Source organism: Hydrogenophaga sp. PML113 (assembly GCF_001777155.1).
GTDB lineage: Bacteria > Pseudomonadota > Gammaproteobacteria > Burkholderiales > Burkholderiaceae_C > Hydrogenophaga > Hydrogenophaga borbori.
In genome coordinates, this window is sequence record NZ_MIYM01000008.1 from 1 (window position 1) to 111,367 (window position 111,367).

Consider the following 111,367-nt stretch of genomic DNA (forward strand, 5'->3'; position numbering starts at 1 on the left):
CGCGGTCAATCGCGCATGCTTATGGCTGTTCATCCGTTCTCCTGTCCTGAGTTGTTGCGGCCTGGTAACCACAGCTTCCCAGTTCCGGGACGGATGAACAACCTATTGAGACTTCACACCTAGGCCGATCCGGCGCCGGTCCGCCCCCCGCCGGATCGGCCCCTGCGGGGGCAGCGACCCGGGCCGGGGGACGCGTGGAGCTTCAGTTCGCCACGGTGAAGCGGCGCCGCCGGTGCTGCGGCTTTTCGATCTCGTCCGCGATGGCCACCGCCAGGTCGGCCACCGAGATGCCCGAGGGCTGCCCGCCCTGGCCGGGCAGCGGCTGGTCGCCGCCCACGCGGTAGCGACCCGTGCGCTCGCCCGGGGCCAGCAGGATCGGCGGCGACAGGAAGCTCCAGTCCAGCGCGGTGTCGCCGCGCAGGCGCGTGAGCAGGTCGCGCGCGGCCAGCGCGCCCTGTTTCCACTCGGCGGGGAATTCGGGCGTGTCCACCAGCTGCACGCCGGGCGCCACCTCCAGGCTGCCCGCGCCGCCCACGGCCAGCAGGCGTTTCACGCCGGCCTGTCGGGCGCCGGCCAGGATGGCGTCGTAGCCTTGGCCGAACAATTCGTAGATGCGCGGCTCGCTCCAGCCGGGGTTGTAGGCGCTGACGATGGCGTCGTGGCCGCGCACCGCGGCGGCCACCTGGGCGGCGTCCAGCACGTCGGCGCGCACCACCGCCAGACCGTCGCGGGCGGCGAACTTCTCGGGGTGGCGGGCCAGCGCGGTCACGGCGTGGCCGCGCGACAGCAGTTCGTTCAGCACGGCGCTGCCGACAAAACCGGTGGCACCGATGAGGGCGATCTTCATGGGGAAACTCCTGCGGGTTGTGAATGGCGGTTAGTCTCCTTGCTACACAAAAAAGCCACCAGACGGCAGAATCGGCATTCATTGTGTAGAAAATCTAATGAGTGAAGCCCAGGCCCTGGCCGACAAGTTGCGCCGCATGGCCCTGTTCGCCGAGATCGTCGACAGCGGCTCCATCAGCGCGGCCGCGCGCCGCCTGGGCAGCACGCCGTCCGCCGTGAGCCAGCAGCTGCGCCTGCTGGAGCGCTCCCTGGGTCTGGTGCTGCTGCACCGTTCCACGCGCCGGCTCACGCTCACCGAGGCCGGCGAGCGCTACCACCCGGCCTGCGCGGCCATGGTCGCCCAGGCCCGCAGCGCCGATCAGGCACTGGAGCGCCTGCGCGACGAGCCCGAGGGCGAGCTGCGCCTGGCCGCGCCCATCGGTTTCGGCGATCTGCTGGCCAGCGCCCTGGAGCCGCTGCGGCGCCATCCGCGTCTGCACCTGCACCTCTTGCTGGACGACACGCCCATCGACCTCATCGCCGAGCGCGTGGACCTCGCGCTGCGCGTGGGCCGCTTCACCGACTCGGCCCTGGTGGCGCGCCGCCTGGGCGAGCTGCAGCGCGTGCTGTGCGCGGCGCCGCGTTACCTCGCCGAGCGCGGCTGGCCGCGCGACCCCGGCGAGCTGGCCGGCCACGACTGGCTGGGTCTGCCGCCGCGCAGTGGCGCGGCGACGGCGCTGGCGTTCCAGGGGCCGCAGGGCGCGCGCGCCGAGGTGAGCGTGGAGCCGCGCGTGCTGGCGTCGCAGGTGACGGTGCTGGAGGCCCTGGCGCTCGAAGGCTGGGGCCTGTATGTCGGCATGCGCGACGACGTGGGCGCCGCGCTCGACCAGGGCCGCCTGGTGCCGGTGCTGCCCGACTGGCGCCTGGAGCCGGCCGCGGTGTTTGCCGTCACACCGCGGCGCGACGAGCAGCCGGCCAAGGTGCGCCACGCGCTGCAGGCGCTGCAGGCGCACTTCGGCGCGCGCGGCGGCTGAGCCGGTTCGGCTTCAGCGCCGGCTCACCAGCACGATGCCCAGCGCCACGCCCCCCAGCGCCAGCATCAGCCGCAGCGTGAGCGGCTCGCCCAGCAGCAGCACGCCGAACACCAGTGCGAACACCGGCGTGAGGAAGGTGAAGGTGCTGATCTGCGTGGCCGGGTAGTGGCGCAGCATCCACATCCAGGCCAGGTAGCTGGCGAAGGCGCCCACCGCCGTCTGCAGCGCGATCGAGCCCCAGGCCAGGCCCGAGTAGGACCAGCCCCAGGTCTCGCCCAGCGCCAGCGACAGCAGCGGCGCCACCGCGGCCGTGACGGCCACCTGGTAGAACAGGGTCTTCTCGGCGCTGGCCGTGGCGAGCCGGCTGGCGCGGATGGTCAGCGTGGTCAGACCCCAGAGAAGGCCCGCGCCCAGGGCCATGGCGTCGCCGCGCCACTGGCCGGCCCCGGGCGAGCCGTTCGCGAAGCCCTCGCTGAAGGCCGTGACCACCGCCGCGAAAGCGATCACCAGGCCCACCCACTGCACGCGGCGCAGCCTCTCGCTGGGCACCACGCGCGGCAGCAGCAGAGCCACCACGAAGGGGCTGGTGTAGAGGAACACCGTGAGCCGCGAGGCCGAGGTGAGCTGCAGGCCCAGGTAGATGAAGCTGAACTCGCCCGCGAACAGCAGGCCCGCCAGCAGGCCGGCCTTGAGCGTGCTGTCGCGCTGGAACAGCGGCACGCCGCGCGCGCGGCACCACAGCCACAGCAGCAGCGTGGCGCCCCAGAAACGCAGGCTGGCCTGCCACAGCGGTGGCACCTCGGCCACGGCCACCTTGATCAGGATCTGCTGGAAACCCCAGAACGCGCAGCACGCCACCAGCAGCGTGATGGCGAGGGAATCGAGGTGGGTCTTGCGAACGGGGGGCGTGGCGGGCGGCATGGCCGGTGATTGTGCGGGGCGCCGCGCGGCGCGCGTGTCGCAGGGGTTCTGCGCTCAGCGCGGCTGCGCCAGGCGCTTGAGCTGGGTCTTCAGGCGCTGCACTTCGGTGGCCGACAACTCGGCGAGCATGGCGGCCTCGTGCGCGCGGGCGCGGCGCAGCAGCGGCGCCACCTTCTTCTGGCCGGCGGGCGTGATGGACACCAGCGTGCGGCGCTGGTCCGCGGGGTCGTCGTGCAGGGCCACCCAGCCCTGCGCGACCAAGCGCTGCAGCAGCTTGGTGACGGTGGGCTGCTGACTCAGCACCTCGTGCGCCAGCTGGCCCACGGCCATGGGCGATTCGCCGCTGAGCACCGCCAGCACGCGCCACTCCAGCGAGCCCAGGCCGGCCTCGCGCACCTGGGCGTCGAACTCCTTGAAGAGGGCGTGGTTGGCCTGGCCGAGCAGGTAGCCCAGATAGTCGTCGGTGAAACGTGTGCCCCCACGCTCCGCCGCCTCGCGGGTCGCTGCCCCTCGGGGGGGCTGATCCGTATTGGGGCGGCCCGGCGGCGGATCGCGCCGCTCCTTCACAGCGGGTGCTCCGCGTAGAAGCGCCCGCCGTGGAACAGCAGCGGCGAGGCGCCGGGCCGGTGGCTGCAGCGCTCCACTTCGCCGACGAAGATCACGTGATCGCCCTCGGTGTACTGGCTGCGGTTGAAGCACTCGAACACGGCGGCCGCGCCGTCGAGCAACGGCGCGCCATGGCCGCCTTCGCTGAAGGCCACGCCGTTCCAGCGGTCGATGCCGCGCGCCGCGAAACGCTCGGCCAGGGCCTGCTGGTCGGCCGCGAGCACATTGATGGCGTAGTGCGAGCCGTTGCGGAAGAAGGCCATGGAGCCCGCGTGGTGCGCCAGGCTCCACAGCACCAGCGGCGGCGACAGCGAAACCGAGTTGAAGGAGTTCGCGGTGAGGCCGATGAGCGCGCCATCGGGCGCGCGCGCGGTGACGATGGTCACGCCGGTGGCGAACATGCCCAGCGAGGCGCGGAACTCATGCGCCGAGAAATCGGGGGGGCGGGCCGCGTGGCCAGCCTGACGGGCGGGGGACATGGGGCGCAATTTACATGAATTTTCATGAATAATGGGCCGCCCGCGAATCCCACCCCGACAAAAAAGGAGACCCGATGCTGCAGGAGCGGATCGAACCCGCCTGGATCGACGCCTTCGAGGCCCTGCTCAGGCGCTGCGCCCTGCAGCCGGGCGAGGTGGTCGCCATCCTGGGCGAAACGCAGAGCCGGCCGGTGCTGGTCGAGCTGGCGCACCTGGCGGCCGCGCGCCTGGGCGCGCGCTGCTTCCGGCTGACGCTGCCCTCCGTGTTCAGCGGCGACGCGCCGGTGCAGCGCTCCACCGGCGCCAGCCCGGCCATCCAGCAGCTGCAGCCGGTGATCGCCGCGCTCGCGGGCAGCCAACTCGTGATCGACTGCACCGCCGAGGGCCTGATGCACGCGCCCGAGTTGCCGGCCATCCTGCAGGGCAATGGCCAGACGCAGCCGCGCGTGGTCTACGTGAGCGACGAGCACCCCGAGGCCCTGATGCGCCTGCTGCCCGACGAGGCCACCGAGGCGCGCGTGAAGGCGCACCTCAAGCGCCTGCGTGGCGCCAAGCGCTTGCGCGTCACCTCGGCCGCCGGCACCGACCTGCACGTCGACCTCGCCGGCGCCGTGCTCGGTGGCAACTGGGGCAGCACCACGCGGCCCGGCACGCTCACGCACTGGCCGGGCGGCATGGTGCTGGGCTTTCCCGCGCGCGGCACCGTCAACGGCACCCTGGTGCTGGCCGAGGGCGACGTGAACCTCACCTTCAAGCGCTACATCGAGCGCCCCATCGCGCTGCGCATCGAGGCCGACACGGTCACGCGCATCGAGGGCAGCGGCGTCGACGCCGAACTGCTGCGCGGCCACTACGCCGCCTGGGGCGAGCCCGAGGCCTACGCCGTGAGCCACGTGGGCTATGGCCTCAATCCCAAGGCGCGCTGGGACAGCATGGCGCTCTACGACAAGCGCGACTTCAACGGCACCGAGCTGCGCGCCTTCGCCGGCAACTTCCTCTACAGCACGGGCGCCAACGAGGTGGCCGGGCGGCACACGCGTGGGCACTTCGATTTCCCGCTGCGTGGCTGCACCGTCTGGCTGGACGACACGGTGGTGGTCGACGCCGGCCAGGTGGTGGGCGAATGAACGCGCTGCCCACCTTCACCGCGCTCGGCAGCGGCGCCACCGTGCTGATGCTGCATGGCATCGGCGGCGGCCACCTGGCCTTCGCGCCGCAGGTCGAATCGCTGGCCGGCGCGGGTTACCGCGCCATCGCCTGGGACATGCCGGGCTATGGCCACAGCGCGCCCATCGAGCCCTACACCTTCAAGGGCCTGGCGCAGAGCTGCGTGAACCTCATCGACGCCCTGCAGTGTGAGAGCGTGGTGCTGGTGGGCCACAGCATGGGCGGCATGGTCGCGCAGGAGGTGATCGCGCGCCGGCCCGACAAGGTCAGCCGGCTGGTGCTCGCGGGCACCTCGGCCGCCTTCGGCAAGCGCACCGACGGCCGCGACGCCGAGACCTGGGCGCGCCAGTTCGTCGCCCAGCGCACCGCGCCGCTGGACGCGGGCAAGAGCATGGCCGAGGTGGCCCAGGTGCTGGTGCCGCAGATGGCCGGCCCCGGCGCGCTGCCCGAGGGCCTGCGCCTGGCCGAGCACTGCATGGGCGGCGTGCCCGCCGCCACCTACCGCCGCGCGCTGGACTGCCTGGTCACCTTCGACCGCCAGGCCGCGCTGCGCGACATCCGCGTGCCCACGCTGCTCATCGGCGGCGAGTTCGACCGCGTGGCCGCGCCGTCGGTGATGAAGCAGATGGCCGAGGCCATCCCGAACGCGCGCTACGCCGAGCTCAAGGGCATCGGCCACCTCATGAACCTGGAAGCGCCCGAGGCTTTCGACGGCCTGCTGCTCGACTTCCTGGCCGAGCGCGCGCCCTCGCCGGCGGGCGACTTGCACTGACCACCCCATCCAAGGAGACCGAGCATGCAACGCGAGCCCCTGAACACCGGCCTGGACTTCACCCCCGCCGTGGGCGACATGGCCTTCACGCCATTGCAGCGCGAACTGCTCACGGTGGCGAACCGCCTGGGCCGCGAGAAGTTCGCGCCGCGCGCCGCCCAGTGGGACCGCGAGGCGAGCTTCCCCTTCGCCAACTACGAGGACCTGCGCGAGGCCGGCTTCCTGCGCCTGTGCGTGCCCAAGGACCACGGCGGCCTGGGCGCCGACTACCCCACCTACATGATGGTCGCGGCCGAGGTGGGCCGCTTCTGCGGTGCCACCGCGCTCACCTGGAACATGCACATCTGCAGCACCATGTGGACCGGCGTGCTGGCCGACGGCATCCCCATGACCGAGACCCAGCGCGCCGAGCACGCCGCGCGGCGCGAGCTGCACTTCCAGCGCATCGTCGACCAGGGCGCGGTCTACGCCCAGCCCTTCAGCGAAGGCTCGGCCGCCGCGGCCGGGCGCGCGCCTTTCGGCACCACGGCGAAGAAGGTGGCGGGCGGCTGGCTCATCAACGGCTGCAAGATCTTCGCCAGCCTGTCGGGCGCGGCCGACTACTACGGCATCCTCTGCACCGAGGACGTGGAAGGCAAGGACCCGGACCCGCGCGACACCATGTACATCAGCGTGCCCGCCACCAGCGAGGGCCTGGCCATCAGTGGCGACTGGGACCCACTGGGCATGCGCGGCACCGTCAGCCGCAACCTCACGTTCAAGGATGTGTTCGTGAGCGACGCCGAGCAGCTCATGCCGCGCGGCATCTACTTCGTGGGCGCGCAGACCTGGCCGGCCATGTTCTTCACGCTCGCGCCCACCTACCTGGGCCTGGCCAACGCGGCCTACGACTTCACCGTGAAGTACCTGCGCGGCGAGGTCGAGGGCGAGCCGCCGGTGAAGCGCCGCCAGTACCCCACCAAGCAGATCGCGGTGGCGCAGATGCGCCTGCAGCTGGAGGGCATGAAGGCGCTGTTCTCGCGCGCCATCCAGGAGGCGCGGCCCAACCCGGGCAAGGACGAGAAGCTGCGCCTGTACGCCGCGCACCACGCGGTGATGGAAGGTGCCAACGACATCGCGCGTCTGGCCATCCGCACCTGCGGCGGCCAGAGCATGATGAAGCACCTGCCGCTGGAGCGCCTCTACCGCGACAGCCGCTGCGGCTCGCTCATGCTGCCCTGGACGGCCGAGCTCATCGTCGACCGCATGGGGCGCGAGACGCTTTACGAACCGGGCGAGAAGGACGCCTGAGCCGGCGCGCCGCGCGCCGCCCGCGCGGCCTCCATGCCATGGAAGCCGAAGGCCATGGCCGGGCGTTCGCCGCTGATGAGTTCGGCCAGGGCCTTGCCCGAGCCCGCGCCGTGCGTCCAGCCCAGGGTGCCGTGGCCGGCGTTGATCCACAGGCCCTTCACCGGCAGGCGGCCGATCAGCGGGATGTTGGTGGGTGTGGCCGGGCGCAGGCCGGTCCAGAAACGCGGGTTGCCGCCCTCGGCCGGCAGGCGCGTGTCGGCCACGCCGGGGAAGACCTGCTCGATACGGCGGACCAGCATCTCGCCGCGCTGGCGCGCCAGCGGTGTGTCCAGCGAGAGGTCGAAGCCGCCGAGCTCGATGGTGCCGGCCACGCGCAGTTCATTGCCCAGGCGCGACATCGCGATCTTCAGGCTGTCGTCGATCATGCTCACGACCGGCGCCTGGTCGGGCTTGAGCAGCGGCAGCGTGGCGCTGTAGCCCTTGCCGGGGTAGATGGGCACGCGCACGCCGATGCGCGCCAGCAGCGGCGTCGTGTACGAGCCGCAGGCCACCACGGTCGCGTCGGCCTTGAGGGCGCTGAGCACGCCGGTGGCGCGGCTGCGCACGCGCACGGCGTTCAGCGCGCCGCCGGTGGCGTCCAGGTGTTCGATGTCGTGGTTGAACAGCAGGCGGGCGCCGCGCGCGGCGCACAGGGCGGCGAGCTGTTGCGTGAAGACCCGCGCGTCGCCCGACTCGTCGCTCTCGGTGAAGGTGCCGCCGACGATGCGATCGGCAAAGGACGACAGCGCGGGCTCGATGCGCAGCAGCTCCTCGCGCGAGACCACGCGGCGTTTCACGCCGAAGCGCGCCATCAGCTCGGCCGCCGCGGCCGCGCCCTCGAAGGACTTCTGGTCCACGTAGTAGTGCGCGATGCCGCGCTCCAGGCGCTGGTACTCAATGCCGGTCTCGCGCACCACGTCCTTGAGCGCCGCGTGGCTGTACGAGCCCAGGGCCACCAGCTGGGCCACGTTGCGCTCGAAGGCCGCGTCGTTGCACTGGGCCAGGAACTGCAGGCCCCAGCGCCACTGCGCCGGGTCCAGTTGCGGGCGGAACAGCAGCGGCGAGGTGGGCGAGAACATCCACTTCAGCGCCTTCAGCGGCGCTTCGCGGTTGGCCCAGGGTTCGCAGTAGCTCACCGAGATCTGCGCTGCGTTGGCGAAGCTGGTCTCCAGCGCGGCGTCGGGCTGGCGGTCCACCAGGGTGACCTCGTGCCCGCGCTGCAGCAGGTGCCAGGCGGTGCTCACGCCGATGATGCCGGCGCCCAGAACGGTGACTTTCATGGCTTTCTCCGAACAGCGGATCGCTGACCCCGGCAGTGTCGGGAAATCGCCGATTCAGGTGAAGCGAGATTCAAGCAAAATCGAGTTCATCAGTTTGACTGATACAAGATCGCACCCAGAGCCCCGCCCGACCGCCCGAAGGGGCTCGCATCGACGCGCATTGCGCGGAGGCCTTTGATGAGCACCTTCGACCCCGACGCCCTGGAATGCCTGGCCGCCATCGTGGAGGAGGGCGGCTTCGAGCGCGCCGCCCAGCGGCTGTCGATCACGCAGTCGGCCGTGTCGCAGCGCCTGCGCGCCCTGGAAGCGCAGGTGGGCACGGTGCTGATCGTGCGCAGCCGCCCCCTCAAGCCCACGCCGGCCGGGCAGCTCATGATCAAGCACGCCAAGATGATGCGGCTGCTGCGCGCCGACCTGGACAAGGACCTGAAGGAGCTGGCGCCCAGCAGCGCCGCCACCGCCCGCGGCGAGGAGCGCATCTCGGTGGCCATCAACGCCGACAGCATCGCCACCTGGGCGCTGCCCGCGCTGGACGGGCTCGCGCGCGAAGGCCTGCCGATCGAGATCATCACCGACGACCAGGAGTTCACCCACGAGTGGCTGCGCGAGGGCCAGGTGCTGGGCTGCGTCACCTCGCTGGGCCAGGCGCTGCGGGGCTGCCGGATGGAGCCGCTGGGCGTGATGGACTACGTGCTGATCGCCCAGCCGGGCTTCGCGCGCGAGCACTGCCCGCGCGGGCTGAACACGCAGAATTTCCACCGCCTGCCCTTCATTGCCTTCAACCGCAAGGACCACCTGCAGCACGCCTTCGTGTCCGAGGCCTTCGGGCTGCAGCGCGTGCTGCTCAAGCAGCGCTTCGTGCCTTCCAGCGAGGGGCAGGTGCGCGCGGTGCTGGCGGGCTGGGGCGTGAGTGTGGTGCCCTGGCTGTTGGTGCGCGAGCTCATCGAGCGCGGTGAGCTGGTGGACGTGGCGCCCAAGCACCGCCTGGGCGTGGCGCTGCACTGGCATTGCTGGAACCTCAGTTCCGATGTGCTCGACGCCCTGAGCGCGGCCCTGCGCGCGGCCGCCGCCCAGAGCCTGCGCCCACCGGCTTGAGGCGGGCGTGAAAAAGCCGCCCGAGGGCGGCTCCTTGGGATCGATCGCGCGGCGGATCAGCGCACGATCAGCACCGGCGCCGAGCAATGGGCCAGCACCTTGGTGGCCACCGAGCCCAGCACCAGGTTGCCCAGCGCGCCGTGGCCGTGCGAGCCCATGATGACCATGTCGAACTTGCCCGAGTTGGCCGTCTTGGCGATGACCTCGCCGGCCGAACCGGTCTTGTGCAGCAGCTTGGCCGTGATGCCGTGGCGCTGCAGGAATTTGTTCACCGGACCGGTGATCTTGGCCGCTTCTTCTTCGTAGTACTGGTTCGCCACGTCGGCGCCGACGGCGGCGCGCGCCCGCGGGGGCAGCGGCGACTGGACCGTGATCGCGCTGAAGTCGTTGTCGGCGCTGAACAGCTCGTCGTGGGTGGTCAGGTAGGCGAGCATCTTCTTGGTGTACTCACTGCCATCGACGGCCAGCAGGATCTTCATCGCGGTTCTCCTTGGGGTTCGCTGTGGTGATTGACGGGCCGAGTGTACGGGCCCCATCGGGCCGCGGCTTTGCGCCGGATCAAACGGGGCGGGTTTGCGGCGCCACGTCGACCAGGCAGACCGGATCGAAGGCGAGTTGTTCCTGCTTCTCGCGGTAGCCCAGGGGGTTGGCGCGGATGCGGCAGCGGCCCACGCGCACGTCGGTGGGGCAGTGCAGGTGGCCGTGCAGCCAGAGGTCGGCCATCGGGAGCAGGTCGTCGAGCGCGTTGCAGAAGCCGGCCGTGCCGGGCGTGAGGCCATAGCGCGGGTCGGCGCTGTGCAGCGTGGGCGCGAAATGGGTGATGGCCACCGTGGGGCCGTCGAAGGGCTCGGCCAGTGCCTCGCGCAGCCAGGCCTGGCACTCCAGGCCGAGCTCGCGCATGGCGGCGGCGTCGAACAGGCGGCCGTGGCGCCGGCCGGCCATCTGGCGCAGGTAGTGGTCGGCGGCGCGAAAGGCTTTCTCGCGCTGCAGCAGCGGCTCGCTGCCGGGCGGGCGGATGGCGTCGTAGTCGCTCCACAGCGTGGTGCCGACGAAGCGCACGCCGCGCCAGACCCAGGTCTCGCGCTCCAGCCAGCGCAGGCCCAGGCGCTCGCAGGTGGCGCGCAGGGCGGCGTGGGCCTCGTCGACATCGAGCGCGTCGTACTCGTGGTTGCCGGGGAGGTAGAGCACCGGCACCGGCCAGTCGGCGAAGCGGCGCAGGCCCCAGTCGGGCTCGGGCATGGCGCTGCCGTCGCGCCGCCGCTGGTAGGAGCCCACGTCGCCGGCCAGCACCAGCAGGTCGGCGCCGGGGGCGGGTTGGGGCAGGAAATCGCGGTTGGCCTCGAGGTGCAGGTCGCTCAGCAACTGGATCTTCATCATGGGCCGATTGTGTCCGTGCTCTGCAGGCCGCTGCGCGCGGCCGAGCGCGACACCGCCTCGCGCAGCCAGCGGTGGGCGGCGTCGTGCTGGCGCTGGCGGTGCCACAGCGTGTCCACGTGCACCTCGGGCACGGCCAGCGGCAGCTCGCTGATGGCCAGTTCATCCTCCATGCCGGTGGCCGACAGGAAGTGGCGCGGCAGTACGGTGAGCAGGTCGGTGGTGGCCACCACGCGTCCGGCGGTGAAGAACTGGTTGACCGTGATCACCACCCGGCGCTGGCGCGAGCGCGCGGCCAGGGCCTCGTCGACGAAGCCGAAGGGCCGGCCCGAGAAGCTGACCAGCAGGTGGCGCGCGGCGCAGTAGGTGTCCAGCGACAGCGGCTGGCCGGCCAGCGGGTGGCCGCGGCGCATGACCACCACGTAGTCGCCGTCGTACAGGCGTTCGAAGGCGAAGCGCGGCAGTTCGTCCTGTTGCTGCCGCGCGCCGAGCTCGGCGATGACGGCGGGGAAGTGCCCGATCGCCAGGTCCACCGCGCCGCTTTCCAGCAGCTCGCGCGGGTCGCGCGTGGTCAGGGGCAGCACGCGCAGGTTCACGCCCGGCGCCTCGCGCTCGAAGATGTCGATCAGGCTGGGGATCAGCTTGGCCGAGGTGGCGTCGGCCATGGCGAGTTGAAAGGTGCTGGTGGCCGCGGCGGGGTCGAAGGCGCCGGGTGCCAGCGCGCCGCGCAGCAGGTTCAGGGCCTCGCGCACCGCTGGCCACAGGGCCAGGGCGGTGGGGGTGGGTTCGACGCCGAAGCCCGCCCGCCGAACCAGCTCGTCGCCCAGCAGCTCGCGCAGGCGACGCAGGGCGTTGCTCACCGCCGGTTGCGTCATGGCCAGGTTGTGCGCCGCCCGGGTCAGGTTGCGCTCGGCCATCACCTCGTCGAAGACGCGCAGCAGGTTCAGATCGAAGGTGCGGAAGTTGGGTGAAATCATATATGCCGTGAATGGTATACATCATCAGAATAAAGTGGCGAGATATACGGGTTAACCCTATATTCCCCCTGTCCACAAGAGTTCGTTTCGTCCACAAGACGTGGTTTTCAGGAGTTCGCCATGAGCACCGTTCTCACCGCCCCCTCGCTGTCCGCTGCCCTGCGCGCAGACACCCCCACCGCCGCCCCCGCGTCCGAAGGCGCCCGCGGCCTGAGCGCCCTGCTGCTCGCCGCCGCCATCGCCACGCTGATCGTCGTGGCCGATCAGCTGATCGACACCTGGGCCGACGGCCACCTGATGCTGGCCTGGGTGCTGCTCTGGGCCCTGGTCTTCGCCGGCCTGGCCCTGTTCGCCGACAGCGCCCGCCGCGTGGCGCGCCGCGCCGTGGCCGCGCTCGACGACTGGTCGCGTTCGCTGGCCGAGGCCCGCGCCGACATGCGCCTGTGGGAAATGGCCCGCCACGACCCGCGCCTGATGAGAGACCTGATGGCCGCCCGCGACCGCGCCGAGCAGGAGCCGACCGCCACTGACTTCGTCGAAGCGCTCGCCCCCCTGGGCCTGCCGGAAACCGCCAAGGCCGCCGCGGCGCCGCAGGCCAGTTACTGGGAGCGCCTGGCCGCCAGCCGCGCCCGCTACGCCAAGCTGCACTTCATCTGAGCTGTCACGCGCCCAGCAAAAAGCCACCCCGCGGGGTGGCTTTTTCTTTGTGGCCGATCGGATGGTCGATCGGCCGGGATGGTGCTCAGGCCGCCAGGCGTTGCTCGATGCGCGCCTTGGTGTCCGTCAGCTCGCGCGGCAGGTGGTAGGCCAGCTGCTGGAAGAGCTCATCGTGCAGCTTGAGTTCTTGCACCCAGGCGGCCTTGTCGATGGCGGTGACGGTGCGGTACTGCTCGGCGCTGAAGTCCAGGCCGTTCCAGTGCAGGTCCTCGTAGCGCGGCGAGACGCCGAAGGCGTGCTCCACGCCCTGGCCCTGGCCTTCCAGGCGGTCGATCATCCACTTGAGCACGCGCATGTTCTCGCCGAAGCCCGGCCAGACGAACTTGCCGTTCTCGTCCTTGCGGAACCAGTTGACGCAGAAGATGCCCGGCAGCTGGGCGCCCCGGGCTTGCAGCTGCGCGCCCAGGTTCAGCCAGTGCTGGAAGTAGTCGCTCATGTTGTAGCCGGTGAAGGGCAGCATGGCGAAGGGGTCGCGGCGCACCACACCCTGCGCGCCGAAGGCCGCGGCGGTGGTCTCCGAGCCCATGGTGGCGGCCATGTAGACGCCTTCCGTCCAGTCGCGCGCCTGCGTCACCAGCGGCACCGTGGTGCTGCGGCGGCCGCCGAAGATGAAGGCGTCGATGGCCACGCCCTTGGGGTCGTCCCAGGCGGCGTCCAGCGCGGGGTTGTTGGTGGCGGCCACGGTGAAGCGCGCGTTCGGGTGGGCGGCCTTGGCGCCGGTTTCCTTGGCGGTCTGCGGCGTCCAGTCCTTGCCCTGCCAGTCGATGGCGTGCTCGGGCGCCGGGCCCATGCCTTCCCACCACACGTCGCCGTCGTCGGTGAGCGCCACGTTGGTGAAGATCACGTCCTTGTTCAGGCTGGCCATGCAGTTGGGGTTGGTGGCCGTGTTGGTGCCGGGGGCGACGCCGAAGTAGCCTGCCTCGGGGTTGATGGCATAGAGGCGGCCATCCGCGCCGGGCTTGATCCAGGCGATGTCGTCGCCGATGGTGGTGACGGTCCAGCCTTCGAAGCCCTTGGGCGGGATCAGCATGGCGAAGTTGGTCTTGCCGCAGGCGCTGGGGAAGGCGGCCGCCACGTGGTATTTCTTGCCCTGCGGGTTGGTCACGCCCAGGATCAGCATGTGCTCGGCCAGCCAGCCCTGCTGGCGGCCCATGGTCGAGGCGATGCGCAGCGCGAAGCACTTCTTGCCCAGCAGCGCGTTGCCGCCGTAGCCGGAGCCATAGCTCCAAATCTCGCGCGTTTCGGGGTAGTGGACGATGTACTTGACGGTGGGGTTGCAGGGCCAGGACGTGTGGTCCTTCTCGCCGGCCTTGAGCGGCGCGCCCACGGTGTGCACGCAGGGCACGAAGTCGCCGTCGGTGCCCAGCACATCGAACACGGCCTTGCCCATGCGGGTCATGAGCTTCATGTTCACGGCCACGTAAGCGCTGTCGGACAGCTCCACGCCGATGTGGGCGATCGGGCTGCCCAGCGGGCCCATGCTGAAGGGCACCACGTACATGGTGCGCCCGCGCATGCAGCCGTCGAACAGCGGCTGCAGGGTGGCGCGCATCTCGGCCGGGGCTTTCCAGTTGTTGGTGGGGCCGGCGTCTTCCTGGCGCTCGCTGCAGATGAAGGTGCGGTCTTCCACGCGCGCCACGTCCGAGGGATCAGAGCACGCCAGGTAGCTGTTCGGGCGTTTGGCCGGGTTCAGCCGCTTGAAGGTACCGGCGTCCACCAGGCCCTGGCACAGGCGGTTGTATTCCTCGTCACTGCCGTCGCACCAGACGATGGTGTCCGGCTTGCACAGGGCGGCCATGTCGGCGACCCAGGCGATCAGGCGGGCGTGTTTGACGTAGGAGGGGGTGTTGAGGGCCAGGCCCTGCATCACGGGAGAGTTCATCGAGTGACTCCAGAGTTTGATAACCGGCGGTCGCCCAAGACGGGGACAGCCGCGGGCAGCGGCTGTCGGCGTGGGGATCTGGGCGAGCAAATTCGGGTCGACTGCGCCGGCTGCCCATCGGTGGATGGCGGCAGCCCGGGCGGCCAGCGGGGCGGTGGCCTCGCGGGGAGGGGCGTCAATCGACGACTGGGTCGATTTTAGGATTTACCCCACAGGGTTACTAACGGGTTACATGCAAAACCCGCATGACGTGATGCAATTGACGGCGTTTTCGGCGGACCCAGGCGCCGGCGCCCACAAAAAAGCCGGCCCCCCGTGGCGGGCCGGCCCGGTGCCCGACAGGCGGTTTCAGGCCATGAACACGGCGATGAAGGCCAGCAGGAACATCAGCACGCCGCCAGCGAGGGGCAGCACGATGGGCATCAGCGGGGTGATGGCCTCGACCACGTCGTCGGTGTGCTCGGGGGTGTGGTGTTCTTGGTGGGCCATGAAACGCTCCGGTCTGGTCTCTAAAACACGCGATTTTAGGCCAAGAGGGCCCTTGCCCCCCGGCAGACCCTACAGCAGCGCGTAGGTGGTCGTGGCACGGCACACGCTCTTGCCGTCGGCGGCGCCGCGGATGTCGATCTCGCCGAAGGCCAGGCTCTTGCCGGCGCGGATCACGCGCGCCTCGACCAGGGCGTCCTGCCCGGACAGGGGCTTGAGGAAGCTGGTGTTCATCTGCACCGTGGTGCAGGGCCGGAACTCGCCGAACTGGCGGATCAGCGCCAGCACCATGGCGGTGTCGGCGGCGGCCATCATGGCCTGGCCGCAGAGCATGCCGCCCACGCGGCTGAACTGGTCGCTCTGCGGCAGGCGCAGGGTGACGGCGCCTTCGGCGCTGCCGTGGACCACCAGGCCCAGGGCCTGGACCCAGGGGGCGAAGTACTCGGCCAGGGCGGCCTGCAGGGTGCTGTTGTCCATGGCGCGCGATTATGGGGAGGCGCGCCCGGCGCCGGACGTCGCGCGCTTTACTGCTCGTGGGCGCCGAAGCCGGCGGCGTTGAGCGCGTCGATCACCTGATTCACGTGCTCGCGCCCGCGCGTCTGCAGCACCAGTTCGATCTCCACGTTCTGGGCCGCCAGCAGGGTGAAGGCGCGCTGGTGGTGCACCTCGTCGATGTTGGCGCCCGCTTCGGCCACCAGGGCCGTGATGCGGGCCAGGTTGCCGGGCACGTCGCGCGCGTTCACGGCGATGCGCGCCAGCCGGCCGGCGCGCACCATGCCACGCTCGATGATGGAGGCCAGCAGCATCGGGTCGATGTTGCCGCCGCTGAGCACCAGGCCCACGCGGCGCCCCGCGAAGCGCTGGGGGTGCTTGAGCAGGGCCGCCAGGCCGGCGGCGCCCGCGCCCTCCACCAGGGTTTTTTCGATCTCCAGCAGCATCACGATGGCCTGCTCGATGTCGCCTTCGTCGACCAGCAGCAGGTCGTCGACGCGCTCGCGCACCAGGGGCAGGTTGATCTCGCCGGGGGTGCCCACCGCGATGCCTTCGGCGATGGTGCTGCTGCCCTGCGGGTGCCGCGTGCCCTTGATGGCGTTGACCATGGCCGGGAAGCGCTCGGTCTGCACGCCGATCACCTCGATGCCCGGCTTCAGCGCCTTGGCTGCGGTGGCGATGCCGCCGATGAGCCCGCCGCCGCCGACCGCCACCACCAGGGTGTCGAGCTCGGGCACGTCGGCCAGCATCTCCAGCCCCACCGTGCCCTGGCCGGCGGCGATGGCCTCGTCGTCGTAGGGGTGCACGAACACCAGGCCCTGCTGCTCGGCCAGGTGGCGCGCGTGGGCGCGGGCTTCGTCAAGGGTGTCGCCGTGCAGCACCACCTCGGCGCCGAAGCCGCGCGTGCGCTCGATCTTCACGCCGGGCGTGAAGCGCGGCATGACGATGACCGCGCGCAGTCCCAGGCGCTGCGCGTGGTAGGCCACGCCCTGGGCGTGGTTGCCCGCGCTCATGGCGATCACGCCGCGCGCGGATTCCTCGGGCGTGAGCTGCGCGAGCTTGTTGCACGCACCGCGCTCCTTGAACGAGGCCGTGTACTGCAGGTTCTCGAACTTCAGGAACACCTGGCAGCCCGTCAGCTGGGACAGCGTGCGCGATTCCACGCAGGGCGTGCGCAGGACCTGGCCGTCGAGGCGGGCCGCCGCGGCGCGGATGTCATCTATTTGCAGCATCCGGCGATTGTGGCGCCGCCGCGTGGGAAAGGCCCCGGAACGCCCGTCATCGCGCCCTTCCATCGCGCATCAAGCTGCGTTATGGTCCGCCGCACAGGGGCCCGGCACCGTGGCGCCCCGTCACGCTGGAGGTTGTCGCAGGAGCCTGCGCATGAGCAAACGGCAGTTGTCACCCGGTCCCGCGGTCCGCTCGCCCGAGGCGCGCGCCTTGGGTGAAGGGCGCCTTCACGTGCCGCACGGCCTCAAGCAGGCGCCCGTGCTCGACCTCATGTGCTCGCACTTCGTGCTGACGCTGGCGGCGCGCCAAGGGCCGCGCTTCAACGTGCGGCGCGACCTGAACACCCTGCTCTCGCTGGCCGGGCGCCACCTGGTGTGGCCGCACACCGTGCTGCAGCGCCTGCGCGAGTTCCTGCAGCGGCGCTGCCGCGACAACGAGCTCTGGGCCGGCCACGACAGGCTCTCCACGGCCGCCTTCATGGACCGCTACGGCGTCTGGCGCGGCCCGTACGAGGAAGGCACCCTGTTCTTCTACCTGGACGAATACGCCAAGGAAGCGCCCAAGGACCTGCTCTCGGTGCTGGCCGTCACCGGCGACTGGCTGAGCCAGGCGCTCAAGAAGCAGAGCACCCTGGTGGAGAAGAACATCGACGCCCTGGCCGGGCTGCTGCAGCTCAACCGCGCCGAGCGCGCCCTGCTGCTGTACGGCACGCTGGCGCGCTACCAGCGCGACCTGCGCTCCATCCTGGTCGAGTTCAAGGTGAACAACGCGCCCGAGGCCTACGCCGCCATCGCCGACGTGGCCGGCGTCAAGGCCAGCGAAGTGGGCGAGGCCCTGCGCGCGGGCTCGCGGCTCGAGCGCATCGGCATGGTCGAGAACCTCATCTCCGAGCACAACATCACCGACCTCGCCGACCTGATGAAGGTCAGCGAGAAGCTGCCGCCCGTGCTGATGCGCGAGTACCGCTCGCAGAGCGAGCTCATGGCGGTGTTCACGCGCCCGGCGGCGCGTTCCACGCTGGCACCCGCCGACTTCGACTACGTGTCCGACGACGTGCGCCTGCTCAGCGGCCTGCTGCGCGAGGCCGTGGCGCGCAAGGAGGCCGGCGTCAACGTGCTGCTCTACGGTCCGCCGGGCACCGGCAAGACCGAACTGGCGCGCGTGGTGGCCAAGGCCGCCGGCCTGGAGCTGTTCGAGGTCGAGTACGCCGACCGCGACGGCAACGCGCTCTCGGGCCGCGACCGCTACCGCTCGCTGCAGATCGCCCAGGTGTTCCTCAAGGGCACGGCGCAGTCGGCGCTGCTGTTCGACGAGGTGGAAGACGTGTTCCCGCCGATCTCCAGCGAGGCCGCGCAGTTCATGGCGCGCGCCGAGCACGTGGCCGCGCCGCACAGCCATTCGGTCAGCGGCAAGGCCTGGGTGAACCAGGTGCTGGAGTCGAACGCCGTGCCCACGCTGTGGATCACCAACCGCATCGAGCAGATCGACCCGGCCTTTCGCCGCCGTTTCGCCTACCACCTGGAACTCAAGAGCCCGCCGCCCGGCGCGCGCGAGCAGTTGGTGCGCAAGACGCTGGAAGGCGCGGCCGTGAGCGAGGCCCTGGTGGGCCGCCTGACCGAACGCAAGGGCCTGACGCCGGCGCAGATCCGAACGGCGGTGCGTTTCGCCGAACTGGCGGCCGCGCCGGCGCGCGCCACTGGCCGCAAGGCCGCCGCGCGCCTGGGGCCGCCGCCCCTGCTGGACGAACTGATCGAACGCCAGCTGCGCCACGCCGACCAGGCCCTGGGCCGCGCGCCCGACGTGCTGCAGCGCCCCAGCGTCACGCAGTACAGCCTGGACATGCTGCACGTGGAGTCGCGCCACCCCATCCCGCGCATCATCGATGCGCTCAAGGCGCGCGGCCACGGCTGCCTGTGCTTCCACGGCGCGCCCGGCACCGGCAAGACGGCGCTGGCCGAGCACATCGCCCAGCAGCTCGGCCGCCCCCTGATGGTCCGGCGTGCGAGCGACCTGGTGAGCAAGTTCGTGGGCGAGACCGAACAGCACATGGCCGCCATGTTCCGCGAGGCCGAGGCCGAGCACGCGGTGCTGCTGCTTGACGAGGCCGACAGCTTCCTGCAGGACCGCCGCGGCGCGCAGCGCACCTACGAGGTGACCGAGGTCAACGAGATGCTGCAGGGCATGGAGCGCTTCGCGGGCATCTTCGTCTGCACCACCAACCTGATGGACAGCATCGACCAGGCCGCGCTGCGCCGCTTCACCTTCAAGATCCGCTTCAAGCCGCTCACGCGCGCGCAGCGCGAGACCATGTTCGTGGTCGAGGCCCTGGGTGGCCATGGTGAGCGCCTGGACGACGGCCTGCGCCAGCGCCTGGCGCGCCTGGAGCAGCTCTGCCCTGGCGACTTCGCCGCCGTCAAGCGCCAGGCCGAGATCCTGGGCGCCGCCATGGAGCCGGCCGAATTCCTGGACCAGCTCGAGGCCGAGCACCGCATCAAGCCCGAGGTGCGCGAGGCGCGCGGCATGGGTTTCGTGCACTGAAGTTCTCCCGCCCCAAACAAAAGGCCACCCGAAGGTGGCCTTTTGTTTCGCGTGCCCGGGGTTACCCCAGGGGCGCGGCGGCAGAGGTCAGTGCAACAGGCCCATGGGGCGGCTCGGCACCTCGTCCGCCGAGTAGTCGGGGTGGTTGTCCACGAAGTAGCGCAGCTTGGCGTCCAGGCGGCCCACGCGCTTGTTGGCCTCGCCCTCGTGGTGGTGCTTGCAGATCAGGTTGAACAGCTTGCCGCGCAGGAACCACAAGTCGCGCGGGGTGCGGCAGTTCATCAGGGCGGCGTGCAAGCGCACGCGCAGGGGGTCCTGGATGTCGGCCATGGCCGAGTGGAATTCATCGACGACATAGTCCAGGTCCAGGGCCAGGGTGTCGTGGTAGCTGGGGGCCCTTCGCTTGGACAGCCAGGGCAGGCGGAAAAACATGACGCGCTCCGTGCAATCGATTCGTTGAGACCGTGGAGCGGAGGCCGCCCCTTGCATGGAACATCGGCATGAGGGCCGTCGGCTTGAGCGGCGCATCACGTGCGACAGACGGTTGGCCGACGGGCGGTCGGCACTGTCACCCGATGGTTTTCGGCTGGGGCCCGCAGGACTTGAGGGCTCAGAGAAAAGCACTCACCACCTGGATGACCGCGTCGCCGTAGGCCGCGCGCTTTTTGAGGCCGATGCCGCTGATGCCGTCCAGGTCGGTCACGTCGGTGGGCCGGCGCTGGGCGATGGCGCGCAGGGTCGCGTCGTGAAAAATCACATACGCGGGCAGGTTGTGCTCCTTGGCCACGCCGGCGCGCCAGGCCTTGAGCGCCTCCAGGCAGTCGCGCTCGGCCAGGCTCAGCGGCGTGCCGTCGTCGCCCACCGGCGGTTTGGCGCGCGCGCTGCGCGAGCGCGAGGGCGCGCGTTCGGCCTGGATGCGCAGGCGCACCTCGCCCTCGCCCTTGAGGATGGCGCGCGCGCCGTCGGCCAGGTGCAGGGTGTTGTAGGGCGCGTCGTCCACGCGCACCGCCTCGATGGCGATCAGCTGGCGCAGCAGCGCGCGCCACTGCGTCTCGCTCCAGTCGGCGCCGATGCCGAAGGTGCTGAGCCGCTGATGGCCGTTGGCCTCGACCTTCTCGGTGGCCTTGCCGCGCAGGATGTCCATGATGTGGCCCGCGCCATAGCCGTGGCCGCTGGCCTGCTGCACGCGGTAGATGCACGACAGCAGCTTGCGCGCGGGCTCGGTGGCATCGAACAGCTCGGGCGGGTTGAGGCAGTTGTCGCAATTGCCACACATGACCCCCCACGCTGCGCCGCTGCGCGGGTCGCTGCCCCCCCGATGGGGAGGCGTTTCGCCTTGGGGCGGCCCGGCGGCGAAACCGGCGTGCGGTCCTTGGTAGGTCTCGCCAAAGTAGGCGAGCAGGCGCACGCGGCGGCAGTCGCTGGCCTCGGCCAGGGCGAGCAGGGCGTCGAGCTTGCCGCGCAGCACCTGCTTGAATTCGTCGGGCGCCGGGCTGTCGTCGATCATGCGGCGCTGGTTCACCACGTCCTGCAGGCCATAGGCCATCCACGCGTTGGCGGGTTCGCCGTCGCGGCCCGCGCGGCCGGTCTCCTGGTAGTAGCCCTCGATGTTCTTGGGCATGTCCAGGTGGGCCACGAAGCGCACGTCGGGCTTGTCGATGCCCATGCCGAAGGCGATGGTGGCCACCATGATCAGGCCCTCTTCGCGCAGGAAGCGGTCCTGGTGCTGCTGGCGCACGGCGGCGTCCAGGCCGGCGTGGTAGGGCAGGGCCTTGAAGCCGGCCTGCTGCAGCATGGCCGCCACTTCTTCCACGCGGCGGCGCGACTGGCAGTACACCACGCCCGCGTCGTGGCCCTGGGCGTTGCTGTGCTCGTCGCGGATGAAACGCTGCAGCTGGGCCGTGGCGTCCTTCTTCTCGACCAGCTGGTAGCGGATGTTGGGGCGGTCGAAACTGCTGATGAAGGTGCGCGCGTCCTGCAGCTGCAGGCGCTCCACGATGTCGGCGCGCGTGAGCGCGTCGGCCGTGGCGGTGAGCGCGATGCGCGGCACGCCGGCGAAGCGCTCGGGCAGCACCGCGAGCTCGCGGTATTCGGGGCGGAAGTCATGGCCCCACTGGCTCACGCAGTGCGCCTCGTCGATGGCGAACAGCGACAGCCGGCCCTGCGCGTGCAGGCTCTCCAGCATGGCCTGGCAGCGCGCGGTGAGCAGCCGCTCGGGCGCCACGTAGAGCAGGGTGAGGTCGCCGCGGCGCAGCTGCTGTTCGATGCGCTGGGCCTCCTCCAGCGAGAGGCTGCTGTTGAGGTAGGCCGCACTCACGCCGGCCTCGGTTAGCGCGCCCACCTGGTCGTGCATCAGCGCGATCAGCGGCGACACCACCACCGCCACACCGTGCCCGCCCTGGGCGCGCACGATGGCTGGTATCTGGTAGCACAGCGACTTGCCGCCACCGGTGGGCATCAGGACCAGGGCGTCGCCGCCCTCGCTGACGTGGCTGACGATCTGCGCCTGCGGGCCGCGGAAGGCCTCGTAGCCGAAGACCGACTGCAGCACCTCGACGCAGGCCTCCAGCGTCTCGGCGCCGGCGGCGACGTCGATCACATCTGTTCCCACGGCAGCCCGTCGTGGCGCCAGCCGTTCACGGTGGAGCGCTTGAAGTGTTCGTTGAGCTCGCCCTCGAAGCCGTGCAGCACGTGGGCGACCTCGCTGAAGCCCGCGGCCTCCAGCGCCTTGCCGGCGTCCAGCGTGCGCTTGCCGCTGCGGCAGATCAGCAGGATCGGCCGCGCCTTGTCGCCGGCCTCGCGGGCCACGGCCTCGGCGAAGCGCGCCGGATCGGGCGTGAGGTCGGGGTATTCGTACCAGGGGATGTTCTCGACACCGGGCGGGCGGCCCACGTAGAGCGATTCGATCTCCATGCGCACGTCCACGAACAGCGGCGGGTCCTGGCCCAGCGCGGCGCGGCGCGCGGTTTCGGCCTGGAGCCAGGTCCAGGCTTCCTGGGGGGACAGGTGTTTCATGGGCGCGTATTGTCGGCCATGCCACGCCCTTGCCCTGTGTGGGGGTGGGGAGCGCTTCATACAATGCCCCGATGGACAAGTCCCCCGCTTTCACCCGTGCCCAGGCCCTGCCGGCCATCCTCGAGCAGCGCATCGCCATCCTCGACGGCGCCATGGGCACCATGATCCAGCGCTTCAAGCTGGACGAAGCCCAGTACCGGGGCGAGCGCTTCAAGGACTTCCACAAGGATGTCAAGGGCAACAACGAGCTGCTCAGCCTGACCCGGCCCGACGTCATCCGCGACATCCACGAGGGCTACCTCGCCGCGGGTGCCGACCTGATCGAGACCAACACCTTCGGCGCCACCAGCATCGCGCAGGACGACTACGACATGGCGGGCCTCGCGCGCGAGATGAACGTCGCCTCGGCCCGGCTGGCGCGCGCGGCCTGCGACAAGTTCAGCACGCCCGACAAGCCGCGCTTCGTTGCTGGCGCCCTGGGCCCCACGCCCAAGACCGCCAGCATCAGCCCCGACGTGAACGACGCCGGCGCGCGCAATGTCACGTTCGAGCAGCTGCGCGCGGCTTACCGCGAGCAGGTCGAGGGCCTGCTGGAGGGCGGCGCCGACGTGCTGCTGGTCGAAACCATCTTCGACACCCTCAACGCGAAGGCCGCGCTGTTCGCCATCGACGAGGTCTTCGAGGCCACGGGCGAGCGCCTGCCCCTCATCATCAGCGGCACCGTCACCGACGCCTCGGGGCGCATCCTCAGCGGCCAGACCGTCAGCGCCTTCTGGGCCAGCGTGCGCCACCTGCAGCCCCTGGCCGTGGGCCTGAACTGCGCGCTGGGCGCGGCCCTCATGCGGCCCTACATCCAGGAGCTCGCCAAGGTCGCGGGCGATACCTACATCAGCTGCTACCCCAACGCCGGCCTGCCCAACCCCATGAGCGACACCGGCTTCGACGAGACGCCCGAGGTCACCAGCCGCCTGCTGCACGAGTTCGCCGCCGAGGGCCTGGTCAACATCGTGGGCGGCTGCTGCGGCACCACGCCGGACCACATCGCCGCCATCGGCCGCGCGGTCTCGCCGCTGGCGCCGCGCCACCGCGCCGCCTTCTACGCCGAAACGGCCTGAATACCCGACGGCTTGCCGGGAATTGCCCGGCCGGTCGACAATCCGGCTTCCCTTCAAGGGGAGTAATCGGCCCGCCACCCCGCGCACAGCGAGGCATCGGCGGCGCGGCGTTCTCGTCAATTCGCGGCCCGAAAGGCCGCCGGGAACGCCCAGGCCACCGACGGTGGCCCGCGACCAGACCTTGGGGTGTTCGTCAACACCAAACCGAGGTCTTTCATGGAAAGCATTGCCCCGCTGTGGCTGTGGGGGGTTTTCGTCGCGTTCGTCGTGGCGGCCCTGTTCGTCGATTTCGTCCTGCTGAAGAAGCAGGGCGCCCAGGCCGTGGGCGTCAAGGAGGCGCTCAACTGGTCGCTCGCCTGGATCGCGCTGAGCTTCGTCTTCAACGGCCTGCTCTGGTGGGCCATCAAGGACAGCAGCGGCTCCACCGCGCTCGCCAACGAGAAGTCGCTGGAGTTCCTGACCGGCTACCTGATCGAGAAGAGCCTGGCGGTCGACAACATCTTCGTCTTCCTGCTGATCTTCAGCTACTTCGCGGTGCCGGCCGCGTACCAGAAGCGCGTGCTCATGCTCGGCATCCTGGGCGCCATCGCGCTGCGCACGGTGATGATCCTGGTCGGCGGCTGGCTGCTGGCGCAGTTCCACTGGATCCTCTATGTGTTCGGCGCCTTCCTGGTGCTCACCGGCGTGAAGATGTGGTGGGCCGCCGGCAAGGAGCCCGCGCTGGACGACAACCCCGCGCTCAAGCTGCTGCGCCGCCTCATGCCCGTGAGCCAGGACTACGACGGCGAAAAGTTCTTCACCGTCGAGAACGGCAAGCGCATCGCCACGCCGCTGCTGATGGTGATCGCCCTGGTGGGCGTGACCGACGTGATCTTCGCCGTGGACTCCATCCCGGCCATCTTCGCCATCACGCGCGACCCCTTCATCGTGCTCACCAGCAACGTGTTCGCCATCCTGGGCCTGCGCGCCATGTTCTTCCTGCTGCAGGCCGTGGCCGGCAAGTTCCACCTGCTGAACTACGGCCTGGCGGTCATCCTGGTCTTCATCGGCACCAAGATGATGCTGATCGACGTTTTCAAGATCCCGGTGGCGGTGTCGCTGGCGGTGGTGGTGGGCATCCTGGCCATCACCATGGTCTGGAGCGCCAAGACGGCGCCGAACACCTGAGCGCCCGCGCCCGGTGGCGCACCAACATGGCACAGGCCTTGCTCTTGCCCGTGCCATGCCGCCCGCGGACTTTCCCGAACTGATCAGCGCCGCCGTGGCCCCGTCCACGGCGGCCTGGCGCGACCCCCTGGGCCTGCTGCTGGCCAGCACGGGCGAGGGCGTTTTCGGCGTCGACCTGGACGGCCTGTGCGTGTTCATCAATCACGCCGGCGCTCGCATGATCGGCTACGAGCCCGTCGAGCTGCTGGGCCGCAACATGCACGCGCTCACCCACCACTCGCACGCGAACGGTGCGCCCTATCCGGTGGAGGACTGCCCGATCTTCAACGCCTTTCGCGCGGGCGAGCCTTGCCGCATCGACGCCGAGGTGTTCTGGCGACGCGACGGCAGCGCCTTTGCGGTGGAGTACAGCAGCCACCCCATCGTGGACGGCGGCCAGGTGCGCGGCGCCGTGGTCACGTTCATCGACATCACCGAGCGGCGCCGCGCCGCCGACGCCCTGCGCGGCGCCAAGGAGCAACTGGAGCAGCGGGTGCGCGAGCGCACCCGCGCGCTGGAGACCGCGCTGCGCCAGGTGCGCGAGCTGGCCGCGCGCAGCGAGGCCGTGCGCGAGGAAGAGCGCACGCGCATCGCGCGCGAAGTGCACGACGAACTGGGCAGCCTGCTCGTGGCCTTGAAGATGGACGTGAACTGGATGGACAGGCGCCTGTCCGAGCAGGCGCGGCGCCAGCCCGAGGAGGCCGAGGGCATGCGCGAGCGCATGCGCTGCAAATGCCAGAACATGAGCCGGCTGATCGAAAGCGCGGTCGACAACGTCGGGCGCATCATCACCGACCTGCGCCCCAGCATCCTCGATCACCAGGGCCTGTGGGCCGCGCTGGAATGGCAGGCGCAGGAGTTCGTGGCCAGCGCCGAACTCGCGCTCGATTGGCGCATGGCGGTGGACGGCGCGCCGGAGCCTGCCGAGCCGCTGGCCATCGCGGTTTTTCGCATCTTCCAGGAAATGCTCTCCAACGTAGGCCGCCACGCGCGTGCCCGTCGGATCGCCGTGCGCATCCGTCACCGCAAGGGCCTGCTGCGGCTGTCGGTGCGCGACGATGGCATCGGCGCCGCCCCCCAGGCCTTCGAGGCGGCCAACGCCTACGGCGTGATGGGCATGCGCGAACGCGCGGGGCACTTCGGGGGCGACATCCGGATCAAAAGCGTCCTGGGCCGCGGCACGCACATGGAACTCACCATCGCGCTGACGCCCGGGGAGGTGACATGAACAGCCAATACAGCGAGGCCAGCCGCTTTGATCTGCTGGCCGACACCATCCGCGTGCTGATCGGCGACGACCACCGCATCGTGCGCGAAGGGCTCAAGCAGATCCTGGCCGACGCGCCCGACGTGAGCGTGGTGGCCGAAGCCCAAAGCGGCGAGGACGTGCTCACGCAGGTGCGTGTGCTGGGCGGCAGCGAAGGCCTGGACCTGGTGCTGCTCGACGTTGCCATGCCGGGCATCGACGGGCTGGACGTGCTGCAGCGCCTGCGCAAGGAGCACCCGCACCTGCCGGTGCTCATGCTCAGCACCTATCCCGAGAAGCAGTACGCGGTGCGCTGCATCCGCCTGGGCGCCTGCGGCTACCTCAACAAGGGCGCCGACCCCGACGACATGCTGCTGGCGGTGCGCAAGTGCGCGGGCGGCGGCCGCTACCTCACACCCGCCACGGCCGAGGCCCTGGCCGCCGCCGTGGGCAGCGGCGGCGCGCAGGCCGGCCCCGAGGCGCTCTCGCACCGCGAGCACCAGGTGTACCGCCTGCTCACGCAAGGCCTGACCGTGAGCGAAATTGGTGCGCGGTTGGGCCTGGCCTCGAACACGGTGAGCACCTACCGGGCGCGTGTCCTCGAAAAGACCGGCGCCAAGAACGACGTCGAGCTGGCGCTGTACGCCGAAAGGCAGCGTTCCGGCGCCTGAGGCGGCGCCTGTGTAGGGCTGGCCCTACGCCGCGTCGCCGCAGCGCCCGCGAAATCGCGCGCGCATCCGCCGTGGCACGGCCACTGGCCCGCGGCTTGCAATCCACCGCGCATCTCCCACACACGAGGTGCGCCATGTCCGACTTCTTCGACCCGTACAACGCCGACAAGCCGCTGATGCTCAAGTGCAGCTGCGGGCGAGATCACAGCATCGCCGAGCACCAGGCCGAAGAGGCCGCTGCCGCGCAGGCCGCGGGCGCGCTGCGCGAGCGCAGCGAGAGCAGCGAGTTCGAGGCCTACAGCCGCGACTTCATCGAGGCCACGCTGGTGAAGGCACTGTTTCCGCAGGATGCGGTGCGCCGGCGCTTCCTTCGCGCCGTGGGCAAGGGCACGGCCATGGCGGCCATCGCCAGCGTGCTGCCCATCGCCAGCCTGCAGGCCATGGCGCAGGAGAAGGGCCGGCTGGAGAAGACCGATCTCAAGATCGGCTTCATTCCCATCACCTGCGCCACGCCGCTGATCATGGCCCACCCCCTGGGCTTCTATCAGCGCGAAGGCCTCAATGTGGAGGTCATCAAGACGGCGGGATGGGCGCTTATCCGCGACAAGATGATCAACAAGGAGTACGACGCCACGCACTTCCTGTCGCCCATGCCGCTCGCCATTTCCCTGGGCGTGGGCTCCAATGCCACGCCCATGAACGTGGCCACCATCCAGAACACCAACGGCCAGGCCATCACGCTGCACGTCAAGCACAAGGACAGGCGCGACCCGAAGCAATGGAAGGGCTTCAGGTTCGCCGTGCCCTTCGAGTTCTCGATGCACAACTTCCTGTTGCGCTACTACGTGGCCGAGCACGGGCTCAACCCCGACACCGACATCCAGATCCGCGTGGTGCCGCCGCCCGAGATGGTGGCCAACCTGCGCGCCGGCAACATCGACGGCTACCTCGGCCCCGACCCGTTCAACCAGCGCGCGGTGTACGACGAGGTCGGCTTCCTGCACGTGCTCACCAAGGACCTGTGGAACGGCCACCCCTGCTGCGCCTTCGGCACCAGCGCCGAATTCATCCGCCAGAACCCCAATACCTTCGCGGCGCTGTACCGCTCGGTGCTCACGGCCGCGGCCATGGCCCGGCAGCCCAAGAACCGCGAGCTCATCGCCAAGGTGATCTCGCCGCAGGCCTACCTGAACCAGCCCGAGACCGTGGTGGCCCAGGTGCTCACCGGTCGTTTCGCCGACGGCCTGGGCAAGATCCAGAACGTGCCCGACCGCGCCGATTTCGATCCCATGCCCTGGCAGAGCATGGCGGTGTGGATGCTCACGCAGATGCAGCGCTGGGGCTACATCAAAGGCGAGGTCAACTACCACCAGATCGCCGAGCGCGTCTTCCTCATCACCGACGCGCGCCGGCACATGAAAGCGCTCGGCCAGGACTTCAAGGCCGGGCCGGGCTACGGGAAGCACACCATCATGGGCAAGGTGTTCGACCCGGCCAGGCCGAAGGATTACCTCGACAGCTTCGCGGTCCGCAAGGCGGCTTGAGCATGAAGGCGCTGAACCTGAACCTGCGCGCCGCGCTGGTCTCGCTGCTGCTGCTGGTGGTCTTCGTCGGCGCCTGGCAGATCGGCACGGGCGGCGGGGGCGCGCCCTCGGCCGCCGCCCCGCTCACGCCGGAAGAGCTGGAGTACGCCAAGCTCATGGGCAAGGACCCGGGCGCGGCCGTGGTCAAGTCGGACGGCTTCCCGCCCCCGCTGGCGGTGGCCGAGGCCAGCTGGAAGCACTTGTCCGATCCCTTCTACGACAAGGGCCCCAACGACAAGGGCATCGGCATCCAGATCGCGCATTCGCTGGCGCGCGTGGGCCTGGGTTTCGCGCTGGCCATGCTGGTGGCCATCCCGCTGGGCTTTCTCATCGGCATGTCGCCACTCATGAGCAAGGCCTTCGATCCCTTCGTGCAGGTGTTGAAGCCCATCAGCCCCCTGGCCTGGATGCCGCTCGCGCTCTACACGCTCAAGGACAGCAATGTCAGCGGCATCTTCGTCATCTTCATCTGCTCGGTCTGGCCGATGCTGATCAACACCGCCTTCGGCGTCGCCTCGGTCAAGCGCGACTGGCTCAACGTGGCCGCCACGCTGGAGGTGAACCCGCTGCGCAAGGCCTTCCTGGTGGTGCTGCCCGCCGCCGCGCCCACCATCCTCACGGGCATGCGCATCAGCATGGGCATTGCCTGGCTGGTCATCGTCGCGGCCGAGATGCTGGTGGGCGGCACCGGCATCGGCTATTTCGTGTGGAACGAGTGGAACAACCTCTCGCTCACCAACGTGATCTTCGCGGTGCTGGTGATCGGGGTGGTGGGCATGCTGCTCGACCTGATGTTCGCGCAATTGCAGCAGGCGGTGACCTATGTGGAGTGACGGCCGGCAACAGGGCGTCGCAGCCGCGACACGCGCCACACAAGCACAAGGCAATTCCATGAGCGCCCATTCCCGCGCCTTCCTGCAGGTCGAGCGCCTCGCCAAGGCCTACCAGGCCGACAAGCCGGTCTTCGCCAACGTCGACTTCGGCATCGACCGGGGCGAGTTCGTCTGCATCATCGGCCACAGCGGCTGCGGCAAGACGACCATTCTCAATGTGCTGGCCGGCCTGGACACGGCCAGCGCGGGCCACGCGTTCATGGACGGCCGCGAAATCGCTGGCCCCAGCCTGGAGCGCGGCGTGGTCTTCCAGGGCCACGCGCTCATGCCCTGGCTCACGGTGCGCCAGAACATCGCCTTCGCGGTGAAGTCGCGCTGGCCCGACTGGAAGAAACCCGAGGTCGAGGCGCAGGTCGAGAAGTACGTGGCCATGGTGGGCCTGAGCCCGGCCATCGACAAGAAGCCCTCGCAGCTGTCGGGCGGCATGAAGCAGCGCGTGGGCATCGCGCGCGCCTTTGCTATCCAGCCCAAGATGCTGCTGCTCGACGAGCCCTTTGGCGCGCTGGACGCGCTCACGCGCGGCACGATCCAGGACGAACTCCTGGGCATCGTGCGCGAGACGCGGCAGACCGTGTTCATGATCACCCACGACGTGGACGAGGCCATCCTGCTGGCCGACCGCATCCTGCTCATGAGCAACGGGGCCGAGGTGGATGGCGCTTACCGGCCGGGCGGCCTGGCCGAGGTGGTGGACAACCCCTTGCCGCGCGAGCGCACGCGCACCCAGCTGCACCACCTGGACGGCTACTACGCCCTGCGCAACCACATCGTCGACTTCCTCGTCTCCCGGGCGAAGGCGCATTGACCGGCGACACCCCGCAGCCCCCGCTCCAACCCTTTCACCCCGCCACCACAACGAGACCACCCACCATGAGCCGCATCGAAGTCACCGAGAAGATCATCGCCACCAAGGTCAGCAAGGGCCTGAAGTGGGAGGACGTCGCCAAGAAAGTCGGCCAGTCCAAGGAGTGGACCACGGCCCTGTGCCTGGGTCAGATGACCGCCACGCCCGCGCAGGCCAAGGTCCTGGGCAAGGTCTTCGGCCTGACGGCCGAGGAGCAGAAGTGGCTGCAGGTCGTGCCTTACAAGGGCTCGCTGCCCACCAGCGTGCCCACCGACCCGCTGATCTACCGCTTCTACGAACTCATCAGCGTCTACGGCACCACCTTCAAGGAGCTCATCCACGAAGAGTTCGGCGACGGCATCATGAGCGCGATCGACTTCAAGATGGACATGAAGCGCGAGAAGGACCCGAACGGCGACCGCGTGAACATCGTGATGTCGGGCAAGTTCCTGCCGTACAAGCAATATTGACCCCGCGGTGCTGCGCGCCTGCCCCTGGAAAGGCGGCACCAACGGCCCGTCGGAGCCGGTTCCGTGGTGTCTCCGGAGCGGGCTGTCGCGGGCGAGGCGTGCGTGGTGAACCTTGGAGGCCCTTCGGTTACCCACCGGCTCGTTCCCGGCGAGCCGACATGTACTGCCGCACCCTCAAGTACCGCGATCCCTACGGCTGCTTCTCCATCCTGGTGGAGGAGCGGCCCGACGGTTCGCTCACGCTCTGGGAATTCGACGTGCCCGGCAACGGCATGCGCCGCCGCCACGTGATCGACAAGGTGGCCGACAGCCTGGCGCGCGAGGGCCGGCCACTGCGCGTGGTGTGGGGCGCGGCGCGGGTGCAGCGCAGGAAGGCGGACGACCCGTACGGGTCTTAGGCCGGCCTGCGCGGCCTAGGCCTTGGGCAGCGGGATCCACTCCTGGTCGTCTCCCGGCGGCAGCGGGATGCGCCCGGCGGCCCAGTCCGCCTTGGCCTGCTCGATGCGCTCCTTGCGTGAGGACACGAAGTTCCACCAGACGTGCCGCTCGCCCAATGGCTCGCCACCGAAGACCATCAGCGTGCTCGGCACGCGCGCGGTGACGAGCGCGTCGGCGTCGTCGCCGAACACCAGCAGCTGCCCGGGGCGGTAGACCTCGCCCGCGTACTCGATCTCGCCGCGCGCCACGTACACCGCCTGTTCGCGGTGGCCGCCGGGCAGGGCCAGGCTGGCGCCGGCCTGCCATTCGGTGTGCAGGTAGAACAGCGGCGAGTGCGTGCGCACGGGGCTCTTCAGGCCATAGGCCTCGCCCGCGATCAGGCGCATCCACACGCCGTCCCGTTCGCGCACCGGCAGCTCGCTGGCCGGGTAGTGGGTGAAGGCCGGCTCGGTTTCCTCGTCCCGCTCGGGCAGCGCCACCCAGAGCTGCATCAGCTCCAGCCCGCCGCCCGCGAAGGAATCGGGGTGGGTGAAGCGCTCACTGTGCGAGATGCCGCGGCCGGCGGTCATCCAGTTCACGTCGCCGGGCACGATGTCTTGCACCACGCCCAGGCTGTCGCGGTGCTTGATCTGTCCGCTGAGCAGGTAGCTCACGGTGGACAGGCCGATGTGCGGGTGCGGTCGCACGTCGGCCGCGCGCGTGTCCTCGGCCGCCAGCGTCACGGGGCCGGCGTGGTCCACAAAGATGAAGGGGCCGACCATGCGGCGTTTCGCGTAAGGCAGCACGCGCCGCACCGTCAGGCCGTGGCCCAGGTCGGCGGCGCGCGCGTCGATCACCATTTCCAGCATCGGGGTCTCCTTGGTCGTGGCCGGCCATTGTCGACCGGGAGCGGATGCCCGGGTGCCGTGCGCGACAATGCCCGCCCCATGCAACTGAGCGAACTGCGCCAACGCCTCACCGCCCTCGGGGCTGGGCCGCTGCATGCGCAGCGCGTGCTGCGCCACTGGCTGCACGCCCTGCCGGCCGACGCCGGCCGGCGCAAGCCCGAGCACCACTTCCCCAAGGCCCTGTTCGAGGCCCTGCCGGCGCTGCGCGAGGAACTCGCCGGCCTGGCGCGCCTGCAGGCCGAGCACCCGGGCGAGGACGGCTCGGCCCGCCTGCTGGTGGCCCTGCGCGACGGCCAGACCGTGGAGAGCGTGCGCCTGCCGCGCGGCGGCCTGTGCGTGTCCACCCAGGTCGGCTGCGCCGTGGGCTGCGCCTTCTGCATGACCGGCACCGGCGGCCTGCTGCGCCAGCTCGGCAGTGCCGAGATCCTGGCCCAGGTGGCGCTGGCGCGCGCCGGCCGGCCGGTGAACAAGGTGGTCTTCATGGGCATGGGCGAGCCCGCGCACAACCTGGACGCGGTGCTCGAGGCCATCGAGCTGCTGGGCACCGTGGGCGGCATCGGCCACAAGAACCTGGTGTTCTCCACCGTGGGGGACGAGCGCGCCTTCGAGGCCCTGCCGCGTGGCGCGGTCAAGCCCGCGCTGGCGCTGTCGCTGCACACCACCAAGCCCGATCTGCGCGAGCAACTGCTGCCGCGCGCGCCGCGCCTCACGCCCACCGAGCTGGTGGAGCGCGCCGAGGCCTACGCGCGCGCCACCGGCTACCCGGTGCAATACCAGTGGACCCTGCTGGACGGCGTGAACGACGGCGACGATGAAATCGACGGCATCGTGCGCCTGCTCGGTGGCCGCTACGGCGTGCTCAACCTCATTCCCTACAACGCCGTCGACGGTCTGCCGTTCCAGCGCCCCGCGTGGGAAAAAGCGGCCGACATCGCGCGCCGCCTGCACCGCCAGGGCATCCTCACCAAGCTGCGCCACTCGGCCGGGCAGGACGTGGACGCGGGCTGCGGCCAGCTGCGGGCGCGCTCGCTGGACACGGGCGAGCGCGTGGTGGCGCTGCGGCGGCGGGCCGTCAGCGGACCGTCTCCATTTCTTCCATCAGCAGGCGCGCCGTGAGCCGTGCTTGCGGCGTGTTCTTCAGGCCGGGCTCCAGCGGGCGGCCTTGCTCGACCCATTGCAGGGTGAAGCGGAAACTCTCCAACGCCTCGTTGTCGAGCATGGCGGTGAACTGGGCGAGTTCCTTGACGGTGGTGTCGGGGGTGACCGTCAGAAAGTTCGAGATGCCGAGCCCCTTGAGCCGCTGGCCAAAGATGTCGACAAACGCCTGGCCCAGCCGCGGTGGCGATGCGTCGGCCGTCGTGGCGGGCGGGTCGCTCAGCTCGATGAAGCGCATCGGATCGGTGCTTGTGCGCCGGGTGTAGGGCGGGTCCCCGAGCGCCAGTGCCTGCTGACGCTCCACGCGCCGGGTTGTTTCGTGCGGCCCGTGCCTGGCCGGCGCCTGGGCGTTCAGTGCCGCCAGCAGCTGCTGGGTGGAGGCCTCATGCCCCCAGTCGCGGTTCAAGCGGTACTTGAAACGTTCCCGCTCCAAGGGCTCCAGCGATCGAATGAGGTCCGCGATGGTCGGGATGTCCGCGCTGTCCTTGACCTGGTCCGCCGTGGCCGCGTGGCCCAGCGCGCGAAGGACGGTCCTGGTGGTGGGAACGCGGCCGCTCGGCGGGTCGATCAGTACTTTGAGGTCTTTCAGGAACGCGGTGTCCAGCACCACCTGATGGCCCGTGGTCACGCGAGACCAGATCGAGTCCAGGGCTTCCTTCACCTCCGTCGGGTAGGGGCGATCCGCAATGAAGCGGCGCGCGAGGGTCCGCACCAGCCGTTCCGCGGCGTCCGAGGCGCTGGTGGTGGTGCCCTTCGCGTTCTTGGGGGTGACCGACAGGCATTGCGTGCGCTCGCCCTTCGGCCCGGTCTTGTTCTTGATGAGGAGAATGGTCGGCCCCGTCCGCCAGCCCTTGTTGACCGACTGGCCATACGCATACAGCTGCCGCAGGTCAAACGTCTCGCCATCGGGGCAGAGCGCCTGTGTTTTGCCGGGGCGGGGGGTGGACAGAGCAATCATGGCGCCAATGGAGAGAAACGGAGGGGGTGGGGGCCTGAACGCGTGCTCAGTAACGCCCGGAAGCCCCAGGGCGCCAGCCAAATGGCTGTTCAGGCCGAACGGACGAGGGGTTTGAGGCCTGTCGCTAAAATCCCTGCTCTCTCAAGGAGCGTTGCAGCGGCCAGCCCAGGGCCTCCCGGGTCGGGGCCGTCAGGCTTGAGTGGGCTGGACCGGCCCCAACGACGCTCACCAGCTCGGTTTTTTCGCAAACAACCCTGGTGAGCCGCATGTCCTCCGAGACCTCCTCCGCCCCCGTTTCCCCCGCCGTTCGCCCGATGCTGCTGTCGGGCCTGGAGCCGCTCGCCATCGGCGCGGGCAGCCTGTTCGTCAACGTCGGCGAGCGCACCAACGTCACCGGCTCCAAGGCCTTCGCGCGCATGATCCTCGAGGGCCGCTTCGAGGACGCGCTGGCCGTGGCGCGCCAGCAGGTGGAGAACGGCGCGCAGATCGTCGACGTCAACATGGACGAGGCCATGCTCGACAGCGAGGCCGCCATGGTGCGCTTCCTCAACCTCATGGCCGGCGAGCCCGACATCGCGCGCGTGCCGGTGATGGTGGACAGCTCCAAGTGGAGCGTCATCGAGGCCGGCCTGCGCTGCCTGCAGGGCAAGGGCGTCGTCAACTCCATCAGCATGAAGGAGGGCGTGGAGGAGTTCAAGCGCCAGGCCCGCCTCATCAAGCGCTACGGTGCGGCGACCGTGGTGATGGCCTTCGACGAGACCGGCCAGGCCGACACCTACGAGCGCAAGATCCAGATCTGCGAGCGCGCCTACCGCATCCTGGTGGACGAGGTGGGCTTCCCGCCCGAGGACATCGTCTTCGACCCCAACATCTTCGCCATCGCCACCGGCATCGAGGAGCACAACAACTACGCGGTGGACTTCATCAACGCCACGCGCTGGATCAAGCAGCACCTGCCGGGCGCGAAGGTCTCGGGCGGCGTGTCCAACGTGAGCTTCAGCTTCCGCGGCAACGACCCGGTGCGCGAGGCCATCCACACCGTCTTCCTGTACCACGCCATTCAGGCCGGCATGGACATGGGCATCGTCAACGCCGGCATGGTCGGCGTGTACGACGAACTGGAACCCACGCTGCGCGAGCGCGTGGAGGACGTGGTGCTGAACCGCCGCCCGGACGCCGCCGAGCGCCTGCTCGAGATCGCCGAGAGCGCCAAGGGCGCGGCCAAGGACGATTCGCAGAAGAACGCCTGGCGCGAACTGCCGCTGCGCGAGCGCCTGTCGCACGCGCTGGTGCGCGGCATCAACGACTTCATCACCGAAGACACCGAGGCCATGTGGCGCGAGATCGAGGCCGGCGGCGGGCGCCCGCTGAACGTGATCGAAGGCCCGCTCATGGACGGCATGAACGTCGTGGGCGATCTGTTCGGCCAGGGCAAGATGTTCCTGCCCCAGGTGGTCAAGAGCGCGCGCGTGATGAAACAGGCCGTGGCCTACCTGCTGCCCTACATCGAGGAAGAGAAGAAGCGTCTGGAAGCCGCCGGCGGCGACGTGCGCTCCAAGGGCAAGATCGTCATCGCCACCGTCAAGGGCGACGTGCACGACATCGGCAAGAACATCGTCACCGTCGTGCTCCAGTGCAACAACTTCGAGGTGGTGAACATGGGCGTGATGGTCCCGTGCCACGAGATCCTGGCCAAGGCCAAGGTCGAGGGCGCGGACATCGTGGGCCTGTCGGGCCTGATCACGCCCAGCCTGGAAGAGATGCAGTACGTGGCCAGCGAGATGCAGAAGGACGAGCACTTCCGCATCAAGAAGATCCCGCTGCTGATCGGCGGCGCCACCACCAGCCGCGTGCACACGGCGGTGAAGATCGCGCCGCACTACGAGGGACCGGTGGTCTACGTGCCCGATGCCTCGCGCAGCGTGAGCGTGGCCCAGGGCCTGCTGTCGGACCAGGCCACGGCCTACATCGCCGAGGTCAACGCCGACTACGAGCGCGTGCGCCACCAGCACGCCAACAAGAAGCAGGTGCCGCTGTGGCCGCTGGACAAGGCGCGAGCCAACCGCACGCCCATCGAGTGGGGCGGCTACACCCCGCCCGTGCCCAAGTTCATCGGCCGGCGCGTGTTCAAGAACGTGGACCTGGCCGAGCTCGCGAGGTACATCGACTGGGGTCCCTTCTTCCAGACCTGGGACCTGGCCGGTCCCTTCCCCGAGATACTGAAGGACGAGGTGGTGGGCGAGGAGGCGCGCCGCGTGTTCAGCGACGGCAAGCGCATGCTCCAGCGCATCATTGACGGCCGCTGGCTCACGGCCAGCGCGGTCATCGGCCTGTACCCGGCCAACTGCGTGAACGACGACGACATCGCGCTCTACGCCGACGAGTCGCGTGAGCGCCCGGTGCTGGTGTGGCACGGCCTGCGCCAGCAGACCGAGAAGCAGGAGATCGACGGCGTGATGCGTCCCAGCCGCTGCCTGGCCGACTTCGTGGCGCCCCAGGGCGTGGCCCCGGACTACGTGGGCCTGTTCGCGGTGACGGCGGGCCTGGGCGTGGAGAAGAAAGAGAAGCAGTTCCTCGACGACCTCGACGACTACTCGGCCATCATGTTCAAGGCCCTGGCCGACCGCCTGGCCGAGGCCCTGGCCGAGCAGATGCACCACCGCGTGCGCACCGACCTGTGGGGCTACGCGCCGAACGAGGCGCTGAGCAACGAGGAGCTCATCAAGGAAAAGTACCAGGGCATCCGCCCCGCGCCGGGCTACCCGGCCTGCCCGGACCACACCGTCAAGCGCGGCCTGTTTCGGCTGCTGCAGGCCGAGGAGATCGGCATGGGCCTGACCGAAAGCCTGGCCATGTCGCCAGCGGCCAGCGTGAGCGGCTTCTACCTGAGCCACCCGCAGAGCACCTACTTCAACGTCGGCAAGATCGGCGAGGACCAGCTGGACGACCTGGCCCAGCGCAGCGCCGTGGCGCGCGCGGACCTGCAGCGCTGGCTGGCGCCCAACCTCTGACCCCCGGCGCGCGGGCCGCCGCGCCCCCGCTCGCGCGGGTCCCGGCATTGCCCGGCGCACCGGGGGTCAGCCGGTGCCATCCCCGGCGAGACCGCGCAGCCAGTCCATGACCTCAGGCGGCCGGTTTCGCGCCAGCCGCGCCAGGGCGGCCAGGCGCCGGACGGCCTCGCCGTCCCCGCTCAGCGACAAGGCGTCGAGCACGCCTCCCAGGATCGGGTCGGGCATGTCGTGGATGGCCGTGAGGCTGGCCGTTTCATGGGCGCCCAAGGAACACCCGGCCAGCCGCTTGAGGGCGTGGAACACCGGCTCGGGCAGTGCCATGGCCTGAAGGTCCCGCGCGAGATCGGCCAGGTCCTGTTCGGTGTAGGGGGTGTTCTCCGGCGTGTCGCTGGGGGCGCCCCAGTTCCACCGCGCGGCCGCCGGCCAGTGGGCCACCACAATGGCCTTCAAGCCCGGGGCCACCGCCCGGGTGCGCGCGCCGAGGATGGCCTTGGCCGCGACAAAGGCGAAGGCCTTGGCCGCGGGCGGGTAGAGCCGGCCCAGGCACGCCAGCACGCCCAGCAGCTGGCGCGGGGTGCTGCTTCGAAGGAAGGCCACGACTTCCCGTTCGGACCCGCAGGTCGCGAAGGCGCTCAGGGCCCGGCTTACCGCCGGCGGGTCCAGCCGCGGGTCGGCGCACGACAGGGCCGATGGATGGGCGCCGGCCAGGGCCAGCAGGTAGCGGGCGGCGCCGGTGGCGTGCATCAGTGGCGCGGACATGACGTCGGGCGCGGTGGCTGGGACGCTGGGCGTCAGAGGGCCGCACGCCTGCACCAACAGGCGCCGCAGACCCAGCGCTGCCCCGGGGTGGATGCCCCAGAGCCAGCTCAGCAGCGCGTCCGTGTCCTGCGTGGTCGAGAAGGTCGCCAGCCACCGTCGCAGCGGTGCGATGCCTTGGCTGCCGCGGGACAGGTGAGACAAGGCGGTCCACAGCCTGGCGCTCAGGGGAATGGGCTTGCAGCTCATGATGTGCCGGGCCGCGCCGACGACGTGCTGGGGGTCGGGCCGCGCGGGCGGGGTCGCATCGACATGGCCGGTGCGCGCGGGGTTCGCCGGCGCCAGGTGTTGCTCGACGTGCCGCTTGATCGCGCTGAGCGCCTCCCTGGCCCCCGGGCGCCGTTCGTAGGCGTCGAAGCAGCGATCGAATCGATCCAGGAACCGCTTCACACAGCGGTCCAGGTGGGGCCTCACCTCGGCGGGGCAGTCGGCGCGGGTGGGCAGGTGTTCGAGCAGCAGGTGCAAGTGGTCGGCGAGTGTGTCGTTTCTGCATGACGCGGGCAGGGCCGCCAGCAGCAACGGGGCGAACGCGGGGCGTGTCTGCGGGGGCAGCTTGCCCAGGAACACCAGCAGGCTGTACTGGCCCGCGCAGTCGGGGCTGGCGTGGGCTTGCGCGTCGAAGAACACCTCCACCAGGTCCGCGGTGCTGTTGCAGTCCTGCAGCTGGAGCTCCGTGTAGGCCGTGTGGCTGCCGCTGTGGCCGATGCAGGCGTGCACCGCGTTCAGCAGCGCCTGTGGTGAGGCGGGCGTGGTGTCGATGCGCCGCTGCCCTCCCGTGACGGGGCCGCAAAACCCCCCGACGCGCTTCATGCGAACGCCCCCAGCACGCGCCGGTACTGCACCGCCTCCGCCACGTCGGCGGCGCCCACGCGCTCGTGCCCGGCCAGGTCGGCGATGGTGCGGGCCACGCGCAGCGCCCGGTGCGTGCCGCGCCCGCTCCAGGCCAGGCGCACGGCCGCCGCGTGCAGGAACTTCAGCGCCGCCGGCTCGGCGCGCGCGTGCTCCTCGAGCGCGCCGCCCGCCAGCGCGCGGTTGGGCTGGCCCTGGCGCCGCAGCGCCAGCGTGTGCGCGGCCACCACGCGCTCGCGCACCGCGGCGCTGCCCTCGCCCGGCGGTCCCTGCAGCAGCTGCCCGCCGGGCAGCGCGGGCACCTCCACCTGCAGGTCGATGCGGTCGAGCAGCGGACCGCTGAGCCGGCCCTGGTAGCGCTGCACCTGCTCTGGCGTGCAGCGGCAGGCGCGCACCGGGTGGCCGCGGTAGCCGCAGGGGCAGGGGTTCATGGCGGCCACGAGCTGGAAACGCGCGGGGAACTCGGCCTGCTGCGCCGCGCGCGAGACGCGGATGCGGCCGGTCTCCAGCGGCTCGCGCAGCGCCTCCAGCGCGTGGCGCGCGAACTCGGGCAGCTCGTCGAGGAACAGCACGCCTTGGTGGGCGAGCGAGATCTCGCCCGGCCGCGGCGGCGAGCCCCCGCCCACCAGCGCCACGGCGGAGGCGCTGTGGTGCGGCGCGCAGAAAGGCCGCTCGCCCCAGCGCGCGGGATCGAAGCGCCCGGCCAGCGAGGCCACGGCCGCGGCCTGCAGGGCCTCGTCGGTGGCCATGGGCGGCAGCAGCCCGCCCAGGCGCTGCGCCAGCATGGACTTGCCGGCGCCCGGCGGCCCCACCAGCAGCAGGCTGTGGCCGCCGGCGGCCGCGATCTCCAGCGCGCGGCGCGCCGCCACCTGGCCTTTCACGTCGGCAAGGTCGGGTCCCCCGGGTGGCGCCGGGACGCTGTCGCGCGGCTCCAGCCGCGCCCAGCCCGCGTCGTCCTGCGTGGCCGGCTGCTCGCGCCGCAGGCGCGCCACCACATCGATCAGGTGGCGCGCGCGCACCACGTGGGCGCCGGGCACCAGGGCGGCCTCTTCGGCGCTGCCCGGCGGCAGCACCAGGGTGCGGGGCGCCGCGTCCTGCGCGAGGGCCAGCGCCATGGCCAGCGCGCCGCGCACCGGGCGCAACTCGCCGCCCAGGGACAGCTCGCCCGCGTACACGCCGCGCGCCAGGGGTTCGGCCTCGATCTGCCCGCTGGCGGCCAGGATGCCCAGCGCGATCGGCAGGTCGAAGCGCCCCGAGTCCTTGGGCAGGTCGGCCGGCGCCAGGTTCACGGTGATGCGCTGGCTGTGCGGAAACTCCAGGCCGCTGTTGGCGATGGCCGCGCGCACCCGCTCGCGCGCTTCCTTCACTTCGGTGTCGGCCAGGCCCACCAGCGTGAAGCTGGGCAGGCCGTTGGCCAGGTGGACTTCCACGCTCACGGGCCGGGCGGCCAGCCCCTGCAGCGCGCGGCTGTGCACATGCGCCAGCGCCAGGGGTGTTCTCCCTGTTCAGGTGCGCGGCCGCCGGCGGCGGCCACGGGGCGGCCGATTCTGCGGGCGCCGCTGGCACGACACCGGTGGGGGTGTCGGGCGCCGGCCCGTCCCCGATTCGGCGCATATGGCACCGCGGTGGTGCGTCGAGGCCCCCCTGGGGTGCTGCGGCGCGGGCGGGGCCTCATCCTGGTGCCGACCGCCCCAGGGGCCCGCACCCGGGCGCTCCGGGTTGGCACACAAGCTGCTAAGGCAGACACCAGATCAACCAACCCCTGGAGGGATCGTCGTGAAAATGGTTTCAGCCGTCATCAAGCCGTTCAAGCTGGACGAGGTGCGCGAGGCGCTCTCCGGCGTGGGCGTGCAGGGCATCACCGTCACCGAGGTCAAGGGCTTCGGCCGGCAGAAGGGGCATACCGAGCTCTACCGCGGCGCGGAGTACGTGGTCGACTTCCTGCCCAAGGTCAAGATCGAAGCGGCCGTCGCGGACGACCTGGTCGAGCGCGTCATCGAGGCCATCGAAGGCGCCGCGCGCACCGGAAAGATCGGCGACGGAAAGATCTTCGTCTCGCCCCTCGAGCAAGTGGTCCGCATCCGCACCGGCGAGACCGGCAACGAGGCGATCTGACCCAGCCATTCCCTGAACCCAACCGAGTCCATCCAAATGAAGAAACTCCTGGCTTCCCTGTTGCTGGGCCTGGGCCTGGCGATCGGCGGTGGCGCAGCCATCGCGCAGTCGACCACCGAGGCCGCACCGGCCGCTGCCGCTCCCGCGGCCCCCGCCGCTGAAGCGCCTGCGGCCGCCGCGCCGGCCGCCCCCGCCGCCGAGGCCCCCGCCGCCGAGGCCCCCGCCGCCGCCCCCGAAGCGCCCAAGCTCGACAGCGGCGACACCGCGTGGATGCTGACCTCCACGCTGCTCGTCATCCTGATGACCATCCCCGGCCTGGCCCTGTTCTACGGCGGCCTGGCGCGATCGAAGAACATGCTGTCGGTGCTGATGCAGGTGATGGTGATCTTCTCGCTCATCTCCCTGCTGTGGGCCATCTACGGCTTCTCGCTCACCTTCGGCGGCGCGGGCACCTTCTTCGGCTCCTTCGACAAGCTGTTCCTCGCCGGCACCACGGCCAGCACCATGTCGTCGGCGCTGGCGACCATCCCCGAGTACGTGTTCATCGCCTTCCAGGGCACCTTCGCCGCCATCACCGTGGCGCTGATCGTGGGCTCCTTCGCCGAGCGCGTGAAGTTCGGCGCCGTGCTGCTGTTCTCGGCCCTGTGGTTCACCTTCTCGTACATCCCCATGGCCCACATGGTCTGGGGCGGTGGCCTGCTGGCGGCCGACGGCGCGCTCGACTTCGCGGGCGGTACCGTGGTGCACATCAACGCCGGTGTCGCCGGCCTGGTGGGCGCCTACGTGGTGGGCAAGCGCATCGGCTACGGTAAGGAAGCGCTGACGCCGCACTCGCTGACGCTGACCATGGTGGGCGCCTCGCTGCTGTGGGTGGGCTGGTTCGGCTTCAACGCCGGCTCGGCCGGCGCCGCCAACGGCGTGGCCGGCCTGGCCTTCATCAACACCGTGCTGGCCACCGCCGCCGCCACCCTGGCCTGGTGCCTGGCCGAGTCCCTGCTCAAGGGCAAGGCCTCCATGCTGGGCGCCGCCTCCGGCGCCGTCGCCGGCCTGGTGGCCGTGACGCCGGCCGCGGGCTTCGTCGGCCCCATGGGCTCCATCGTGCTGGGCATCGTGGCCGGCTTCGTCTGCGTCTGGGGCGTCAGCGGCCTGAAGAAGATGCTGGGCGCGGACGACGCGTTCGACGTGTTCGGCGTGCACGGCGTGGGCGGCATCGTCGGCGCCATCCTGACCGGCGTGTTCGCCGCGCCGGGCCTGGGCGGCACCGGCGCCGAGGACTTCGCCATGGGCCACCAGGTCTGGGTGCAGGTCAAGAGCGTGCTCGTGACCGTGGCCTGGTCGGGCGTCGTGGCCTTCATCGCCTACAAGATCGCCGACCTCACCATGGGCCTGCGTCCCTCGGAAGAGGCCGAGCGCGAGGGCCTGGACATCACCTCGCACGGCGAGACGGCGTACCACCGCTGATTGACTCCAGGGGGCGCCCCGTCCGAAGACGGGGTGCTTTCCGGCTCTGGCCCGAGGCCCGGCAGGTCCTCGGGCTTTTTTTTGATCCGTACCCCGGGGAGCAGGGGGCGCAAGCAGGCCCTAGCATCGCCGCCCGAATCAAACAAGGAACGCGCGCATGGGCTGGATGAAGAGGCGGGGTGGTGTGGTGGTGGCAGTGGCGGCGCTGCTGCTGGTGGCTGGTCAGGCCGTCGCGGCCAAGGCCGACGATCCACCGGCGCGGCGCGCGCCGGGCAAGGTCACGTTCCACAAGGCGCCCTCCGAAGAGAGCCCGGCCGCACGCGAGCGGCGCCTCAAGCGCGAGTGCAAGGGCCGTCCCAACGCTGGCGCCTGCCTGGGATTCACCTCGCGCTGAAGCGGTGAGCTGAACGCCTGGACAGCGTGTTATGGGGTGCGGTGCACACCCGCGCGCAGGCGCCGATAGGGATAGCGCGCCGGGTTGGCCACGGCGTCGCCGGGCGCCTCCACCAGCAGGATCTCGCGCGCCATCGCGCCGAAGTCGGCGCGGAAGTGACAGGTGCTCTTGAGCGCCAACAGCGCGGCGGCGGCCGGGTCGGCGCCCAGGTGGTGAAACGGCGCGGGGTCGAAGGCCTGCATGCGCACGGAGCTGACCACCACGCGCGCGCCACCGAGGCGCAGCAGTGCCATCGGGCCGAGCTCGGTGGCGTTGCCGCCGGCCACCTGGCCGGTGGTGGTGAAGCGCCCGTCGCCCAGGCGCTCCACGGTGAAGCGTCCCACGAACGCCGGCTGATCCGGTACCCCGTGGGTGCCCCCCAGCGCCAGGCCGAGGCAGGCGCCCTCGCCAGCGGCGTGCGCGGCGGCCGCGGCCTCGGGGTCGCACAGGATGCCCAGCAGCGCGTCGGGCGCCTGCTGGCGCACCAGCTCGGCGAGCACGCCCGTGCAGGCGGCGCTGCCGCCCGCGCCGGGGTTGTCCTGCACGTCGGCCAGCACCACGGGGCCGCGTCCCGGCGCCTGCGCATGTCGCAAGGCCAGGCGCACGGCGGTGTCGCAGGGCAACAGCCGGGCGTCGAAGGCGGCTCGGGCGTCGAGCACCTGGCGGTGCAGGGCCTCGCAGGCGGCGTCGGCCGCCGCCTGGTGGGTGGCGTGCACCATCACCGACGGGCCACACCAGTGGCTGTCGCCCGGCGGGAAGCCGGCGGCATAGCAGCGGCTGACGACGTCCCCCGCGTCCGCCAGCGACATCGCGGCGAGTCCCCGGCTGGGCTCGGCCAGCGTGGACTGGGCGTGGAGCGGGATGAGGAAGGGCGGATGCGCGATGGCCACGCCGGGCACTCGACCGCCGCCCGCAAGCCGCCGCACCAGCCGGGCGGCGAGTTCGCCGCACTGCACGCGGTCCACATGCGGGTAGGTGCGGTACACCACGGCGCCATCGATCAGGCGCGCGAAGCCGGGTGAAAGGTTGGCGTGGTAGTCCAGCGTCACCACGATGGGCAGTTGGTCCCCGACGACGCCGCGCACGCGACGCAGCAGCTCGGCCTCGGGGTCGTCCAGGGCGGGCGTTGCCATGGCGCCGTGCAGTTCAAGGAAGAGTCCGTCGAGCGCGCCGACCGCGCGCAGGCGCGAAAGCAGGGCCTGCGCGATGTGCTCGAAGGCCTCGTCGCTCACCAGGCCGCCCGCGCCACCGCTGGCCCAGGCCAGGGGCCGCAAGTGGGCGTCGGCGCCGATCGCGCGCAGAAAGCCCGTGGTGGGAAAGCTGCCCTGGGCCAGGCCGCGGGGCAGCTCATCGCCCAGCAGCAGCGGCGGGCGGTCGCGCCGCGCGAGGAAGTGCGCCAGTCCCACGTCCTGCGCCGAAGCGAAGGCGTTGGACTCGTGCGAGAAGCCGCCGAGCGCGATGCGGGGCCCGGAGCGCATCAACCCGTCTTCACCCCGCTGCGCTCCACCATGGCTCGCCAGCGCTCGCGCTCGGCCTGCAAGAAGCGCGCGTGCTGCTCGGGCGTGTTGGGAGCGCTTGGCGAGATGCCCATGCCCACCACCTTGTGCAGCACCTCGGCGTCCCGCAGGGCGGCGTTGATGGCGCCGTTCAGCGTGCCCACCCTGGCCGCCGGCGTGCCGCGTGGCAGGAAGACGCCATTCCAGGTGGGCATGGCGAAGCCGGGAAAGCCCAGCTCCGCCACCGTGGGCAGATCGGGCGCGCCGCGCAGCCGCTCGGGCGCCAGCGTGGCCAGCTGGCGCAGCCTGCCTTCCTGCGCCAGCTGCCGCGCCAACGACAGCGTCATCAGCGCCAGGTCCACGCGACCGGATACCAGGTCGGACACCACATGGGCCTCACCCTTGTAGGGGATGTGGTTCAGCGACACGCCGGCCAGCTTCCACAGGTACTCCTGCGCCACGTGCAACGTACCCAGCGGGCCGGCCGACATATAGCTCACCTCGCCGGGGCGCTGCTTCGCGCGGGCGAGCAGGCCGGCCAGGTCCTGGTCGGGGCTGGCGGCGGCAACCACCATCACGAAGTCCACGAAGCAGAAGTTGCCCGCGCCGACGAAATCGCTCGCGGGCCTATAGGGCAGCGCGGGCTGCGTGTACTCGAGCAGGGCGTTGGTGCCCACGCCGCCGAACAACGCGGTGTGGCCATCCGCGGCCGCGCGCGCCACGTGGGTGGCGGCGATGGCGCCGGCCGCGCCCACGCGGTTGTCCACCACCACGGGCTGACGCAGGGACTGCTCCATCGAGCGCGCGAGGTGGCGCGCGAGCACGTCGGTGGCGCCGCCTGCCGAGAAGGGCACCACCAGCTGGATGGGCCGGGCCGGGTAGCCCGCCTGGGCGCGGGCCAGACCCGCGAGGCCGAGGGCGCTGCCGCCGGCGGCCATGAGGCGCAGCCAGTGGCGGCGTGTGGTGCGCAGGGGGTGGTTTAGGGGTTGGGGCATGCCAGGGTCTCCTTCTTGGGGGTCATGAACGGCCATGGTGGCGCCTAGTCCAGCCGGATACCGGCTAGGCGCACCACCTGGCCCCACTTGTCGTACTCGCTGCGCACGAAGCGCTGCAGATCCTCGGGTGTGCTCCCGGCAGGTTCGGCGCCCAGCTTGGCCAGGCGCTCCAGCAAGGCCGGGTCCTTGAGCGCGCTCACCACCTCGCCTTGCAGGCGCTTGACGATGGCCGGCGGCGTGCCGACTGGCGCAAACAGGCCGTACCAGGCGCTGACCTCGTAGCCCGGCACGCCGGCCTCGGCGATGGTGGGCACCTCGGGAAAGGCGGTGGAGCGCTTCGCATTGGCCACCGCGATGGGCCGCAGCTTGCCGGCGCGGATGTGCGGCTCCACCGTGGCCAGGTCGAAGGTCATGTCCACCTGGCCGGCCACCACGTCGGTCACGCCCTGCACCACACCCTTGTACGGCACGTGCACGATGTCGATCTTCGCCATGGTCTTGAGCAGTTCGCCCGCCAGGTGCTGCGAAGCTCCTGCGCCGCCCGAGGCGTAGGTGAGCTTGCCCGGGTGGGTGCGCGCGTAGGCCAGCAGGGAGCGCATGTCGGTCACCGGCACCGACGAGTGGGTAACCAGCATCAGCGTGCCGCTGGCCACCAGGCTGATGGGCGCGAAGTCCTTCAGCGTGTCGTAGGGCATGCGCGAGAACAGGTGCGCGTTGACGGCGTTGGTACCGATCGAGCCCATCAGCAGGGTGTGGCCGTCGGGCTTGCTCTTGGCCACGGCGTCGGCGCCGATGTTGCCGCTGGCGCCGGGCTTGTTCTCCACCACGAAGGGCTGGCCCAGGCGCTGCGCGGCGTGCTGTGCGATGGCGCGCGCCAGGATGTCGGTGAGCCCGCCGGCCTGGAAGGGCACCACGATGCGCACCGGTGCGTTGGGGTAGTCGGTGCTGCCTTGTGCGGCGGCGGTGAGGCTGGCGGCGGCGAGCGCCAGGGCGGCAATGGTCTTGTGCATGGTGTCTCCTCGTGCTCCGTGGGGTGGGTGGCCAGGATCAGTGCGTCCCGTCCAGGATCGCGCCGTCCGCGCGCAGCCGCTCACGCAGGGCCTGCACGGGGATGGTGGCGAAATCGGCGTCGCCGCGAGGGCCGCTGTCCAGCAGCATGGCCGCTGCGGTGCCGGCTGCCTGGCCCATCGCCAGGCAGGGACCCATCACGCGCGCGGATCCGTGGGCGCCGCGATCGGCCGACAGGATGCGGCCCGCGGCCACGACGTTGGGCACGCCCTGGGGCAGCAGGCAGTCCCAGGGGATGTCGTAGGATCCGCCGTCCTGAACGGGGATGCGGATTTGCCCCGTGCCCGACTGGTGGATGTCCACGTGGTGCGAGCCCTTGGCGATGCCGTCCTCGCGCTTGCGCGCGCCCAGCACGTCGTCCTGCGACAGGCTCTCGCGGCCGACGATGCGGCGCGTCTCGCGCACGCCCACGCGGGTGGCGATGCCGCTGTAGGCGGCCTGCTCGAAGCCCGGCACGTGGCGCTGCATGAAGGACGCGCACTGAAGCACCTGATCGGACAGCGTGGCCAGCGTCGCGCTCAGCGCCTGCGTGCGCGTGCCGTCGATGCCACCGACGCGGGTGGTGTTCAGGCACACCTCGCCGCGCTGACGCGAGGTGGGCTGGATCATGATCAGCGCGGTGGGGTAGAGCTCGCCGCGCGCGATGGCGCCAGTCACCAGCGGGCCGTCGCCCTTGAGGAACACCGTGGGCTCGCCTTGCTGGCGCGCTGCCTCGGCCAGCTCGCGGTCGGTGCGGCCCTGGCGGATCGCCTCGCTCTCGCCGAGCGCGAAGTGCTCCGGGTGCGCGTGGAGGAAATCGAGCAGCGCCTGTGTGCGCACGCCGGCCATGCGGAACATCAGCGAGACCGGTTGCAGCTCGCCGTCGGTGCCGCCTTGCAGCACCTGACCACCGACCGCGCGCACGATGTCGGCGTCGCCCGAGCAGTCGATGAACAGCGGCGCGCGCAGCTCGGTGATGCCTTCCTTGTTGCGCACCTGCAGCGCGCGCACCGTGGCGCCGTCGCGCAGCACGCCGGTGGCGCAGGTGTGCAGCAGCAGGCGCACCCCGGCGCGCGCCAGGCAGCGCGCCACCGCGAGCTTCATCACCTCAGGGTCCAGGCACACGTACCAGATCAGCCGCCAGTCGTTGAGGGGGCCGATGTAGCCGCCGAGCCGCTCGCACTCGGCCAGCAGCTCGCGGCCCGTGCCGCCCAGGATCCACTCGCCGCGCGCGTTCAGCGCGCCGTCGATGGCCATGCCACTGACCAGCTCGCCCCCGGGCAGGGCGCCGGCCTCCACCAGCGTGGTGCGCGCCCCGGCGCGCGCGGCCGCCAGCGCGGCCGCCACGCCTGCCGCGCCCGCGCCCAGCACCACCACGTCGCTCTCCATCACCTGCCGTGCGGCGGCGAAGTCTTCGTTCATCGTCATCGTCTGCCTTGCTCCATCTGCGTCCCGCTCAGGTGATCGGGCCTGGAAAAATTATTCCGGGGCCCCGTCGTCTTGTGGGCATGGATCGGCGCGGTTTTTCCGTATAGTGGACAAAATGTCCCGAGCCCCTTCCACCACCGATGGCGCGCGCAGTCTTCACCGCGCGATCGGCCTGCTGCGCCTGCTGTCCATGCGCACGGCCACCGGCTGGCGCCTGAGCGACCTCGCGCAGGAGGCCGCGCTGGAGCATTCCACCGTGCACCGCATGCTGGGCTGCCTGCTCGACGAGGGCTTGGCCGTGCGCGTGCCGGGCACGCGGCGCTATGCGATCGGTCCGCTGGCCTACGAACTGGGCGTGGCCGCCGCGCCGCACTTCGCCATCGAGCGCCTGGCCGCGTCCGCACTGGCGCGGCTCGCGGCCGAGACGCGCGACATCGTGTTCCTCAACGTGCGCAGCGGCGCCGAATCGGTCTGCGTCGCGCGCTTCGACGGCCGCAAGGCGCTCAAGGCCTACACGGTGGACGTGGGCACGCGCCGACCGCTAAGCCTGTCGGCCGGCGGGGTGGCCATGCTGATCGCGCTGCCGCGCGCGGAGCAGGCGCGCCTGGAAGCGCTCAACCTGCAGGCCATCGTGCGCCGGGGCGAGGCGCGCCAGACCGCCGTGCGCCGCATGGTGCAGCGCTCGCGCCGTCTGGGCTACGGCTTCAACCAGGAAGACATCATCCCGGGCATCGCCGCCATCGGGGTGGTGATCCGCGCGCCGGGTGGCGCCCCGGTTGCCTCGCTGAGCCTGGCCGCTACCGGCACCGACCTCATGCCGCGCCAGACCCGCCTGCTGGCGCAGCTGCGCCGCCAGGCCGAGGCCATCGAGGCCCAACTCGGGACGCTGCGCTACCCGGGCTGACCCTGCCCGGATTGCAGCCGCGCGTGCAAAAAATTCAAGGCCCGCGCGGTGAGTGGCCGCTACCATCGCCGCCACTATGTCCGCGCCCCACGACGCGCTGGCCCCCGCCGCTGCCCCCGGGCAGGGCTTCGTGCCGGCCAGCGACCACCCATCCGCCCTCATCGACCAGGTGCGCGCCGCCGTGGCCGCGCGCGCGCCGCTGCGCATCGCCGGCGGCGGCAGCAAGGCCTTTGTGCACGCGCCGGCCGCGGGCGCCGCGCTCGACGTGCGCGTCCACAGCGGCATCCTGAGCCACGAGCCCAGCGAGCTGGTGGTCACCGTGCGCGCCGGCACGCCCCTGGCCGAGCTGGAGGCCGCGCTGGCCGAGCACGGCCAGTGCCTGCCGTTCGAGCCGCCGCGTTTCGGCGCCGGCGGCACCGTGGGCGGCGCGGTGGCCAGCGGCCTGGCCGGCCCGGCGCGCGCCAGCGTCGGCGGCGCGCGCGACTACGTGCTTGGCGCGCGCCTCATCAATGGGCGCGGCGAGCTGCTCACTTTCGGCGGGCAGGTCATGAAGAACGTGGCCGGCTACGACGTGAGCCGCGCGCTCGCGGGCAGCTGGGGCGCGCTCGGCGTGATCACCGAACTCAGCCTGAAGGTGCTGCCGGTGGCGCCGGCCGAGGCCACGCTGACCTTCGGCGTCGACCAGTCCAACGCGCTGGAGCGCTTGCACCGCTGGGGCGGGCAGCCGCTGCCGCTCAACGCCTCGCGCTGGCAACGCGAGGCCGACGGGGGCGATCGCCTGTTCCTGCGCCTGCGCGGCGCCGCCGCGGCGGTCGAGGCCGCGTGCGAGCGCCTGCTCGCCGAAGCGCCGGGCCAGCGCCTGGACAACCCCCCCGCTGGCGCCGACTGGACCGCCTGCCGCGACCAGCGCCTGCCCTTCTTCACCAACGCGCCCTCGGCCGACCATGGCCTGTGGCGGATCAGCGTGCCGCAGACCGCCGCGCCGCTGCTGGCCGCCTGGCCGCAGCTCATCGAATGGCAGGGCGCCCAGCGCTGGCTGTGGGCGCCGGTGGCGGCCGCCGATGAGATCCGTGCCGCCGCGCGCGCGGCCGGCGGCCACGCGCAGCTGTTCCGCGCCCCGGCCTCGGGGGACGGCGGCGTGGCGCGCGCGGACACGCCCAGCCCCGCGCTGCAGGCCGTGATGCGCCGCCTGCGCGAGGCCTTCGACCCGCACGGCATCTTCCAGGCCCCGACCCTGATATGAGCCCCCACCCTCCGCACTTCGTGTCGTCGCTGCCCCCCAAGGAGGCGCAGGCCTCCCTCGGGGCGGCCCAGCGGGAGGCCTGACATGCAGACCCAGCTCGCCCCCGAGTTCCAGGGCACCGCGCGCGGCCGCGAGGCCGAGGCCATCCTGCGCAAGTGCGTGCACTGCGGCTTCTGCACGGCCACCTGCCCCACCTACCAGCTGCTCGGCGACGAGCTGGACGGCCCGCGCGGGCGCATCTACCTCATCAAGCAGGTGCTCGAAGGCGCCACGCCCACGCGCAAGACGCAGCGGCACCTGGACCGCTGCCTCACCTGCCGCAACTGCGAAAGCACCTGCCCCAGCGGCGTGCAGTACGGCCACCTGGTCGACATCGGCCGCGCCGTGGTCGAGGAAAAGGTGCCGCGCCCCACGGGCGAGCGCGCCGTGCGTTGGCTGCTCAAGGAGGGCCTGTGCTCGCCGCTGTTCGGCCCGGCCATGAAGCTGGGCCAGGCGGTGCGCGGCCTGCTGCCCGGCGCGCTGCAGGCCAAGGTGCCCGAGCCGCGCCCCGCCGGCGCGTGGCCCACGCGCGCGCACCCGCGCAAGGTGCTGATGCTCGCGGGCTGCGTGCAGCCGTCGATGTCGCCCAACATCAACGCCGCCACCGCGCGCGTGCTGGACGCCGCCGGCATCCAGGCCCTGGTGGCGCCCGAGGCCGGCTGCTGCGGCGCGGTGAAGTTCCACCTCAACGACCACGGCGGCGGCCTGGCGCAGATGCGCGCCAACATCGACGCCTGGTGGCCCTTCGTGCAGCAGGGCGCCGAGGCCCTGGTGATGAACGCCTCGGGCTGCGGCGTGATGGTGAAGGACTACGGCCACCTGCTGCGCGGCGACCCCGCCTACGCCGACAAGGCCGCGCGCATCAGCGCGCTCACGCGCGACCTGTCCGAGCTGCTGCCGGACCTGGTGCCCGCGCTGAAGCCGAAGCTGGCGCGCCGGCCCGATCCGCAGCGGGTGGTGGCCTACCACCCGCCCTGCACCCAGCAACACGGCCAGCAGCTGCGCGGCGGGGTGGAGCGCGGTCTGGGCGAGCTCGGCTTCACCGTGCAACTCGCGCGCAACGAGGCGCACCTGTGCTGCGGCTCGGCCGGCACCTACTCGGTGCTGGAGCCGCAGATCGCCCACGAGCTGCGTGACCGCAAGCTCGGCCACCTGGGCGAGCTCCAGCCCGCTGTCATCGCCAGCGCCAACATCGGCTGCATCACCCACCTGCAGAGCGGCACGGCCACGCCCGTGCGGCACTGGGTCGAACTGCTCGACGAGGCGCTGCAGGCCTGAGAAGGTGCCAGCAAACCCGCCATGGCCGGCATGATTCCCGCGCTCGCCACCCTGCTGCTGTTCCAGCTGTTCGGCGAGGTGGCCGTGCTGCTCACGGGCGCGCCCGTGCCGGGGCCGGTGGTGGGCCTGGCCCTGCTGCTGGCCGCGCTGGCGCTGCGCCCGGCCTGGCTGGACGCCATCAAGCCCACCGCCCAGGGCCTGCTGCAGCACCTGTCGCTGCTGTTCGTGCCCGCCGGCGTGGGGGTGATGCAGCACCTGCAGCGGCTGGGCGACGAGGCCCTGGCCATCGGGGTGGCGCTGGTGGTGAGCACGCTGGTGGGCCTGGCCGTCTCGGCCTGCACCATGGTGTGGCTCATGCGTTGGCAAACGCGCCGTTCGCAGGGGCCGCGGTGAATCCCGAGGCCCCGCGCCGCCTGATCGACATCTGGGTCTACCTGGCGGCCACGCCGCTGCTGGGCCTCACGCTCACGCTGCTCGTTTACCACGCCGCCTTCGTGCTCTACCGGCGCAGCGGCTTTCACCCCCTGGCCAACCCGGTGCCGCCCACGGTGCTGGTGCTGGCCACGCTGCTGTGGGCCACGGGCACGCCCTACGCCACCTATTTCGAGGGCGCGCAGTTCGTGCACTTTCTGCTCGGCCCGGTCACGGTGGCGCTGGCGGTGCCGCTGTTCGAGCAGCTGCACCGGCTGCGCCGCCTGGCACTGCCGCTGCTGGCGGCGCTGGTGGCCGGCGCGCTGGCCGCCGCCGCCACGGCCATCGTGGTGGCCTGGGCGCTGGGCGCTTCGCCCGCCACCATGGCCTCGCTCGCGCCCAAGTCGGTCACCATGCCGGTGGCCATGGGCATCTCGGAAAAGATCGGCGGCCTGCCCTCCCTCACCGCCGTGCTGGTGATGGCCACGGGCGTGCTGGGGGCGGTGGGCGGGCGCTTCCTGTTCGATGCCCTGCGCCTCCACGAGCCGGCGGCGCGCGGCTTCGCGCTGGGCACCATCGCGCACGGCATCGGCACGGCGCGCGCGTTTCAGGAGGGCGAGGAGGCCGGCGCCTTCGCCGGGCTGGCCATGGGCCTGAGCGCGCTGCTCAACGCGCTGGTGCTGCCCTCGCTGGCGGCGGCGCTGCTGGGCTGGCTGTCGCGCGGCGCCTGAGCGGTCGCGGTCGCGGGCGGCCTGCTCGGGCGCGCGCAGCGCGCGGTGCTGGTCGATCGGCGTTCATCCTTCCTTCGGATGCCAGGGGAACGGCGGGCCGGGCGCCTGCCACGTAGCAGGCTTTCCGCCTGCTTTCAAACCCCAACGCACCGCCAGGAGCCTTCGCCATGGTCCCGCACAACAAACGCCCTGCCCAGCCGAATCTGGACGTCAGATACACCAAGCAACTGCAAAAGGACGCCAAGGCCCAGGCGGCGCTGCGCAAGGTGGGGGATGCCGGCCACTTCGTGGGTGCCGTCGTCGTGGGCAACGCTGGCGTGGCGGTGGTGAAGCTGGTGCAGCAGGTGTTCAACCTGAACAGCCGTACGCCGTGGATCAAATCCCTGCACGACCAGCGCAAGTACGAGCGGGAACGCTACCGCGGCATGGACCGCCACTACAAGGACCACAAGGCCCACGCCGACCGGGTGGCGGCCCGCGACGACCGCGACATCGCCTGGGCCAATCGGACGCTGCAGCAGCAGCGGTTCGATGCCCTGCTCAAGGTGTTCGAGCATATGGGCGCGGCGCTGGCGGCGAGGCCCGCCGAGTGCGGGTATTCGAGCGACGACCTGAACCGCTGCGTCGTCAAAGGCCTGCAAGAGATGGTGGACAGGGGCGTCATTTCGCCGGACGACTGCGACCAGGTCACGGTGGATGGGCGCCCGGGTCTCTACCGCGCCGATGGGGCCAACGCGCGCTTTGCCGAGTCGCGGCTGTCGCCTCTGACGCTCAAGCCCGAGGCCGCCGCCCAATGCCGGGCCGCCATCGCATGGGAATACCTGGCCGCCGGGCTGGTGTCCGCCGAGGTGCTGGAGCAGGTCGACTACCCGAAGAACGAACAGGGCGACTTCCTGTTGGACGACGCCGATCGGGCGTCGATCGAGAGTTCCAGCGGCAGCCCCTCCGGATCTCAATAAAGGCCGACCGGCCGCGGCCCCAAGGCCTTGGCCTAGGCCACCGGCCGTTCGACCCCGGACAGGGCGTTGTCGTACAGCGCGTTCGCCTGCGCCGCGCAGCGCCGCAGCTCCTCGGCCAGGCGGCCTTCGTGCAAGGGCTCCTGGTCTTCCCTCAGGCGCACGCGCAGCACCAGGTGCCGGCTGTCGCGTTCCAGGCCAATCACCTCGCCGCGCTCGCCGTCGAGCGAGAGGTTGATGGCCAGCACCTCCTCCAGCAGCTCCACCGGGTTGGCTTGGGTGCCGATCGGGCCCAGGTCGGCGTAGCAGAAGACGCCCTCGGGGTCGTGTTCTTCCTCGTGGAAGGCCCCGACCTTCACGCCGTCGAGGACCACCTCGCCACCGGTGAACAGGGCGTTGGGGTCGCGCAGGCCCAGGGCGCGTGCCGTGCCGCGGCACAACTCCTGGAATTGGTCGGGGGTCATGGGTCGGCCTTTCCTCGGACGGGCGCCCGGGGCGGTGACCGGGCCGGAGCGGGGATTCTGGTCGCCAGCGGCTTGCCCGGCCATCTGCCAAAGGGATGGGCGTCCTAGCGACTAGGCCGGGTAGATGGTCAAGGAACGATCACGAGGGGCGCCGCTACTCAGGCCGCGAGTTGGGTTTTCCGACTGGCCGCCGTCCCGTGATCGGGATGCCCCTTCTTCCTCGCCGTTCCTCGCCATGGGCTTTTCTCCTCTCAAACTTCAAAACCCCCACAAGACCTGGAAAGAGCTTTCGACCGCTGGCGCGCTGAGCCGCGCGGCCAAAGATGGTGCGCAGCAGGTCACGCGCGGCGTCAAGGCCGCGGCACTGTTCCTGCCCAACCTGAAGAAGCAGGTCTTGCGGGGCGACCCGTCCAAACCCGTGCGCTGGATCGATGACAGCCGCAAGACACAGCGCGAGAACGAGCGCCGTGCCGCCAGGAATCCGGCGGCGCCTGAGGCGCGGACTGACGCCCGGACTGACGCCTGGGTCAAGGCCGGTGCCATGACCGGGTCTCGAGGCGACGTCAAGCTTCAACTGGCCGGGGCGCGAGCCGGCGCCCCGGCCCCAGCCGCCCCGCTCGCCACGCCAAACGATGCCGCCCAGGTCCCCGCGCAAGCCCAAGCCATCGAGCGGGTGGATGCCGCGCTGAAGACCTATGACCAGGTGCTTAGGGGCGACAAGCGCGAGTCGTTCGATGGCAGCGAGTTCGATCGCGTGGCCTTGATGGCCCTGCGCCGCTTGCGGGACGACAAGGGCCTTTCGGAGAGCGACTTCGCGCGGTTTGCGGGGGCGGGCGACGGCTTTTCGACCGAGTCGGCCGCCGATCGCGGCAAGCGCTTTTCTCCGCTCGGCGGCGAGGCGGACCCCGTGCGCCGGCTGTGCGAGGCCACCATTGGCGAGGCGTGGCGGCGCTTCATGGAAGGCCGTTGGGGTCAGCACGGCGAACAGCGGCCCATTGGTCCGGACGCGCTGGCGGCATGGGCGCAGGCCCATCCCGCGGCGCCGGACCAAGCGCCCGTGGAGGCGGCGCCCGACGCGGGTGCCACGCTGCTGAAGGACATTGAACACGGCGCCAAGCAGGCGCTTCAACAGCTCCAGGGCTTCTTCGCGGACCGCCTGTTCGGTGGTGAGCCGGACCGCGCGCCCGACGCGCCCACCCAGGACGGGGCGGGCTCGACGCAAGCCGCGCCTGTCGAGGCATCGGTGCCGGCCGTGGCGACTCTCGACGATCTCGAGAATGGTTCGCCCAAGGCCGCGGTTCGGTCCACAACGCCACCGGTCAAGGAGCCCGTGAAGCGCACCCGGGAAGAGAAGCTGGCACAGGTGGACAAGGCCTGGGCGGCCTACGGCACGGTGCTGGGTGGCGAGGTGCCCGAAGGCGCGAAGACATCGCTGGACGCCGAAACGCTTCAGCGCTTGGCCAGCAACGCGATGTTTCAGCTGCACGACGCGGGCTGGATCACGCAAACCGATGTCGATCGGTTCAACGCGCCGGATCGCTTCATCACGCGCGAAACCAAGGACGAGCGCGCTCAGCGCTTCATCCCAGGCGATGCCCCCAACCGGGCCGCGGCACGCCAGCTGTGCGAAGTCGCCATCGGCCAGGCCTGGGCCCGTGCGTACGGTGCCGACGGGGACAGCGCCCCGGCCGACCCCTTCACCATCGGTGAGTGGCGCAAGCGCGGCGCTCCTGCGCAGGCGATCGCGCCGACGCCCCTCTCCTGAGGGTCTGGCGGACCTGCAAGGCCCGTGGTTGGCGACCGGTCAAGCCGCCAGCGCCGCCTCGATATCGCTGGCGAGCTTGGCGGGCGCGTCCTGCGGCGCGTAGCGCTTGAGCACCTGGCCGTCCTTGCCGACCAGGAACTTGGTGAAGTTCCACTTGATGGCCTTGCTGCCCAGCAGCCCCGGCGCCTCGGCCGTGAGCCAGCGGTACAGGGGGTGGGCCTCGGCGCCGTTGACGTCGATCTTGGCCATCATGGGGAAGCTCACGCCGTAGTTGAGCTGGCAGAAGCCGGCGATCTCCTCGTTGCTGCCCGGGTCTTGCGAGCCGAACTGGTTGCAGGGGAAGCCCAGCACCGCCAGGCCGCGCGGGCCGTAGGCCTTGTGCAGCGCTTCCAGCCCCGCGAACTGCGGCGTGAAGCCGCAGGCGCTGGCGGTGTTGACGATGAGCATCACCTGGCCCTTGTAGTGGCTCAGGGGCACGGGCTGGCCGGTGATGGACAGGGCTTCGAAGTCGTAGACGCTGGGCATGAAGGGGCTCCTTGGGTGGGCGCGCGGTGTCCGGCGCGCGACAGAATCTTCACATGGCGGCACCAGCGGCGCCGCATGCCGTACCCAAAACCCAGGCGGCACGCCATACTGCGCCGTCCGACAAACGGTTTCAAAAAGTGTCGAACCACGTGGAGCGGGTAATGGAGGCTGCCTACACGGTGGCGCTGGTGGGCTTTGCCCAGCACGAAAGCGCCACATTCGAATCGTTCTTCCGGCTCGCCGCGCGGCGGCCCCCCGCCTACCGGGTGCAGGAAGAGGTGCTCGACGCGCAGCTGCTGCTCGTCAACGCCGACAACGCGCAGGCCGTGGCGCTGGTGCGCGGCGCCTCGCTGCCGGGGCGTGTGCTGCTCATCGGCGCCCACGACGGCGGCACCGGCTGGCCGGTGGAGCGCAAGCCGGTGCGCCTGGTCTCGCTGCTGGGCTCGCTCGACGCGCTGGTGGGCCTGCGCACCGCCCGGGCGGCGGCCTCGGCGGCGCCGTTGGCGCCGGGCTTCGCGGCCACCGAACCCTTCAAGGCTTCCCAGCTGCACGGCCTGCAGGCCAGCATGCGCCTGGCCAGCGGCAGGCCGCAGCCGATCGCGCCGCTGCCGCCCTCGGCCCGCGCCCGGCGCCGCTCGCCCGAGACCGAGTTCCCCCCCACGCGGCCCATGACGCGTGAGGAGGTCATGTCCATGATCGCTCGCGCGGCCGACATGGCCGGCGAGGCGGCCGCGGGCGCCCGGGGTGCGCCGCCGGCCAGCGCCGCGCCATCGCCCGCCGCGTCCCCGGTCCCGCCCGCCGCGCCGGCCCCAGCCCCGGCCGCGCCGCGCGCCGGCACCGTCAGCATTCCCCTGCGCGGTGTCACCGACTACGCCGACCTGGAAGACCTGCTCAATGTCGCGCCGCCCGCGCCGCGTTCGCCGCGCTCGCGCCTGCCCTCGCGGCTGCGCCAGGGCGACGCCTCCGTGCCCGAGGTGGCGCGCGGCGACGCCCTGCTGGTGGGGCAGAGCCTGGTGGAGGGCCGCATCCTGCTCAAGCGCCTGCGCAAGTACGAGCTGAGCGTGGACTGGTGCCGCGAGCCCGCGCAGGCCCAGGCCATGCTCAAGGCGCACCCCTACCGTCTGGTGGTCATCGACCGCCTCGGCGGCGAGCCCGACGCCTTCCAGGTCTGCCGCTGGGCCAAGCAGGCCAAAGGGCCCAAGGGCGCGGCCACGGTGATCCTGTTCGCGCCCAGCGCGGGCAGCATGGAGCGCATGAAGGCCGGACTGGCTGGCGCCGACGCCTACCTCTCGCGCTCGGTGAGCGAGGCCGACCTGTACAAAGTGCTCGCGCAGCACCGCCTGGTCAGCCTCAACGGCTTCGCGCCCACCAACGTGGGCAATTTCTGAACACTTGCAACGTGTGGCGTGACCCAAGCCAGAAATGCCACGGAACCGGCTTTGCCGGGCCGTAGGCATTGCCCCCTTGAGGGGGGCGCGCGCAGCGCGGCGGGGGTGCTATCCGTGTAGATCGTCCCGGCGGGCGATTTCGAGCAGGCGCTCGATCTCGTGCCCGTGCACGCGCTGGTTGCGCTTGTGCCACCAGCCGATCAGCCACATGGTGCCGGCCACCAGCAGGCCAAAGGCGGTGATGGCCGCGAAGGCCGACAGCCCCGCGCCGGTGGACGCCGTGTAGAGAGCGCCCAGGCCCAGGATGCAGGCCTGCTCATTGAAGTTCTGCACGGCGATGGAGCGGCCCGCGCCCATGAGGTTGTGGCCCCGGTGCTGCAGCAGCGCGTTCATGGGCACCACCAGGAAGCCGCCCAGGCCGCCCAGCAGCACCAGGAAGGGCGCGGCCACCCAGACGTTGTCGATGAAGTTCATCAGCACCACCAGCAGGCCCATGCCGATGCCCAGGGGGATGACCTTCGTGGCCTGGTCGAGCCGCATGCGCATGGAGGCCACCACCGCGCCCACGGCCGTGCCCAGCGCCACCACGCCCACCAGCGCCGAGGCCTTGGAGGTGCTGTAGCCCAGCGCCACCGCGGCCCAGGCCAGCACGATGTAGCGCAGGTTGCCGCTCACGCCCCAGAACAGCGTGGTGGTGGACAGCGAGATCTGGCCCAGGTGGTCGCGCCAGAGGCGCATGTTGCAGGTCCAGAAATCGGGCAGCAGCACCAGCGGGTTGCGCGGCATGGGACGCGGCGTCACGCCGGTGAGCGGGATGCGCAGGTTGAAGGCCGCGGCCAGGATGTAGAGCACCACCAGCATGGCGATGGCGGCGGCCGGGCCGTGGTGGATGCCGGGGATGTGCAGCGCCAGCAGCCACGACGACAGGGTGGGCCCCACGAGCTGGCCGCCCAGCAGCACGCCCAGGATGATGGAGGCGATGGTCAGGCCCTCGATCCAGCCATTGGCCTTGACCAGCTGGGACGGTGGCAGCAGCTCGGTGAGGATGCCGTACTTGGCCGGCGAGTACGCCGCCGCGCCCAGGCCCACCAAGGTGTAGGCCAGCAGTGGGTGCACGCCCACCAGCATGAGCAGGCAGCCCACCACCTTGATGGCGTTGCTGATGAACATGACCTGGCCCTTGGGCCGGGCGTCGGCGAAGGCGCCCACGAAGGGCGCCAGCAGCACGTAGAACAGGGCGAACATGGGCACCAGCGCCGCGCTTTGCCATTCGTGCGCGTTGCGGTGGCGCAGCAGCTCGATGGCGGCGACGAACAGCGCGTTGTCAGCCAGGGAGCTGAAAAACTGCGCCGTCATGATGGTGTAGAAGCCGCGCTTCATGGCGATGAATCGGTTTGCTTGCCTGCCAGGATGAAGCGCCTATCGACGGACACCCCACACGTTTGTGCGACAGTTTGAGGCTTGTCTCCGTGAGGTGGCGCGGGTTATAGCACGCGTGTGCGCAGGCGCCGCCGGAAGGCCACCCCGCCGCTCGGACTGGATTTCCCTTCTTGACTTTTCTCACGCCATGCCCCGCCCCATCCTGGCCACCGTGCACACCGGCGCCTTGCGCCACAACCTCGGCATCGCGCGCGAGCGCGCCCCCGACGCCCGCGTCTGGGCGGTGGTCAAGGCCAATGCCTATGGCCACGGCATCGAGCGCGCCTTCGAGGGCCTGCGCGGCGCCGACGGCTTCGCCCTGCTGGACCTGGCCGAGGCCGAGCGCCTGCGCGCCCTCGACTGGCGCGGTCCCATCCTGCTGCTCGAAGGCGCGTTCGAGGCGCGCGACCTGGAGCTGTGCTCGCGCCTGAACCTCTGGCACGCGGTGCACTGCAATGAGCAGATCGACTGGCTGGCCGCGCACAAGACCCAGCAGCCGCACAAGGTCTTCCTCAAGCTCAACAGCGGCATGAACCGCCTGGGCTTCACGCCCGCGGCTTACCGCACGGCCTGGGCGCGGCTCAATGCGTTGCCGCAGGTCGAGGAAATCGGCCACATGACGCACTTCAGCGACGCCGACGGCGCGCGCGGCATTGCGCACCAGGTGGCGCTGTTCGAGCAGGCCACCGACGACCTGCCCGGCGAGCGCACGCTGGCCAACAGCGCGGCCATCCTGCGCCACGCGCGCGGCGCCCTGCGCGGCGCCGGCTCGCTGGCGGCCGACTGGGTGCGCGAAGGCATCGCGCTCTACGGCAGCGCGCCCGACTTCCCCGAGCACAGCGCCGCGCACTGGGGCCTGCGGCCCACCATGACGCTGTCCACCCGGGTGATCGGCGTGCAGCAGCTGCAGGCCGGCGACACCGTCGGCTACGGCTCCACCTTCACCGCCGACGGGCCCATGCGCATCGGCGTCGTCGCCTGCGGCTACGCCGACGGCTACCCGCGCCACGCGCCCAGCGGCACGCCGGCGCTGGTGGACGGCCAGCGCACGCGCACCCTGGGCCGCGTGAGCATGGACATGCTCACCGTGGACCTGAGCGGGCTGCCCGAGGCGGGCATCGGCAGCGAGGTGGTGCTCTGGGGCCGCGCCGGCAACGGTGCGCTGCTGCCGGTGGACGAAGTCGCGCACGCGGCCGGCACCATCGCCTACGAGCTGCTGTGCGCGGTGGCGCCGCGCGTGCGCTTCGAGGCCGCCGACTGAGCGGCCCGGGCGCGACGAACCGGCTCCAATCCCCATGAACCGGCGCCGCGCCCCCCACCCGCTGCTGCGCCCCTTCGTGCGCGAGGTCTGGAGCTGCGCGGCCGGGCCCGCGGGCGAGGCGCAGGCGCGCATCGAGCGCCTGCTGCCCAGCGGGCTCATGCACCTCGTGCTGCGGCTGGACGACGTGCCGGTGCGCCTGCTGCGTTCGCCCGACGACCCCCTGGGCGAGCCGCTGGCCCCCGCGGTGCTCGGGGGCGCGCGCACCGCGCCCTACCTCAAGCGCCTGCGCGCCCGCTCGGCCAGCGTGGGCGCCACGCTGCTGCCCGGTGCCGCGCAGTGGCTGTTCGGCCTGGACGCGGACGCCGTCACCGGCCGCCACGTGCCGCTGGAGGCCCTGCTCGGCGCCGAGGCGCAGCGGCTGCGCGAGCGCCTGCTCGAGGCCCCGAACGTGGACGCGCGGCTTGCGCGGTTCGAGGCCTGGCTGCTGGCGCGCCGCCCGCCGGTGCCGGGCCAGGCCGGCGCGCTGGCGCGGCTGCTGCGGCAATCGCCCTCCGTGGGCGCGGCGGTGCGCGCCAGCGGCCTGGGCCGGCGCCGCTTCGAGCGGGCCTTTCTGCAGGCCACGGGCCTGAGCCCCAAGGCCTGGCAGCGCGTGCGCCGCTTCCAGCGGGCGGTCGGCGCCCTCGCCGCCGCCGACGCACCCGCGCCGGCCGAGCTGGCCGCCGCGCTGGGCTACAGCGACCAATCGCACCTCATCCGCGAATTCCGCGCCATGGCCGGCCTCACGCCCGGGCGCTTTCGCGCGCTCGCGCCCGAGGAGCCCAACCACCTGCCCCTGGACCCGCCCCGCCGGGGCTGAGCCGGCGGCGCGAACAATTTCTTCTATACGCGGCGTGCCACGACCGGCACAGTGCGGGGGGCCTACCGCTGTCCACGGGAGCCGCCCATGCGCATTGACGAAACCTACGCCTACCTCTGCGTGCACGACACGGCCGCCGCCATTCATTTTTATGGCAAGGCCTTCGGCGCCACCGAAAAGTTCCGCCTGGTCGAGCCCTCGGGCCGCATCGGCCACGCCGAACTCGCCTTCGGGCCCCACACCGTGATGCTGTGCGACGAGTTCCCCGAGTGCGGCATCCGCAGCGCGCGCAGCCTGGGCGCCACGCCGGTCACCCTGCACCTGCACGTGGACGACGCCGACGCCATGCTGGCCCAGGCCGTGGCGGCCGGCGCCACGCTGGAGCGCGAGGCCAGCGACGCGTTCTACGGCGAGCGCAGCGGCGTGGTGCGCTGTCCCTTCGGCCACCGTTGGCTGATCGGGCACGCCATCGAACAGGTGACCCCCGAGGAAATGCAGCGGCGCTACACGGCCTTGTTCAACTGATCGCGGCGGGGCACGCACGCGGGGCCTGGCACGGCGCGGCGCCCGCGGGCCAGAAAACCCTCAGCGTGTGGCGCGCCAGGGCCAAGGTCGCGCCCTTGCTCAGCGCCCCGGCGAGCATTCCTTGAAGCCGTAGCGTTCGCAGAAGGGGTTGCCCAGCACCGGCAGCCAGCGCGGAATGTCGTGGAAGTCGCGCGCCACGGCGGCCAGCACCCGCTCGCGGTAGGGCGCGAAGCGAAAACCCTCGCCGTCGACGTACCAGAAGCGCGCGCCATCCACCACGAAGGCGTGCTTGCTCACGCGCTCGAAGTAGGGCGCGTAGTTCGCGAGATCGGGCTCGTCGTAGTGGAAGACGCGGATCGGCTGGCCGTCGTAGCGGCGGAAATCGATCACCTGGTCGTCCTGGCGCGCGTGGTGGCGGCCCGGGCCGAACACCGGCACGTACTGGCCGTGGCGAAAGGCCAGCATGGCCGCCGGGTTGTAGGCCTGGGCCATGAGCGTGGCCCCGGCGGGCAGGCCCTGGCGCAGGCCGGCGACCACCGCGGCGTTCTCGCGCAGGAACACCGCGCGATCGGCCCATTTCGTTTGGGCGAACCACGCCACCGGCGCCAGCGCGATCGCCAGCACCACCACCAGGTGCGGCAGCGACAGCGCCGCCGTGTAGCCCAGCAGGCGGCGCAGCGGGCGCACCTCGCAGCGCAGCCCGGCCCAGACCACGAACACCGGCACGAAACCCAGCACCCAGTGCAGGCCGATGGTGCGGCGCGTGGCCAGCAGGGCGAACACCACGAAGGGGAAGATCCACAGCACCGCGAGCGTGGTGCGCGCGCTGGCGCTCACGCCGGCGGGCGCGCGCGAGCGCGCGGCACGCCACAGCCACCAGGGCGTCACCAGGTACAGCGCCATGCCGACGTAGGTGAGGAAGGTCTCCAGCGACCAGGCCGAGGCTTCGTTGCGGTTGAAGACGTTGAACATCACGTGGCTCCAGCCGTGCGTGGCGTTCAGGTACAGGTTGGCGCCGATGGCGGGCAGCGCGGCCACGAACACCAGCACGGGCGCCCACCAGCGCTCGCGCCGCCAGCCCCAGGCGTGGGCCGCGTAGGCAAAGCCCAGCAGGGCCGCGAAGTACTTGCCGAAGAAGGCCGCGCCCAGCAGGGCGCCGCTGAGCAGGTACCAGCCGGTGCCGCGCCCGCTGGTGTCGGCGCGCACGTAGGCCCAGAACGACAGCGCCATGAACAGGATCAGCGGCGTGTCGGTGGTCACCAGCACGAACAGCCAGCTCCAGGGCAGGGCCAGGTAGACGGCGCCGGCGAGCCAGGCCTGGGCCTCGCGTTCCTCCGGCAGCAGGCGGCGCAGCAGGTCCACCACCAGCAGGGCGATGGCGCTGGTCACCAGCAGCGTGGCGCTGCGCAGCACCAGGGGCGCGTCGCCGCCGATGGCGCGCAGCAGCGCGATCAGCCAGCCCACCAGCGGCGGGTGGTCCGAGTAATGCCAGGCCGGGTGCGCGCCCCACTGGTAGAAGAAGGCCTCGTCGCCCGTGAAGGGAAACACCGCGGCCAGGAACACCTTGAGCAGCAGCGTGAGGCCAAAGGCCCACCAGAAAAGGCGGCGCGCGGCCGCGAGGGAGTTGTTGTCGGCTTTCATCGTCGGGTATCGGCGGCGCGCATGGGAGGCGGCCGGGCGCCGATCATGCCCGAGCGGAGAGGGCCAGCAGGCTCACGCCAACCACGATCAGCGTGCAGCCGGCCACGCGCAGCCACGAGAAGGGCTCGCCCAGCCACAGCACGCCCAGCAGCATGGTGACCACGAAGCCCAGGCTCACCAGCGGGTAGGCCAGCGACACGTCGAGCCGCGACAGCACCCACAGCCAGAGCACGGCGCTGGCGCCATAGAGCAGGAGGCCCAGCCAGACCATGGGGCTGGTGAAGGCCTGCACGTAGGTGCCGGCCACGTCGGCGCCGCCGGGGCCCAGGCCGCGCTTCATGGCGAGCTGCGCCGCCGAGGACAGGAGCACGCAGAGCAGCGCGAGCAGCAGGGCGAGGGATTTCATAGGTGGGGCTGCCAGCCGATGGTGGCCGCCAGGCCGATGCCGCCCATCACGAACAGCGTGGCCCAGCTGAAGGGGTCTTTCAGCGCGAAGGCCAGCGGGTCTTCGCCGTGGAGTTCGCGCCGGCCGGTCTTGAACCAGATGCGCATCACCCACATCAGCAGAACCGGCGCGGCGGCCCACAGCCAGTCGGGCTGGGCGTAGAGCGCGCGGCTGTTGGGCGAGTCGATGTAGAGCGTGAGCACCAGCACCGACATGAAGCCGCTGGCCATGCCCATGGTGCGCAGCGTGGCCAGGTCGCGCGGCTGGTAGCCGCGGCCGGGCGCGGGCGCCTGGTGCGCGTCCACCGCCTCTTCCAGTTCGGCGCAGCGCTTGACCAGCGCCAGGCTCAGGAACAGGAAGATGGAGATGGCCAGCAGCCAGTTGGACAGGTCCACGTGCCCGGCCAGCGCGCCGGCGCCGATGCGCAGCGTGTAGAGCGTGGCCAGCAGCAGCACGTCGAACAGCGGGATGCGCTTCCAGCGCAGCGAGTAGCCCAGCGTCAGCGCGGTGTAGAGCAGCAGCGCGCCGGTGAAGGCCTGGCCGACCCAGGCGGCCAGTGCGAAGGCGGCCAGCAGCATCGCCGCGCCAATGGCCACCGCGGCGCCGATGCCCAGCGTGCCCGCCGCCAGCGGGCGCAGGCGCTTGAGCCGGTGCGCGCGGTCATTGGGCAGGTCGAGCAGGTCGTTGACCAGGTAGGTGGCCGAGGCGCAGAGCCCGAAGGCAACGAAGGCCACGAACAGCGTGAGCCACAGCGAGGGGTCGGTGGTGTGCGCCGCCAGCAGCGGCACGAACAGCAGGCCGTTCTTGGACCACTGCTTGAGGCGGATCGCGCGCAGCACGGTCTTGGGTGTGAGCGGCCGCCGTTCGAAGACGCGGGCGGGCGCCTGCGCGGCCTGCAGGCGCCGCAGCACGCCGGCCGGCGCGTTCACCGCGATGGCCTGCGCGCCGCCGGCCCAGACGGGCAGGTCGTCGGCGCTGTTGCCCGCGTAGGCCCAGCGCTCATGGCCCGCGGCGCGCGCGTGCGCGGCGATGGCCTCGCGCTTGTGGGCGCGGCTCAGGTTGGGGCCGCCGTCCTCGGTGGCCAGCACGCCGCTGAACACGCCCAGGTGCTCGGCCACGCGCCGCGCCACGCGCGCGTCGGCGGCGGTGGCCAGCACCAGGGTGCGGCCGCGCGCGTGTTCGGCGCGCAGGAACTCGATGAAATCCGCGCGCCAGGGCAGGCGCTCGGGCTCGGGCAGCACGGCGTCGGCCAGGGCGCGCTTGAAGCCGGCCTTGCCACGCGCCAGCCAACCCACCATGCGCAGCAGGTTCAGCGGATGGCGGCGCGCGAACAGCACGATGGATTCGTGCAGGGTGTCGCTCGGCGTGAGCGAGCCGTCCAGGTCCACATAGAGGGGACAGTCGTCCAGGGGAGGGTTGTGCATCGGGCCTGTGCTGCGGGTCTCGGGCGATTCTAGGGGCCGCCCGCGGCGGCCTCAGGCGCCCGTCAGCCAGCCCCAGCCGCGCTGCGCCAGATCGATCGCGAGCTGGCCGAAGGCCAGGGTGTAGGCGATGGCGGCGGCGCCGGCCAGGGTGGAAGCCGCCAGCGCCAGGCCGTCGCGGAACAGCCAGCCCAGGCCCAGCAGCACCAGGCTGGCGCTGGGCAACACGTTGCCGAAGGGCAGGGGCAAAAAGATGATGGCCGCCATCGCCGCGATCCAGGCGCCCCACCAGCCGCGCGTGCGCTCGTGCCGCCAGGCCTGCCAGCGCGGGCCCAGCCAGCGGTCGGCGAGGGCGTACAGCCAGGCCAGGGCGTGCAGGCTGCGGCGCGACCATTGTTCGTTCAGGGTGAAGCCGCCCAGCGCGCCCGGCAGGGCCACGCGCTCCCGGCCGCGCGCCCAGGACCAGCCCAGCGCGGCGATGAAGAAACTCACGAACCAGCCCGCGCCGCCCACCGGGATGAGGGTGAACAGCGAGAGCACCATCACCAGCACCGGCAGCGAGGCCTCGCCGTGCAGGTTCAGCAGCTCGGCCAGCGTCAGGCGCAGCGGGGCGGTTTCGTCGGGCTTGTGCGAGCCGCCCAGGCCGTGCGCGCGCCAGCGCCGTTCCTGGCGGATGGCGGCGCGGCGCAGGCGGCGGGCGAGGCTGTGGTCCATGGGGCGGGCAGATGCTGGTGTCCCTGCATGACCCGCTGACGACAGCGGGGTTCCCCGCGCCCGGCGGGCGCCTGCCTCAGGCCAGGGCCGGTTCGGGCGCGCCGAGCGGGCTGCGCGGCGACACCAGCACCGCGTCGCCCTCGCGCAGGCCCAGGGAGTGGAACTGGGCCGTGCCCAGGCGGGCCTCGATCAGGTCGTGCGCGCCGGACTCGGGCTCGAGTTCGAGCCGCACCACCGGGTCGAGCACCAGCGCGCGCCGCAGCGTGGCCACCACGGCGCCGCGCGTGTCGGTGCCGGGCAGCAGGCGCCGCACCTCCAGCTCGTGCGGGCGCAGCGGGCGCGTGCCGTCGCCCACCAGCGGCACGCCGCCGAGGAAGCGCGCCACGAAGGGCGTGGCCGGGTGTTCCCAGACCTCGCGCGGCGAGCCCACCTGCTCGATGCGGCCGCGGTTCATCAACACCACGCGGTCGGCCACTTCCAGGGCCTCTTCCTGGTCGTGCGTGACGAAGATGCTGGTGACGTGCAGTTCGTCGTGCAGGCGGCGCAGCCAGCGGCGCAGTTCCTTGCGCACCTGGGCGTCGAGCGCGCCGAAGGGCTCGTCGAGCAGCAGCACCTTGGGCTCCACCGCCAGCGCGCGCGCCAGGGCGATGCGCTGGCGCTGGCCGCCCGACAGTTGCGCGGGGTAGCGGTCGGCCAGCCAGTCGAGCTGCACCAGCTTGAGCAACTCGACCACCTTGGCCTGGATCTGCTTGTCGCTCGGGCGCTCGCCGCGCGGCTTCACGCGCAGGCCGAAGGCCACGTTCTCGGCCACCGTCATGTGGCGAAACAGCGCGTAGTGCTGGAACACGAAGCCCACGTTGCGCTCGCGCACATGCACGTGGGTGCTGTCCTCGCCGCTGATGACGATCTGGCCAGCGTCGGCCGTTTCCAGGCCCGCGATGATGCGCAGCAGCGTGGTCTTGCCGCAGCCCGAGGGGCCCAGCAGGGCGAGCAGCTCGCCGCTCTGGATGTCGAGCCGGATGTTGTCCAGCGCGTGGAAGCTGCCGAAGTGCTTGGAGATGTTCTGGACGTTGATGCTCATGGTGAAACCTTCGCGCTGCGCGCTGCGGTGCGAGTGCCTTCGGGCGGCCGTGCGGCACTCATGTGGACGCTCCTGCGAGGGAGGTGTCGTTGCGGGGCCGCTCGGGCGGCCGTTCGGCCAGGGCCTTGAGTTCACGCTCCATGCGCCACTCGGCCACGGTCTTGATGACCAGGGTGACCAGCGCCAGCAGGGCCAGCAGAGAGGCCACGGCGAAGGCGGCCACCGACTGGTACTCGTTGTAGAGGACCTCCACGTGCAGCGGCATGGTGTTGGTCTGGCCGCGGATGTGGCCCGAGACCACCGAGACCGCGCCGAACTCGCCCATGGCGCGCGCGTTGCACAGGATCACGCCGTAGATCAGACCCCACTTGATGTTGGGCAGCGTGACGTGCCAGAAGGTCTGCCAGCCGGTGGCGCCCAGCACCTGCGCCGCCTGTTCCTCGTCGTTGCCCTGGGCCTGCATCAGCGGGATGAGCTCGCGCGCGATGAAGGGGAAGGTGACGAAGACGGTGGCCAGGACGATGCCGGGCACGGCGAACACGATCTTGATGTCGTGCTCGGCCAGCCAGGGGCCGAGCCAGCCCTGCGCGCCGAAGACCAGCACATAGATCAGGCCCGCCACCACCGGCGAGACGGAGAACGGCAGGTCGATCAGCGTGGTGAGGAAGGCCTTGCCGCGGAACTCGAACTTGGCCACGGCCCAGGCCGCGGCCACGCCGAACACCAGGTTCAGCGGCACCGCGATCGCGGCCGTGAGCAGCGTCAGGCGGATGGCGGCCCAGGCGTCGGGCTCCTTCAGCGCTTCCCAGTAGGCCTCCCAGCCCTTGCGCAGCGCCTCGGTGAACACCGCGGCCAGCGGCAGCACCAGGAACAGCGCCATGAACGCCAGGGCGATGCCGATCAGCGTGCGGCGCACCCAGGGCGCCTCGGTACGGGCCAGGCTCATTCGAAAACCTCCGCGCTGCGCGCTGCGGTGCGAGCGCCCTTCGGAACGGCCGTGCGTGCGCTCATGCCATCGCCCCCCCGGAGCGCTTTCGCTGCCAGGCTTGCAGGGCGTTGATGACCAGCAGCAGCACGAAGGAGATGCCCAGCATCACCGAGGCCACGGCGGTGGCGCCCGCGTAGTCGTACTGCTCCAGCTTGGCGATGATGATCAGCGGCGTGATCTCCGACACCATGGGCATGTTGCCGGCGATGAAGATCACCGAGCCGTACTCGCCCACGGCGCGCGCGAAGGCCATGGCGAAGCCCGTGAGCAGCGCGGGTGCGATGCTCGGGAAGATCACGCGCGAGAAGGTCTGCCAGCGCGTGGCGCCCAGGCTGGAGGCGGCTTCCTCCAGCTCCTTCTCGGTGTCTTCCAGCACCGGCTGCACGGTGCGCACCACGAAGGGCAGGCCGATGAAGATGAGCGCGATGACCACGCCGTTGGGGTTGAACGCCAGCTGGATGCCCAGCGGCGCGACCACCTGGCCCACCCAGCCGTTGTCGGCCAGCAGCGCGGTGAGCGAGATGCCGGCCACGGCCGTGGGCAGGGCGAAGGGCAGGTCCACCAGGGCGTCGACGATCTTCTTGCCCGGGAAGCTGTAGCGCACCAGCACCCAGGCCACCAGCAGGCCGAACACCACGTTGACCAGTGCCGCGATCAGCGAGGCGCCGAAGCTCAGCCGGTAGGCGGCCAGCACGCGCGGCGAGGCCACGGCGTCCCAGAACTGCGCCCAGCTCATGGAGAAGGTCTTGAAGACCAGGGCCGAGAGCGGGATCAGCACGATCAGGCTCAGGTAGAGCAGGGTGTAGCCCAGGGTGATGTTGAAGCCCGGCAGCACGCGGCGCGTGGGGCGCCGCGCGCCGGGGGCTGCCTGCAGGGGCAGCGTGGCGGCGGTCATGGTTCAGCGGGCCGTGTAGATCTGGTCGAACTGGCCGCCGTCGTTGAAGTGCACCTTCTGCGCGTCGGCGAAGGAGCCGAAGTACTGCTCGACGGTGAACAGCTTGATGGGCTTGAAGACGTCGGCGTGCTTCTTGAGCACCGCTTCCGAGCGCGGCCGGATGTTGTGTCGGGCCGCGATCTCCTGGCCCTGCTCGCTGTAGAGGAAGTCGAGGTAGGCCTTGGCCTGGGCGGCCGTGCCCTTCTTGTTCACCGTGCGCTCGACGATGGCCACCGGGTTCTCGGCCACGACGCTCGCGCTCGGGTGCACGGCGTCCACCTTGCCGGCACCGAACTCCTTGTTCACCGACACCACCTCGGACTCGAAGGTGATCAGCACGTCGCCGATGTTGCGTTGCAGGAAGACGCCGGTGGCGTCGCGCCCGCCGCGCGCCAGCACGGGCACGTTGGCGTAGAGCTTCTTCACGAACTCGGCGGCCTGCGCGTCGCTGCCGCCCTTGGCGCGCACCTGGCCCCAGGCGGCCAGGTAGGCGTAGCGGCCGTTGCCGCCGGTCTTGGGGTTGACCACCACGACCTGCACGCCGGGCTTGATGAGGTCGTCCCAGTCCTTGATGTTCTTGGGGTTGCCGTTGCGCACCAGGAACAGCATGGTGGAGGTGGTGGGCGCGGCGTTGTGCGGGAACTTCTGGCGCCAGTCCTTGGCGACCACGCCCTTGTCGGCCAGGAAGTCCACGTCGGTGGTGGTGTTCATGGTGACCACGTCGGCCTCCAGGCCGTCGGCCACGGCGCGCGCCTGGGCGCTGGAGCCGGCGTGCGACTGGTTCACCACCACGGTCTTGCCGGCCTTCTTCTGCTGTTCGACGAAGGCGCTGTTGATGTCCTTGTAGAACTCGCGCGCCACGTCGTAGGAGACGTTGAGCAGCGGGGTGGTCTGGGCCGAGGCCAGCGTGCTCAGGGCCAGGCCCAGGGCGGCGGCGGTGGTGCGCAGTGCGGTTGTCATGGTCGAAAACTCGGGGCGTTTGGGAAGCGGGAAGGGCATTCTGGAAGTGCTCTTCACAAATACAAACGACAGTTTTCTTGTTTCTTTATGCCGTTGCGGCATGTAGACCCGGCCGGGCCCGCGCGACCGGGTTCTTGTGGGCTCATACCTTGATGGCGTAGGCCGGCAGCGGGCCGGCGGCCGGCTCGGGCGCGTCCCCGTGGAAGCACGCCTCGAAGGCCGTGGGCGGACCGCTGACCACCGACAGCGCCTCATCGCCCTCGCGCCCGGAAGACCAGAGATCGATGGGCTCCGCCTCGTCGTCCGCCGGCCGGAAGACCGGCGGGCCATCGACCAGCGCGTCCCACCAGGGTTCGGGCTGGGCGCGTTCCTGTTGGACGGCCTGTATCAGGCGTTCGGCCAGTTCGGCGCAGTCGCGCAGGCGCCGCCGCATCCAGCGGTCGGACCATCGCCCCTTCTCTTGCTCGTCGGCCAGGGCGAGCTGGCCCAACCGGCAGGTGTCCTGCAGCTCCCGCAGGCAGCGGATCAGGCAGTCGGCGGTGTCCGGGTCGTCTTCGCCGCCGCCCTGGTAGCGCTCGGGCCAGGCGATGCCCAGGCCGTCGGGGCGCAGCGGCAAGCCGCTCAGCAGGGGCTGGAGCAGGTCGCGCCGCAGCTGGGCGAGCGCTTCGGTGTCGCCGCGCTGTGCATGGCGCTCCAGGGCCTTGAGCGCTTGCCCGGGGGTGGCGAGGGACTTGCGCCCGAAGCCGCGCGCGAGGCGTCCCACGCGGTTGTGGTCCCTTCGCAGCTGCGCCTTGCCGGCGTGTTTGACGGCGTCGATCAGGTCCGCGAGATGGGCGAAGGGCGTGGGCGCCTGGGCCGCCTGCGTGCGCAGCACCGGCACCGGGGCGTGGTTGCCGTCGAGCGGCGCGCTCGGGTCCGACGGAAACAGCCGCAGGCCGATGGTGCCCGTGGCCACGGCGCGCACCAGCTGGCCGTGCTGCGCCCGCGTCCGGACCCAGGCCGCCTGGCGCAGCGCACGCAAGGTGTCGGGCGCCACACCGGCGTCCAGCAGGGCCCGTTCGGCGTCGCACAGCGGCGGCGCGCCGCCGGGGGCCTGGCTGGCCTGCAGTCCCACTTCGTACAGCTGGCCCTGCAGCCAGTCGAGGCTTAGGTAGGTGTTGTGGCGCAGCGCCTGCCGCTGGGCCTCGTTCAGCGGCGCATCGACACCGAGGCGGCCGGCGTACAGCTCGCTGGCCTTGAAGCCGTCCGCATCGCGCAAGGCCCTGGCTTCCCGGTCGCGCCGGCGCATGCGCTGTTTGTCCGCCGCCAGATAGGCCTGGTACTTGGCGAGGTGCGTGAGCAGGAAGAGGCCCAGCGCGGAGCCGACGACGGCGGCCGGAATCGTCCCATAGGAACCGGTGCCCGCCGCCATCGCGGCCAGGCCCAACAGGCTGAGCAGAAAGTTGACCAGGTTGAACTTGCCTCGGAACTTGCGGGCCCAGGCCACGCGCTTGGCCTGGTTCGTGCGCTGAATGGCCTTGGCCAGCTGCCGGGCCAGGTTGCGGCGCACCTGCAGGGCCTGCTTCACCTGCTCGGGGTCGGCGCCGGGGGTGACGCTGTCGGGGGACAGGCCCCACACCACGCGCTCGAAGGCCTGCAGCTTGGCGAGGCGGGCGGCCCGCGCCTTGCCCATGCGCTTCTGGCCGCCCACGCGGTCCCAGTTCGCGGTGAGCAGATGGGCCAGCGCCAGCAGCACCGCCACCGGCGGCACGGCCTGGCCCACGGTGTCCAGGGCGGCGCCGGCCGCGCCGCTGGTGAGCAGGTGGGGCAACAGCGTGGCGAGCGCGCTGAACAGCTGGAAAGGGCCCTTGGCGCCCTGCAGCGCGCCGTCGCGCAGGAAGGCGATCTGCTCGTCGCTGAGGCCGGCGAGCAGGTCGAGGGGGTGGCTCAGGCCTTCGCGCATGCGCTCGAGCAGCGGCACCCGCGACGCGGCGTCGAAGGCGTCGATGCGCGCCTGCAAGGCGTCGCGCTGCCGCTCGGCGTGGTCGGCCAGGCCTTGGCGCCGCTCGTCCGGGTAGGCCAGGGCCTGCTGGCGCAGGCGCAGGGCCTCGTCGGCGCTCACCAGGTGGTCGAGGTGCAGCTGGCGCCGCTCAATGGCCCGCTCGCGCTCCGGGCCCAGCAGATAGGCCTTCTCGAAGCCCTTCAACAGGCCGGTCAGCGCGTCCACGTTGAATTGCGCGAGGTCGCGTGTGGCCCGCAGCCGCGGGTCAGGGCCGTGGCGCAGCTGGTCGTTCAGCTGGTGCAGCAGGAGGTGCTGCGCGCCCAGCAGCGCCTCGAACGCCTGGTACTGCTGGTGGGCCTCGCGCCAGGCATGCAGGGTCAGGCCCGTGTCGACGAGGGAGCACAGCAGGTTGAAGAGGCCGCCCGCGAACAGCGTGGCGGGCAGCGCGTCGCCGCCGGCGTCGTCGGTGAAGGCGTTCGCCAGGCCGGTGCCGCTGGTGGCGCCCGCCCCCGTCGCCCAGCCGGCGCAGACCGCGGCCAGGAGGTCGGGCCTGTCCAGCAGGCCGGGGGCGACGTACGCAGCGCCGACGACCGGGGCGTCCACGGGCGGCGCCGCCCGCACGCCCTGGCGCGGCGACAGGCGGGGGCTGCCGGGCGCCGACGGCTGGCGCGACGCGCGCTGATCGTGCAGCTGCCGCAGGTTGTTCTGGGCGTGCGATGGGCTGCCGGGGTGCTGGAGCGTGCGCGGGCTGCGCGGCGCCAAGCCGCTGCCGCCGTCCGGCAAGGGGTGGATGGGGGGGCGTTCGACCCGGGCTTTGCGGGGGGAAGGCGGCCGGCGGATCAAGCTCAGGGACAGTGACTGCACGGGGTCGTTCCTTCCTGTGTCGTGGCCGCTCGGCGAGGGTTGGTGTCGTGGTCCATGGCCCAGCCCTTGTAGGTGTCGGGATAGGCGTGGCTGCGACCGATCTCGACGTCTTCCAGCACCGCGAGCGCGTCGGGCGCGCGCCCGGCCAGCGAGCGGTGCAAACCGATCAGGTAAGTGGCGATGGCCCGGCGCTGGTTGCCGCAGGCGCGCACCGGCGGGGCCGGGTGCCCGTCGCCCGCGCACAGCAGCAAGACCTTGCCCTTGCCATTGACCAGGGGCACCGTGTCGCAGGGGATCAGGGGCGTGTCGCGCCAGGTGAGGGCGCGGGCGTCGAACAGCACCGTGGGGGCCGGTCGCACACCGGTGCGCGCGCATTCGCGTTCGAAGGCCGCGATCACCAGCGGGTGGGTCAGGAAGAAGGTCGGCGTCCGCCCGGCCTTGGCCAGCAGATCGTCCAGGTCGTCGGGCGTGGGCGGGCCGGACAGCGGGAACAGCACCTGGGTGGGGGGCACGCGCGAGAGCCAGCCGTGCCGGGGGTTGTGGATGAGGTCGTTCGTGCGCCAGGCCTCGACCGCGTCGATCGCCCGGCGCAGCGGCGCCTGGGCGTCCGCCGCCAGCGGGGTGGATGTCCGTCCGCTCGACATGGCCAGTTCAAAAGGGTTTGGTAATGAAATAGGCTTACGAATGGACGCACTCTAGGTGCGCCGGCCCGTTTCACCAACCAATGTTTGGTTGTGTGCTCATGACAGAAATGTCTGAGCGGCCGTGTCGGGCGCGGGGCTGGCGCCGACACGGTGTCGCCGGCCCGGGCCGGCGCTGCTGCGGCGCGCGTCAGCTCGCCGCTTCGATGATGCGGATGTCGCGTTCCGCGCCCTGGCCCAGGGCCTGCAGGGCGGCCTGGTAGCCCGGGCTGTCGTGCGCCGCGATGGCCTGCGCCACGCTGTCGAACTCGATCAGCACGGCGCGCTGGTGCGGGGCCGCTTCGTACACCTGGGCGGGCATGCCGCGCGCCAGGAAACGGGCGCCGGCCGCCTGCAGGGCGGGCAGGGCCAACTCGGCGTACTTGGCCAGCGCGGCGGGGTCGGTGATCGAGCGGTAGGTGGCCATCCAGTAAGCCTTGGGCATGGGGGGAGTCTCCTTGGGGGTCGGTTGGGGGAAGCCGTCGACGGCGCGCTGATTGTCGCCCGCAGGTCCAGGCCCCCTCGAGACCGCCCCAGGACCCGGCGACGCCCGGGGGGCCGTGACGGCGTCGGGCGGCGCTTATTTCCTGGTGTAGATCTGGTCGAACGAGGCGCCGTCGGCGAAATGCGCCTTCGCGGCCTTGTCCCAGCCGCCGAAGGCCTGGTCGATGGTGAACAGGTTGAGTTTGGGCAGCTGCTTGGCGTACTTGGCCTGGGCCTTCGTCGAGACCGGGCGGTAGAAGTTTTTGCCGATGATGTCCTGCGCCTCTTCGGTGTAGAGGTACTCGAGGTAGGCCTGGGCCACGGCGCGCGTGCCCTTCTTGTCCACGTTCTTGTCGACCACGGTCACCGCGGGCTCGGCCAGGATGGACAGCGAGGGGTAGACGAAGTCGAACTTGGCGCCGAACTCCTTCTCGAGCAGGTAGGCCTCGTTCTCCCAGGCGATCAGCACGTCGCCCTGGTTGCGCTGCGCGAAGGTGATGGTCGAGCCGCGCGCGCCGGTGTCGAGCACCGGCACGTTGTTGTAGAGCCGGGCGACGAAGTCCTTGGCCTGGGCGTCACCGCCGAACTGGCGCTTGGCGAACTCCCACGCGGCCAGGTAATTCCAGCGCGCGCCGCCCGAGGTTTTGGGGTTGGGGGTGATGACCTTCACGTCGGGGCGCACCAGGTCGTCCCAGTCCTTGATGTTCTTGGGGTTGCCCTGGCGCACCGCGAGCACGATGGTCGAGGTGTAGGGCGAGCTGTTGTGCGGCAGGCGCTTCTGCCAGTCCTTGGGGATCCACTGGCCGTGGGCGTGCAGCGCATCGGTGTCGCCGGCCAGGGCCAGCGTGGCCACGTCGGCGTCGAGGCCGTCGATGATGGAGCGGGCCTGTTTGCCCGAGCCGCCATGCGACTGTTTGATCGTCACGTCCTGGCCGGTCTTGGCCTTCCAGTGCTTGGTGAAGGCCTGGTTGATCTCGACGTAGAGCTCGCGCGTGGGGTCGTAGCTCACATTGAGCAGGGTCACGGGCGCGGGGGCCTGGGCCTGGGCGGCGCCCACGCTCAGGGCGAGGGCGGCGGCGCCCAGGGTGGTCAGCAGGTGGCGGCGGGTGGTCATGGGTCGTTCCTTCTTCGGAGGGCGGTGCTGTGAGACAGCGAGGCCGCGATGTTCCCGGGAACGCCTCCAGGAAGGAACGAATACGTTTTTGGTTGTTTATGACGAAAACATCTATGGCCACCGCGTGCGGAGGCTCAGCCACGCAGCGGGAACCCCTGCGCCAGCGCCTCGCGCAGCCAGGCCACGAACACCGACACCGCGCGTGGCACGTGGCTCGCGTAGGGACGGATGGCGTAGAGGTGGTCGCTGAAGGTGCCCACCGACGCCCAGTCCGCCAGCACCTCCACCAGCTTGCCCGCGCGCAGGGCGGCCTGGGCGCTGAAGTCGGGCACCAGCGCGATGCCCAGGCCCGCGATCGCGGCATCGCGCAGGGCCTCGCTGTTGTTGGCGGCGAAGGGCCCCGCCACCGGCACGGTGAAGCGCTGGGCGGGCGCCTGGCGGCGCGCCTCGCCGGCCGGCTGGAAGTGCCAGGCCGGCGTGTCCTGCGCGCGCGGGTAGTGCAGGCAATCGTGGCCGGCCAGGTCCTGCGGCGCGGCGGGCGTGCCGCGGCGGCGCAGGTAGGCGCGGCTGGCCACCAGCACCGAGCGCGTGCGGCACAGGGTCCAGGCCACGTGCGTGTCGGGTGGGGCGGCGGTGTGGCGGATGGCGAGGTCGAAGCCCTCGGTGGCCAGCGAGCTCAGGCGGTCCGACAGATCGAGCTCGACGCGGATGCCGGGGTGCTCGCGCAGGAAATCGGCGATGCGCGGCACCAGCTGCTGGCGAGCGAAGGCCACCGGCGCGGTCACGCGCACCCGGCCCGCGGGCACCTCGGCCAGGTCGCGCACGCTGGCGAAGCCCTGGGCGATGCGCTCGAAGGGCTCGCGCAGGCCGTCCACCAGGCGCTGGCCGGCCTCGGTGAGACGCACGCTGCGCGTGGTGCGCTGCACCAGGGGCACGCCAGCCGCGCGCTCCAGTTCGCTGATGTGCTGGCTCATGGCGGCCTTGCTCACGCCCAGGCGCTGCGCCGCCGCCGTGTAGCTGCCGTGCTGCGCCAGCACCGTGAGCCAGTGCAGGTGGGACCAGAGGTGTTCGGCTTTTTCCAGACTCATGCGGCGATTGTTCACCATGGCAAACAAAACGTTCAAGCCCAGGGCCTAGGCGCGGCCGGGCCCTCTGCCTAGACTGGACCGCTTCTTCACCGCCCACGCCCCGCCGCCATGACCACGAACCCCAGCGCCATCACCCACTTCATCGGCGGCCGCGCCGCCGCCGGCACGTCCGCGCGCGTGCAGGACGTGACCAATCCCGCCACCGGCGCGGTCACCGGCCGCGTGGCCCTGGCCAACGCCGCCGATGTGGACGCCGCCGTGGCCGCCGCCCAGGCCGCCTTCCCGGCCTGGGCCGACACGCCGCCCATTCGCCGCGCGCGCGTGATGTTCAAGTTCCTCGAACTGGTGAACCAGCACAAGGACGAGCTCGCGCGCCTCATCACGGCCGAGCACGGCAAGGTGTTCACCGACGCCCAGGGCGAGGTGGCGCGCGGCATCGACATCATCGAATTCGCCTGCGGCATCCCGCAGCTGCTCAAGGGCGACTTCACCGACCAGGTCTCCACGGGCATGGACAACTGGACCCTGCGCCAGCCGCTGGGCGTGGTCGCGGGCATCACCCCCTTCAACTTCCCGGTGATGGTGCCCATGTGGATGTTCCCGGTGGCCATCGCCGCGGGCAACAGCTTCGTGCTCAAGCCCAGCCCGATCGACCCCTCGGCCTCGCTCTTCATGGGCGAGCTGCTGAAACAGGCCGGGCTGCCCGACGGCGTCTACAACGTGGTGCAGGGCGACAAGGAGGCGGTGGACGCGCTGCTGGTGCACCCCGACGTGAAGGCCATCAGCTTCGTCGGCTCCACGCCCATCGCGAATTACATCTACGAGACCGGCGCCCGCCACGGCAAGCGCGTGCAGGCCCTGGGCGGCGCCAAGAACCACATGGTGGTGATGCCCGACGCCGATCTCGACCAGGCGGTGGACGCGCTCATCGGCGCGGCCTACGGCAGCGCGGGCGAGCGCTGCATGGCCATCAGCGTGGCCGTGCTGGTGGGCGACGTGGCCGACCAGATCATGCCGAAGCTGGTCGAGCGCACGAAAGCGCTCAAGGTGCTGGACGGCATGAACCTCGCGGCCGAGATGGGCCCCATCGTCACGGCCGCCGCGCACCAACGCATCAGCGGCTACATCGACGCGGGCGTGAAGGAGGGTGCCCAGCTGCTGGTGGATGGCCGGGGCTTTACCGGCGCCGCGGCGGGCAAGGGCTGCGAGCAGGGCTTCTGGATGGGCGGCACGCTGTTCGACCACGTGGGCACCGACATGCGCATCTACAAGGAAGAAATCTTCGGCCCGGTGCTCAGCTGCGTGCGCGTGCCCGACTTCGCGCAGGCGGTTGAGATCATCAACCGGCACGAGTTCGGCAACGGCGTCTCCTGCTTCACGCGCGACGGCAACGTGGCGCGCGAGTTCGCGCGCCGCATCCAGGTGGGCATGGTGGGCATCAACGTGCCGATCCCCGTGCCCATGGCCTGGCATGGCTTCGGCGGCTGGAAGAAGAGCCTGTTCGGCGACATGCACGCCTACGGCGAGGAGGGCGTGCGCTTCTACACCAAGCAGAAGTCGATCATGCAGCGCTGGCCCGAGAGCATCGGCAAGGGCGCCGAATTCGTGATGCCCACCGCGAAGTAAACGGCCATGAGCGGCGACACCGGCTTCGACTTCATCGTCATCGGCGCCGGCACGGCGGGCTGCCTGCTCGCCAACCGCCTGAGCGCCGACCCCACGAAGCGCGTGCTGCTGGTGGAGGCCGGCCGCAAGGACGACTACCACTGGATCCACATCCCGGTGGGCTACCTCTACTGCATCGGCAACCCGCGCACCGACTGGTGCTACCAGACCGAGCCCGACCCCGGCCTCAACGGCCGGCGCCTGCGCTACCCGCGCGGCAAGACCCTGGGCGGCTGCTCCAGCATCAACGGCATGATCTACATGCGCGGCCAGCGGCGCGACTACGAGCACTGGGCCGAGGCCACGGGCGACGACGCCTGGCGCTGGGACGCCTGCCTGCCCGACTTCATGGCGCACGAAGACCACCACCGCCTGGACGCCACGCAAGAAGAGGCCTTCGCCGCCCTGCACGGCCATCGCCGGCGCGGCAGCACCGGCGAGTGGCGCGTGGAAAAGCAGCGCCTGCGCTGGGACATCCTCGACGCCTTTGCCCTGGCCGCGCAGCAGGCTGGCGTGCCCGCCACGGCCGATTTCAACGGCGGCGACAACGAGGGCGTGGGCTATTTCGAGGTGAACCAGAAGGCCGGCTGGCGCTGGAACGCGTCCAAGGCCTTCCTGCGCCCGGTGCAGCACCGGCCCAACCTCACGGTGTGGACCGAAACCCTGACCGAGCGCCTGCTGTTCCAGCGCGGGGCCGACGGCGCGCTGCGCTGCACCGGCGCCGAGCTGCGCCGGGGCGGCGAGCGGGTCCGCGTGGGCGCCGCGCGCGAGTTGGTGCTGAGCGCCGGCAGCGTGGGCTCGCCCGCGCTGCTGCAGCGCTCGGGCCTGGGCCCGGCCGGGCTGCTGCGCCAGCACGGCGTCGAGGTGCTGCACGAACTGCCCGGCGTGGGCGAGAATCTGCAGGACCACCTGCAGATCCGCGCCGTCTACAAGGTGCAGGGCGCGCCCACGCTCAACGTGCTGGCCAACTCGCTGTGGGGCAAGGCGCGCATCGGCCTGCAGTACGCGCTGTCGCGCAGCGGGCCCATGAGCATGTCGCCCAGCCAGCTCGGCGCCTTCACGCGCAGCGATCCTTCGCAGCCGCACGCCAACCTGGAGTACCACGTGCAGCCGCTGAGCCTGGACGCCTTCGGCGAGCCGCTGCACGCTTTCCCGGCCTTCACCGCGAGCGTGTGCAACCTCAACCCCACCAGCCGGGGCCACGTGCGCATCACCGGCGCCGACCCCGAGGCCGCACCGGCCATCGCGCCGCTGTACCTGGCCACCGAGGAGGACCGCCGCGTGGCCGCCGACAGCCTGCGCGTGACGCGGCGCATCGTGGCCCAGCCCGCGCTGGCGAAGTACCGGCCCGAGGAGTTCAAGCCCGGGACGATGTACCAGAGCGACGAGGAGCTCGCGCGCCTGGCCGGCGACATCGCCAGCACCATCTTCCACCCCGTGGGCACCACCAAGATGGGCCGCGCGGACGACGACAGCGCCGTGGTCGACAGCCACCTGCGCGTGCGCGGCGTGGCCGGCCTGCGCGTGGTGGACGCGGGCGTGATGCCCACCATCACCAGCGGCAACACCAACAGCCCCACGCTGATGATCGCGGAGAAGGCCGCGCGCTGGATCCGCGAAGGCGCCTGAGTCCGACGGCGGCGGACCGGCTGCGCCTCAGCGCAAACCGCCCACGTACTTGTGGGGCTGCTCGCCCGAGGGCGCCGGGCCGGGCGCGGCGCGCAGCGCCTCCGCCGCCACGTCCAGCAGCGTCTTGCGCGGCGCCGCGCCCATGGCCACGATGGCCGCCTCCAGCTTGTCGGCCCAGGGCAGCAGATCCGCGTGGCCCTCGGCGGCGGCCCGCTCGCGCGTGAAGCGCACGATGGCGCGCGCGTACTCGGCGTTGGTGGCCAGCCATTCGGTGTCGATGACCCGGCCGGTCTTGCGCCGCAGCTGCACGTGCAGGTGCGCCGCGATGGCGAACAGCTCGCTGCTGCCGCTCACCCGCCCAGCCTCTCGTTGTGCAGGGCGGCGTCCAGGCCCTGGCGCTCGGCGTCGGCGCCCACGCGCAGGCCGGCGAAGCGCGAGACGATGAACAGCACCACGGTGGTCATCACCAGGCTGTAGCCCAGCACCGCCACGCAGGCGATGAGTTGGGTGAGCAGGCTGCCCCGCTGGCCCGAGATGGCCGGGTCGGCCAGCGCGCCGGTGAGCAGCGCGCCCACCAGCCCGCCCACGCCGTGCACGCCGAAGACGTCGAGCGAGTCGTCGGCGCGCAGCAGGCGCTTGAGCCCCGTGGCGCCCCAGTAGCAGGCGAAGCCCGCCGCCACGCCGATGAGCAGGGCCGCGCGCGGGCCGACGAAACCGGCGGCCGGCGTGATGGCCACCAGCCCCGCCACCACGCCCGAGCACAGGCCCAGCAGGGTGGCGCGCCGACGCGCCGCGTACTCGGCCAGCATCCAGGCCAGGGCGCCGGCCGCCGCGGCGATGTGCGTCACCACCATCGCCAGGCCCGCACGGCCGTCCGCCGCCAGGGCCGAGCCACCGTTGAAGCCGAACCAGCCCACCCACAGCAGGCCGGTGCCGGCCATGGTGAGGCCCAGGTTGAAGGGCAGGAAGGGCTCGCGCCCATAACCCTGGCGCGGACCCAGCGCGTAGGCGCAGACCAGGGCGGCCGCGCCGGCGTTGATGTGCACCACGGCACCGCCGGCGAAGTCCAGCGCACCGAGCTGGGCCAGCCAGCCCCCGGGTTCCCAGACCCAGTGCGCGATCGGCGCATAGACCAGCAGCAGCCACAGGCCGGCGAAACCGAGCAGGGCACCGAACTTCATGCGCTCCACCAGGGCGCCCACCACCAGGGCGCAGGTGATGACGGCGAAGCTGAGCTGGAACAGGGCGAACACCGACTCCGGCAGCCGCGGCGCGAGGTGGCTCACCGCCACCTGCCCGTCCGGGCCGAAGTAGCCCAGCCCGGCAAAGCCGGCGCGCGAGAGCCCGCCGATGAAGCCCCCCAGCTCGCCACCGGGCGTAAAAGCCAGTGAGTAAGCGATCGCAAACCACAGAACGCTCACCAGCGCGGCGATCGCCATCACGCTGGCCATGGTGTTGAGGGCGTTGAAGCGGCGCACCATGCCGCCGTAGAACAGGCCGATGCCCGGCAGGGTCATGAGCAGCACCAGGGCGGTGCTCACCATGACCCAGGCGGTGTCGGCGCCCGAGAGGCTGTCCAAGGCCGCCAGGGCGGGGCCGCTGATGTCTTCTGGCATGGCTGTTGTCCCAGGTGGTGGTGGGCGGCGTTTTGCATTTCCTGTGCCAGCGGTCGCGGGGAAGCAAGGGAAAGCCCCGATGCACCCGGGCGGTGCAAGCGGCTACAGTCTCCGAGTTGCCTGGTGCTCCCTAGGGGTATCCGGGTCGTTGGAGACCGAGGAGACAACCCATACCGGCACTGCCGGACGTGCCGCACCGGCGCACTACACGACTGGAAGAGCCGACCCAAAAGGTCGGCTTTTTCTTTTGGTGGCTTTGCTTTTAATTCAATAATTCTTGTATTATTGAAGGATGGACGAGCCCACTGCCATTCAATCCCTCGCCGCGCTGGCCCACGAGCACCGCCTGCGCGTTTTCCGCGCCTTGGTCGCGGCCGGCGACCAAGGCCTCACGCCCGGCGCCATGACCGAGCGGCTCGACATCGCCGCCACCAAGCTGTCCTTTCACCTCAAGGAGCTGGCGAACGCCGGCCTGGTGACGCAGCAGCGCGAGGGGCGCAACCTCATCTACCGCGCGGTCTACGCGCACATGAACGGCCTGCTGGCCTACCTCACCGAGAACTGCTGCCAGGGCGCGCCATGCGCCGTGGACAGCCCGTCCTGCGCTTGCTGATCGTTCACCGCCATGACCTCACCCGCTCCCCTGAACGTGCTCTTCCTGTGCACGCACAACGCCGCCCGCAGCATCCTGGCGGAGGCCACGCTCAACCACCTCGGCAAGGGCCGCTTCCAGGCCTATTCGGCGGGCAGCCGCCCGCGCGACAACCAGCAGCCCCACCCCTTGGCCCTGGAGGTGCTGCGGCGCGCGGGCATCGCCACCGAGGGGCTGCGCAGCAAGGGCTGGGACGAATTCGGCCGTCCCGACGCGCCGCCCATGGACCTGGTCATCACCGTCTGCGACAACGCCGCGGGCGAAACCTGCCCCTACTGGCCCGGCCAGCCGGCGACGGCCCATTGGGGCTATGCCGACCCCTCTTCGGTGCAGGGGTCGCCCGAGCAGCGGCTCGACGCTTTCCGGCAGACCCTGCTGGCCATCCGCCGACGGCTTGAGCTGCTGGTCAATCTGCCCGCGAGCGCCCTGGACCGCCTGGCGCTGCAGGACTCGGCGCGCGCGCTGGCCAAGGACTGAACCCATGGCCCTGCAGGACAGCGCCCTGTCGGCGCCACCGGGCGCCGCGCCCGCCATCGGTTTCTTCGAGCGCTACCTGAGCCTCTGGGTCGCGCTGTGCATCGTCGCCGGCGTGGCGCTCGGGCGGCTGCTGCCCGGTCTGTTCCAGGCCATCGCCGCGCTGGAGCTGGCCCGGGTGAACCTGGTGGTGGGCGCGCTCATCTGGGTGATGGTCGTCCCGATGCTGCTGAAGATCGACTTCGCCGCCCTGGGCCAGGTGCGCGCGCACGCGCGGGGCATCGGCGTCACCCTGTTCGTCAACTGGGCCGTCAAGCCCTTTTCCATGGCGCTGCTGGGCTGGTTGTTCATCCGCCACGCCTTCGCGCCCTGGCTGCCGCCGGACCAGCTCGACAGCTACGTGGCCGGCCTGATCCTCCTGGCGGCCGCGCCCTGCACGGCCATGGTGTTCGTGTGGAGCCAGCTCTGCCGCGGCGACCCGTACTTCACGCTGTCGCAGGTCGCGCTCAACGACGCCATCATGGTCGTGGCCTTCGCGCCCATCGTGGCGCTGCTGCTGGGGCTGTCGTCCATCACCGTGCCCTGGGACACGCTGCTCATCTCCGTGGGGCTGTACATCGTGGTGCCCGTGGCCCTGGCCCAGGTCTGGCGCCGGGCGCTGTGGCGGCGCGGCCAGGCCCGCTTCGAGGCGGTGGTGTCGCGGCTGGGGCCGCTGTCCATCGGCGCGCTGCTGCTCACGCTGGTGCTGCTGTTCGGCTTCCAGGGCGAGGCCCTGCTGGGGCAGCCCCTGGTCATCGCCCTGCTGGCGGTGCCCATCCTGGTCCAGGTGCTGCTCAACTCGGGGCTGGCCTACTGGCTCAACCGCCGGCTCGGCGTGGCGCACTGCGTGGCGGGGCCGTCGGCGCTGATCGGCGCCAGCAACTTCTTTGAGTTGGCGGTGGCCACGGCCATCGGCCTGTTCGGCTTCCAGTCCGGCGCGGCGCTGGCCACCGTGGTGGGCGTGCTGATCGAGGTGCCGGTGATGCTGGCCGTGGTGGCCGCCGTGAACCGCAGCCAGGCCTGGTACGAGCGGGGCGCGGCGGGGCGGCGCGGCGCCTGAGCGCGGGCGGCGACAATCGCCGCCGTTATGGAACTGCTGCTCGTCTCGGCCGCCTCGCTGCTGGCCGGCTTCGTGGACTCGATCGTGGGCGGGGGCGGGCTGATCCTCGTGCCTGCGATGTTCGCGGTCTTTCCCCACACCCACCCGGCCACGCTGTTCGGCATCAACAAGGGCGCGGCCGTGCTGGGCACGGCGGCGGCCACGGTGCAGTACGCGCGGCGCGTGGACATGCCCTGGCGCGCGCTGCTGCCGGCGGCGGCCATGGCCTTCGCCGGCGCCATGGCGGGGGCCTGGACGGTCACCGTGGTTTCGCCCGACTTCCTGCGCCGCGCGTTGCCCTTCGTGCTGGGCGCGGTGCTGCTCTACACCCTGGCGCGCAAGGACCTGGGTCACGCGCACGACCCGGCCTTCGCCGGGCGCCGGCTGACGGCGGCGGCCTGCCTGATGGGCGCGGTCATCGGCTTCTACGACGGCTTCTTCGGCCCGGGCACCGGCAGCTTCTTCGTCTTCCTGTTCGTGCGCTGGCTGGGCTTCGACTTCCTGCACGCCAGCGCCAGCGCCAAGCTGCTGAACACGGCGTCCAACCTGGCGGCGCTGCTGCTGTTCGCGCTCAAAGGCCATGTGTGGTGGCACTACGCCCTGGTGATGGCCCTGGCCAATGTGGTGGGCAGCCTGGCCGGCACCCGGCTGGCCCTCAAGCACGGCAGCGGCTTCGTGCGCTGGGTGTTCATCGGGGTGGTGGGGGCGCTGATCCTCAAGACCACCTGGGACGCCTGGCTGCGCTAGCGGTCCGGCCCGGTTCTTGGTGCATCTGCACTATTCGCGTGCTGGGAAACCCTGCCTAGTATCAAGCTGGCCGCCCGTGCGCCGATGCCAAGGCCAGGGCGGGTTGGTCCGCCTTCGACGATGGAGATCCTGTCCGCCATGCAACACGCCCGCCTCCCGCGCCTTCTGCTTGCCTGCCTGACCGCCACGCTGCTGTGGACGGGCGCCGCCACCGCCCAGGGCCTGCCACCGACCGTCGAGGCCGACCGCCAGCTGCAACTGGCCTCCGGCGAAATGGAGAAGGAGGACAAAGGCGGCAAGGCCGACTGGCCCAAGGCGGCCGCCGCGCTCAAGGCCGCCGAGGCCACCGGCGTGCCCATGCCGGCCAACTTTGACTACCACTACGGCCGCGCCCTGCAGGCCACGGGCCAGCACGCCGCCGCCCTGGAGCGCCTGGAGCGCTACCTGCGGGTGCACGGCACCAAGGGCAAGTACTACAGCCAGGCGCTGCAGCTCTACACCAGCGCCCAGGCGGGCAAGGCCACGGCCGACGAAGCCGCGCGCCAGCGCGCCGCGCTCGACGCGGCCTGGGTGGACGTGAAGACCACCTGGTGGAACACCGACGACCTGGACGACGGCTGCGAGCGCGCCGAGGCCCGCATCGAGCGCTACGCGCCCAGTGCGCGCAACCTCGACTGCTCGTGCCAGACGGGCTTCATCAACCACCCCGCCTGGCGCGACCACCAGGAGATCACCTGCACGGTGACCTGGCAGGGCAACCTGCTGCAGGAAAAGCGCGAATCCTTCTCTGGCGAGCGCAAGTACCGGACCCATTCGGGCAGCGGGTCGGTGCTCGAAGGCATGAGGTCGCGGCAGCAATGAGCGGCGGGCCCATGGGGCGCCGCGGGCGCCGGTTCGCCCTCGGCGCGGCGCTGGCGGGCCTGGCGCTGCTGGGGCTGGGCGGCGCGCCGGCCCGGGCGGCCGAGATCGGCGGCCAGGGCACGCTGCGCCCCGGCGGCGGCCTGGCCCGGGTGGAGTGCTTCAAGAGCGCTACCCCGGACGTGCCCGAGGTCTGCGGCATCCACGAGGTCCGCTGGAAGCTCACGACGCTGATGGGCGAGCCGGTGGCCAACGCCGGGCTCGTGTGGACCATCAGCTCGGTGAAGATCCGCGTGGGCAAAGAGGTCCGGGGCTTTCCCGTGGAGCTGCTGCCCGCGCCGCTGGAGCGGGCCGCCCGGCGCAGCGAGCTGATGGTCTACGGCCTGGGCCTCTTCATCGGCAAGGGCGGGGCGATCCTGGCTGTCGATCTGGACACGGGCGCGCCCGTGCGGCCCGATGGCAAGGTCTCGTTCAACGTGCCGGGCAGCCCCGACTGGTCGCGCTTCATCATCAGCGGCGGCTCCAGCCGGCTCCCGAGCGGCGATCTGACCATGGGGCAGCAGGGCTGGTGCGCCAGGGAGGGGCGAAGCCACCTGTCGCCGGCCGACGCGAAGGACGCCATGCGCGGGGGCATCCAGCTGACGGAGTTGATCATCTGCCCGCGCAGCTCGGCCAGCGCCAGCGCGCTGGCGAGCGCCTTGCAGGCGTTCTGCGAGAAGACGCCGCAGTCGGCGTACTGCGAGAAGAAGCCCAAGCCGGACAAACCCGATCTGGCCCACGCCGATGCCCTGGACAAGGCGGCCGACGCCCCCGACGTGCGCCGTGTGCACGCGCGCCTGGTCGAGGCCTTCCGCCAGGCGTCCGAGGCGGCCTGCCGCCAGGAGCTGGCGCCCGTGCAGGCCTGCCGGCGCCAGCAATGCCCCGACCCGCAGGGCCCCGACGAGGCCCGCTGCAAGGCGATGCCGGGCCGGCCGTGGCGCGACATCGGCCCCTTGCTGACGCGCGTGGACAACTCGCCCTGCGACGCGCGCTGCGAACGCGAACGCGAGCGCAACCGCGAGGAAGCGCGCCGGGCGCGCGAGCGCGAGGCGCGCGAATTCGAGGCCAGGGAAGCGGCCTGGGAGTCACAGTGGGGCGAGCTGTCCCGCCAGTGCCAGGCCAACCGGGAAGCCCGCGCGGCCCAGGCGCGCTGCGTGCAGGCCTCGGAAAGCCGCTGCAACCCGGGCGGGCTCACGCCCCAGACCTGCCTGGACCGGCGCATGGCCGGCGCGCCCACGTCCGCCGCGGCGCAGGCGGTGTTCGACCAGCAGACGCAGGAGCGCCGCCGCGTCGACGAGCGCCCGCGCTTCCTGGACTGAGGCGGGGGGCCCGCCCTGGCGGGCCGGGTTGGCGCCCGCGCCGCTGGCGCGGCCTCAGGGCGCCGTGGCCGCGGGCACTTCGGGTGGCCAGACCACGTCGCTCACGCGCCGCGGCGTGCCGATGGGCGGGCCACCCCCGCCGGCCTGAAGGGCGGCGATGTCCTGCTCGCTCGGGTACTGGCCGAGCAACAGGTAGTCGAACACGCGGCGCGCGATGGGCGCGGCCGCGGCGGCGCCGAAGCCGGCGTTCTCCACGATCACCGCCAGCGCCACGCGCGGCTCGTCGGCCGGCGCGAAGGCGAGGTAGAGCGAGTGGTCGCGCTGGTGCTCTTCGAGCTTGCGGGCGTCGTAGCGCTCGCGCTGGCCGATGGTGACAGCCTGCGCCGTGCCGGTCTTGCCGCCGCTGGTGTAGCCGGCGCCCGAGAACACGCGCGCCGAGGTGCCCTCGGTGGTGACGGCCTGCATGGCGCTGAGCACCACGCGCACGTGCTCGGGCTTGAAGTTCAGGTTCTCGGTTGGCGCCGTGGGCAGCGGCTCGACCTGGCCGGTGAGCGGGTTGCGCCGCGCCAGCGACAGGTGCGGCGTGCGCTTGATGCCACCGTTGGCCAGGGTGGCCATGGCGTTGGCCATCTGCAGCATGGTGAAGTTGTTGTAGCCCTGGCCGATGCCCAGCGAAACGGTCTCGCCCGCGTACCAGCGCTGGGCCTCGGGGCGCTTGTAGGTGTCGCGCTTCCATTGCTGGCTGGGCAGCACGCCGCGCACCTCGCCTTTGAGGTCGATGCCCGTGAGCTGGCCGATGCCCAGGGGCTTCATGAAGTCGTGGATGGCGTCCACGCCCATCTCGTTGGCCAGCGAATAGAAGTAAACGTTGCTCGACTTGATGATGGCGCGGCGCATGTCCACCGCGCCCAGGCCGCCGTCGCCATGGCTGCGGAAGCGGTGGTTGCCCAGCATCCAGTAGCCGGGGTCGTTGATGGCGGTCTCGGCCTTGCGCGCGCCGGTCTCCAGCGCGGCCATGGCCATGAAGGGCTTGTAGGTGGAGCCCGGCGGGTAGGTGCCGCGCAGGGCCCGGTTGAGCAGCGGCTTGTCGATGGACTCGTTGAGCGCGCGCCAGTTGTCCACGTCGATGCCCTCGACGAAGAGGTTGGGGTCGAAGGTGGGCTTGGAGACCAGGGCCAGCACCTCGCCGTTGCGCGGGTCGATCGCCACCAGGGCGCCCCGGCGCTCGCCGTACAGCGTCTCGACCAGGTTCTGCAGCTTGGCGTCGATGGTGAGCACGACGGTGTCGCCTGGCGTGGGCGGCGTGGCCGCGAGCGAGCGCACCGCGCGCCCGCCGGCCGAGGTCTCCACCCGCTCGAAGCCGGTGGTGCCGTGCAGGGTCTGCTCGTGCTGCTGCTCGGCGCCGAGCTTGCCGATGTACTCGGTGCCGCGGTAGTTGGCCTGGTCTTCCTCGGGCCAGTCGGCGATGAGCTCCTTCTCGCGTTGGTTGATGCGGCCGATGTAGCCGATCACGTGGCTGGCGGTTTCGCCGATGGGGTAGTGGCGCAGCAGCCGCGCGCGCACTTCCACGCCGGGGAAGCGGTAGCGCTGGGCCGTGAAGCGCGCCACCTCCTCGTCGCTCAGCCGGGTGCGGATGGGCAGGGAGTCGAAGCGGTGCGATTCCTCCAGCAGCTTGCGAAAGCGCCGCTCGTCGCGCGGGGAGATGTCCACCAGCTCGCGCAGGCCGGCGATGGTCTCGTCGAGGTCCTCGACCTGCGAGCGCGTGATCTCCAGCGTGTAGGCCGAGTAGTTGCTGGCCAGTACGCGGCCCTCGCGGTCGACGATCTGGCCTCGGTTGGGCACCACCGGCAGCACCGCCGTGCGGTTGCTCTCGGCCTGGGCCATGAACTCCTCGTGCCGGGTCACCTGCAGCCAGGTCATGCGCGCCACGATCAGGCCGAAGGCGAACAGCACCGTCAGCGCGATCACGATCACGCGCTGGCGGAACTGCCAGATGTCCGCGTCGACGTTGCGCAACTCCGTCATGGCCGAGCCTTCGGGGTCAGAGGGGGCGGTTGTCGTCCGGGTCGGGTGCGCGGCGCTGGGGGGCCAGCAGCATCACCGTCACCACGGGCCAGAGCATGGCCTCGAACAGCGGCGAAAGGAAGTAGGGCCAGCCCGGGAAGCTGCCGCCGGCCAGCAGGCGCACCACCATGCCGATGAGGTGTGCCGCCACGAACAGCGGCAGCACCTGCAGCGACTGCGCCGGCACCGGGAACCACAGCAGCCGCCGGTGCATGGCCACGGCGCCGAAGGCCATGACGGTGTAGGACAAGGCGTGCTGGCCGAGCAGGGCGCCCTGGTGCACGTCCATGACCAGGCCGAAGAAGAAGGCCGTGCCCACGCCGATGCGCAGCGGCTGGTGCACGCACCAGAACACCAGGCTGAGCGCGAGCAGGTCGGGCACCCAGGCGGCGCGGCCGAACAGGCCCATGTTGAGCAGCATGTTCAGCGCCAGCGCGCAGATCAGGCTGAACCAGATGAAGACGGGGTTGGCGGGCAGCAGCAGCTGCTGGCCAGGGCGCATGATCATGGCCGGGACCCCTGACGGCCGGGCCGGCCGGCGGCCTTGGCGCCCGGCACGGGGCCGGTCTGGGTGGCGTCCGCGGCGGGTGCGGCCGCGGGGGGCGGCGGCAGCTGCGCGCCCGCGGGCTCCAGCACCAGCACGTGCAGCGCGCCGTCCATGCGGGCCAGGGCCTCGGCGCGGATGCGCATGAAGGACGAGCCGCTCTGGCGCTCCACGGTGGTGACGCGCGCCACCGGCAGGCCGGGCGGGTACACCGCGTCCACGCCGCTGGTGGTGAGCAGGTCGCCTTCGCGGATGTCGGTCTCGGCCAGGGTGTAGCGCAGTTCCAGGCCGTCGCCGTCGCTGGCCGGCTGGCCGTAGGCCACGCTGCGCACCCCGGAGCGCACGTCGAGCACGGGGATGGCCTGGTCGCGGTCCACCAGCAGGCTGACCTCGGCGATCAGCGGGTACACGCGCGTCACCTGGCCCAGCACACCCGACTCGTCGATCACCGGCGCACCGGCCACCACGCCATGCGTCTGGCCGCGGTCGATGACCACGCGGCGCGAGTACGGGTCGGCGGCGTCGTAGACCACCTGGGCGCCGATCGCCCCGGCCTTCACGCGCTCGCGCATGGACAGCAGTTCGCGCAGGCGCTGGTTTTCATTCATCAGCTGGTCCACCTGCAGGCTGCGCGCGGCCTGGTCGGCCAGGCGGCGCACGGCGTCGGCCTCGTTCTGCTGGGCCGTGTGCAGGCTGGTGACATAACCGCCGGCCGCGCCCACCAGTTGCACGGGCTGCAGCACCGCCCACTGCACGGGGTACAGCGCCGTGGCCAGCGCCGCGCGCACGGGCTGCGCCACGCGAAAGCGCAGGTCGGCCACCATCAGGAACAGCGCCACGGCGCTGAACACGATCAGCTTGGACAGGGCAGAGGGGCCCTGCTTGAAGAACGGCGGTGGGGTGCGGTCCAGCGTGCCCAGTGGCATGGCGGCTCGCCGCGCGGAACGCGGCCCTTATTCGCTGGTGAAGATCGTGCCCAGGCGCTCCATGCGCTCCAGGGCCATGCCGCAGCCGCGCACCACGCAGGTCAAGGGCTCCTCGGCCACCAGCACCGGCAGGCCGGTTTCTTCGGCCAGCAGGCGGTCCAGGTCGCGCAGCAGGGCGCCGCCGCCGGTGAGCATCATGCCGCGCTCGGCGATGTCGGCGCCGAGTTCGGGTGGGGTCTGCTCCAGCGCGTTCTTGACCGCGCTGACGATCTGGTTGAGCGGTTCGGTGAGGGCTTCCAGCACCTCGTTGGAGCTGATGGTGAAGCTGCGCGGCACGCCCTCGGAGAGGTTGCGGCCCTTGACCTCCATCTCGCGCACTTCGGAGCCCGGGAAGGCCGAGCCGATTTCCTTCTTGATGGCCTCGGCCGTGGGTTCGCCGATGAGCATGCCGTAGTTGCGGCGGATGTAGGCAATGATGGCGTCGTCGAACTTGTCGCCGCCGACGCGCACGCTGCCCTTGTAGACCATGCCGCCCAGGCTGATGACGCCCACCTCGGTGGTGCCGCCGCCGATGTCGACCACCATGGAGCCCGAGGCGTCGGAGACCGGCAGGCCGGCGCCGATGGCCGCGGCCATGGGTTCCTCGATCAGGTAGACCTCGCTGGCGCCCGCGCCCAGGGCCGATTCGCGGATGGCGCGGCGCTCTACCTGGGTGGAGCCGCAGGGCACGCAGATGATGATGCGCGGGCTCGGCTTGAACATCGAGCGCGGGTGCACCATCTTGATGAACTGCTTGAGCATCTGCTCGGTGACGGTGAAGTCGGCGATCACGCCGTCCTTCATCGGGCGGATGGCCTCGATGTTGCCGGGCACCTTGCCGAGCATGGCCTTGGCTTCGCGGCCCACCGCCTGGATGGTCTTCTTGCCCTGGGGACCGCCTTCGTGGCGGATGGACACGACCGAGGGCTCGTCGAGCACGATGCCCTTGTTGCGCACGTAGATGAGGGTGTTGGCGGTGCCGAGGTCGATGGCCAGGTCGGTCGAGAAACTCCGACGGAACGCTTCAAACATGGTGGGTGAATCCTGTGGGATGCGTCAGCTCACGCGCACGCGTGCAGCCGGGGGTGGGGCCGGGGTCGGACCGGGGCATCGGGGCTAAGTGATTGATTCGGTGGCGAAAACCGGGCCCAAAGGCCGGCTCCGCTGAACGCAGGATAATACCCGAACGCCTGTGTACAACCGCATCAAAACAGGCCTGTTTGCCCCTCAAACGGGCCGTTTTGCATCCGGTTGCAGGCCCGAGCCGCCCTGGCGGCGCGGGTCCCCTCATCCCCCAGCACCATGTCCCTGACTCTCAACGACATCGGGCGCATCGCCCACCTGGCGCGCCTGGAACTCGACGCCGAGCACAGCGAGCGCCTGCTTGGCCAGCTCAACGGCTTCTTCGACATCGTCGAGCGCATGAAGGCCGTCGACACCGCCGGCGTCGAGCCCCTGGCCCATCCCACCGCCGTGATGGAGGACGTGGCCCTGCGCCTGCGCCCCGACGTGGTGAGCGAGCCGAACGCGCGCGAGGCCAACCAGAAGAGCGCCCCGGCCGTGGAAAACGGCCTGTTTCTGGTGCCGAAGGTGATCGAATGAGCGCGCCGGATCTGCACCAGATGGGCGTGGCCGAGCTGGCCCAGGCCATTGCCGACAAAAAGACCAGCAGCACCGAGGCGACGCGGCACCTGCTGACGCGCGCGAAACAGCACGAGGCCCTGGGCGCCTACCTGGCGGTCGACGAAGAGGTCTCGCTGGCCCAGGCCCGGGCCGCCGACGCGCGCATCGCCGCCGGCGAGCGCACGCCGCTGCTGGGCGTGCCGATCGCGCACAAGGACATCTTCGTCACGCGCGACTTTCCCACCACCGCCGGCTCGAAGATGCTGGCGGGCTACCGCAGCCCCTTCGACGCCACCGTGGTGGCCCGGCTCGGGCAGCAGGGCGCGGTGACCCTGGGCAAGCTCAACTGCGACGAGTTCGCCATGGGCTCGGGCAACGACAACTCCGCCTTCGGCCCCGCGCGCAACCCCTGGGACCCGGCCCGCGTGCCGGGCGGCTCGTCGGGCGGCTCCGCCGCGGTCGTGGCCGCGCGCCTGGCGCCCGCCGTCACCGGCACCGACACCGGCGGCTCCATCCGCCAGCCCGCCGGCTTCTGCGGCGTGACCGGCATCAAGCCCACCTATGGCCGCTGCTCGCGCTACGGCATGGTGGCCTTTGCGTCCAGCCTGGACCAGGCCGGCCCCATGGCGCGCAGCGCGGCCGATTGCGCCACCCTGCTCACGGCCATGGCCGGGCCCGACATCGACCGCGATTCCACCAGCCTGGACCACCCGGCCGAGGACTACGGCCGCCTGCTGGGCACGGCCTGGGGCGAAGGGCGCGACGGCGCCAGCGCCGCGCAGCCGCTCAAGGGCCTGCGCATCGGCATCCCCGAGGAATGGATGAACTGGGCGGACGACGCGCCGACCACGGACCAGCGCGTGTCCGGCGACGTCACCCTGCAGGTGTCGGGCGCGCTGAAGCAGCTCGAGGCGCTCGGCGCCAGCCTGCGCCGCATCCGCCTGCCGCGGACCGAGATGTCCATCCCGGCGTACTACATCATCGCGCCCGCCGAGGCGAGCTCGAACCTCAGCCGCTACGACGGCGTGAAGTTCGGCCACCGCGCCGCGAAGTACGACGACCTGCTCGACATGTACAAGAAGTCGCGCAGCGAGGCCTTCGGCGCCGAGGTGCAGCGGCGCATCATGATCGGCACCTATGTGCTGAGCCACGGCTACTACGACGCCTACTACCTCAAGGCCCAGCAGATCCGCCGCCTCATCGCGCAGGATTTCCGCGCCGCCTTCGCCGAGTGCGACCTGATCGCCGGGCCGGTTGCGCCCACGGTGGCCTGGAAGATCGGCGAACTGGCCGACGACCCGGTCGCCGCCTACCTGGCGGACATCTACACCCTGCCCGCCTCGCTCGCGGGCCTGCCGTGCATGAGCGTGCCGGCCGGGCTCGGCGCCACCAGCGGCCTGCCCGTCGGCCTGCAGCTCGTCGGCGACTACCTGAAGGAGGCCGAGCTGCTGCAGGTGGCGCACGCCCTCCAGCAGGCCACGGACTGGCACACGCACGCCCCCGCGGGGTACTGACCATGAGCAAAGCAAGCCCTTCCCTGCTGGTGCACGGCTACGAGGTCGTCATCGGCTTCGAGACGCACACCCAACTGGCCACGCGGTCCAAGATCTTCAGCCGCGCGGCCACCGCCTTCGGCGCCGAGCCCAACACCCAGGCCAGCGCGGTTGACCTGGCGCTGCCCGGCACCCTGCCCGTGATGAACCGCGAGGCCGTGGCCTGCGCCATCCGCCTGGGCCTGGCCGTGGGCGCGCACATCGCCGAGCGCAGCGTCTTCGCGCGCAAGAACTACTTCTACCCCGACCTGCCCAAGGGCTACCAGATCAGCCAGTACGAGATCCCGGTGGTGCAGGGCGGCGCGGTCAGCTTCTACCTGGGCGACGAAAAGAAAACCGTGCGCCTGGTGCGCGCGCACCTGGAGGAAGATGCCGGCAAGAGCCTGCACGAGGACTTCATCGGCCAGAGCGGCATCGACCTCAACCGCGCGGGCACGCCGCTGCTGGAGATCGTGACCGAACCCGACATCCGCTCCAGCGCCGAGGCCGTGGCCTACGCGAAGGAGCTGCACAAGATCGTCACCTGGATCGGCATCTGCGACGGCAACATGCAGGAGGGCTCGTTCCGCTGCGACGCCAACGTCTCGGTGCGCAAGCCCGGGGCGCCGCTGGGCACGCGCCGCGAGATCAAGAACCTGAACTCGTTCAAGTTCATGCAGCAGGCCATCGACTACGAGGTGCGCTGGCAGATCGAACAGATCGAAGACGGCCACGCCATCGAGCAGGCCACGGTGCTGTTCGACCCCGACACGGGCGAGACGCGCGCCATGCGCACCAAGGAGGACGCGGCCGACTACCGCTACTTCCCCGACCCCGACCTGCCGCCGCTGGTGGTGGCGCGCGACTGGGTGGCCGAGGTCAAGGCCGCCATGCCCGAGCTGCCGCGCGCCATGGCCGAGCGCTTCGTGCAGCAGTACGCTTTGCCCGAGTACGACGCCACCACGCTGACGCAAAGCCCGGCGATGGCGGCCTACTTCGAGGCCGCGGCCCAGGCCAGCGGCCAGGCCAAGATGGCCAGCAACTGGGTGATGGGCGAGGTCTCGCGCCGGCTCAACAACGAAGAGAAGGGCATCGCCGACGTGCCCGTGAGCGCGGCGCAGCTCGCCGCCCTGCTCCAGCGCATCGCCGACGGCACGGTGTCCAACAACGCGGCCAAGCAGGTGATGGATGCGCTGTGGACGGGCGAAGGCGCCGAGGTGGACGCGGTGATTGAGACCAAGGGCCTCAAGCAGGTCAGCGACAGCGGCGCGATCGAGAAGATCATCGACGAGGTGATGGCCGCCAACGCCGACATGGTGGCCCAGTTCCGCGCCGGCAAGGACAAGGCCTTCAACGCCCTGGTGGGCCAGGCCATGAAAGCCAGCAAGGGCAAGGCCAATCCGCAGCAGGTGAACGAGCTGCTGCGCCAGAAACTGGGGTGAGACCTCCCGCCGAGGCCGCTGTGCGTGGCCGGGGGCCGGTTCAGCGGCTCTGCGCGGCCCAGAGCTGCTTGAGCTTGGCCAGCTCTTCGTCGAAGCGCGCGTTCACGCGCTGCTTCTCCTGCGTCTGGTCGACCAGGAAGCGCTTCTGCACGTCCATCTGCTTGTCGTTGTCCTCGACCTTGCGCCGCAGCCACAGCGGGGCCTTGGTCAGGTCGCCCTGGTAGAACTCCAGCTCCTGCGCGATGCCCTTGCGTTGTTCGATCAGGGCCGCTTCGCGCTTGTGCACGGCGGCGATCACGTCGTCGATCTGCGCCAGCGCCTCCTGGCGCTCCTTGTCGTGCACGCCCTGGTTGGGGTAGCGGATCAGCAGCGCGCGCTCGCGCCGGCGCTCCTCCTGCACGCGGGCCTGCTCTTCCTGCTCGGCGCGGCGCTTGGCTTCGACCTTCTCGCGCTCCTCGCGCGTGTAGCTGGGCGGGATCACCTCGCGCACGGTGCCGGTGCGGCCCAGGCGCTGCTGCTCGCGGTCCAGGCAGTCGACGATGGGGCGGTCGGAGGTGATGCGCCGGCCCTTGCTGTCGGTGCAGGTGTAGATGGACTGCGCGTTGTTCTGCGCTTGCGCGCCCAGCGACAGCAGCAGCAGGGCCGCCGCGCCAGCGAGTCGGTGGCGGCGGGGCAGGGACATCGGCAGCGGCAGGCGGTTCATGGTGATGGGGTTGGTCAGTTCACGCCGTAGCGGGCCCGGTAGGCCAGCACGCGGTCGCGGTGCGCCGCGACCTCGCCGCCCGCCTGGGCGGTCAGATACTGAAGCAAATCATCGAGCTTCGCAATCGAACAGACCTGCAGGCCTAGCTGGCGTTGCACGTACTGCACGGCACTGTGATCGACGTCGCGGACCACGCCGTCGGGGCCGGGCTCGGTGGCCTTCTCCTGGCGGTCCAGCGCAATGGCCACGGCGCTCGGCGTGGCGCCGGCGGCGCGGATCAGGGCGATGGACTCGCGCGCGGCCGTGCCGGCGCTCATCACGTCGTCGACGATCAGCACGCGGCCCTGCAGCGGCGCGCCCACCAGGGTACCGCCTTCGCCGTGGTCCTTGGCTTCCTTGCGGTTGTAGGCAAAGGGTACGTTGCGGCCCAGGCGGGCGAGCTCGATGGCCACCGCCGCGCCCAGCGGGATGCCCTTGTAGGCCGGGCCGAAGATCATGTCGAAGGCGACGCCGCTGTCGAGCAGCGCGCGTGCATAGAATGCCGCGAGCCGGCCCAGCTTGGCGCCGTCGTCGAACAGGCCGGCGTTGAAAAAATAGGGCGAAAGGCGCCCGGCCTTGGTCTTGAATTCGCCGAACTTCAGTGCGCCGGCCTCGACGCAGAACTTCACGAACGCCTGGGCCAGCGGCTCATCGGCCGCGCCTGCCATCACCATATGAGGACTTCCTTGTGTTCAATCTGACCAGCCTCAACCTCAACGGCATCCGCTCGGCCACCACCAAAGGCCTCGAAGACTGGCTGGCGAAAAGTGCGCCGGATTGTATTTGCATGCAGGAAGTGAAGGCCCAGGCGGCCGATGTGGCCGGTCGCTTCGAGGAACTGGCCGGGATGCGCGGCCACTTCCATTTCGCGCAGAAAAAGGGCTACGCGGGCACGGCTGTCTTCACGCGCCACGAGCCGAGCGCGGTGCTCACCGGCTTCGGCACGCACGAGTTCGACGACGAGGGCCGCTACACCGAACTGCGCTTCGACACGCCCAAGCGCAAGCTGTCGATCATCAGCGTGTACTTCCCCAGCGGCTCGTCCGGCCCCGAGCGGCAGGAATCCAAGTACCGCTTCCTGGCGGCCTTCTTCCCGCACCTGGTGACGCTCAAGTCCCAGCGCGAATTCATCCTCTGTGGCGACGTGAACATCGCGCACACGCAGAACGACCTGAAGAACTGGCGCAGCAACCAGAAGAACAGCGGCTTCCTGCCCGAGGAGCGGGCCTGGATGACCCAGCTGTTCGCCGAGGTGGGCCTGATCGACGTCTACCGCCAGCTGCAGCCCGACACCACCGACGCCTGCTACACGTGGTGGAGCAACCGCGGCCAGGCCTGGGCCAACAACGTGGGGTGGCGGCTGGACTACCACCTGGCCACGCCGGCGATGGCCGCGCACGCGCGCACCGAGGCCATCTACAAGGCGCAGCGCTTCTCGGACCACGCGCCGATCACCATCGGCTACGACTTCACGCTCTGAGAGGGCCACCGCGCCCGGGCCGCCGGCCCGCGGTGCGCGCATGCCCCGATCAAAGACAAGCTACCCATGACCGACTTCCCCCTGCGCCTGGCCACGCGAAAGAACGGCACCCGCGACGGCGAACTCATGCTCGTCAGCCCCGACGCCCGGCGCTGGGCGCCGGCCGCGGGCCCCGCCCGCACCCTGCAGGCCCTGCTCGACGACTGGGCCGCCCTGGCCCCCGCGCTGGACCAGCAGCGGCGCGGGCTGGACGCCAGCGGCTGGGCCGCGGCGGCGCCGTTCGAGGCGTCCGCCTGCATGGCCCCGCTGCCCCGCGCGTTCCAGTGGGCCGACGCCTCGGTCTACCGCAACCACGCCCGCCTGATCTACCAGTGGCGCCAGGAGCCTATTCCGCCGCGCTACGAGGAAGAACCCCTGGTCTACCAGGGCGGCTCGGACGGGATGATCGGTCCCGAAGACCCCATCGTCGCGGTCGACGAGGCGCACCAGATCGACCTGGAGGCGGAGATCGCTGTGGTGACGACGGACGTGCCCATGGGCACCACGGCGGCCCAGGCGGGCGGCTGCATCGCCCTGGTCGTGCTGCTCAACGACGTCTCGCTGCGGGGCCTCATTCCCAGCGAACTGGCCAAGGGTTTCGGCTTCTACCAGAGCAAGCCGGCCACCAGCTTCGCCCCCATTGCGCTGACCCCCGCGGCCCTGGGCGCCGCCTGGAAGGACGGCATGCCCGACCTGCGGGTGCGCATCCGCCTCAACGGCGACTGGTTCGGCGAGCCCGCGGCCAACGAGGACACGGTCTTCAACTTCCCGCAGATCATCGAGCACCTGGCGCGCACGCGCGACCTGGGCGCGGGCAGCATCGTCGGCGCCGGCACGATCAGCAACGCCGACCCGCGCTCGGGCAGCGCCTGCATCACCGAGGCCCGCGTGCGGGCGCAGCTGGGTGGCGCGCCCGAGGCCGATCTGCCGCGCTACCTGCGCCACGGGGACCGCGTCACCATCGAGGCGGTTGGCGCGGACCCGTCCGACGCCCTGTTCGGCGCCATCGACCAGCGCGTCGACGTCCGAGGGAGGCGCTGAGCGATGCTGCGCTACCGCACCATTCCCGTCACCGCCTTTGCCCAGAACTGCTCCATCGTCTGGTGCGACGAGACGATGGAGGCCGCCGTCATCGACCCGGGCGGCGACCTGGACACACTGCTGGACGAGGCGCGGCGCCTGGGCGTCGCACTCAAGGCCATCTGGCTCACGCACGCGCACATCGACCACGCGGGCGCCACGGCCGAGCTGGCGCGGCGCCAGTCGCTGCCCATCGTGGGCCCGCACGAGGGCGACCGCTTCTGGATCGACGCCCTGCCGCAGCAGGGCGCGATGTTCGGCTTCCCGCCGGCGGAGACCTTCACGCCCACGCGCTGGCTGCACGATGGCGACACGGTGCGCATCGGCCGGTGTGAACTCGCGGTGCGCCACTGCCCGGGCCACACGCCGGGGCATGTGGTGTTCCATTCGAAGGACGCGCAGCGCGCCTTCGTGGGCGACGTGCTGTTCGTGGGCAGCATCGGCCGCACGGACTTCCCGGGCGGCAACCACGCGCAACTGCTGGCCAGCATCCGCGAGCGGCTCTGGCCCATGGGGGACGAGACGGTGTTCATCCCCGGGCACGGGCCCGAGGGCCGCTTCGGGCAGGAGCGGCGCTCCAACCCCTTCGTGGGCGAGCGGGCCTGAACCTCAGCCCTTGCGGGCCTGTTCGTACAGGCCCTGCACCTTGGGCACGTTGGCCTCGAGCTGGCGGATGCGCTCCGGGCCTGTCGGGTGGGTGGACAGGAAGCCCGGCGCCGCGCCGCCGCCGGCCGCGGCCATCTTCTGCCACAGCGTGACGGCCGCGCGCGGCTGGTAGGCCGAGCGCGCCGCGAGCTCCAGGCCCACCAGATCGGCCTCGGTTTCGTCGTCGCGGCTGTACTTCAGGCTCAGCAGCTGCGTGCCCAGGTTGGCCGCCACGTCGCCGAGCTGGCCCAGCCCCAGCAGCTGCGCGGCGATGGACAGCCCGATGCCGGTGGCGTTGGTCTTGGCCACGCGCGAGCGCGCGTGTTCGCGCAGGGCGTGCGCCATCTCGTGGCCCATGATCATCGCGGCCTCGTCGTCGCTGAGCTTGAGCTTGTCGAGGATGCCGGTGTAGAAGGCGATCTTGCCGCCGGGCATGCAGAAGGCGTTGATCTGCTCGCTGCGGATGAGGTTGACCTCCCACTGCCAGCGCGTGGCGCGCTTGTTCCACTGCGGCGAATGCGGAATGAGGCGCCGCGCCATGTTGCGCAAGCGCAGGACTTGCGGGTCGCCGCCGGCCACCAGCGCGCCCTTGGCCTTGGCCTCGGCCATCATCTGGCCGTACTGCTGGGTGGCGGCGTTTTCCAGCTCCTCGGCGGGCACCAGGTTGCGCAGGGCCGAGCCTTGCCCGACGTCGACCTGCGCGAGCGCCGGCGCGGCGGCGGCCGCACCGGCGGCGAGCACGAAGGCGCGGCGCGCCGACCACACCGTTTCGGCGCGGGGCGGGGCGGGGTCACGGGTCTTGAGGTCGCAGAGGAAGCACATGGGCGAATAATAGGCAAAGCCGCGCGCGCCTGCGTGACGGCCTTCCACCATCCATCGCATGCCGACCGACGCCCACCCGCCCACGCCCGCCGCCGATCAACGCCTGTCGTGGGCCCAGACGCTGCGCGTCTACCTCGAACCCGCCAGCCTGCGCATGTTCGCGCTCGGCTTCTCGGCCGGCCTGCCGCTGCTGCTGGTGCTGGGCACGCTGAGCTTTCGCCTGCGTGAGGCCGGCATCGACCGCACCACCATTGGCTACCTGAGCTGGGTGGGCCTGGCCTACGGCTTCAAGTGGTGCTGGGCGCCGCTGGTGGACCGGCTGCCGATCCCGCTGCTGACGCGCGCGTTGGGGCGGCGCCGCAGCTGGCTGCTGCTGTCGCAACTGGCCATCGTGGCGGGGCTGGTGGGCATGGCGCTGGTCGACCCGCGCGCCGGGCTGGACGCCGTGGTCTGGTGCGCCCTGGCGGTGGCCTTCGCCTCGGCCACGCAGGACATCGCGCTGGACGCCTTTCGCATCGAATCGGCCGACACCCAGCGCCAGGGCGCGCTGGCCGCCACCTACCAGACGGGCTACCGCCTGGCCATGATCTGGGCCGGCGCCGGCGTGCTGTGGCTGGCCGCGCGCGCCGAAACCGCGGGCGGTGGCTACCAGCAAGGCGCCTGGTCCACGGCCTACCTGGCGATGGCCGCCAGCATGGCCGTGGGCGTGCTCACCGTGCTGTTCTCGCGCGAACCCGTGCGCGTGGAGCTGCCGCCCGCGCGCGACTTCCGCGAGTGGCTGCGCACCGCCCTGATCGAGCCCTTCGCCGACTTTCTGCGCCGCTACGGCAAGCACGCGGTGCTGGTGCTGGCGCTGATCGGCGTCTACCGCATCAGCGACGTGGTGATGGGCATCATGGCCAACCCCTTCTACGTGGACATGGGCTACACCAAGGACCAGGTGGCCGCGGTGAGCAAGGTCTACGGCGTCATCATGACCCTGCTGGGCGCCTTCATCGGCGGCGCGCTGTCCATGCGCCTGGGCGTGATGCGCGTGCTCATGCTGGGCGCGGTGCTGTCGGCCGCCAGCAACCTGCTGTTCGCCTGGCTCTCCGGCCAGACGGCGAGCCTGGCGGCGCTGATCCTGGTCATCTCGGCCGACAATCTGAGCGCGGGCGTGGCCTCCGCGGCCTTCATCGCCTTCCTTTCCGGCCTCACGAACGTGAGCTACTCGGCCACGCAGTACGCGCTGTTCAGCTCCATGATGCTGCTGGCGCCGAAGTGGGTGGCGGGGTACTCGGGCGCCTTCGTCGACCACTTCGGCTACACGCCCTTCTTCATCGGCACGGCCCTGCTGGGCCTGCCGGTGCTGCTGCTGATCTGGCTGGCCACGCGCTGGCTGCCGGCGCCGTCCGCTGCCGCGGCGGCCCCTAGCGCTGACTCACCAGCCAGGCCCGGATCGCCGGCTTGACGACCTTGCCCAGCGCGGTGCGCGGCAAGGCGTCGACGCGGTGCCAGTACCGCGGCCACTTGTAGCGCGCCAGGCGGCCCTCCAGCGCGGCGGACACGCCGCTCTGCCAGTCCTCGGGGGCGGTCTCGCGCAGCACCACCACGGCCACGCAGGCCTCGCCCCAGCGCTCATCGGGGCGGCCCACCACGGCGCACTCGGCCACCCAGGGGTGCTCGGCCAGCAGCTGCTCGATCTCGGCCGGGTAGATGTTCTCGCCGCCCGAGATGATCATGTCCTTGGCGCGGCCCACCACCACGTAGCTGCCGTCGGGGTCCTGGCGCGCCAGATCGCCGCTGTGGAAGAAGCCCTCGGCGTCCAGCGCGGCGATGTCGGGCCAGTACAGCCCCACCACGTTGGGGCCACGCACGCAGATCTCGCCCACGCGGCCGCGCGCCACGGGCTCCCCATCGGCGCCGACGAGCCGGATCTCCACGCCCGGCGCGGGCCAGCCGCAGGAGCCCACGTGGTCCATGGCCTCGGCCGGGCCGAGGGCGATGGAGAACGGGCCGGTCTCGGTGCTGCCGTAGACGTTGCACACCGGCAGACCGCGCGCGTGGCAGGCCCGCAGCAGGTCGGCCGGCAGCAGGCTGGAGCCCGCCCACAGGGCGCGCAGGCAGGACAGGTCGGCCCGGGCCCAGCGCGGGTGCTGCACCAGGGCCTGCAGCGTGGCGGGCACCTGCAGCGTCAGCGTGGGGCGCGAGGCGGCCAGGGCGTCGAACACGGCGCCGGGGTCGAAGCGGCGGTGCAGCAGCACGGTGGCGCCGCTCGAAAGCGCGGGCAGCGTCTGGATGCACAGGCCGCCCACATGGAACAGCGGCAGCGCGGTGAGGACCGTGTCCCGCTCGGTGATCTCCTGCACCTGCGCGGCGATGGCAATGTTGGCGAGCAGGTTGGCCTGGGTGTGGACCGCCCCCTTGGGCTGGCCGGTGGTGCCCGAGGTGTAGACCAGCAGCACCGGGTCGTCCGGGCCGCCCTCGTGGGGCGTGTGGCCGTCCGGGGGCTCGGTGGGCGGCTCGTCGCCGCTCTCCAGGGCCTCCACGGGCATCGCCGCGAGGCCGTGCGCGGCGGCCAGCGCGCGGGCCGGTTCGGCAAAGGCCTCGTCGTGCACCAGCAACACGGGGGCGCTGTCGTTCAGCACGGCGGCCCATTCGGCGGGCGCCAGGCGGTGGTTCAGCGGCACCAGCAGGGCGCCGCGCCGGGCCAGTGCGAACAGCAGGGCGATCTGTGCGGGGTGGTTGAAACCCAGCCAGGCCACGCGCAGGCCGCGCTCCACGGGCAGGGCCTGCGCCAGCACCCGGGCGCGCTGCGCCAGCGTGGCGTAATCGAGGGACTGCCACTGCGGATCGCCGCCGTCCCAGCGCAGAGCGAGGTGGCGGGGATGGATCTGGGCGCGTTGCGCGAGCAGCGCGTCCAGGGTGTCGGCGGCGGTCGTCGGCATGGACAGGGGCATGGCGGGGGCGGGGATGGTCACCGGGCGGCGGACATGGAGAGCACCATGATTTACCCAACTTTACGTGCAGCGCAAGGCCGGTTCATCCCGCGGGTGCAGCATCGGCCGCTCCGGCAGCCACCGCTACACTGAACCGCATGACGACCGCCCACCTGCTGATGATCGAGGACGACGCCCGGCTGGCCCAGATGGTGCAGGAGTACCTGGGGCAATCGGGCTTCGCGGTGGCCCACGCCGCCGACGGCGAAAGTGGCTTGGAGCAATTGCCGCTGGTGCAACCCGAGTTGGTCATCCTCGATCTGATGCTGCCCGGCATCGACGGCCTGGAGGTGTGCCGGCGCATCCGCTCGCTGAGCACCGCGCAGGCGCGCGTGCCGGTGCTGATGCTCACCGCCAAGGGCGACCCGATGGACCGTGTCATTGGCTTGGAGCTGGGGGCCGACGACTACCTGCCCAAGCCCTTCGAGCCGCGCGAGCTGCTGGCGCGCGTGCGCGCCGTGCTGCGCCGCCGCGCCGAAAACGGGGGCAACGGCGGCAGCCGCGCCACGCCGGTCATGCGCTTCGGTTCGCTGGAGATCGACCGCGACGCGCGCACCGTCACCGTGGCCGACCAGCCGGCGGAGCTCACGTCCTACCAGTTCGATCTGCTCGTGGCCATGGCCGAACGAGCGGGACGCGTGCTCACGCGCGACCAGATCATGGAAGCCGTGCGCGGCCGCGAGCTGGAGGCCTTCGACCGCTCGATCGACGTGCACATCGGGCGCATCCGCGGCGCCATCGAGGCGGACAGCAAGAACCCCAAGCGCATCCTCACAGTGCGCGGCGTGGGCTACGTGTTCGCCAAGCAGCAAGACTGAGCCCGGTGAGCCTGTCGCTGTTCGGCCAACGCCTGTACCTGCGCATCTGGCTGGCGGTGGTGGCCGCCGTGACCGTGCTCACGCTGGTGGTGGGCTGGCTGTGGCAGCAGACCCTGGAGCGTGACCGCGAGGAGCGCGAAGCGCGCGTGATGCGCACCATCATCGTGGAGAACACCGCGGGCGACGTGCTGGGCGATGCGCCCGCGCGGGCCGAGCGCATCCCCGGCGAGGGCTGGCGCTTCGAGGTGATCATGCGGGACGGCGAGAAGCTCTACGTGATGCTGCCGTTCTCCAACCGCGGCGCGCCCTCCAACCCGGGCAGCCGGGCGCCGGCCTGGCTGCTCACGCCCGCCGGCTTCGCCTGGCTGCTCGGCCTGGTGGCCCTGGCGGTGGCGCTGGGGGCCTATCCCATCGTGCGCCGCCTCACCAAGCGCCTGGAGACCTTGCAGAAGGGCGTGGAGCGCTGGGGTGCGGGCGACCTGTCCACGCGCCTGTCGGTGAATGGGCAGGACGAGGTGGCTTTCCTGGCCAAGCGCTTCAACGTGGCGGCCGAGCGTGTGCAGACGCTGCTGCAGTCGCACAAACGCCTGCTGGCCAATGCCTCGCACGAGCTGCGCTCGCCGTTGGCGCGCATCCGCATGGGGCTGGCGCTGATCGGTAGCGACCCCAGCCAGCAGGCCCAGCGCGCCGAGATCGCGCGCAGCATCGACGAGCTGGACCAGCTCATCGATGAGATCCTGCTGGCGAGCCGGCTCGACCTGAGCGATCCCTCGGACCCGGCCGCGCTGGGCCCGGAGGAAGAGGTGGACCTGCTGGGCCTGGCCGCCGAGGAGTGCGCGCGCGCCGGGGCCGAACTCGAGGCCGCGCCGGCCGCGGGCGGGGTGGTGGTGCATGGCCACGCCAAGCTGCTGCGCCGCGTGCTGCGCAATCTGCTGGAGAACGCGCGCCGCTACGGCCGCGGTGCCGGCAAGGCCGATGCCGAGGTGCGGCTGGGCCTGAGCGTGCGCGACAGCGGCCGGTCGCGCACGGCGGTGCTGACGGTGGACGACCACGGGCCGGGCGTGCCGCCCGAGCTGCGCGAGCGCATCTTCGAGCCCTTCTACCGTCTGCCGGGCGCCAGCGAGCGCGAAGGCGGCGTCGGCCTGGGCCTCGCGCTGGTGCGAACGATCGTCGAACGCCATGGGGGCGCGGTGCGCTGCGAGGACCGGCCGGGCGGCGGGGCACGGTTTGTGGTCACGCTGCCGGCCTGAACGGCCGTTCGGTTCCAGGGTGACGCCGCCTGCTTCCCCCAAATTGGGGATGCCATCGGCGTGGGAGACCCGTGAGAATTCGGCAGTTGCTGTCACGACACCCGTTCAGAGCCGAGGTATGTGCCTGCCGCATATCTGACCAGGCCCGAGACACCGGATTGATCAGGTCTCCCAACGACGTCCTCTCGAGGACTTGGCAAAGCCACCGAAAGGTGGCTTTTTTTTGTTCAGGCCGACCCGGTGGGTGCGAGCGGGGCCTGTGGATCGGTGTGCAGCCAATCCACCACCTCGCCCGCCGGCTGGTAGCCCTGCACCGCCTGCTGCAGCAACGCGCGAATGGCGTTGACGTCGTTGGACCGCATGGCGGTGTCCAGGGCTTCCAGCAGGCCCAGCAGCGTGTCGGGGGGGAGCAGCGCTTCCTGGGCGCGCAGGATGCGCGGGTGTTGCGTGGGCAGCGGGTTGTCGCCGATCAACAGTTCCTCGTAGAGCTTCTCACCGGGCCGCAGGCCGGTGATCTGGATCTCGATCTGGCCCCAGGGCTGCTGCTCGTTTTTCACTTGCAGGCCGGAGAGTTCGACCATGCGGTGGGCGAGGTCGACGATGCGCACCGGCTCGCCCATGTCGAGCACGAAGACGTCGCCGCCCTCGGCCATGGCGCCGGCCTGGATGACGAGCTGCGCCGCTTCGGGGATGGTCATGAAGAAGCGCGTGATGTCGGGGTGCGTGACCGTGACGGGCCCGCCGGCGGCGATCTGCCCGCGAAACAGCGGCACCACCGACCCGCTGGAGCCCAGCACATTGCCGAAGCGCACCATGCTGAACACGGTGCGGGCGGCGTGCCGCTCGGCCAAGGCCTGCAGCACCAGCTCGGCCAGGCGCTTGCTGGCGCCCATGATGTTGGTGGGGCGCACGGCCTTGTCGGTGCTGATGAGCACCATGTGGCGCACGCCGGCCTCCAGCGCGGCCTGGGCCGTGGCCCAGGTGCCCCAGACGTTGTTGCGCAGGCCCTGCACCGCGTTGTGCTCCACCAGCGGCACGTGCTTGTAGGCGGCGGCGTGGTAGAGCGTGTGCGGCTGCCAGGCCTTGAGGATCTGGCCCATGCGGTCCTCGTCCTGGACGGAAGCCAGCAGCGGAACGACCTCCATGGCGTCGGTGTCCACCCGCTGCATGAGTTCCTGGTGGATGGCGTACAGGGCGTATTCGCTCTGTTCGATGAGCAGCAGGGTGCGAGGCCGCAGCGAGGCGATCTGGCGGCACAACTCGCTGCCGATGCTGCCGCCCGCGCCCGTGACGGCGACCACCTGATCGCGGATCAGCTTGTCCAGCAGGGCGGGGTCGGGCGTCACGGGCTCGCGACCCAGCAGGTCCTCGATGTCGAGCTCGCGCAGGTCGCTGAGGTTGACGCGGCCCGAGGCGAGGTCGGACATGCCGGGCAGGGTGCGCACGTGCAAGGGCAGGGGTCGCAGCGATTCGAGGATCTCGCGCCGGCGCTTCTGCGAGGCCGAGGGCAGGGCCAGCAGCACGTCGGTGGCGCCGATGGCGGTCACCAGTTCGCGCAGCTTGTCCGGCCGGTAGACATTGCGTCCGTCCAGGCTGTTGCCCTGCAGGGCCGGGTCGTCGTCGATGAAGCCGAGCAGCCGGTGTTCGGGGCTGCGCGCCAGCGCGGCGGCCAGCTGTCGGCCGGCGGTGCCGGCACCGTAGATCAGCACGCCGGGCAGCTCCTTGCGCATCAGCACCTTGCGGTACAGGCCGCCCAGCCAGACGCGAACGAACAGGCGGCTGAGGCCGATGAAGATGAACAGCAGCAGGGGCTGGATCACGCCCACCGAGCGCGGCACGCCGGGCACGCCGATGGCGGTGAAGACCGTGGCGTAGAACAGGCCATAGAGCGCCATGGCCTGGCCCAGGCTGAGCATGGCGTTCCAGCCGGCGTAGCGGAAGATGGCGCGGTACAGGCCGAAGCGGGCGAAGAGGGGGATGGCCATTGGCACCGAGCCGATCACGGCCCAGAGGTAAGGCATCTCCAGGCGCAGCCAGACCTCCAGCCGCAGGTACAGGGCGACCCAGACGGCGAGCACGCACAGGGCCACGTCGACGGCCACCGCGAATGCCCGCTTCAGCATCCGCGGCATGTGCAGCAAGGCGCCGGCCAGGCCCTCGTCGGCGTGGCCGCTCGATCGGGGTTGCACGTCGTTCATGAACGGCCCTCGCCCGGGGCGACGATGGTGTCGTCGGGCAGGTGCACCCCATAGCCGAGGGCGGCGCCGGCTTGCAGCCAGGCCCGCTCGCCGATGGTGCTGCCGCCGGCCATGGTGGCATTGGCGCCGAGGTGGCCGAAATTCGCGACCTGCGCGTGGTGGTCGACCACGGCGCCGACGTTCACGATGGCGCCTTCGCCCAGTCGGGCCTGCGTGCCGAGCACGGCGCAGGCCATGAGCGCCGTTCCGGCGCCCAACACGGCGCTGGGCGAGGCGAAGGCGCGGGGGTGCACGAGCGTGGCCAGTTCGAGCCCGGCCGCGCGCGCGCGCGCGCAGAGCGTCTGGCGGGTGCGGTTGTGGCCGATGGCCACATGCACCGAGGGGACGCCGCGGGCGGGCAATTGCTCGAGCAGGGCCGTCGGGCCCCAGACGGGTACGCCCATCACGTCCGTGCCGGCGGGCTGTTGGTCATCGAGGAAGGCCTGGACGTCGTAGCGGCCGTCCAGGCGCACGAGCTCGAGCACGCTGCGGCCATGGCCGCCGGCTCCAACGATGACGAGCGGCATCGGCTGGCTCATTCGACCTTGTCTCCCTGGGTGTCCGATGGGTCAGTGCTGCACGCCCTCGCGCCGCAGCACCTTCACGGCCGTGAGCCAGAGGATGCGCAGATCGAAAGCCAAGCTCCGGCGCCGAAGATACTCGATATCCAGGGCGACCTTCTGTGGAATGGGCAGCTCGTCGCGGCCATTGATTTGCGCCCACCCGGTGAGCCCGGGAACGAGTTCGTGCACGCCCGCTTCGGTGCGCAGGGCAATCAGGTCGTCCTGGTTGAACAGCGCCGGCCGCGGGCCGACAAAGCTCATGTCGCCCTTGAGGATGCTCCAGAGTTGCGGCAGCTCGTCCAGGCTGGTCTTGCGCAGGAAGGGGCCGATGGGCGTCAGCCAGCGCGCCGGGTCGTCGAGCAGATGGGTGGCCACCGCAGGGGTGTCGGTGCGCATGCTGCGGAACTTGGGCATGCGAAAGAGGCGGTTGCGTCGGCCCACGCGGTCGCTCCAGTAGAGCGCGGGGCCGGGGGAGGTGAGGCGCACCGCGAGCGCGATGAACGCGACGGGCAGCAGCAGCAGCAGCGCCGCCGGTACGCCCAGCGCAAGGTCGAACAATCGCTTGCTCATGTTGGCAGCCCCATTGCGGCGCGGCGAAGGCCCTCGTCTACCGATACGGGAGGCGCCCACCCCAGGGTGTTGCGGGTGTGCGCGATGTCGACCTGCAGGCTGCCCAGCAGCCGCTGGGCCACGGCGCGTCGGCCCACGAGCGCTGCGCCGATTCCCAGCAGCGAGACCGGCACCGGCAGCAGGCGTGCGGGGCGACCCAGGGCCTGGCCCATGCGCTTGAGCAGCTCGGCCGTGGACAGATCCTCGCCATCGCTGGCCAGGAAGGTCTGGCCGGCCGCTGCGGGATGGTGGATGCAATGCGCCAGCAGGTCCACCAGATTGTCCAGCGCGACCAAGCTTCGGCGGTTCGCCGTCACGTCGCCCAGCGGCAGCGGCCAGCCGCTTCGCACAGCGCGCATGAGGGCCGCGAAATTGGCCTTTACGCCAGGGCCATACACCAGGGGTGGTCGGACTATCACGATTTCCATGCCGCTGGACGCACCCAGTTCGCGCAAGCCGTCTTCTGCCTCGCGCTTGGATACGCCGTAAGGATCGAGCGGGGCCGGCACATCGTCGAATCGGAAGGCGCCTCCCGGGGGCGTCTGTTCACCATTGACTTTGATGCTGCTGACAAAGACGAAGCGCCGTACGCCGACGGCCGCCGCTTGGCGGGCCAAGTTCAGGGTGCCGGCGGTGTTGGCCAGGCGAAAGGCCGCCAAAGGATCGGCGGCCTGTTCGTCCATCACATGCACGCGCGCAGCCAAATGAACGACGGCGCGCTTGTGGACCAGGCAGCCGGACCAGTCCTGGTCGGGGGTCAACTCCATGGCTGCGATGGGCGTGCCCGACGCGAGCTGGCCAGATCGACGCGCTGTACCCAGCACCCGATGGCCATCGCGCCGCAGTCGTGCGTCCAGCGCCTGTCCAACAAATCCGGTCGCTCCAGTCAGCAGAATGTCACCCGGGGCGGTGTTCATGGGAGCGCGGGCTTGGACCAAACGGTTCGGTTCACGTAGTCCACGTAGCTGAGCACGACCCGCAGCACCTGGGTGGACACGGCCGGCGTTTCGTAGTCGCTGACCGGGCGCGCTGGTCCGGCGGGGTCGCTGGTCACGACCCGGATGGCGTCCAGGACGCGCTCGCGCTTGAGCCCGGACATGATCAACACGCCGGCGTCCATGCCCTCGGGGCGCTCGTGCGCGTTGCGGATGGTGATGGCCGGAAAGCCCAGCAGAGCGCTCTCTTCGGTGATGGTGCCGCTGTCAGAGATGGTGCAGCGTGCTCGCGTCTGCAGGTGGATGTAGTCGTTGAAACCGAAGGGTTTGAGGAATTGGATTTTCGGATGGTGTTGGCGCGTGCCCATCGCATCCAGACGTTTGCGCGTTCGGGGGTGCACCGACACCACCACTGGCAGGCCGAAGCTGTCGGCAATGCCGTTCAGTGTGTCAAGCAGGTCATCCAGATTGGCCTCGCTGTCGACGTTTTCCTCGCGGTGGGTGCTGACAATGAAGTACTGGCCGGCTTCCAGGTTCAAGCGCTCGAGCACGGTGGATCGTTCGATGCCGTCGCGGTAGTGGTCCAGCACCTCGCGCATGTGGGAGCCCGTCTTGATGATGGTTTCCGGCCGGATGCCCTCGGCGATCAGGTAGCGGCGCGCGTGCTCGGTCAGGACCAGGTTGATGTCGCTCAGGTGGTCCAGAACCTTGCGGTTCAACTCTTCGGGCACGCGCTGATCAAAGCAGCGGTTGCCCGCTTCCATGTGGAACACGGGGATTTTTCGCCGCTTGGCCGAGATCACCGAGAGGCAGGAATTGGTGTCGCCATACAGCAGCACGGCATCGGGCTGTTCCTGCGCCATGACGGCATCTGCGCGCTCGATCACTCGGGCGATGGTCTGGGCGGCGTTCTCGCCAGCGGCGTCGAGGAAGTGGTCCGGCTTGCGAATGCCGAGGTCGTCGAAGAAGACCTGGTTGAGCTCGTAGTCGAAGTTCTGTCCGGTGTGCACCAGCACATGCCGGGTGTGCGCGTCAAAAGCGGCGATGACGCGCGACATCTTGATCAGCTCGGGGCGCGTGCCCACGATGGTCATGACCTTAAGCACGCAGCCGCTCCTGGATGTAGTTCAGCTTCATCAGCAGTTGTTTGACGCCGGGAATATCGAGCCGCTCCGCGTTGTGCGAGGTGTAGTCTTCCAGTGCGGACACACGGGTTTCGCCCTCGACGAAGTACTTGTTGTAGTTGAGATCGCGGTCGTCCGAGGGAACGCGGTAGTAGCGACCCATGTCTTGCGCCTTGCCCATTTCCTCGCGCGACAGCAGCGACTCATAGAGTTTTTCGCCGTGACGGGTGCCGATGATTCGCACAGCCGCCGGGCTCTTGAACAGTTCGAGCAGCGCCTGGGCCAGGTCGCCCACCGTGGACGCTGGGGCCTTCTGAACAAAGATGTCGCCTTGGCTGCCGTGCTGGAACGCGTGCAGCACCAGGTCGACAGAATCCTCCAGCGACATCAGGAAGCGCGTCATGGCGGGATCGGTGACGGTGAGGTCTTGGCCGGCCTTGATTTGGTCGATGAACAGGGGAATCACCGACCCGCGCGAAGCCATGACGTTGCCGTAGCGCGTGGCGCAGAGCACGGTTTCGTCGGGGCCGCGCATGCGCGACTTGGCCACCATCAGTTTTTCCATCATGGCCTTGGAGATGCCCATGGCGTTGATGGGGTACACGGCCTTGTCGGTGCTCAGCACGACGACGCGGCGTACCCCGGCCGCGATGGCGGCGTTCATGACGTTCTCGGCACCCAGCACGTTGGTGCGCACCGCTTCCATGGGATAGAACTCGCAGGACGGCACCTGCTTCAGCGCGGCCGCGTGGAAGACGAAGTCCACGCCATGCATGGCCTGGTGCACGCTGTCGTAGTCGCGCACGTCGCCGATATAGAACTTCAGCTTGGGGTGCGACAGCGCGATGCGCATGTCTTCCTGCTTCTTCTCATCGCGGCTGAAGATGCGGATCTCGCGCACATCGGTGTCGAGGAATCGTTGCAGCACCGCGTTGCCAAAGGAACCGGTGCCACCGGTGATCATCAGGACGCCATTGGAGAACATGTCGAATCAGGTATGAGAGTGGAATTGGCGCATGCCGGCGATCAACGCCGGCCAGTCGGGTGCAACGTAGCCGGTGGCCATCTGGAACTTCGACGCGTCGAGTGAGCGGTCGATCACCAGCGAGGCGTCGGGCACGATTTCGATCTGGCGGCCATAGGCGGACGCTACGAGCGCCAGAAGGTCGGCCTTGGCGATGGCCCGCGTGGCCACGTGGTAGAGCCCGTGCAGGTCGGGGCGCGGCAGCACGTGGTCGCGCACGACGCGTGCAAGCTCCACGGTGGGCAGGCCCGAGAAGATGGCCCGGGTGAAGCCCTTGACGCTGCCCGACTGGGACAGGAACCAGCCGACCAGCCCGTTGGCACCACCCTCCAACTCCTCGCCAATGATGGAGGTGCGCAAAGTGATGGTGTGGGGGTAGTCGACCTCGCCCAGATGCTTCGAGCGCCCGTACAGATCGGTAGCGTCGGCCGTGTCGGTCTCCACATAGTGGCCGCGCTGGCCGGAGAAGACGCAGTCGGTGCTGACGTGGATCAGCCGAGCCTTGGCGACGTCGCACAGGCGGGCGAGCCGGTGCGGCAGCAGAGCGTTGATGGGCAGCGCGGCCAGCGGATCATTGGCCGCCGCCAATTGCTTGATGAGGCCGATGCAATTGATGACCACGTCCGGACGCACGCGCGCGAAAATCTGGCTCAGCGTGTCGGCGTTCTCCACGTCCACTCCACTGACCAGGCGATCGGCCAGCGCGGGCGGAAAGTGCCGCCGAGCCCCGCTCGAGCGCACGGTGGCCCAGGTTTGCAGGCCGGGGGTCTGTGACAGCAGGTGGAACATGGCATGGCCGAGCATGCCCGTGCCGCCCAGGATCAGTACGTTCACCGGGAGGTCTCCTGCGGGGGGGCGGTGTGTTGCATGGTCAGTTGTTTCAGGTGCTCGATCAGCTTGTCCGTGAGTGTCGGCAGGCTGAAATGCGCGGCCGCGTAACGGCTGGCATTGTCTCCCATTGCCGCACGGCGCCTGTCATCCAGCGCGTGCATGGTCTGCACGGCCTCGGCCAGTGCCGCGGCGTCGCCGGCCGGGCAGTCAAGACCGGCATCGGCCTCGCGCACCAGACGCGCACCTTCGCCGTTGATGGCCGCGATGATGGGGCGGCCCGCAGCCAGGTAGGCCTGCAGCTTGCTCGGCACGGTGTACGCGAAGATGGGTTCGTCGCGCAGAGTCAACAGCACCGCCGAGGCGGCCGCCAACAGGATGGGCATGTCGG

General features: G+C 70.9%; 106 protein-coding genes and 1 riboswitch (1 of these 107 cut by a window edge). Of the genes, 49 read left to right on the forward strand and 57 right to left on the reverse strand.

From position 1 onward, the window contains the following. Positions 1–202 precede the first annotated feature (202 nt). On the reverse strand, positions 203–847 hold the full coding sequence (locus tag BHU06_RS15545; protein ID WP_070400127.1) for an NAD(P)-dependent oxidoreductase: 645 nt from the start codon (positions 845–847) through the stop codon (positions 203–205). Positions 848–944: 97 nt separating this feature from the next. Between BHU06_RS15545 and BHU06_RS15550 the strand changes: the two genes are divergently transcribed. Beyond that, positions 945–1,859 (forward strand): LysR family transcriptional regulator, encoded by a 915-nt coding sequence (locus tag BHU06_RS15550; protein WP_070400128.1) that lies wholly within the window; start codon positions 945–947, stop codon positions 1,857–1,859. A gap of 12 nt (positions 1,860–1,871) precedes the next feature. Here BHU06_RS15550 and BHU06_RS15555 read toward each other — a convergent pair whose 3' ends face one another. The 3 genes from BHU06_RS15555 to BHU06_RS15565 are packed head-to-tail and all read right to left on the reverse strand — an operon-like array spanning position 1,872 to position 3,865. Next, positions 1,872–2,780 (reverse strand): DMT family transporter, encoded by a 909-nt coding sequence (locus BHU06_RS15555; protein ID WP_070400129.1) that lies wholly within the window; start codon positions 2,778–2,780, stop codon positions 1,872–1,874. Between the two features lie 54 nt (positions 2,781–2,834). Continuing rightward, the gene (locus BHU06_RS15560; protein WP_083293265.1) at positions 2,835–3,347 is read right to left on the reverse strand and encodes a MarR family winged helix-turn-helix transcriptional regulator; all 513 of its coding nucleotides are present in this window, start codon (positions 3,345–3,347) and stop codon (positions 2,835–2,837) included. Then, positions 3,344–3,865 (reverse strand): flavin reductase family protein, encoded by a 522-nt coding sequence (locus tag BHU06_RS15565; protein WP_070400130.1) that lies wholly within the window; start codon positions 3,863–3,865, stop codon positions 3,344–3,346. The genes BHU06_RS15560 and BHU06_RS15565 overlap by 4 nt, the downstream gene beginning before the upstream one ends. A gap of 74 nt (positions 3,866–3,939) precedes the next feature. On the opposite strand from BHU06_RS15565, the gene BHU06_RS15570 reads away from it, so the two are divergent. From BHU06_RS15570 to BHU06_RS15580, 3 genes are read left to right on the forward strand one after another with little or no spacing between them, the layout of a single operon-like run. Then, a complete protein-coding gene (locus BHU06_RS15570) occupies positions 3,940–4,992 on the forward strand; it encodes a peptidase M29 (RefSeq protein ID WP_070400131.1) in 1,053 nt (350 codons plus the stop codon). Further along, positions 4,989–5,804 (forward strand): alpha/beta fold hydrolase, encoded by an 816-nt coding sequence (locus BHU06_RS15575; protein WP_070400132.1) that lies wholly within the window; start codon positions 4,989–4,991, stop codon positions 5,802–5,804. The genes BHU06_RS15570 and BHU06_RS15575 overlap by 4 nt, the downstream gene beginning before the upstream one ends. Before the next feature lie 39 nt (positions 5,805–5,843). Beyond that, the gene (locus tag BHU06_RS15580) at positions 5,844–7,094 is read left to right on the forward strand and encodes an acyl-CoA dehydrogenase family protein (RefSeq protein WP_070400315.1); all 1,251 of its coding nucleotides are present in this window, start codon (positions 5,844–5,846) and stop codon (positions 7,092–7,094) included. Here the strand turns inward: BHU06_RS15580 and BHU06_RS15585 are convergent. Then, positions 7,067–8,413, reverse strand: a complete 1,347-nt coding sequence (locus BHU06_RS15585; protein WP_070400133.1) for a D-amino acid dehydrogenase — start codon at positions 8,411–8,413, stop codon at positions 7,067–7,069. The two genes, BHU06_RS15580 and BHU06_RS15585, sit on opposite strands and share 28 nt — an antisense overlap. Before the next feature lie 177 nt (positions 8,414–8,590). Here BHU06_RS15585 and BHU06_RS15590 point away from each other — a divergent pair, with 177 nt between their 5' ends. Next, positions 8,591–9,508, forward strand: a complete 918-nt coding sequence (locus BHU06_RS15590; protein ID WP_070400134.1) for a LysR family transcriptional regulator ArgP — start codon at positions 8,591–8,593, stop codon at positions 9,506–9,508. A gap of 56 nt (positions 9,509–9,564) precedes the next feature. Here BHU06_RS15590 and BHU06_RS15595 read toward each other — a convergent pair whose 3' ends face one another. The 3 genes from BHU06_RS15595 to BHU06_RS15605 form a co-directional block, all read right to left on the reverse strand. Then, a complete protein-coding gene (locus BHU06_RS15595) occupies positions 9,565–9,987 on the reverse strand; it encodes a universal stress protein (protein ID WP_070400135.1) in 423 nt (140 codons plus the stop codon). 79 nt (positions 9,988–10,066) lie between these two features. After that, positions 10,067–10,882 (reverse strand): metallophosphoesterase, encoded by an 816-nt coding sequence (locus tag BHU06_RS15600; protein ID WP_070400316.1) that lies wholly within the window; start codon positions 10,880–10,882, stop codon positions 10,067–10,069. Next, positions 10,882–11,859: a LysR family transcriptional regulator gene (locus tag BHU06_RS15605; protein WP_070400136.1), complete on the reverse strand. Its 978-nt coding sequence runs from the start codon at positions 11,857–11,859 to the stop codon at positions 10,882–10,884. The genes BHU06_RS15600 and BHU06_RS15605 overlap by 1 nt, the downstream gene beginning before the upstream one ends. A gap of 120 nt (positions 11,860–11,979) precedes the next feature. Here BHU06_RS15605 and BHU06_RS15610 point away from each other — a divergent pair, with 120 nt between their 5' ends. Beyond that, positions 11,980–12,516: a hypothetical protein gene (locus tag BHU06_RS15610; protein ID WP_070400137.1), complete on the forward strand. Its 537-nt coding sequence runs from the start codon at positions 11,980–11,982 to the stop codon at positions 12,514–12,516. A gap of 85 nt (positions 12,517–12,601) precedes the next feature. Here the strand turns inward: BHU06_RS15610 and BHU06_RS15615 are convergent, their stop codons facing one another. The 4 genes from BHU06_RS15615 to BHU06_RS15625 all read right to left on the reverse strand — a co-directional run bounded on the left by BHU06_RS15615 (position 12,602) and on the right by BHU06_RS15625 (position 16,668). Beyond that, positions 12,602–14,458, reverse strand: coding sequence for a phosphoenolpyruvate carboxykinase (GTP) (locus tag BHU06_RS15615; protein ID WP_070400138.1), 1,857 nt, complete (start codon positions 14,456–14,458; stop codon positions 12,602–12,604). A gap of 348 nt (positions 14,459–14,806) precedes the next feature. Then, positions 14,807–14,947, reverse strand: a complete 141-nt coding sequence (locus tag BHU06_RS22865) for a hypothetical protein (RefSeq protein ID WP_175442869.1) — start codon at positions 14,945–14,947, stop codon at positions 14,807–14,809. A gap of 69 nt (positions 14,948–15,016) precedes the next feature. After that, entirely contained in the window at positions 15,017–15,421 is a 405-nt protein-coding gene (locus BHU06_RS15620) for a PaaI family thioesterase (RefSeq protein WP_070400139.1), read from the reverse strand. Between the two features lie 47 nt (positions 15,422–15,468). Next, the gene (locus BHU06_RS15625) at positions 15,469–16,668 is read right to left on the reverse strand and encodes a threonine ammonia-lyase (protein ID WP_070400140.1); all 1,200 of its coding nucleotides are present in this window, start codon (positions 16,666–16,668) and stop codon (positions 15,469–15,471) included. A gap of 151 nt (positions 16,669–16,819) precedes the next feature. On the opposite strand from BHU06_RS15625, the gene BHU06_RS15630 reads away from it, so the two are divergent. Beyond that, positions 16,820–19,204 (forward strand): ATP-binding protein, encoded by a 2,385-nt coding sequence (locus BHU06_RS15630; RefSeq protein ID WP_239478224.1) that lies wholly within the window; start codon positions 16,820–16,822, stop codon positions 19,202–19,204. An 87-nt stretch (positions 19,205–19,291) separates the two neighbouring features. On the opposite strand, the gene BHU06_RS15635 is transcribed toward BHU06_RS15630, so the two are convergent. The 3 genes from BHU06_RS15635 to BHU06_RS15645 all read right to left on the reverse strand — a co-directional run bounded on the left by BHU06_RS15635 (position 19,292) and on the right by BHU06_RS15645 (position 22,219). Then, positions 19,292–19,636, reverse strand: a complete 345-nt coding sequence (locus BHU06_RS15635) for a hypothetical protein (RefSeq protein WP_070400141.1) — start codon at positions 19,634–19,636, stop codon at positions 19,292–19,294. Positions 19,637–19,814: 178 nt separating this feature from the next. Next, positions 19,815–21,803 (reverse strand): RecQ family ATP-dependent DNA helicase, encoded by a 1,989-nt coding sequence (locus tag BHU06_RS15640; protein WP_070400142.1) that lies wholly within the window; start codon positions 21,801–21,803, stop codon positions 19,815–19,817. Continuing rightward, positions 21,800–22,219: a rhodanese-like domain-containing protein gene (locus BHU06_RS15645; protein WP_070400143.1), complete on the reverse strand. Its 420-nt coding sequence runs from the start codon at positions 22,217–22,219 to the stop codon at positions 21,800–21,802. Before BHU06_RS15645 ends, BHU06_RS15640 begins: the two co-directional genes overlap by 4 nt. Positions 22,220–22,290: 71 nt before the next feature. On the opposite strand from BHU06_RS15645, the gene BHU06_RS15650 reads away from it, so the two are divergent. From BHU06_RS15650 to BHU06_RS15690, 9 genes are all read left to right on the forward strand, one after another. Further along, positions 22,291–23,334, forward strand: a complete 1,044-nt coding sequence (locus BHU06_RS15650; RefSeq protein ID WP_070400144.1) for a homocysteine S-methyltransferase family protein — start codon at positions 22,291–22,293, stop codon at positions 23,332–23,334. Positions 23,335–23,550: 216 nt separating this feature from the next. After that, the gene (locus BHU06_RS15655) at positions 23,551–24,501 is read left to right on the forward strand and encodes a TerC family protein (RefSeq protein WP_070400145.1); all 951 of its coding nucleotides are present in this window, start codon (positions 23,551–23,553) and stop codon (positions 24,499–24,501) included. Positions 24,502–24,556: 55 nt separating this feature from the next. Then, a complete protein-coding gene (locus BHU06_RS15660) occupies positions 24,557–25,768 on the forward strand; it encodes a PAS domain S-box protein (protein ID WP_070400146.1) in 1,212 nt (403 codons plus the stop codon). Next, on the forward strand, positions 25,765–26,457 hold the full coding sequence (locus BHU06_RS15665; protein ID WP_070400147.1) for a response regulator transcription factor: 693 nt from the start codon (positions 25,765–25,767) through the stop codon (positions 26,455–26,457). The genes BHU06_RS15660 and BHU06_RS15665 overlap by 4 nt, the downstream gene beginning before the upstream one ends. 134 nt (positions 26,458–26,591) lie before the next feature. Then, complete coding sequence (locus tag BHU06_RS15670) at positions 26,592–28,001, forward strand: CmpA/NrtA family ABC transporter substrate-binding protein (protein WP_070400148.1); 1,410 nt, start codon at positions 26,592–26,594, stop codon at positions 27,999–28,001. A gap of 2 nt (positions 28,002–28,003) precedes the next feature. After that, entirely contained in the window at positions 28,004–28,873 is an 870-nt protein-coding gene (gene ntrB / locus BHU06_RS15675) for a nitrate ABC transporter permease (RefSeq protein WP_070400149.1), read from the forward strand. 58 nt (positions 28,874–28,931) lie between these two features. Beyond that, complete coding sequence (locus tag BHU06_RS15680; protein ID WP_239478225.1) at positions 28,932–29,738, forward strand: ABC transporter ATP-binding protein; 807 nt, start codon at positions 28,932–28,934, stop codon at positions 29,736–29,738. A 65-nt stretch (positions 29,739–29,803) separates the two neighbouring features. After that, entirely contained in the window at positions 29,804–30,247 is a 444-nt protein-coding gene (gene cynS / locus BHU06_RS15685; protein ID WP_070400151.1) for a cyanase, read from the forward strand. Between the two features lie 158 nt (positions 30,248–30,405). After that, the gene (locus BHU06_RS15690; protein WP_070400152.1) at positions 30,406–30,645 is read left to right on the forward strand and encodes a hypothetical protein; all 240 of its coding nucleotides are present in this window, start codon (positions 30,406–30,408) and stop codon (positions 30,643–30,645) included. A 15-nt stretch (positions 30,646–30,660) separates the two neighbouring features. Here the strand turns inward: BHU06_RS15690 and BHU06_RS15695 are convergent, their stop codons facing one another. Further along, complete coding sequence (locus BHU06_RS15695; protein ID WP_070400153.1) at positions 30,661–31,533, reverse strand: pirin family protein; 873 nt, start codon at positions 31,531–31,533, stop codon at positions 30,661–30,663. Positions 31,534–31,611: 78 nt separating this feature from the next. Between BHU06_RS15695 and BHU06_RS15700 the strand changes: the two genes are divergently transcribed. Then, entirely contained in the window at positions 31,612–32,688 is a 1,077-nt protein-coding gene (locus tag BHU06_RS15700; RefSeq protein ID WP_070400154.1) for an RNA methyltransferase, read from the forward strand. Here BHU06_RS15700 and BHU06_RS15705 read toward each other — a convergent pair. Further along, positions 32,645–33,685 (reverse strand): hypothetical protein, encoded by a 1,041-nt coding sequence (locus BHU06_RS15705; RefSeq protein WP_070400155.1) that lies wholly within the window; start codon positions 33,683–33,685, stop codon positions 32,645–32,647. The two genes, BHU06_RS15700 and BHU06_RS15705, sit on opposite strands and share 44 nt — an antisense overlap. A 137-nt stretch (positions 33,686–33,822) precedes the next feature. Then, positions 33,823–33,919: riboswitch (S-adenosyl-L-homocysteine riboswitch) on the forward strand. Positions 33,920–33,951: 32 nt separating this feature from the next. Between BHU06_RS15705 and metH the strand changes: the two genes are divergently transcribed. Beyond that, positions 33,952–36,696 (forward strand): methionine synthase, encoded by a 2,745-nt coding sequence (gene metH, locus BHU06_RS15710; protein ID WP_083293279.1) that lies wholly within the window; start codon positions 33,952–33,954, stop codon positions 36,694–36,696. Between the two features lie 66 nt (positions 36,697–36,762). Here metH and BHU06_RS15715 read toward each other — a convergent pair whose 3' ends face one another. Both BHU06_RS15715 and BHU06_RS15720 read right to left on the reverse strand, forming a co-directional pair. Next, positions 36,763–38,322, reverse strand: a complete 1,560-nt coding sequence (locus BHU06_RS15715) for a hypothetical protein (protein WP_070400156.1) — start codon at positions 38,320–38,322, stop codon at positions 36,763–36,765. Then, entirely contained in the window at positions 38,319–39,851 is a 1,533-nt protein-coding gene (locus BHU06_RS15720; protein ID WP_070400157.1) for a YifB family Mg chelatase-like AAA ATPase, read from the reverse strand. The genes BHU06_RS15715 and BHU06_RS15720 overlap by 4 nt, the downstream gene beginning before the upstream one ends. A 286-nt stretch (positions 39,852–40,137) precedes the next feature. Between BHU06_RS15720 and BHU06_RS15725 the strand changes: the two genes are divergently transcribed. The 3 genes from BHU06_RS15725 to BHU06_RS15735 all read left to right on the forward strand — a co-directional run bounded on the left by BHU06_RS15725 (position 40,138) and on the right by BHU06_RS15735 (position 42,331). Further along, complete coding sequence (locus tag BHU06_RS15725) at positions 40,138–40,476, forward strand: P-II family nitrogen regulator (RefSeq protein ID WP_070400158.1); 339 nt, start codon at positions 40,138–40,140, stop codon at positions 40,474–40,476. A 36-nt stretch (positions 40,477–40,512) separates the two neighbouring features. Then, positions 40,513–41,937 carry an ammonium transporter gene (locus BHU06_RS15730; protein WP_070400159.1) on the forward strand — a complete coding sequence of 475 codons (1,425 nt, stop codon included), beginning with the start codon at positions 40,513–40,515 and terminating at the stop codon, positions 41,935–41,937. 157 nt (positions 41,938–42,094) lie between these two features. Then, the gene (locus BHU06_RS15735; RefSeq protein ID WP_070400160.1) at positions 42,095–42,331 is read left to right on the forward strand and encodes a hypothetical protein; all 237 of its coding nucleotides are present in this window, start codon (positions 42,095–42,097) and stop codon (positions 42,329–42,331) included. Positions 42,332–42,360: 29 nt separating this feature from the next. Here the strand turns inward: BHU06_RS15735 and BHU06_RS15740 are convergent, their stop codons facing one another. The 4 genes from BHU06_RS15740 to BHU06_RS15755 are packed head-to-tail and all read right to left on the reverse strand — an operon-like array spanning position 42,361 to position 47,330. Next, on the reverse strand, positions 42,361–43,848 hold the full coding sequence (locus tag BHU06_RS15740) for a M81 family metallopeptidase (RefSeq protein WP_070400161.1): 1,488 nt from the start codon (positions 43,846–43,848) through the stop codon (positions 42,361–42,363). Then, positions 43,848–44,861: a tripartite tricarboxylate transporter substrate binding protein gene (locus tag BHU06_RS15745; protein ID WP_175442870.1), complete on the reverse strand. Its 1,014-nt coding sequence runs from the start codon at positions 44,859–44,861 to the stop codon at positions 43,848–43,850. Before BHU06_RS15745 ends, BHU06_RS15740 begins: the two co-directional genes overlap by 1 nt. Before the next feature lie 44 nt (positions 44,862–44,905). Beyond that, positions 44,906–45,871, reverse strand: coding sequence for a tripartite tricarboxylate transporter substrate binding protein (locus BHU06_RS15750; protein ID WP_070400162.1), 966 nt, complete (start codon positions 45,869–45,871; stop codon positions 44,906–44,908). A gap of 37 nt (positions 45,872–45,908) precedes the next feature. Beyond that, complete coding sequence (locus tag BHU06_RS15755; RefSeq protein ID WP_175442871.1) at positions 45,909–47,330, reverse strand: FAD-dependent oxidoreductase; 1,422 nt, start codon at positions 47,328–47,330, stop codon at positions 45,909–45,911. A gap of 121 nt (positions 47,331–47,451) precedes the next feature. On the opposite strand from BHU06_RS15755, the gene BHU06_RS15760 reads away from it, so the two are divergent. The 6 genes from BHU06_RS15760 (at position 47,452) to BHU06_RS15785 (ending at position 52,901) form a co-directional block, all read left to right on the forward strand. Further along, positions 47,452–48,240 carry an IclR family transcriptional regulator gene (locus tag BHU06_RS15760; protein ID WP_070400164.1) on the forward strand — a complete coding sequence of 263 codons (789 nt, stop codon included), beginning with the start codon at positions 47,452–47,454 and terminating at the stop codon, positions 48,238–48,240. Between the two features lie 76 nt (positions 48,241–48,316). Further along, entirely contained in the window at positions 48,317–49,483 is a 1,167-nt protein-coding gene (gene glcE / locus BHU06_RS15765; RefSeq protein WP_083293267.1) for a glycolate oxidase subunit GlcE, read from the forward strand. 84 nt (positions 49,484–49,567) lie between these two features. After that, entirely contained in the window at positions 49,568–50,800 is a 1,233-nt protein-coding gene (gene glcF, locus BHU06_RS15770; protein ID WP_070400165.1) for a glycolate oxidase subunit GlcF, read from the forward strand. Between the two features lie 21 nt (positions 50,801–50,821). Then, the gene (locus BHU06_RS15775) at positions 50,822–51,193 is read left to right on the forward strand and encodes a CidA/LrgA family protein (protein WP_239478226.1); all 372 of its coding nucleotides are present in this window, start codon (positions 50,822–50,824) and stop codon (positions 51,191–51,193) included. After that, positions 51,190–51,942 carry an LrgB family protein gene (locus tag BHU06_RS15780; protein ID WP_070400166.1) on the forward strand — a complete coding sequence of 251 codons (753 nt, stop codon included), beginning with the start codon at positions 51,190–51,192 and terminating at the stop codon, positions 51,940–51,942. Before BHU06_RS15775 ends, BHU06_RS15780 begins: the two co-directional genes overlap by 4 nt. Positions 51,943–52,109: 167 nt before the next feature. Beyond that, entirely contained in the window at positions 52,110–52,901 is a 792-nt protein-coding gene (locus BHU06_RS15785) for a hypothetical protein (protein WP_070400167.1), read from the forward strand. 32 nt (positions 52,902–52,933) lie between these two features. Here BHU06_RS15785 and BHU06_RS15790 read toward each other — a convergent pair whose 3' ends face one another. After that, a complete protein-coding gene (locus tag BHU06_RS15790) occupies positions 52,934–53,362 on the reverse strand; it encodes a CesT family type III secretion system chaperone (RefSeq protein WP_070400168.1) in 429 nt (142 codons plus the stop codon). Between the two features lie 235 nt (positions 53,363–53,597). Between BHU06_RS15790 and BHU06_RS15795 the strand changes: the two genes are divergently transcribed. After that, positions 53,598–55,127 (forward strand): hypothetical protein, encoded by a 1,530-nt coding sequence (locus BHU06_RS15795; protein WP_139147086.1) that lies wholly within the window; start codon positions 53,598–53,600, stop codon positions 55,125–55,127. A gap of 39 nt (positions 55,128–55,166) precedes the next feature. Here BHU06_RS15795 and BHU06_RS15800 read toward each other — a convergent pair whose 3' ends face one another. Continuing rightward, a complete protein-coding gene (locus BHU06_RS15800; RefSeq protein WP_070400170.1) occupies positions 55,167–55,652 on the reverse strand; it encodes a glutathione peroxidase in 486 nt (161 codons plus the stop codon). Between the two features lie 161 nt (positions 55,653–55,813). Here BHU06_RS15800 and BHU06_RS15805 point away from each other — a divergent pair, with 161 nt between their 5' ends. Next, positions 55,814–57,040: a response regulator gene (locus tag BHU06_RS15805; RefSeq protein ID WP_070400171.1), complete on the forward strand. Its 1,227-nt coding sequence runs from the start codon at positions 55,814–55,816 to the stop codon at positions 57,038–57,040. A 108-nt stretch (positions 57,041–57,148) separates the two neighbouring features. Here the strand turns inward: BHU06_RS15805 and lplT are convergent, their stop codons facing one another. Beyond that, entirely contained in the window at positions 57,149–58,420 is a 1,272-nt protein-coding gene (lplT, locus tag BHU06_RS15810; RefSeq protein ID WP_070400172.1) for a lysophospholipid transporter LplT, read from the reverse strand. 187 nt (positions 58,421–58,607) lie between these two features. On the opposite strand from lplT, the gene alr reads away from it, so the two are divergent. The 3 genes from alr (at position 58,608) to BHU06_RS15825 (ending at position 61,101) form a co-directional block, all read left to right on the forward strand. Beyond that, entirely contained in the window at positions 58,608–59,720 is a 1,113-nt protein-coding gene (alr, locus tag BHU06_RS15815; RefSeq protein ID WP_070400173.1) for an alanine racemase, read from the forward strand. Between the two features lie 34 nt (positions 59,721–59,754). Beyond that, a complete protein-coding gene (locus BHU06_RS15820) occupies positions 59,755–60,576 on the forward strand; it encodes a helix-turn-helix domain-containing protein (protein ID WP_083293269.1) in 822 nt (273 codons plus the stop codon). A gap of 87 nt (positions 60,577–60,663) precedes the next feature. After that, entirely contained in the window at positions 60,664–61,101 is a 438-nt protein-coding gene (locus tag BHU06_RS15825) for a VOC family protein (protein ID WP_070400174.1), read from the forward strand. A gap of 99 nt (positions 61,102–61,200) precedes the next feature. Here BHU06_RS15825 and BHU06_RS15830 read toward each other — a convergent pair whose 3' ends face one another. From BHU06_RS15830 to BHU06_RS15890, 13 genes are all read right to left on the reverse strand, one after another. Further along, positions 61,201–62,742, reverse strand: coding sequence for a glycosyltransferase family 39 protein (locus tag BHU06_RS15830; RefSeq protein WP_070400175.1), 1,542 nt, complete (start codon positions 62,740–62,742; stop codon positions 61,201–61,203). A 43-nt stretch (positions 62,743–62,785) separates the two neighbouring features. Then, complete coding sequence (locus BHU06_RS15835; protein ID WP_070400176.1) at positions 62,786–63,148, reverse strand: multidrug efflux SMR transporter; 363 nt, start codon at positions 63,146–63,148, stop codon at positions 62,786–62,788. Next, positions 63,145–64,611: a UbiA family prenyltransferase gene (locus tag BHU06_RS15840; RefSeq protein WP_070400177.1), complete on the reverse strand. Its 1,467-nt coding sequence runs from the start codon at positions 64,609–64,611 to the stop codon at positions 63,145–63,147. Before BHU06_RS15840 ends, BHU06_RS15835 begins: the two co-directional genes overlap by 4 nt. Positions 64,612–64,662: 51 nt before the next feature. After that, complete coding sequence (locus tag BHU06_RS15845) at positions 64,663–65,322, reverse strand: exopolysaccharide biosynthesis protein (protein ID WP_070400178.1); 660 nt, start codon at positions 65,320–65,322, stop codon at positions 64,663–64,665. Positions 65,323–65,398: 76 nt separating this feature from the next. Beyond that, the gene (locus tag BHU06_RS15850) at positions 65,399–66,403 is read right to left on the reverse strand and encodes a sulfate/molybdate ABC transporter ATP-binding protein (RefSeq protein ID WP_070400179.1); all 1,005 of its coding nucleotides are present in this window, start codon (positions 66,401–66,403) and stop codon (positions 65,399–65,401) included. Positions 66,404–66,461: 58 nt separating this feature from the next. Continuing rightward, positions 66,462–67,349, reverse strand: a complete 888-nt coding sequence (gene cysW / locus BHU06_RS15855) for a sulfate ABC transporter permease subunit CysW (protein ID WP_070400180.1) — start codon at positions 67,347–67,349, stop codon at positions 66,462–66,464. 61 nt (positions 67,350–67,410) lie between these two features. Next, positions 67,411–68,286, reverse strand: a complete 876-nt coding sequence (gene cysT, locus BHU06_RS15860; RefSeq protein ID WP_070400181.1) for a sulfate ABC transporter permease subunit CysT — start codon at positions 68,284–68,286, stop codon at positions 67,411–67,413. Between the two features lie 3 nt (positions 68,287–68,289). Further along, on the reverse strand, positions 68,290–69,285 hold the full coding sequence (locus BHU06_RS15865; protein WP_070400322.1) for a sulfate ABC transporter substrate-binding protein: 996 nt from the start codon (positions 69,283–69,285) through the stop codon (positions 68,290–68,292). 142 nt (positions 69,286–69,427) lie between these two features. Then, on the reverse strand, positions 69,428–72,130 hold the full coding sequence (locus BHU06_RS15870; RefSeq protein ID WP_139147087.1) for a hypothetical protein: 2,703 nt from the start codon (positions 72,128–72,130) through the stop codon (positions 69,428–69,430). Continuing rightward, a complete protein-coding gene (locus BHU06_RS15875) occupies positions 72,112–72,774 on the reverse strand; it encodes a hypothetical protein (protein ID WP_070400183.1) in 663 nt (220 codons plus the stop codon). Before BHU06_RS15875 ends, BHU06_RS15870 begins: the two co-directional genes overlap by 19 nt. Before the next feature lie 187 nt (positions 72,775–72,961). Beyond that, positions 72,962–73,255, reverse strand: coding sequence for a DUF1330 domain-containing protein (locus BHU06_RS15880; RefSeq protein WP_070400184.1), 294 nt, complete (start codon positions 73,253–73,255; stop codon positions 72,962–72,964). Between the two features lie 135 nt (positions 73,256–73,390). After that, entirely contained in the window at positions 73,391–74,407 is a 1,017-nt protein-coding gene (locus BHU06_RS15885) for a sulfate ABC transporter substrate-binding protein (RefSeq protein ID WP_070400185.1), read from the reverse strand. A gap of 134 nt (positions 74,408–74,541) precedes the next feature. Beyond that, a complete protein-coding gene (locus BHU06_RS15890) occupies positions 74,542–75,495 on the reverse strand; it encodes a LysR family transcriptional regulator (protein ID WP_070400323.1) in 954 nt (317 codons plus the stop codon). Positions 75,496–75,603: 108 nt separating this feature from the next. Between BHU06_RS15890 and BHU06_RS15895 the strand changes: the two genes are divergently transcribed. Both BHU06_RS15895 and BHU06_RS15900 read left to right on the forward strand, forming a co-directional pair. Further along, on the forward strand, positions 75,604–77,121 hold the full coding sequence (locus BHU06_RS15895) for a CoA-acylating methylmalonate-semialdehyde dehydrogenase (RefSeq protein ID WP_070400186.1): 1,518 nt from the start codon (positions 75,604–75,606) through the stop codon (positions 77,119–77,121). Positions 77,122–77,127: 6 nt separating this feature from the next. Then, positions 77,128–78,789, forward strand: a complete 1,662-nt coding sequence (locus BHU06_RS15900) for a GMC family oxidoreductase (RefSeq protein ID WP_070400187.1) — start codon at positions 77,128–77,130, stop codon at positions 78,787–78,789. Positions 78,790–78,816: 27 nt separating this feature from the next. Here BHU06_RS15900 and BHU06_RS15905 read toward each other — a convergent pair whose 3' ends face one another. Beyond that, positions 78,817–79,143 (reverse strand): hypothetical protein, encoded by a 327-nt coding sequence (locus BHU06_RS15905; RefSeq protein ID WP_070400188.1) that lies wholly within the window; start codon positions 79,141–79,143, stop codon positions 78,817–78,819. Continuing rightward, positions 79,140–80,405 carry an ammonium transporter gene (locus BHU06_RS15910; RefSeq protein WP_070400189.1) on the reverse strand — a complete coding sequence of 422 codons (1,266 nt, stop codon included), beginning with the start codon at positions 80,403–80,405 and terminating at the stop codon, positions 79,140–79,142. Before BHU06_RS15910 ends, BHU06_RS15905 begins: the two co-directional genes overlap by 4 nt. A gap of 292 nt (positions 80,406–80,697) precedes the next feature. Here BHU06_RS15910 and BHU06_RS15915 point away from each other — a divergent pair, with 292 nt between their 5' ends. From BHU06_RS15915 to BHU06_RS15940, 6 genes are all read left to right on the forward strand, one after another. Next, positions 80,698–81,018 (forward strand): helix-turn-helix transcriptional regulator, encoded by a 321-nt coding sequence (locus BHU06_RS15915; RefSeq protein WP_070400190.1) that lies wholly within the window; start codon positions 80,698–80,700, stop codon positions 81,016–81,018. Between the two features lie 12 nt (positions 81,019–81,030). Next, entirely contained in the window at positions 81,031–81,534 is a 504-nt protein-coding gene (locus BHU06_RS15920; protein WP_070400191.1) for an arsenate reductase ArsC, read from the forward strand. A gap of 4 nt (positions 81,535–81,538) precedes the next feature. Continuing rightward, on the forward strand, positions 81,539–82,630 hold the full coding sequence (gene arsB / locus BHU06_RS15925; RefSeq protein ID WP_070400192.1) for an ACR3 family arsenite efflux transporter: 1,092 nt from the start codon (positions 81,539–81,541) through the stop codon (positions 82,628–82,630). A gap of 27 nt (positions 82,631–82,657) precedes the next feature. Continuing rightward, a complete protein-coding gene (locus tag BHU06_RS15930) occupies positions 82,658–83,416 on the forward strand; it encodes a TSUP family transporter (protein WP_070400193.1) in 759 nt (252 codons plus the stop codon). 138 nt (positions 83,417–83,554) lie between these two features. Next, positions 83,555–84,277, forward strand: coding sequence for a hypothetical protein (locus tag BHU06_RS15935; protein WP_139147088.1), 723 nt, complete (start codon positions 83,555–83,557; stop codon positions 84,275–84,277). Beyond that, positions 84,274–85,632, forward strand: a complete 1,359-nt coding sequence (locus BHU06_RS15940; RefSeq protein WP_217494352.1) for a hypothetical protein — start codon at positions 84,274–84,276, stop codon at positions 85,630–85,632. Before BHU06_RS15935 ends, BHU06_RS15940 begins: the two co-directional genes overlap by 4 nt. Positions 85,633–85,686: 54 nt before the next feature. Here the strand turns inward: BHU06_RS15940 and mrdA are convergent, their stop codons facing one another. Genes mrdA through BHU06_RS15960 form a run of 4 tightly spaced genes read right to left on the reverse strand, consistent with a single transcriptional unit; the run spans position 85,687 to position 90,237 of the window. Continuing rightward, entirely contained in the window at positions 85,687–87,657 is a 1,971-nt protein-coding gene (gene mrdA / locus BHU06_RS15945) for a penicillin-binding protein 2 (protein ID WP_070400196.1), read from the reverse strand. 16 nt (positions 87,658–87,673) lie between these two features. Next, positions 87,674–88,204 (reverse strand): rod shape-determining protein MreD, encoded by a 531-nt coding sequence (gene mreD, locus BHU06_RS15950; RefSeq protein ID WP_070400197.1) that lies wholly within the window; start codon positions 88,202–88,204, stop codon positions 87,674–87,676. Then, positions 88,201–89,166 (reverse strand): rod shape-determining protein MreC, encoded by a 966-nt coding sequence (mreC, locus tag BHU06_RS15955; protein WP_070400198.1) that lies wholly within the window; start codon positions 89,164–89,166, stop codon positions 88,201–88,203. Before mreC ends, mreD begins: the two co-directional genes overlap by 4 nt. Positions 89,167–89,193: 27 nt before the next feature. Next, positions 89,194–90,237: a rod shape-determining protein gene (locus BHU06_RS15960; RefSeq protein ID WP_009519392.1), complete on the reverse strand. Its 1,044-nt coding sequence runs from the start codon at positions 90,235–90,237 to the stop codon at positions 89,194–89,196. Between the two features lie 270 nt (positions 90,238–90,507). On the opposite strand from BHU06_RS15960, the gene gatC reads away from it, so the two are divergent. The 3 genes from gatC to gatB are packed head-to-tail and all read left to right on the forward strand — an operon-like array spanning position 90,508 to position 93,802. Further along, on the forward strand, positions 90,508–90,807 hold the full coding sequence (gatC, locus tag BHU06_RS15965) for an Asp-tRNA(Asn)/Glu-tRNA(Gln) amidotransferase subunit GatC (RefSeq protein ID WP_070400199.1): 300 nt from the start codon (positions 90,508–90,510) through the stop codon (positions 90,805–90,807). Further along, a complete protein-coding gene (gene gatA / locus BHU06_RS15970) occupies positions 90,804–92,342 on the forward strand; it encodes an Asp-tRNA(Asn)/Glu-tRNA(Gln) amidotransferase subunit GatA (RefSeq protein ID WP_070400200.1) in 1,539 nt (512 codons plus the stop codon). Before gatC ends, gatA begins: the two co-directional genes overlap by 4 nt. A gap of 2 nt (positions 92,343–92,344) precedes the next feature. Next, the gene (gatB, locus tag BHU06_RS15975; protein WP_070400201.1) at positions 92,345–93,802 is read left to right on the forward strand and encodes an Asp-tRNA(Asn)/Glu-tRNA(Gln) amidotransferase subunit GatB; all 1,458 of its coding nucleotides are present in this window, start codon (positions 92,345–92,347) and stop codon (positions 93,800–93,802) included. 40 nt (positions 93,803–93,842) lie between these two features. Here the strand turns inward: gatB and BHU06_RS15980 are convergent, their stop codons facing one another. Beyond that, on the reverse strand, positions 93,843–94,505 hold the full coding sequence (locus BHU06_RS15980) for a DUF4124 domain-containing protein (protein WP_139147089.1): 663 nt from the start codon (positions 94,503–94,505) through the stop codon (positions 93,843–93,845). A 14-nt stretch (positions 94,506–94,519) separates the two neighbouring features. Further along, positions 94,520–95,218, reverse strand: coding sequence for an orotate phosphoribosyltransferase (pyrE, locus tag BHU06_RS15985; protein WP_070400202.1), 699 nt, complete (start codon positions 95,216–95,218; stop codon positions 94,520–94,522). A gap of 14 nt (positions 95,219–95,232) precedes the next feature. Here pyrE and BHU06_RS15990 point away from each other — a divergent pair, with 14 nt between their 5' ends. The 3 genes from BHU06_RS15990 (at position 95,233) to BHU06_RS16000 (ending at position 97,749) form a co-directional block, all read left to right on the forward strand. Further along, positions 95,233–96,024 (forward strand): exodeoxyribonuclease III, encoded by a 792-nt coding sequence (locus BHU06_RS15990; protein ID WP_070400203.1) that lies wholly within the window; start codon positions 95,233–95,235, stop codon positions 96,022–96,024. Between the two features lie 66 nt (positions 96,025–96,090). Next, positions 96,091–97,104, forward strand: a complete 1,014-nt coding sequence (locus BHU06_RS15995) for a fumarylacetoacetate hydrolase family protein (protein ID WP_070400204.1) — start codon at positions 96,091–96,093, stop codon at positions 97,102–97,104. Between the two features lie 3 nt (positions 97,105–97,107). Then, positions 97,108–97,749, forward strand: coding sequence for an MBL fold metallo-hydrolase (locus tag BHU06_RS16000; RefSeq protein ID WP_070400205.1), 642 nt, complete (start codon positions 97,108–97,110; stop codon positions 97,747–97,749). A gap of 3 nt (positions 97,750–97,752) precedes the next feature. Here BHU06_RS16000 and BHU06_RS16005 read toward each other — a convergent pair whose 3' ends face one another. After that, positions 97,753–98,610, reverse strand: a complete 858-nt coding sequence (locus tag BHU06_RS16005) for a M48 family metallopeptidase (protein ID WP_070400325.1) — start codon at positions 98,608–98,610, stop codon at positions 97,753–97,755. Between the two features lie 58 nt (positions 98,611–98,668). Here BHU06_RS16005 and BHU06_RS16010 point away from each other — a divergent pair, with 58 nt between their 5' ends. Further along, on the forward strand, positions 98,669–100,060 hold the full coding sequence (locus BHU06_RS16010; protein WP_070400206.1) for an MFS transporter: 1,392 nt from the start codon (positions 98,669–98,671) through the stop codon (positions 100,058–100,060). Here the strand turns inward: BHU06_RS16010 and BHU06_RS16015 are convergent. Continuing rightward, positions 100,020–101,549, reverse strand: a complete 1,530-nt coding sequence (locus tag BHU06_RS16015; RefSeq protein WP_254668187.1) for a class I adenylate-forming enzyme family protein — start codon at positions 101,547–101,549, stop codon at positions 100,020–100,022. The genes BHU06_RS16010 and BHU06_RS16015 overlap by 41 nt on opposite strands. A gap of 137 nt (positions 101,550–101,686) precedes the next feature. On the opposite strand from BHU06_RS16015, the gene BHU06_RS16020 reads away from it, so the two are divergent. Both BHU06_RS16020 and BHU06_RS16025 read left to right on the forward strand, forming a co-directional pair. Next, positions 101,687–102,406: a response regulator transcription factor gene (locus tag BHU06_RS16020; protein ID WP_070400207.1), complete on the forward strand. Its 720-nt coding sequence runs from the start codon at positions 101,687–101,689 to the stop codon at positions 102,404–102,406. 5 nt (positions 102,407–102,411) lie between these two features. Then, positions 102,412–103,656 (forward strand): ATP-binding protein, encoded by a 1,245-nt coding sequence (locus BHU06_RS16025; RefSeq protein ID WP_070400208.1) that lies wholly within the window; start codon positions 102,412–102,414, stop codon positions 103,654–103,656. 227 nt (positions 103,657–103,883) lie between these two features. Here the strand turns inward: BHU06_RS16025 and BHU06_RS16030 are convergent, their stop codons facing one another. The 8 genes in view from BHU06_RS16030 to BHU06_RS16065 are tightly spaced (at most 30 nt apart) and all read right to left on the reverse strand, a layout consistent with a single transcriptional unit that may run on beyond the window. After that, positions 103,884–105,854, reverse strand: coding sequence for a nucleoside-diphosphate sugar epimerase/dehydratase (locus tag BHU06_RS16030; RefSeq protein ID WP_070400209.1), 1,971 nt, complete (start codon positions 105,852–105,854; stop codon positions 103,884–103,886). Continuing rightward, positions 105,851–106,432: an acetyltransferase gene (locus BHU06_RS16035; RefSeq protein WP_070400210.1), complete on the reverse strand. Its 582-nt coding sequence runs from the start codon at positions 106,430–106,432 to the stop codon at positions 105,851–105,853. Before BHU06_RS16035 ends, BHU06_RS16030 begins: the two co-directional genes overlap by 4 nt. A 30-nt stretch (positions 106,433–106,462) precedes the next feature. Then, on the reverse strand, positions 106,463–107,026 hold the full coding sequence (locus BHU06_RS16040) for a sugar transferase (protein WP_070400211.1): 564 nt from the start codon (positions 107,024–107,026) through the stop codon (positions 106,463–106,465). After that, the gene (locus BHU06_RS16045) at positions 107,023–107,982 is read right to left on the reverse strand and encodes an SDR family oxidoreductase (RefSeq protein ID WP_083293270.1); all 960 of its coding nucleotides are present in this window, start codon (positions 107,980–107,982) and stop codon (positions 107,023–107,025) included. The genes BHU06_RS16040 and BHU06_RS16045 overlap by 4 nt, the downstream gene beginning before the upstream one ends. After that, positions 107,979–109,106 carry a non-hydrolyzing UDP-N-acetylglucosamine 2-epimerase gene (gene wecB / locus BHU06_RS16050; RefSeq protein ID WP_070400213.1) on the reverse strand — a complete coding sequence of 376 codons (1,128 nt, stop codon included), beginning with the start codon at positions 109,104–109,106 and terminating at the stop codon, positions 107,979–107,981. The genes BHU06_RS16045 and wecB overlap by 4 nt, the downstream gene beginning before the upstream one ends. Continuing rightward, positions 109,099–110,109, reverse strand: a complete 1,011-nt coding sequence (locus BHU06_RS16055) for a polysaccharide biosynthesis protein (RefSeq protein WP_070400214.1) — start codon at positions 110,107–110,109, stop codon at positions 109,099–109,101. The genes wecB and BHU06_RS16055 overlap by 8 nt, the downstream gene beginning before the upstream one ends. A gap of 6 nt (positions 110,110–110,115) precedes the next feature. Beyond that, the gene (locus tag BHU06_RS16060) at positions 110,116–110,982 is read right to left on the reverse strand and encodes an SDR family oxidoreductase (RefSeq protein ID WP_070400215.1); all 867 of its coding nucleotides are present in this window, start codon (positions 110,980–110,982) and stop codon (positions 110,116–110,118) included. Next, positions 110,979–111,367: the end of a glycosyltransferase family 4 protein gene (locus BHU06_RS16065; protein WP_070400216.1), read on the reverse strand. Its footprint extends 868 nt past the window's final position; 389 of the gene's 1,257 nt are visible here — the last part of the coding sequence; the start codon falls outside the window, past its right edge — the gene reads right to left on this strand; it ends in the stop codon at positions 110,979–110,981. The genes BHU06_RS16060 and BHU06_RS16065 overlap by 4 nt, the downstream gene beginning before the upstream one ends.

Coding starts and splice junctions, on each gene's coding strand:
- BHU06_RS16020 (WP_070400207.1), top strand. CDS start 101,687: ATGACGACCGCCCACCTGCTGATGATCGAGGACGACGCCCGGCTGGCC.
- BHU06_RS15980 (WP_139147089.1), bottom strand. CDS start 94,505: ATGAACCGCCTGCCGCTGCCGATGTCCCTGCCCCGCCGCCACCGACTC.
- BHU06_RS15830 (WP_070400175.1), bottom strand. CDS start 62,742: ATGAAAGCCGACAACAACTCCCTCGCGGCCGCGCGCCGCCTTTTCTGG.
- BHU06_RS15760 (WP_070400164.1), top strand. CDS start 47,452: ATGTCCCGAGCCCCTTCCACCACCGATGGCGCGCGCAGTCTTCACCGC.
- BHU06_RS15635 (WP_070400141.1), bottom strand. CDS start 19,636: ATGTTTTTCCGCCTGCCCTGGCTGTCCAAGCGAAGGGCCCCCAGCTAC.
- glcF (WP_070400165.1), top strand. CDS start 49,568: ATGCAGACCCAGCTCGCCCCCGAGTTCCAGGGCACCGCGCGCGGCCGC.
- cysW (WP_070400180.1), bottom strand. CDS start 67,349: ATGAGCCTGGCCCGTACCGAGGCGCCCTGGGTGCGCCGCACGCTGATC.
- arsB (WP_070400192.1), top strand. CDS start 81,539: ATGGCCCTGCAGGACAGCGCCCTGTCGGCGCCACCGGGCGCCGCGCCC.
- BHU06_RS15915 (WP_070400190.1), top strand. CDS start 80,698: ATGGACGAGCCCACTGCCATTCAATCCCTCGCCGCGCTGGCCCACGAG.
- cynS (WP_070400151.1), top strand. CDS start 29,804: ATGAGCCGCATCGAAGTCACCGAGAAGATCATCGCCACCAAGGTCAGC.
- BHU06_RS15660 (WP_070400146.1), top strand. CDS start 24,557: ATGCCGCCCGCGGACTTTCCCGAACTGATCAGCGCCGCCGTGGCCCCG.
- BHU06_RS16015 (WP_254668187.1), bottom strand. CDS start 101,549: ATGCCCCTGTCCATGCCGACGACCGCCGCCGACACCCTGGACGCGCTG.
- mreC (WP_070400198.1), bottom strand. CDS start 89,166: ATGCCACTGGGCACGCTGGACCGCACCCCACCGCCGTTCTTCAAGCAG.
- BHU06_RS15730 (WP_070400159.1), top strand. CDS start 40,513: ATGAAGAAACTCCTGGCTTCCCTGTTGCTGGGCCTGGGCCTGGCGATC.
- BHU06_RS16055 (WP_070400214.1), bottom strand. CDS start 110,109: ATGTTCTCCAATGGCGTCCTGATGATCACCGGTGGCACCGGTTCCTTT.
- BHU06_RS15805 (WP_070400171.1), top strand. CDS start 55,814: ATGGAGGCTGCCTACACGGTGGCGCTGGTGGGCTTTGCCCAGCACGAA.
- BHU06_RS15590 (WP_070400134.1), top strand. CDS start 8,591: ATGAGCACCTTCGACCCCGACGCCCTGGAATGCCTGGCCGCCATCGTG.
- BHU06_RS15920 (WP_070400191.1), top strand. CDS start 81,031: ATGACCTCACCCGCTCCCCTGAACGTGCTCTTCCTGTGCACGCACAAC.
- BHU06_RS15625 (WP_070400140.1), bottom strand. CDS start 16,668: ATGCTGCAAATAGATGACATCCGCGCCGCGGCGGCCCGCCTCGACGGC.
- alr (WP_070400173.1), top strand. CDS start 58,608: ATGCCCCGCCCCATCCTGGCCACCGTGCACACCGGCGCCTTGCGCCAC.
- BHU06_RS15845 (WP_070400178.1), bottom strand. CDS start 65,322: ATGGACCACAGCCTCGCCCGCCGCCTGCGCCGCGCCGCCATCCGCCAG.
- gatA (WP_070400200.1), top strand. CDS start 90,804: ATGAGCGCGCCGGATCTGCACCAGATGGGCGTGGCCGAGCTGGCCCAG.
- gatB (WP_070400201.1), top strand. CDS start 92,345: ATGAGCAAAGCAAGCCCTTCCCTGCTGGTGCACGGCTACGAGGTCGTC.
- cysT (WP_070400181.1), bottom strand. CDS start 68,286: ATGACCGCCGCCACGCTGCCCCTGCAGGCAGCCCCCGGCGCGCGGCGC.
- glcE (WP_083293267.1), top strand. CDS start 48,317: ATGTCCGCGCCCCACGACGCGCTGGCCCCCGCCGCTGCCCCCGGGCAG.
- BHU06_RS16010 (WP_070400206.1), top strand. CDS start 98,669: ATGCCGACCGACGCCCACCCGCCCACGCCCGCCGCCGATCAACGCCTG.
- BHU06_RS15895 (WP_070400186.1), top strand. CDS start 75,604: ATGACCACGAACCCCAGCGCCATCACCCACTTCATCGGCGGCCGCGCC.
- BHU06_RS15940 (WP_217494352.1), top strand. CDS start 84,274: ATGAGCGGCGGGCCCATGGGGCGCCGCGGGCGCCGGTTCGCCCTCGGC.
- BHU06_RS16040 (WP_070400211.1), bottom strand. CDS start 107,026: ATGAGCAAGCGATTGTTCGACCTTGCGCTGGGCGTACCGGCGGCGCTG.
- BHU06_RS15885 (WP_070400185.1), bottom strand. CDS start 74,407: ATGACCACCCGCCGCCACCTGCTGACCACCCTGGGCGCCGCCGCCCTC.
- mreD (WP_070400197.1), bottom strand. CDS start 88,204: ATGATCATGCGCCCTGGCCAGCAGCTGCTGCTGCCCGCCAACCCCGTC.
- BHU06_RS15565 (WP_070400130.1), bottom strand. CDS start 3,865: ATGTCCCCCGCCCGTCAGGCTGGCCACGCGGCCCGCCCCCCCGATTTC.
- BHU06_RS15575 (WP_070400132.1), top strand. CDS start 4,989: ATGAACGCGCTGCCCACCTTCACCGCGCTCGGCAGCGGCGCCACCGTG.
- BHU06_RS15595 (WP_070400135.1), bottom strand. CDS start 9,987: ATGAAGATCCTGCTGGCCGTCGATGGCAGTGAGTACACCAAGAAGATG.
- BHU06_RS15835 (WP_070400176.1), bottom strand. CDS start 63,148: ATGAAATCCCTCGCCCTGCTGCTCGCGCTGCTCTGCGTGCTCCTGTCC.
- BHU06_RS15630 (WP_239478224.1), top strand. CDS start 16,820: ATGAGCAAACGGCAGTTGTCACCCGGTCCCGCGGTCCGCTCGCCCGAG.
- BHU06_RS15960 (WP_009519392.1), bottom strand. CDS start 90,237: ATGTTTGAAGCGTTCCGTCGGAGTTTCTCGACCGACCTGGCCATCGAC.
- BHU06_RS15670 (WP_070400148.1), top strand. CDS start 26,592: ATGTCCGACTTCTTCGACCCGTACAACGCCGACAAGCCGCTGATGCTC.
- BHU06_RS15690 (WP_070400152.1), top strand. CDS start 30,406: ATGTACTGCCGCACCCTCAAGTACCGCGATCCCTACGGCTGCTTCTCC.
- BHU06_RS15615 (WP_070400138.1), bottom strand. CDS start 14,458: ATGAACTCTCCCGTGATGCAGGGCCTGGCCCTCAACACCCCCTCCTAC.
- BHU06_RS15610 (WP_070400137.1), top strand. CDS start 11,980: ATGAGCACCGTTCTCACCGCCCCCTCGCTGTCCGCTGCCCTGCGCGCA.
- BHU06_RS15795 (WP_139147086.1), top strand. CDS start 53,598: ATGGGCTTTTCTCCTCTCAAACTTCAAAACCCCCACAAGACCTGGAAA.
- BHU06_RS15700 (WP_070400154.1), top strand. CDS start 31,612: ATGCAACTGAGCGAACTGCGCCAACGCCTCACCGCCCTCGGGGCTGGG.
- BHU06_RS15745 (WP_175442870.1), bottom strand. CDS start 44,861: ATGCCCCAACCCCTAAACCACCCCCTGCGCACCACACGCCGCCACTGG.
- BHU06_RS15840 (WP_070400177.1), bottom strand. CDS start 64,611: ATGCACAACCCTCCCCTGGACGACTGTCCCCTCTATGTGGACCTGGAC.
- BHU06_RS15995 (WP_070400204.1), top strand. CDS start 96,091: ATGACCGACTTCCCCCTGCGCCTGGCCACGCGAAAGAACGGCACCCGC.
- BHU06_RS15850 (WP_070400179.1), bottom strand. CDS start 66,403: ATGAGCATCAACGTCCAGAACATCTCCAAGCACTTCGGCAGCTTCCAC.
- BHU06_RS15930 (WP_070400193.1), top strand. CDS start 82,658: ATGGAACTGCTGCTCGTCTCGGCCGCCTCGCTGCTGGCCGGCTTCGTG.
- BHU06_RS15790 (WP_070400168.1), bottom strand. CDS start 53,362: ATGACCCCCGACCAATTCCAGGAGTTGTGCCGCGGCACGGCACGCGCC.
- BHU06_RS15555 (WP_070400129.1), bottom strand. CDS start 2,780: ATGCCGCCCGCCACGCCCCCCGTTCGCAAGACCCACCTCGATTCCCTC.
- BHU06_RS15550 (WP_070400128.1), top strand. CDS start 945: ATGAGTGAAGCCCAGGCCCTGGCCGACAAGTTGCGCCGCATGGCCCTG.
- BHU06_RS15875 (WP_070400183.1), bottom strand. CDS start 72,774: ATGTCGAGCGGACGGACATCCACCCCGCTGGCGGCGGACGCCCAGGCG.
- BHU06_RS16030 (WP_070400209.1), bottom strand. CDS start 105,854: ATGAACGACGTGCAACCCCGATCGAGCGGCCACGCCGACGAGGGCCTG.
- BHU06_RS15645 (WP_070400143.1), bottom strand. CDS start 22,219: ATGAAACACCTGTCCCCCCAGGAAGCCTGGACCTGGCTCCAGGCCGAA.
- BHU06_RS16000 (WP_070400205.1), top strand. CDS start 97,108: ATGCTGCGCTACCGCACCATTCCCGTCACCGCCTTTGCCCAGAACTGC.
- BHU06_RS15705 (WP_070400155.1), bottom strand. CDS start 33,685: ATGATTGCTCTGTCCACCCCCCGCCCCGGCAAAACACAGGCGCTCTGC.
- BHU06_RS15750 (WP_070400162.1), bottom strand. CDS start 45,871: ATGCACAAGACCATTGCCGCCCTGGCGCTCGCCGCCGCCAGCCTCACC.
- BHU06_RS15890 (WP_070400323.1), bottom strand. CDS start 75,495: ATGAGTCTGGAAAAAGCCGAACACCTCTGGTCCCACCTGCACTGGCTC.
- BHU06_RS15715 (WP_070400156.1), bottom strand. CDS start 38,322: ATGAAGCGCGTCGGGGGGTTTTGCGGCCCCGTCACGGGAGGGCAGCGG.
- BHU06_RS15880 (WP_070400184.1), bottom strand. CDS start 73,255: ATGCCCAAGGCTTACTGGATGGCCACCTACCGCTCGATCACCGACCCC.
- BHU06_RS15935 (WP_139147088.1), top strand. CDS start 83,555: ATGCAACACGCCCGCCTCCCGCGCCTTCTGCTTGCCTGCCTGACCGCC.
- BHU06_RS15650 (WP_070400144.1), top strand. CDS start 22,291: ATGGACAAGTCCCCCGCTTTCACCCGTGCCCAGGCCCTGCCGGCCATC.
- BHU06_RS15605 (WP_070400136.1), bottom strand. CDS start 11,859: ATGATTTCACCCAACTTCCGCACCTTCGATCTGAACCTGCTGCGCGTC.
- BHU06_RS15600 (WP_070400316.1), bottom strand. CDS start 10,882: ATGAAGATCCAGTTGCTGAGCGACCTGCACCTCGAGGCCAACCGCGAT.
- BHU06_RS15655 (WP_070400145.1), top strand. CDS start 23,551: ATGGAAAGCATTGCCCCGCTGTGGCTGTGGGGGGTTTTCGTCGCGTTC.
- BHU06_RS15755 (WP_175442871.1), bottom strand. CDS start 47,330: ATGAACGAAGACTTCGCCGCCGCACGGCAGGTGATGGAGAGCGACGTG.
- BHU06_RS15825 (WP_070400174.1), top strand. CDS start 60,664: ATGCGCATTGACGAAACCTACGCCTACCTCTGCGTGCACGACACGGCC.
- BHU06_RS15910 (WP_070400189.1), bottom strand. CDS start 80,405: ATGCCAGAAGACATCAGCGGCCCCGCCCTGGCGGCCTTGGACAGCCTC.
- BHU06_RS16005 (WP_070400325.1), bottom strand. CDS start 98,610: ATGTGCTTCCTCTGCGACCTCAAGACCCGTGACCCCGCCCCGCCCCGC.
- BHU06_RS16035 (WP_070400210.1), bottom strand. CDS start 106,432: ATGAGCCAGCCGATGCCGCTCGTCATCGTTGGAGCCGGCGGCCATGGC.
- BHU06_RS15785 (WP_070400167.1), top strand. CDS start 52,110: ATGGTCCCGCACAACAAACGCCCTGCCCAGCCGAATCTGGACGTCAGA.
- lplT (WP_070400172.1), bottom strand. CDS start 58,420: ATGAAGCGCGGCTTCTACACCATCATGACGGCGCAGTTTTTCAGCTCC.
- BHU06_RS15545 (WP_070400127.1), bottom strand. CDS start 847: ATGAAGATCGCCCTCATCGGTGCCACCGGTTTTGTCGGCAGCGCCGTG.
- BHU06_RS15585 (WP_070400133.1), bottom strand. CDS start 8,413: ATGAAAGTCACCGTTCTGGGCGCCGGCATCATCGGCGTGAGCACCGCC.
- BHU06_RS15735 (WP_070400160.1), top strand. CDS start 42,095: ATGGGCTGGATGAAGAGGCGGGGTGGTGTGGTGGTGGCAGTGGCGGCG.
- BHU06_RS15900 (WP_070400187.1), top strand. CDS start 77,128: ATGAGCGGCGACACCGGCTTCGACTTCATCGTCATCGGCGCCGGCACG.
- BHU06_RS15680 (WP_239478225.1), top strand. CDS start 28,932: ATGAGCGCCCATTCCCGCGCCTTCCTGCAGGTCGAGCGCCTCGCCAAG.
- BHU06_RS15570 (WP_070400131.1), top strand. CDS start 3,940: ATGCTGCAGGAGCGGATCGAACCCGCCTGGATCGACGCCTTCGAGGCC.
- BHU06_RS15800 (WP_070400170.1), bottom strand. CDS start 55,652: ATGCCCAGCGTCTACGACTTCGAAGCCCTGTCCATCACCGGCCAGCCC.
- BHU06_RS16045 (WP_083293270.1), bottom strand. CDS start 107,982: ATGAACACCGCCCCGGGTGACATTCTGCTGACTGGAGCGACCGGATTT.
- BHU06_RS15865 (WP_070400322.1), bottom strand. CDS start 69,285: ATGACAACCGCACTGCGCACCACCGCCGCCGCCCTGGGCCTGGCCCTG.
- mrdA (WP_070400196.1), bottom strand. CDS start 87,657: ATGACGGAGTTGCGCAACGTCGACGCGGACATCTGGCAGTTCCGCCAG.
- metH (WP_083293279.1), top strand. CDS start 33,952: ATGTCCTCCGAGACCTCCTCCGCCCCCGTTTCCCCCGCCGTTCGCCCG.
- BHU06_RS22865 (WP_175442869.1), bottom strand. CDS start 14,947: ATGGCCCACCAAGAACACCACACCCCCGAGCACACCGACGACGTGGTC.
- pyrE (WP_070400202.1), bottom strand. CDS start 95,218: ATGGTGATGGCAGGCGCGGCCGATGAGCCGCTGGCCCAGGCGTTCGTG.
- ntrB (WP_070400149.1), top strand. CDS start 28,004: ATGAAGGCGCTGAACCTGAACCTGCGCGCCGCGCTGGTCTCGCTGCTG.
- BHU06_RS15665 (WP_070400147.1), top strand. CDS start 25,765: ATGAACAGCCAATACAGCGAGGCCAGCCGCTTTGATCTGCTGGCCGAC.
- BHU06_RS15775 (WP_239478226.1), top strand. CDS start 50,822: ATGGCCGGCATGATTCCCGCGCTCGCCACCCTGCTGCTGTTCCAGCTG.
- BHU06_RS15820 (WP_083293269.1), top strand. CDS start 59,755: ATGAACCGGCGCCGCGCCCCCCACCCGCTGCTGCGCCCCTTCGTGCGC.
- BHU06_RS15740 (WP_070400161.1), bottom strand. CDS start 43,848: ATGCGCTCCGGGCCCCGCATCGCGCTCGGCGGCTTCTCGCACGAGTCC.
- gatC (WP_070400199.1), top strand. CDS start 90,508: ATGTCCCTGACTCTCAACGACATCGGGCGCATCGCCCACCTGGCGCGC.
- BHU06_RS15695 (WP_070400153.1), bottom strand. CDS start 31,533: ATGCTGGAAATGGTGATCGACGCGCGCGCCGCCGACCTGGGCCACGGC.
- BHU06_RS15620 (WP_070400139.1), bottom strand. CDS start 15,421: ATGGACAACAGCACCCTGCAGGCCGCCCTGGCCGAGTACTTCGCCCCC.